102 protein-coding genes, 2 tRNA genes and 5 pseudogenes (2 of these 109 running past the window's edge) are annotated in these 112,943 nt (G+C 71.0%); 54 read left to right on the top strand and 55 right to left on the bottom strand.

Translation table 11 applies throughout. The features are described from left to right. Window positions 1-146 carry the 3' portion of a hypothetical protein gene (locus ACWC5O_RS16555; protein WP_450580606.1) on the top strand. Its footprint begins 121 nt before the window's first position, so the window shows 146 of its 267 coding nt (coding positions 122-267); its start codon lies beyond the left edge, outside the window; it ends in the stop codon at window positions 144-146. A 1-nt stretch (window position 147) separates the two neighbouring features. On the opposite strand, the gene ACWC5O_RS16560 is transcribed toward ACWC5O_RS16555, so the two are convergent. The 3 genes from ACWC5O_RS16560 to ACWC5O_RS16570 are packed head-to-tail and all read right to left on the bottom strand — an operon-like array spanning window position 148 to window position 3,936. Next, window positions 148-1,458, bottom strand: coding sequence for a hypothetical protein (locus ACWC5O_RS16560; RefSeq protein ID WP_450580607.1), 1,311 nt, complete (start codon window positions 1,456-1,458; stop codon window positions 148-150). Window positions 1,459-1,516: 58 nt separating this feature from the next. Further along, window positions 1,517-2,548, bottom strand: coding sequence for a glutamate ABC transporter substrate-binding protein (locus ACWC5O_RS16565; RefSeq protein WP_450580608.1), 1,032 nt, complete (start codon window positions 2,546-2,548; stop codon window positions 1,517-1,519). Window positions 2,549-2,562: 14 nt separating this feature from the next. Continuing rightward, window positions 2,563-3,936, bottom strand: coding sequence for a hypothetical protein (locus ACWC5O_RS16570; protein WP_450580750.1), 1,374 nt, complete (start codon window positions 3,934-3,936; stop codon window positions 2,563-2,565). Window positions 3,937-4,200: 264 nt separating this feature from the next. Between ACWC5O_RS16570 and ACWC5O_RS16575 the strand changes: the two genes are divergently transcribed. Together ACWC5O_RS16575 and ACWC5O_RS16580 are read left to right on the top strand one after the other, a co-directional pair. Next, the gene (locus ACWC5O_RS16575; RefSeq protein ID WP_450580609.1) at window positions 4,201-4,620 is read left to right on the top strand and encodes a VOC family protein; all 420 of its coding nucleotides are present in this window, start codon (window positions 4,201-4,203) and stop codon (window positions 4,618-4,620) included. A gap of 55 nt (window positions 4,621-4,675) precedes the next feature. Further along, on the top strand, window positions 4,676-5,203 hold the full coding sequence (locus ACWC5O_RS16580; protein ID WP_450580610.1) for a GNAT family N-acetyltransferase: 528 nt from the start codon (window positions 4,676-4,678) through the stop codon (window positions 5,201-5,203). Between the two features lie 61 nt (window positions 5,204-5,264). Here the strand turns inward: ACWC5O_RS16580 and ACWC5O_RS16585 are convergent, their stop codons facing one another. The 8 genes from ACWC5O_RS16585 to ACWC5O_RS16620 form a co-directional block, all read right to left on the bottom strand. After that, on the bottom strand, window positions 5,265-6,254 hold the full coding sequence (locus ACWC5O_RS16585) for an N-acetylglucosamine kinase (protein ID WP_450580611.1): 990 nt from the start codon (window positions 6,252-6,254) through the stop codon (window positions 5,265-5,267). Next, window positions 6,245-7,510, bottom strand: a complete 1,266-nt coding sequence (locus tag ACWC5O_RS16590; protein WP_450580612.1) for a 6-phospho-beta-glucosidase — start codon at window positions 7,508-7,510, stop codon at window positions 6,245-6,247. Before ACWC5O_RS16590 ends, ACWC5O_RS16585 begins: the two co-directional genes overlap by 10 nt. A 6-nt stretch (window positions 7,511-7,516) precedes the next feature. Next, window positions 7,517-8,410 (bottom strand): carbohydrate ABC transporter permease, encoded by an 894-nt coding sequence (locus tag ACWC5O_RS16595; RefSeq protein ID WP_450580613.1) that lies wholly within the window; start codon window positions 8,408-8,410, stop codon window positions 7,517-7,519. Window positions 8,411-8,412: 2 nt separating this feature from the next. Continuing rightward, a complete protein-coding gene (locus tag ACWC5O_RS16600; protein ID WP_450580614.1) occupies window positions 8,413-9,381 on the bottom strand; it encodes a carbohydrate ABC transporter permease in 969 nt (322 codons plus the stop codon). Window positions 9,382-9,383: 2 nt separating this feature from the next. Next, a complete protein-coding gene (locus tag ACWC5O_RS16605; RefSeq protein WP_450580615.1) occupies window positions 9,384-10,736 on the bottom strand; it encodes an ABC transporter substrate-binding protein in 1,353 nt (450 codons plus the stop codon). A 56-nt stretch (window positions 10,737-10,792) separates the two neighbouring features. Then, window positions 10,793-12,004 (bottom strand): ROK family transcriptional regulator, encoded by a 1,212-nt coding sequence (locus ACWC5O_RS16610; protein WP_450580616.1) that lies wholly within the window; start codon window positions 12,002-12,004, stop codon window positions 10,793-10,795. A gap of 335 nt (window positions 12,005-12,339) precedes the next feature. Beyond that, a complete protein-coding gene (locus ACWC5O_RS16615) occupies window positions 12,340-12,516 on the bottom strand; it encodes a hypothetical protein (RefSeq protein WP_450580617.1) in 177 nt (58 codons plus the stop codon). Between the two features lie 145 nt (window positions 12,517-12,661). Then, on the bottom strand, window positions 12,662-13,762 hold the full coding sequence (locus ACWC5O_RS16620; protein ID WP_450580618.1) for a mechanosensitive ion channel family protein: 1,101 nt from the start codon (window positions 13,760-13,762) through the stop codon (window positions 12,662-12,664). A gap of 316 nt (window positions 13,763-14,078) precedes the next feature. Here ACWC5O_RS16620 and ACWC5O_RS16625 point away from each other — a divergent pair, with 316 nt between their 5' ends. After that, window positions 14,079-14,615, top strand: a complete 537-nt coding sequence (locus tag ACWC5O_RS16625) for an HNH endonuclease (protein WP_070027169.1) — start codon at window positions 14,079-14,081, stop codon at window positions 14,613-14,615. 41 nt (window positions 14,616-14,656) lie between these two features. Here ACWC5O_RS16625 and ACWC5O_RS16630 read toward each other — a convergent pair whose 3' ends face one another. The 5 genes from ACWC5O_RS16630 to ACWC5O_RS16650 all read right to left on the bottom strand — a co-directional run bounded on the left by ACWC5O_RS16630 (window position 14,657) and on the right by ACWC5O_RS16650 (window position 19,067). Continuing rightward, window positions 14,657-15,259, bottom strand: a complete 603-nt coding sequence (locus ACWC5O_RS16630) for a hypothetical protein (RefSeq protein ID WP_450580619.1) — start codon at window positions 15,257-15,259, stop codon at window positions 14,657-14,659. Next, window positions 15,256-16,590: a hypothetical protein gene (locus ACWC5O_RS16635; RefSeq protein ID WP_450580620.1), complete on the bottom strand. Its 1,335-nt coding sequence runs from the start codon at window positions 16,588-16,590 to the stop codon at window positions 15,256-15,258. Before ACWC5O_RS16635 ends, ACWC5O_RS16630 begins: the two co-directional genes overlap by 4 nt. Then, window positions 16,587-17,366 carry an ABC transporter ATP-binding protein gene (locus ACWC5O_RS16640; RefSeq protein WP_450580621.1) on the bottom strand — a complete coding sequence of 260 codons (780 nt, stop codon included), beginning with the start codon at window positions 17,364-17,366 and terminating at the stop codon, window positions 16,587-16,589. The genes ACWC5O_RS16635 and ACWC5O_RS16640 overlap by 4 nt, the downstream gene beginning before the upstream one ends. Window positions 17,367-17,556: 190 nt before the next feature. Further along, window positions 17,557-18,474 (bottom strand): zf-HC2 domain-containing protein, encoded by a 918-nt coding sequence (locus ACWC5O_RS16645; protein WP_450580622.1) that lies wholly within the window; start codon window positions 18,472-18,474, stop codon window positions 17,557-17,559. Further along, window positions 18,471-19,067 (bottom strand): RNA polymerase sigma factor, encoded by a 597-nt coding sequence (locus ACWC5O_RS16650; protein WP_450580623.1) that lies wholly within the window; start codon window positions 19,065-19,067, stop codon window positions 18,471-18,473. The genes ACWC5O_RS16645 and ACWC5O_RS16650 overlap by 4 nt, the downstream gene beginning before the upstream one ends. 169 nt (window positions 19,068-19,236) lie before the next feature. Here ACWC5O_RS16650 and ACWC5O_RS16655 point away from each other — a divergent pair, with 169 nt between their 5' ends. The 3 genes from ACWC5O_RS16655 to ACWC5O_RS16665 are packed head-to-tail and all read left to right on the top strand — an operon-like array spanning window position 19,237 to window position 21,874. After that, window positions 19,237-19,491 carry a hypothetical protein gene (locus tag ACWC5O_RS16655; protein WP_450580624.1) on the top strand — a complete coding sequence of 85 codons (255 nt, stop codon included), beginning with the start codon at window positions 19,237-19,239 and terminating at the stop codon, window positions 19,489-19,491. Further along, a complete protein-coding gene (gene malQ, locus ACWC5O_RS16660) occupies window positions 19,492-21,573 on the top strand; it encodes a 4-alpha-glucanotransferase (protein ID WP_450580625.1) in 2,082 nt (693 codons plus the stop codon). It abuts the gene before it with no gap. A gap of 46 nt (window positions 21,574-21,619) precedes the next feature. Next, the gene (locus ACWC5O_RS16665) at window positions 21,620-21,874 is read left to right on the top strand and encodes a hypothetical protein (protein ID WP_450580626.1); all 255 of its coding nucleotides are present in this window, start codon (window positions 21,620-21,622) and stop codon (window positions 21,872-21,874) included. 129 nt (window positions 21,875-22,003) lie between these two features. Here the strand turns inward: ACWC5O_RS16665 and ACWC5O_RS16670 are convergent, their stop codons facing one another. The 3 genes from ACWC5O_RS16670 to ACWC5O_RS16680 form a co-directional block, all read right to left on the bottom strand. Then, the gene (locus tag ACWC5O_RS16670) at window positions 22,004-22,507 is read right to left on the bottom strand and encodes a hypothetical protein (protein ID WP_450580627.1); all 504 of its coding nucleotides are present in this window, start codon (window positions 22,505-22,507) and stop codon (window positions 22,004-22,006) included. 35 nt (window positions 22,508-22,542) lie between these two features. Next, window positions 22,543-23,586: a zinc-binding dehydrogenase gene (locus ACWC5O_RS16675; protein WP_450580628.1), complete on the bottom strand. Its 1,044-nt coding sequence runs from the start codon at window positions 23,584-23,586 to the stop codon at window positions 22,543-22,545. Window positions 23,587-23,727: 141 nt separating this feature from the next. Next, complete coding sequence (locus ACWC5O_RS16680; RefSeq protein ID WP_450580629.1) at window positions 23,728-24,324, bottom strand: TetR/AcrR family transcriptional regulator; 597 nt, start codon at window positions 24,322-24,324, stop codon at window positions 23,728-23,730. A 114-nt stretch (window positions 24,325-24,438) separates the two neighbouring features. On the opposite strand from ACWC5O_RS16680, the gene ACWC5O_RS16685 reads away from it, so the two are divergent. Further along, the gene (locus ACWC5O_RS16685; protein WP_450580630.1) at window positions 24,439-25,980 is read left to right on the top strand and encodes an FAD-dependent monooxygenase; all 1,542 of its coding nucleotides are present in this window, start codon (window positions 24,439-24,441) and stop codon (window positions 25,978-25,980) included. A 30-nt stretch (window positions 25,981-26,010) separates the two neighbouring features. Here ACWC5O_RS16685 and ACWC5O_RS16690 read toward each other — a convergent pair whose 3' ends face one another. Next, window positions 26,011-26,529 (bottom strand): MarR family winged helix-turn-helix transcriptional regulator, encoded by a 519-nt coding sequence (locus ACWC5O_RS16690; protein ID WP_450580631.1) that lies wholly within the window; start codon window positions 26,527-26,529, stop codon window positions 26,011-26,013. 107 nt (window positions 26,530-26,636) lie between these two features. Between ACWC5O_RS16690 and ACWC5O_RS16695 the strand changes: the two genes are divergently transcribed. The 3 genes and pseudogenes from ACWC5O_RS16695 to ACWC5O_RS16705 form a co-directional block, all read left to right on the top strand. Further along, the gene (locus tag ACWC5O_RS16695; protein ID WP_450580632.1) at window positions 26,637-27,941 is read left to right on the top strand and encodes an MFS transporter; all 1,305 of its coding nucleotides are present in this window, start codon (window positions 26,637-26,639) and stop codon (window positions 27,939-27,941) included. A gap of 34 nt (window positions 27,942-27,975) precedes the next feature. Further along, window positions 27,976-28,905, top strand: a complete 930-nt coding sequence (locus tag ACWC5O_RS16700; protein ID WP_450580633.1) for an EamA family transporter — start codon at window positions 27,976-27,978, stop codon at window positions 28,903-28,905. Window positions 28,906-28,975: 70 nt separating this feature from the next. Then, window positions 28,976-29,669, top strand: a pseudogene (locus tag ACWC5O_RS16705) (LysR substrate-binding domain-containing protein); the annotation flags it as partial. Here the strand turns inward: ACWC5O_RS16705 and ACWC5O_RS16710 are convergent. The 3 genes and pseudogenes from ACWC5O_RS16710 to ACWC5O_RS16720 form a co-directional block, all read right to left on the bottom strand. Then, window positions 29,662-29,787: pseudogene (locus ACWC5O_RS16710) on the bottom strand (GntR family transcriptional regulator); the annotation flags it as partial. The pseudogenes ACWC5O_RS16705 and ACWC5O_RS16710 sit on opposite strands and share 8 nt — an antisense overlap. Window positions 29,788-29,807: 20 nt before the next feature. Continuing rightward, on the bottom strand, window positions 29,808-30,281 hold the full coding sequence (locus tag ACWC5O_RS16715; RefSeq protein ID WP_450580634.1) for a hypothetical protein: 474 nt from the start codon (window positions 30,279-30,281) through the stop codon (window positions 29,808-29,810). A 14-nt stretch (window positions 30,282-30,295) separates the two neighbouring features. Next, window positions 30,296-31,459, bottom strand: coding sequence for a helix-turn-helix domain-containing protein (locus ACWC5O_RS16720; protein WP_450580635.1), 1,164 nt, complete (start codon window positions 31,457-31,459; stop codon window positions 30,296-30,298). A gap of 356 nt (window positions 31,460-31,815) precedes the next feature. Between ACWC5O_RS16720 and ACWC5O_RS16725 the strand changes: the two genes are divergently transcribed. Continuing rightward, on the top strand, window positions 31,816-32,265 hold the full coding sequence (locus tag ACWC5O_RS16725; RefSeq protein WP_450580636.1) for an ATP-binding protein: 450 nt from the start codon (window positions 31,816-31,818) through the stop codon (window positions 32,263-32,265). 128 nt (window positions 32,266-32,393) lie between these two features. Beyond that, window positions 32,394-33,484, top strand: a pseudogene (locus ACWC5O_RS16730) (IS630 family transposase). Between the two features lie 69 nt (window positions 33,485-33,553). On the opposite strand, the gene ACWC5O_RS16735 reads toward ACWC5O_RS16730, so the two are convergent. The 4 genes from ACWC5O_RS16735 to ACWC5O_RS16750 form a co-directional block, all read right to left on the bottom strand. Then, window positions 33,554-34,306: an ASCH domain-containing protein gene (locus ACWC5O_RS16735; RefSeq protein WP_327180600.1), complete on the bottom strand. Its 753-nt coding sequence runs from the start codon at window positions 34,304-34,306 to the stop codon at window positions 33,554-33,556. Between the two features lie 347 nt (window positions 34,307-34,653). Continuing rightward, entirely contained in the window at window positions 34,654-35,418 is a 765-nt protein-coding gene (locus ACWC5O_RS16740; protein ID WP_450580637.1) for a hypothetical protein, read from the bottom strand. 74 nt (window positions 35,419-35,492) lie between these two features. After that, window positions 35,493-35,972 carry a DUF1203 domain-containing protein gene (locus tag ACWC5O_RS16745; protein WP_450580638.1) on the bottom strand — a complete coding sequence of 160 codons (480 nt, stop codon included), beginning with the start codon at window positions 35,970-35,972 and terminating at the stop codon, window positions 35,493-35,495. A 177-nt stretch (window positions 35,973-36,149) separates the two neighbouring features. Beyond that, entirely contained in the window at window positions 36,150-36,368 is a 219-nt protein-coding gene (locus ACWC5O_RS16750; protein ID WP_450580755.1) for a hypothetical protein, read from the bottom strand. Between ACWC5O_RS16750 and ACWC5O_RS16755 the strand changes: the two are divergent. From ACWC5O_RS16755 to ACWC5O_RS16765, 3 genes and pseudogenes are all read left to right on the top strand, one after another. Beyond that, window positions 36,289-36,761, top strand: a pseudogene (locus ACWC5O_RS16755) (sigma-70 family RNA polymerase sigma factor); the annotation flags it as partial. The gene ACWC5O_RS16750 and the pseudogene ACWC5O_RS16755 sit on opposite strands and share 80 nt — an antisense overlap. A 1-nt stretch (window position 36,762) precedes the next feature. Further along, complete coding sequence (locus ACWC5O_RS16760; protein WP_450580756.1) at window positions 36,763-36,891, top strand: hypothetical protein; 129 nt, start codon at window positions 36,763-36,765, stop codon at window positions 36,889-36,891. Window positions 36,892-36,978: 87 nt separating this feature from the next. Continuing rightward, the gene (locus tag ACWC5O_RS16765) at window positions 36,979-38,214 is read left to right on the top strand and encodes a M14 family zinc carboxypeptidase (protein WP_450580639.1); all 1,236 of its coding nucleotides are present in this window, start codon (window positions 36,979-36,981) and stop codon (window positions 38,212-38,214) included. Window positions 38,215-38,295: 81 nt separating this feature from the next. Here ACWC5O_RS16765 and pepN (ACWC5O_RS16770) read toward each other — a convergent pair whose 3' ends face one another. Together pepN (ACWC5O_RS16770) and ACWC5O_RS16775 are read right to left on the bottom strand one after the other, a co-directional pair. Then, complete coding sequence (pepN, locus tag ACWC5O_RS16770) at window positions 38,296-40,869, bottom strand: aminopeptidase N (RefSeq protein ID WP_450580640.1); 2,574 nt, start codon at window positions 40,867-40,869, stop codon at window positions 38,296-38,298. Window positions 40,870-41,076: 207 nt separating this feature from the next. Continuing rightward, window positions 41,077-42,093: an aspartate-semialdehyde dehydrogenase gene (locus ACWC5O_RS16775; protein ID WP_450580641.1), complete on the bottom strand. Its 1,017-nt coding sequence runs from the start codon at window positions 42,091-42,093 to the stop codon at window positions 41,077-41,079. 333 nt (window positions 42,094-42,426) lie between these two features. Between ACWC5O_RS16775 and ACWC5O_RS16780 the strand changes: the two genes are divergently transcribed. Further along, window positions 42,427-42,981: a sigma-70 family RNA polymerase sigma factor gene (locus ACWC5O_RS16780; protein WP_450580642.1), complete on the top strand. Its 555-nt coding sequence runs from the start codon at window positions 42,427-42,429 to the stop codon at window positions 42,979-42,981. Between the two features lies 1 nt (window position 42,982). Next, complete coding sequence (locus ACWC5O_RS16785; RefSeq protein WP_450580643.1) at window positions 42,983-43,861, top strand: hypothetical protein; 879 nt, start codon at window positions 42,983-42,985, stop codon at window positions 43,859-43,861. Between the two features lie 53 nt (window positions 43,862-43,914). Here the strand turns inward: ACWC5O_RS16785 and ACWC5O_RS16790 are convergent, their stop codons facing one another. Beyond that, window positions 43,915-47,232, bottom strand: coding sequence for a S8 family serine peptidase (locus ACWC5O_RS16790; protein ID WP_450580644.1), 3,318 nt, complete (start codon window positions 47,230-47,232; stop codon window positions 43,915-43,917). Between the two features lie 157 nt (window positions 47,233-47,389). Further along, entirely contained in the window at window positions 47,390-47,932 is a 543-nt protein-coding gene (locus ACWC5O_RS16795; protein WP_450580645.1) for a CGNR zinc finger domain-containing protein, read from the bottom strand. A 106-nt stretch (window positions 47,933-48,038) separates the two neighbouring features. On the opposite strand from ACWC5O_RS16795, the gene ACWC5O_RS16800 reads away from it, so the two are divergent. The 6 genes from ACWC5O_RS16800 (at window position 48,039) to ACWC5O_RS16825 (ending at window position 54,549) form a co-directional block, all read left to right on the top strand. After that, complete coding sequence (locus ACWC5O_RS16800) at window positions 48,039-48,485, top strand: VOC family protein (RefSeq protein ID WP_450580646.1); 447 nt, start codon at window positions 48,039-48,041, stop codon at window positions 48,483-48,485. A 2-nt stretch (window positions 48,486-48,487) separates the two neighbouring features. Beyond that, complete coding sequence (locus ACWC5O_RS16805; protein ID WP_450580647.1) at window positions 48,488-49,375, top strand: pyridoxamine 5'-phosphate oxidase family protein; 888 nt, start codon at window positions 48,488-48,490, stop codon at window positions 49,373-49,375. Between the two features lie 9 nt (window positions 49,376-49,384). After that, window positions 49,385-49,831: an NUDIX hydrolase gene (locus ACWC5O_RS16810; protein ID WP_450580648.1), complete on the top strand. Its 447-nt coding sequence runs from the start codon at window positions 49,385-49,387 to the stop codon at window positions 49,829-49,831. A 231-nt stretch (window positions 49,832-50,062) separates the two neighbouring features. Next, entirely contained in the window at window positions 50,063-51,817 is a 1,755-nt protein-coding gene (locus ACWC5O_RS16815) for a TIGR03767 family metallophosphoesterase (RefSeq protein ID WP_450580649.1), read from the top strand. Window positions 51,818-51,911: 94 nt separating this feature from the next. Next, window positions 51,912-53,030, top strand: coding sequence for a serine hydrolase domain-containing protein (locus ACWC5O_RS16820; RefSeq protein WP_450580650.1), 1,119 nt, complete (start codon window positions 51,912-51,914; stop codon window positions 53,028-53,030). A 151-nt stretch (window positions 53,031-53,181) separates the two neighbouring features. After that, window positions 53,182-54,549, top strand: a complete 1,368-nt coding sequence (locus ACWC5O_RS16825) for a glycosyltransferase (protein WP_450580751.1) — start codon at window positions 53,182-53,184, stop codon at window positions 54,547-54,549. Here ACWC5O_RS16825 and ACWC5O_RS16830 read toward each other — a convergent pair. The 3 genes and pseudogenes from ACWC5O_RS16830 to pepN (ACWC5O_RS16840) form a co-directional block, all read right to left on the bottom strand. Beyond that, a pseudogene (locus ACWC5O_RS16830) lies at window positions 54,499-54,909 on the bottom strand (GNAT family N-acetyltransferase); the annotation flags it as partial. The gene ACWC5O_RS16825 and the pseudogene ACWC5O_RS16830 sit on opposite strands and share 51 nt — an antisense overlap. A gap of 68 nt (window positions 54,910-54,977) precedes the next feature. Next, a complete protein-coding gene (locus ACWC5O_RS16835; RefSeq protein WP_450580651.1) occupies window positions 54,978-56,027 on the bottom strand; it encodes a hypothetical protein in 1,050 nt (349 codons plus the stop codon). Window positions 56,028-56,234: 207 nt separating this feature from the next. After that, a complete protein-coding gene (gene pepN, locus ACWC5O_RS16840) occupies window positions 56,235-58,814 on the bottom strand; it encodes an aminopeptidase N (RefSeq protein WP_450580652.1) in 2,580 nt (859 codons plus the stop codon). 154 nt (window positions 58,815-58,968) lie between these two features. On the opposite strand from pepN (ACWC5O_RS16840), the gene ACWC5O_RS16845 reads away from it, so the two are divergent. Beyond that, window positions 58,969-59,631, top strand: coding sequence for a mycothiol-dependent nitroreductase Rv2466c family protein (locus ACWC5O_RS16845; protein ID WP_450580653.1), 663 nt, complete (start codon window positions 58,969-58,971; stop codon window positions 59,629-59,631). A 64-nt stretch (window positions 59,632-59,695) separates the two neighbouring features. Here the strand turns inward: ACWC5O_RS16845 and ACWC5O_RS16850 are convergent, their stop codons facing one another. The 8 genes from ACWC5O_RS16850 to ACWC5O_RS16885 are packed head-to-tail and all read right to left on the bottom strand — an operon-like array spanning window position 59,696 to window position 68,269. Further along, window positions 59,696-61,123 carry an FGGY family carbohydrate kinase gene (locus ACWC5O_RS16850; RefSeq protein ID WP_450580654.1) on the bottom strand — a complete coding sequence of 476 codons (1,428 nt, stop codon included), beginning with the start codon at window positions 61,121-61,123 and terminating at the stop codon, window positions 59,696-59,698. Window positions 61,124-61,136: 13 nt separating this feature from the next. Then, on the bottom strand, window positions 61,137-62,159 hold the full coding sequence (locus ACWC5O_RS16855) for a 2-hydroxyacid dehydrogenase (protein ID WP_450580655.1): 1,023 nt from the start codon (window positions 62,157-62,159) through the stop codon (window positions 61,137-61,139). Next, window positions 62,156-63,229 carry an ABC transporter ATP-binding protein gene (locus ACWC5O_RS16860; RefSeq protein ID WP_450580656.1) on the bottom strand — a complete coding sequence of 358 codons (1,074 nt, stop codon included), beginning with the start codon at window positions 63,227-63,229 and terminating at the stop codon, window positions 62,156-62,158. The genes ACWC5O_RS16855 and ACWC5O_RS16860 overlap by 4 nt, the downstream gene beginning before the upstream one ends. Next, window positions 63,207-64,031: a DeoR/GlpR family DNA-binding transcription regulator gene (locus tag ACWC5O_RS16865; RefSeq protein WP_450580657.1), complete on the bottom strand. Its 825-nt coding sequence runs from the start codon at window positions 64,029-64,031 to the stop codon at window positions 63,207-63,209. Before ACWC5O_RS16865 ends, ACWC5O_RS16860 begins: the two co-directional genes overlap by 23 nt. Continuing rightward, entirely contained in the window at window positions 64,031-65,122 is a 1,092-nt protein-coding gene (locus tag ACWC5O_RS16870; protein WP_450580658.1) for an ABC transporter ATP-binding protein, read from the bottom strand. Before ACWC5O_RS16870 ends, ACWC5O_RS16865 begins: the two co-directional genes overlap by 1 nt. Further along, window positions 65,119-65,949, bottom strand: coding sequence for a carbohydrate ABC transporter permease (locus ACWC5O_RS16875; RefSeq protein ID WP_403948240.1), 831 nt, complete (start codon window positions 65,947-65,949; stop codon window positions 65,119-65,121). The genes ACWC5O_RS16870 and ACWC5O_RS16875 overlap by 4 nt, the downstream gene beginning before the upstream one ends. Further along, on the bottom strand, window positions 65,946-66,827 hold the full coding sequence (locus tag ACWC5O_RS16880) for a carbohydrate ABC transporter permease (protein WP_450580752.1): 882 nt from the start codon (window positions 66,825-66,827) through the stop codon (window positions 65,946-65,948). Before ACWC5O_RS16880 ends, ACWC5O_RS16875 begins: the two co-directional genes overlap by 4 nt. Before the next feature lie 5 nt (window positions 66,828-66,832). After that, on the bottom strand, window positions 66,833-68,269 hold the full coding sequence (locus ACWC5O_RS16885; protein WP_450580659.1) for an extracellular solute-binding protein: 1,437 nt from the start codon (window positions 68,267-68,269) through the stop codon (window positions 66,833-66,835). 181 nt (window positions 68,270-68,450) lie between these two features. Between ACWC5O_RS16885 and ACWC5O_RS16890 the strand changes: the two genes are divergently transcribed. After that, window positions 68,451-69,893, top strand: a complete 1,443-nt coding sequence (locus ACWC5O_RS16890; RefSeq protein WP_450580660.1) for an FGGY-family carbohydrate kinase — start codon at window positions 68,451-68,453, stop codon at window positions 69,891-69,893. Further along, complete coding sequence (locus ACWC5O_RS16895) at window positions 69,890-70,498, top strand: histidine phosphatase family protein (protein WP_450580661.1); 609 nt, start codon at window positions 69,890-69,892, stop codon at window positions 70,496-70,498. The genes ACWC5O_RS16890 and ACWC5O_RS16895 overlap by 4 nt, the downstream gene beginning before the upstream one ends. 4 nt (window positions 70,499-70,502) lie before the next feature. Here ACWC5O_RS16895 and ACWC5O_RS16900 read toward each other — a convergent pair whose 3' ends face one another. After that, window positions 70,503-70,655, bottom strand: a complete 153-nt coding sequence (locus tag ACWC5O_RS16900) for a hypothetical protein (protein ID WP_450580662.1) — start codon at window positions 70,653-70,655, stop codon at window positions 70,503-70,505. Window positions 70,656-70,770: 115 nt separating this feature from the next. After that, window positions 70,771-71,604, bottom strand: coding sequence for an alpha/beta fold hydrolase (locus tag ACWC5O_RS16905; RefSeq protein WP_450580663.1), 834 nt, complete (start codon window positions 71,602-71,604; stop codon window positions 70,771-70,773). A gap of 111 nt (window positions 71,605-71,715) precedes the next feature. On the opposite strand from ACWC5O_RS16905, the gene ACWC5O_RS16910 reads away from it, so the two are divergent. Then, the gene (locus ACWC5O_RS16910) at window positions 71,716-72,168 is read left to right on the top strand and encodes a MarR family winged helix-turn-helix transcriptional regulator (RefSeq protein WP_450580664.1); all 453 of its coding nucleotides are present in this window, start codon (window positions 71,716-71,718) and stop codon (window positions 72,166-72,168) included. A gap of 168 nt (window positions 72,169-72,336) precedes the next feature. Here the strand turns inward: ACWC5O_RS16910 and ACWC5O_RS16915 are convergent, their stop codons facing one another. Together ACWC5O_RS16915 and ACWC5O_RS16920 are read right to left on the bottom strand one after the other, a co-directional pair. Then, on the bottom strand, window positions 72,337-72,978 hold the full coding sequence (locus ACWC5O_RS16915) for a superoxide dismutase (RefSeq protein ID WP_450580665.1): 642 nt from the start codon (window positions 72,976-72,978) through the stop codon (window positions 72,337-72,339). Window positions 72,979-73,097: 119 nt separating this feature from the next. Beyond that, window positions 73,098-74,489 carry an amino acid permease gene (locus tag ACWC5O_RS16920; protein ID WP_450580666.1) on the bottom strand — a complete coding sequence of 464 codons (1,392 nt, stop codon included), beginning with the start codon at window positions 74,487-74,489 and terminating at the stop codon, window positions 73,098-73,100. 373 nt (window positions 74,490-74,862) lie between these two features. Here ACWC5O_RS16920 and ACWC5O_RS16925 point away from each other — a divergent pair, with 373 nt between their 5' ends. After that, the gene (locus ACWC5O_RS16925) at window positions 74,863-75,444 is read left to right on the top strand and encodes a biotin transporter BioY (protein ID WP_450580667.1); all 582 of its coding nucleotides are present in this window, start codon (window positions 74,863-74,865) and stop codon (window positions 75,442-75,444) included. 301 nt (window positions 75,445-75,745) lie between these two features. Here ACWC5O_RS16925 and ACWC5O_RS16930 read toward each other — a convergent pair whose 3' ends face one another. Continuing rightward, entirely contained in the window at window positions 75,746-76,462 is a 717-nt protein-coding gene (locus ACWC5O_RS16930) for an LPXTG cell wall anchor domain-containing protein (protein WP_450580668.1), read from the bottom strand. 252 nt (window positions 76,463-76,714) lie between these two features. Here ACWC5O_RS16930 and ACWC5O_RS16935 point away from each other — a divergent pair, with 252 nt between their 5' ends. Continuing rightward, entirely contained in the window at window positions 76,715-78,790 is a 2,076-nt protein-coding gene (locus ACWC5O_RS16935) for a protein kinase domain-containing protein (RefSeq protein ID WP_450580753.1), read from the top strand. A 27-nt stretch (window positions 78,791-78,817) separates the two neighbouring features. Here ACWC5O_RS16935 and ACWC5O_RS16940 read toward each other — a convergent pair whose 3' ends face one another. Then, window positions 78,818-80,245 (bottom strand): amino acid permease, encoded by a 1,428-nt coding sequence (locus ACWC5O_RS16940; RefSeq protein WP_450580669.1) that lies wholly within the window; start codon window positions 80,243-80,245, stop codon window positions 78,818-78,820. 203 nt (window positions 80,246-80,448) lie between these two features. Between ACWC5O_RS16940 and ACWC5O_RS16945 the strand changes: the two genes are divergently transcribed. Beyond that, window positions 80,449-80,934, top strand: coding sequence for a ribose-5-phosphate isomerase (locus ACWC5O_RS16945; protein ID WP_450580670.1), 486 nt, complete (start codon window positions 80,449-80,451; stop codon window positions 80,932-80,934). 201 nt (window positions 80,935-81,135) lie between these two features. Further along, window positions 81,136-81,945: an Fpg/Nei family DNA glycosylase gene (locus ACWC5O_RS16950; RefSeq protein WP_450580671.1), complete on the top strand. Its 810-nt coding sequence runs from the start codon at window positions 81,136-81,138 to the stop codon at window positions 81,943-81,945. Window positions 81,946-81,955: 10 nt separating this feature from the next. On the opposite strand, the gene ACWC5O_RS16955 is transcribed toward ACWC5O_RS16950, so the two are convergent. Then, on the bottom strand, window positions 81,956-83,197 hold the full coding sequence (locus ACWC5O_RS16955) for a GNAT family N-acetyltransferase (RefSeq protein WP_450580672.1): 1,242 nt from the start codon (window positions 83,195-83,197) through the stop codon (window positions 81,956-81,958). Window positions 83,198-83,372: 175 nt separating this feature from the next. On the opposite strand from ACWC5O_RS16955, the gene ACWC5O_RS16960 reads away from it, so the two are divergent. The 3 genes from ACWC5O_RS16960 (at window position 83,373) to ACWC5O_RS16970 (ending at window position 86,085) form a co-directional block, all read left to right on the top strand. Beyond that, entirely contained in the window at window positions 83,373-84,548 is a 1,176-nt protein-coding gene (locus ACWC5O_RS16960; protein WP_450580673.1) for a PP2C family protein-serine/threonine phosphatase, read from the top strand. 134 nt (window positions 84,549-84,682) lie between these two features. Further along, the gene (locus ACWC5O_RS16965; RefSeq protein ID WP_450580674.1) at window positions 84,683-85,441 is read left to right on the top strand and encodes an ABC transporter ATP-binding protein; all 759 of its coding nucleotides are present in this window, start codon (window positions 84,683-84,685) and stop codon (window positions 85,439-85,441) included. Window positions 85,442-85,626: 185 nt separating this feature from the next. Beyond that, on the top strand, window positions 85,627-86,085 hold the full coding sequence (locus tag ACWC5O_RS16970) for an HD domain-containing protein (protein ID WP_450580675.1): 459 nt from the start codon (window positions 85,627-85,629) through the stop codon (window positions 86,083-86,085). A 37-nt stretch (window positions 86,086-86,122) separates the two neighbouring features. Here ACWC5O_RS16970 and ACWC5O_RS16975 read toward each other — a convergent pair whose 3' ends face one another. Next, on the bottom strand, window positions 86,123-87,217 hold the full coding sequence (locus ACWC5O_RS16975) for an acyltransferase family protein (protein WP_450580676.1): 1,095 nt from the start codon (window positions 87,215-87,217) through the stop codon (window positions 86,123-86,125). A gap of 532 nt (window positions 87,218-87,749) precedes the next feature. Between ACWC5O_RS16975 and ACWC5O_RS16980 the strand changes: the two genes are divergently transcribed. Then, entirely contained in the window at window positions 87,750-87,944 is a 195-nt protein-coding gene (locus ACWC5O_RS16980; protein WP_403948288.1) for a hypothetical protein, read from the top strand. Window positions 87,945-87,999: 55 nt separating this feature from the next. Further along, window positions 88,000-90,132, top strand: a complete 2,133-nt coding sequence (locus ACWC5O_RS16985; RefSeq protein WP_450580677.1) for a protein kinase domain-containing protein — start codon at window positions 88,000-88,002, stop codon at window positions 90,130-90,132. Window positions 90,133-90,465: 333 nt separating this feature from the next. Here ACWC5O_RS16985 and ACWC5O_RS16990 read toward each other — a convergent pair whose 3' ends face one another. Beyond that, entirely contained in the window at window positions 90,466-90,753 is a 288-nt protein-coding gene (locus ACWC5O_RS16990) for a hypothetical protein (protein ID WP_450580678.1), read from the bottom strand. Between the two features lie 119 nt (window positions 90,754-90,872). Next, window positions 90,873-91,082 carry a hypothetical protein gene (locus ACWC5O_RS16995; RefSeq protein ID WP_450580679.1) on the bottom strand — a complete coding sequence of 70 codons (210 nt, stop codon included), beginning with the start codon at window positions 91,080-91,082 and terminating at the stop codon, window positions 90,873-90,875. 645 nt (window positions 91,083-91,727) lie between these two features. Between ACWC5O_RS16995 and ACWC5O_RS17000 the strand changes: the two genes are divergently transcribed. Then, complete coding sequence (locus tag ACWC5O_RS17000; protein WP_450580680.1) at window positions 91,728-92,129, top strand: tyrosine-type recombinase/integrase; 402 nt, start codon at window positions 91,728-91,730, stop codon at window positions 92,127-92,129. A gap of 69 nt (window positions 92,130-92,198) precedes the next feature. Here the strand turns inward: ACWC5O_RS17000 and ACWC5O_RS17005 are convergent. Further along, window positions 92,199-92,269 (bottom strand) — tRNA-Gly (locus ACWC5O_RS17005). 163 nt (window positions 92,270-92,432) lie between these two features. On the opposite strand from ACWC5O_RS17005, the gene ACWC5O_RS17010 reads away from it, so the two are divergent. From ACWC5O_RS17010 to clpX, 5 genes are all read left to right on the top strand, one after another. Then, window positions 92,433-92,509, top strand: a tRNA-Pro gene (locus tag ACWC5O_RS17010). 178 nt (window positions 92,510-92,687) lie between these two features. Beyond that, window positions 92,688-94,079 carry a trigger factor gene (gene tig, locus ACWC5O_RS17015; RefSeq protein WP_450580681.1) on the top strand — a complete coding sequence of 464 codons (1,392 nt, stop codon included), beginning with the start codon at window positions 92,688-92,690 and terminating at the stop codon, window positions 94,077-94,079. A gap of 401 nt (window positions 94,080-94,480) precedes the next feature. Further along, entirely contained in the window at window positions 94,481-95,086 is a 606-nt protein-coding gene (locus ACWC5O_RS17020; RefSeq protein WP_450580754.1) for an ATP-dependent Clp protease proteolytic subunit, read from the top strand. A gap of 67 nt (window positions 95,087-95,153) precedes the next feature. Beyond that, complete coding sequence (locus ACWC5O_RS17025; RefSeq protein ID WP_450580682.1) at window positions 95,154-95,819, top strand: ATP-dependent Clp protease proteolytic subunit; 666 nt, start codon at window positions 95,154-95,156, stop codon at window positions 95,817-95,819. Between the two features lie 183 nt (window positions 95,820-96,002). Further along, complete coding sequence (gene clpX / locus ACWC5O_RS17030; protein WP_067003552.1) at window positions 96,003-97,289, top strand: ATP-dependent Clp protease ATP-binding subunit ClpX; 1,287 nt, start codon at window positions 96,003-96,005, stop codon at window positions 97,287-97,289. A 107-nt stretch (window positions 97,290-97,396) separates the two neighbouring features. On the opposite strand, the gene ACWC5O_RS17035 is transcribed toward clpX, so the two are convergent. Together ACWC5O_RS17035 and ACWC5O_RS17040 are read right to left on the bottom strand one after the other, a co-directional pair. Next, complete coding sequence (locus ACWC5O_RS17035) at window positions 97,397-97,705, bottom strand: hypothetical protein (protein WP_450580683.1); 309 nt, start codon at window positions 97,703-97,705, stop codon at window positions 97,397-97,399. 380 nt (window positions 97,706-98,085) lie between these two features. Further along, entirely contained in the window at window positions 98,086-99,048 is a 963-nt protein-coding gene (locus tag ACWC5O_RS17040; protein WP_450580684.1) for a hypothetical protein, read from the bottom strand. A gap of 137 nt (window positions 99,049-99,185) precedes the next feature. Here ACWC5O_RS17040 and ACWC5O_RS17045 point away from each other — a divergent pair, with 137 nt between their 5' ends. The 11 genes from ACWC5O_RS17045 to ACWC5O_RS17095 form a co-directional block, all read left to right on the top strand. Next, complete coding sequence (locus tag ACWC5O_RS17045; RefSeq protein ID WP_450580685.1) at window positions 99,186-101,810, top strand: valine--tRNA ligase; 2,625 nt, start codon at window positions 99,186-99,188, stop codon at window positions 101,808-101,810. Window positions 101,811-102,219: 409 nt separating this feature from the next. Then, on the top strand, window positions 102,220-103,734 hold the full coding sequence (gene folC / locus ACWC5O_RS17050) for a bifunctional tetrahydrofolate synthase/dihydrofolate synthase (protein WP_450580686.1): 1,515 nt from the start codon (window positions 102,220-102,222) through the stop codon (window positions 103,732-103,734). A gap of 9 nt (window positions 103,735-103,743) precedes the next feature. After that, the gene (locus tag ACWC5O_RS17055) at window positions 103,744-104,100 is read left to right on the top strand and encodes a DUF4233 domain-containing protein (protein WP_450580687.1); all 357 of its coding nucleotides are present in this window, start codon (window positions 103,744-103,746) and stop codon (window positions 104,098-104,100) included. A gap of 62 nt (window positions 104,101-104,162) precedes the next feature. Next, window positions 104,163-104,576 carry a nucleoside-diphosphate kinase gene (gene ndk, locus ACWC5O_RS17060; protein ID WP_450580688.1) on the top strand — a complete coding sequence of 138 codons (414 nt, stop codon included), beginning with the start codon at window positions 104,163-104,165 and terminating at the stop codon, window positions 104,574-104,576. Window positions 104,577-104,906: 330 nt separating this feature from the next. Then, the gene (locus ACWC5O_RS17065; protein ID WP_031158632.1) at window positions 104,907-105,926 is read left to right on the top strand and encodes a rod shape-determining protein; all 1,020 of its coding nucleotides are present in this window, start codon (window positions 104,907-104,909) and stop codon (window positions 105,924-105,926) included. Between the two features lie 162 nt (window positions 105,927-106,088). Beyond that, window positions 106,089-107,030, top strand: coding sequence for a rod shape-determining protein MreC (gene mreC, locus ACWC5O_RS17070; protein ID WP_450580689.1), 942 nt, complete (start codon window positions 106,089-106,091; stop codon window positions 107,028-107,030). 13 nt (window positions 107,031-107,043) lie between these two features. Further along, window positions 107,044-107,721: a rod shape-determining protein MreD gene (mreD, locus tag ACWC5O_RS17075; protein WP_450580690.1), complete on the top strand. Its 678-nt coding sequence runs from the start codon at window positions 107,044-107,046 to the stop codon at window positions 107,719-107,721. Between the two features lie 80 nt (window positions 107,722-107,801). Then, a complete protein-coding gene (gene mrdA, locus ACWC5O_RS17080; RefSeq protein WP_450580691.1) occupies window positions 107,802-110,051 on the top strand; it encodes a penicillin-binding protein 2 in 2,250 nt (749 codons plus the stop codon). Next, window positions 110,048-111,244 carry a rod shape-determining protein RodA gene (gene rodA / locus ACWC5O_RS17085; RefSeq protein WP_450580692.1) on the top strand — a complete coding sequence of 399 codons (1,197 nt, stop codon included), beginning with the start codon at window positions 110,048-110,050 and terminating at the stop codon, window positions 111,242-111,244. Before mrdA ends, rodA begins: the two co-directional genes overlap by 4 nt. A gap of 112 nt (window positions 111,245-111,356) precedes the next feature. Further along, on the top strand, window positions 111,357-112,859 hold the full coding sequence (locus ACWC5O_RS17090; protein WP_450580693.1) for a CYTH and CHAD domain-containing protein: 1,503 nt from the start codon (window positions 111,357-111,359) through the stop codon (window positions 112,857-112,859). Window positions 112,860-112,932: 73 nt separating this feature from the next. Then, window positions 112,933-112,943: the start of a TIGR03960 family B12-binding radical SAM protein gene (locus ACWC5O_RS17095; RefSeq protein WP_450580694.1), read on the top strand. Its footprint extends 1,918 nt past the window's final position; the window shows 11 of its 1,929 coding nt (coding positions 1-11); its start codon is at window positions 112,933-112,935; its stop codon lies beyond the right edge, outside the window.

Raw genomic sequence — 112,943 nt, forward strand, 5'->3', positions numbered from 1 at the left:
TGGTGATCCCGGTGGGCGGCGACCCGACCAGGCCGGTCGCCGAGACGACGGGGGCGAGGCCGCAGGTGTCGCAGTACAGTTCACCGCCGCCGACGTCCTCGTACGACCCCTCGCAGCCCGGCCGCTGGCACGCCCGCTGTGCCTGACTCATGACGACTCACTCCTACGGTCCTGAGGTTCGCCCTGCTGGGGAATCCTCGATGCGCCGAGCTGTTCGGCCGCCGTCTGCTGGTAGCGCAGCACGGCCTGTTCGGCCACCCGCAGGTCGCACGGCGCGCTCCACAGCATGCGCCGGGCGGCGTCGTACCGCTCCATCAGCAGCGGATCCTCGGCCAGCCCGTGCCGGGCGACCTTCGCCTTGTACGCGTCCAGGCGGCCGCGCAGCTCGGCGCGGACCGCGAGCGGCGCGGTGACCGCCGTCAACGACTCGCGGGCACGCAGCAGTTCGTCCTCGGCCTTCTGCTCCAGGGACTCCAGGAGCGGGGAGAGCCGGTGCCACTGCGCCTGCCGCCGGTACTCGGCCGCGGTCGCCAGCTGTTCCTGCAGCGCGGTCGGCGGCCCGCTGACGACGGGCACCTCGGTCGCGGCGATCTTGGCGAGCACCTCACCGCGCGCGGTGCGCGCCTCGGCGAGGGTGCGGTCCGCGCGGGAGAGCACGTCCCGCAGCCGGATCAGCCGGGCCTCCGCGTCCTGACGGACGGTCAGCACGGCGTCGATCTCCCGGCGTACGTCCTCCAGGGCGCGCGCCTCACGGTCGTACACCGTGGTGTCCGGGCGGCCGCCGCCCGGCGCCGAACTGCCCTCCGCAGGCACCCAGAAGGCGAGCGGGTCCGAGACCACGTCCTCGCGCAGCCGGGTCAGCGTGCGGGTGATGCGCTCCAGGTCGTCACCGGCCGGGTGCTCACCGGGGCGTACGCCGACGGAGTGCGCGAGCTTGCGGGTGCGCTGGAGTTCCGCGGCGAGTAAATCGATCCGGGCGGGCAGCGCCGACCAGACGGCGTCTGCGGTGACGACCAGGTCCAGCGAGGACGCGTACAGCTCGTTCATCCGGTCGACCAGGGTGCCGAGCGAGAAACTCTCGCTGAGCTTGCCGGCGGTCACGAGCGTGGCGGCACCGCCGGGCACGGTGACGGAGTCGCCGCGCAGCAGTTCGGTCAGCTCCACCAGGTCCTCACGGCTGGACCAGCGGCGCCGGGCGCGGATCTCCCGGGCGGAGCGCAGCGCGGCCGTGTAGGCGTCGAAGTACGCCCACAGCAGGGTGATCGACGCCTCCGTGGCCGCCCAGCGGTCCCTGGTGACGCCGGTCAGTTCGGCGCCTTCCAGGAGTCTGCGGCCCGCGTGGTCCTGGAGGGCGAGCAGCGAGGTCTCGATCGCCTCGTGCTCGGCGCCGAGCCGCGCCAGCGCACGGTCCACCTCGTCCCGGTCCATCACCGGCCCGGCGGGGTCCGTGACGCCCATCGATCACCTCTCGCTGCTGTGTGGTTGGCCTTGGACGGGTTCTGGTCGGGGGCGGGGGTCAGCTCCTGCGCAGGTACTCCGGGGTCGGCGGCTTGGACGCTCCCGAGTCCTCGCCCAGTGTGGCCGACAGCCATCTGTCGTACGACGCCTGCCAGCCGCTCCCGCGGTAGCCCACCAGGATGCGATTGACCCGGCGTACCAGATCGTCGGCGTCCTTCTTCATCGCCACGCCGTAGTACTCGGTGGTGAACGCCGCGCCCTTCAGCTCGACCGTCGGGTCCTGGGCGGCCTGGCTCGCGGCGAGCGCGCCGTCGGTGACGACCGCGTCGACCTCACCGAGCTGCAGCCGGACCAGGCAGTCGAGCTGGTTGGGGACGGTGGTGGAGATGTCGGTGGAGGCGGGCAGGGTGCCCTTGTCCCGGTCGGCCTTCAGCTTCAGGTAGGCGGTGGAACCGGACGCCGTGCAGATCCTCTTGTGCGCGAGCGTGTCGTCGTACCCCGTGATCGACGAGGACTTGGGCGCCAGCACCTGCTGTCCGGTCTTGAAGTACGGGGCGGAGAAGGCGACTTCGCCGAGCCGCTGGCAGGTGATGGTCATCGTGCGCACGACCATGTCGACCCGGCCGTCCTGGATGGCAAAGATGCGCTGGCTGGTCGGTATCGCCTTGAACTGCACCGCGTCCGGGTCACCGAGGATGTCCGCGGCGATCCGGTGCACCAGGTCGATGTCGAAGCCCTCCAGCTCCGCCCCCCTGGTGTTCGGGTTGCGGTAGCCCCAGTGGTAGCTGTTCTGGTCGACGCCGACGACCAGCTTGCGCTTGGCGCCCGTACGGGACTTGATGGCGTCGATGGTCGGCCCGTCGGCGCCGGACGGGGACAGCGTCTGCTTCTGCGCGTCCGAGTCCTTGCAGTCCGAGGCCCGCGCCTGGCCGGCCTCGGCCACTCCCGGGCCGGCCGTGCGCCCGCCCTGCTGAGGCTCCTGGGTCCGCGGCAGCAGCAGGACGAACGCCAGCGCCAGGGCGCACAGCACCGCCATCGCGCCGACTCCGCCCCAGCCCCGCAGGGAGGCCCGTGCACGTGCTGCGTACATCGTCCTGCCCCCGATCACCGGTACTCCGAAAGCCTGCGTCCGATGCCGGCGACCGCGCCCGCGGCGCCGAGGACCGCCAGGACGGCGGCGCCGACGGGCAGCCCGGTCATCGCGTCCCGTCCGTCCCCGGCGGCCTGCTTGAACTCGGCCTGCTCGTGGTCGATGGCCAGGGCGAGATTGCGGTCGACGCTGTCGAAGCACTCACCGGTCGCGCCCTTGTCGCCGATCACCATGTCCAGCGCCTGCTGGTAGTTGCCGTTCTCGTCCTCGGTGCGGGCGGAGGTGTGACGCTTCTTCCACACCGCCATGTTGCCCTCGGCGGCCTTGACCGGCTTGGTGCCCGTCTGGTCGTCGGCGAGCCGGCCGGCCTCGGTGAGGCCCTTGCCGAGCACGGTCATGTCCTTGTCGAAGTCGTAGTAGTACGCGTCGTACGACTGTCCGCCGACCGTGACCGTCTCGGCGCCGCGCGCCACCAGGCTCAGGTTCTCGTTGCCGCGCGCCTTGAGGGAGGCGATCCGCGCGTCGTGCAGGACCTTCAGCGAGCGGATGCCGTGGTCGTACGAGCCGCCCAGGCCCGAGCGCGCGACGGCGTGCCCGACGACCAGCCACAGCAGCACCACGCCGGTGGCGGCGGTGGCGGCGACCAGGCCGTGGTTGAGGACGCGGTTGGTGCGCCGGTACGTACGGTGCTGGGCCCAGCCGAGCGCGGCCAGCGCGAGCACGCCGAGCGCGATCGCCGCCCACGGGTACGGCGTCGCGTCCGCATAGTCGGCATCGAGCCGCTGGTTCTCCTTCGTGTAGAGATCCTCCGCGGCCGGGAGCATCTCCTTCTGCATCTTCTCGTTGGCGTACCGCAGATAGGCGCCGCCGACCGGATACCCCTGGCGGTTGTAGGTCCGGGCCCGCTCGATGAGCCCCTTGTACTCGGGCAGCAGCCGGTTCAGTTTGGCGATGGTCGCTTCGGAGGGGGAGCCGGGCTCCGCGTTGGCGGCGGCCTTGACGAGTCCCGCGGCGGCCGTACGGATGTCCTTCTCGTACCGGTCGCGCGAGTCCGCGGTCTCCTGCCCGCCGGCCAGGAACCCGCTGGAGGCGGCCGTGTTGGCGTCGGCCAGCGAGCGGTAGATGCCGGCCGCGCCGGAACTGAGCGGCTGGCTGCGGTGCAGCACGTCGTCGGCGGCGGCCGCCCGCTCGGAGGTCTGCCAGGCGGTGACCGCGCCGAACGCGACGACGAGCAGCGCGAGGACGGCCCCGATGATCCGCAGCCGCCCCGGCTCGGTGGTCGCGGCGGCCCGCACCTGCTCGACACCTTCGGCGAAGGCGGTACGACGAGGGGCCGGGGGCGGGCCCACCCGTGCGGGTGAGCCGGGCTGGGAGGGGATGGCGGGCATGGCGGGACCCACCGGTGGCGGCGCCGCGCTGCTCTTCGGCGGGTGTGTCACTTGACCTCCCCCATGGTCATCCGTTCGCCGCCAAGTATCACCGCCCGGACCGTCATCCGCACCAGCCTTCACTCGATCTTGATCGGATCGCAGCGCAACCCACGGCGTGACGGCGCGGGGCGCTGGCCGCACCACCCCCCGCTGATGAACACGCCGGGTGCGGCGGATCGGTTCCCCCGGTAACCCTCGACACCGCTTGTACCCTTCGCCGACATGCACGGACGACCGAGCCACGACCCCGGCTCCCCCCGCATGTCACGCCACGACTGGTGGGGCGTGGTCCTCGAAGCACCCGCCCCGCACGCCCTCGCCCGCTTCTACTCCGAACTCCTCGGCTGGGAGATCGCCGAACAGGACCCCGACGGAGCGGCCATCACCCCACCAGAAGGCGTGGCCCACCTCGCCTTCCAGCGCGCGGACGACTACGTCCCCCCGGTCTGGCCCGCCCGCGAGGACGCCCAACGCATCACCATGCACCTCGACTTCGAGGTGACGAACCTGCCGTCCGCGGTGGCCCACGCCCTGGATCTCGGCGCCCGAGAGGCCGGCCACCAGCCGCAGGACAACGTCAGGGTCCTGCTCGAGCCGGCCGGGCATCCCTTCTGTCTCTACCTGGACGGCAGCGACGGCTAGCACCGTCGGACGAGCCTGAAACCCAGGGCCGTTCCATCCCTGCGAAGATCGTGACGTGAAGGACATACGCTTCCGTCTCGCCGACGATGCCGACCTCGCCTCCGTCGTTCGCCTGCGCGACGATGCCGCGCGCTGGATGCTGGCTCAGGGCATCACCGGCCAGTGGCGACCGGGCGAGCTGGACGAGGGCCACTTCCGTCGGATCATGGAGTGCGGAGAGGTCTGGCTCGCGGAAGCCGACGGCCGTCTGGCCGGGGCCTGGGAGCTGTGGTGGGAGGACGAGGACGCCTGGGGAGCGCAGCCGCCGGTAGCCGGTTACGTCCACCGCCTGATGGTGAACCGCAGCAGCGCCCCACCCGGGACCGGGCGACTGCTGCTGCGCGCCGCGGAGCGCCGCGTGGCCGAGGCGGGGCGGGCGTGGGTGCGCCTGGACTGCCTGGCCGGCAACGCGCCCCTGAACAAGTACTACCTGAACGCCGGCTACCGGATCGTCGGCCGCAAGGCGGGCAAACCACAGCCGGGCGGCGCACCCAAGTCGTTCACACTCCTCGAAAAGGCCGTACGCGTCGACGGTGAGCAGTGACTGTGGCCGCGGGCCGCGGGCGACGTGCTGGGTGTCGAACGCGACCCGGCGGGCATCTCTCTCAGTCCCCCCTCTCCCAGTAGGCCCGAGCCCGCTCCCGCGCCCCCGCCCCCGCCCCCAGCCGGTCCAGCCCCAGGAGTGCCGCGCCCAGTACCGGGCCGGCCGTCACCACCCGGATGTCGGCCTTGGGGGCGCGGGCGGACAGCAGGTCCTGGATGCCGTCGTCCAGTTGGGCGTGGCCGGCGGTCAGGACGCTGCCGCCCAGGAGGACGGGGGTCTCCTCGGTGAGGAGGTCGAGGCGGGTGAGGGCGACCGTGGCCATCGTCGCGACCTCCTCCGCGAGGCGGTGCACGATGGAGCGGGCGACCGGGTCGCCCTGTGCGGCCGTCTCGAAGAGGACGGGGGTCAGTTCGTGGCGGCGGCCGTGTTCGACGTGCTCCAGGTGCAGCGCCTCGATCAGGGCGTACATGGAGGAGAGGCCGAAGTGGGCGGGGAGGGTGCGGGACAGCGCCGTCGGCTCGCCTCGGCCGTCCTCGGCCCGGGCCGCGTACCAGAGGGCCTCCTCGGCCAGGCCCCAACCGCCGCCCCAGTCGCCGGAGATGCGGCCGATCGCCGGGAAGCGGGCGGTACGGCCGTCGGGGCGCATGCCGACGCAGTTGATGCCCGCGCCGCACACCACGGCCACACCCCGGGGCTCGGCCACGCCCGCCCGCAGGATCGCGAAGGTGTCGTTGCGGACCTCCACCGAGATGCCCCACGCGCGCGCGTGCAGCGCGGTCGCCAACCGCTCCTCCTCGACCGGCAGATCGGCGTTGGCCAGGCAGGCGGAGACGTGCGCGGCGGCGGGCAGGCCCGCGGCCGAGAGGGCCCGCGTGACCGGGTCGGCGAGGGCGTCCATCGCTGCCTCGACGCCCACCGCCGGAGGGCGGAAGCCGCCGCCGCGGGCCGTGGCCAGGACCTCGCCGCCGGCGGTGACCACGGCCACGTCGGTCTTGCTGTTGCCCGCGTCGATGGCGAGAACACTCCCGGATTCAGGTGCGGTCAGGCCCACGCCAGGTGCTCCCGGTTGTGCGCGATCAGTCGGTCGGTGAGGGTGTCGGCGTACTCGTACTGGCCGATCAGGGGGTGGGCCAGCAGCGCTCTGAAGACGCGGTCCCGGCCGCCGCGCAGCGCCGCCTCCAGGGCCAGGTCCTCGTACGTCGTCACGTTCGCCACCAGGCCCGCGTACAGCGGGTCCAGGTCCGGGACCGGCAACGGCACCGGGCCCGTCGGACCGACCGCCGCCTGGACCTCGATCACCGCGTCGTCCGGCAGGAACGGCAGCGTGCCCTTGTTGAGCGTGTTCACCACCTGGTACGGGCTTCCCGCACTGCCCAGCAGGGCTGCCGCCAGGTCCACCGCGGCCTCCGAGTAGAAGGCGCCGCCGCGCCTGGCCAGCAGCGCCGGCTTCTCGGCCAGGGCCGGGTCGCCGTACATCGTCAGCAACTCGTGTTCCATCGCGGCGACTTCCGCCGCCCGGGAGGGCTTCGTGCGCAGTTCTCGTACCACCGCGTCGTGCGCGTAGTAGTAGCGCAGGTAGTACGAGGGGACCACGCCCAGGCGGTCCACGAGGGGGCGGGGCAGGCGCAGGTCGTCGGCGATGGCGTCGCCGTTCTCGGCCAGGAGCTTGGGCAGGACGTTCGCGCCCTCGGGGCCGCCCAGGCGCACCCCCGTCTCCCAGGTGAGGTGGTTCAGGCCCACGTGGTCCAGGTGGACGTCCTTCGGGTCGGTGCCCAGCATCGCCGCGAACTTGCGCTGGAAGCCGATCGCCACGTTGCACAGGCCCACCGCGCGGTGGCCCGCCTGGAGCAGGGCACGGGTGACGATACCGACCGGGTTGGTGAAGTCGATGATCCAGGCACGGGGGTTGGTGCGGCGGACGCGTTCGGCGATGTCGAGAACGACCGGGACCGTGCGCAGTGCCTTGGCGAGGCCGCCCGCGCCGGTCGTCTCCTGTCCGATGCAGCCGCACTCCAGGGGCCAGGTCTCGTCCTGCTGACGGGCCGCCTGGCCGCCGACGCGGAGCTGGAGCAGCACGGCGTCGGCGCCCTCGACGCCCGCGTCCAGGTCGGAGGTGGTGACGATCCGGCCCGGGTGGCCCAGCCTTGCGAAGATCCGGCGGGCCAGGCCGCCCACCAGCTCCAGGCGTTCGGCCGCCGGGTCCACGAGCACCAGTTCCTCGACGGGCAGGGTGTCCCTGAGGCGCGCGAAGCCGTCGATGAGTTCGGGGGTGTAGGTCGAGCCTCCGCCGACCACGGTGAGTTTCATACGTGGTTAACCCTTCACTCCGGTGAGCGTGACGCCCTCCACGAACGCCTTCTGGGCGAAGAAGAACACGAGGATCACGGGGGCCATGACCAGCACGGTCGCGGCCATGGTGAGGTTCCAGTCGGTGTGGTGCGCACCCTTGAAGGACTCCAGGCCGTAGGAGAGGGTCCAGGCGCCGGGGTTCTCCGAGGCGTAGATCTGGGGGCCGAAGTAGTCGTTCCAGGCGTAGAAGAACTGGAAGAGGGCGACGGCGGCGATGCCCGGCTTCGCCATCGGCAGAACGATCCGCAGCAGGGTCCGCAGGTCACCGCAGCCGTCCACCTTCGCCGCGTCGACGTACTCGTTCGGGATCGTCATCAGGAACTGGCGCAGCAGGAAGATGGAGAACGCGTCCCCGAACGCCATCGGGATGATCAGCGGCCACAGCGTGCCCGACAGGTCCAGCTGCTTCGCCCAGAACAGGTACATCGGGATGATGATCACCTGCGGTGGCAGCATCATCATCGAGATCACCAGCATGAGTGACAGGTTGCGGCCCCGGAAGCGGAACTTCGCGAGCGCGTACGCCACCGGGATGGAGGACACCACGGTCAGCACGGTGCCGAGACCGGCGTAGATCAGGGTGTTCTTCCACCAGGTCAGGAAGCCGGGCGTGTCGAAGACCTTCTTGTAGTTGCCCCACGCCCAGGTGTGCGGGATCAGGTCCCGGCTGAGCGCCTGGGTGTCGCTCATCAGGGAGGTCAGGAACACGAACACGAAGGGGAGCGTGAAGAACAGCGCGGCGGCGATCCCCAGGCAGTGGACGGCGATCCATTCGAGCAGCGCCCGGCGGCGGGCGGTCCGCTCCGCCCCGGACACCTGCGGCGCCGGCTTCACCGGCTGGTCCAGTACGTGGGTCATGGTCAGTCACCTGCCTGGATGAGACCGCCCCGGCGCCGCATCAGGAACGCGGTGAACACCATCGACAGGGCGAACAGCACCAGAGCCACCACACAGGCCGAGCCGTAGTCGAAGCGCTGGAAGCCGAGGTTGTAGACGAGCTGGGGGAGGGTGAGCGTGGACTTGTCGGGGTAGCCGGGCTCGAACTGGGTGCCCGCGCCCTGGATCACACCGGAGGCGACCTTCCCCGCGATCAGCGGCTGCGTGTAGTACTGCATCGTCTGGATCACGCCGGTGACCACGGCGAACATCACGATCGGGGAGATGTTCGGCAGGGTGACGTAGCGGAACCGCTGCCACGCCGACGCGCCGTCCAGCTCGGCCGCCTCGTACTGCTCCGTCGGCACGTCGAGCAGCGCGGCCATGAAGATGACCATGAGGTCGCCGATGCCCCACAGCGCCAGCAGGGTCAGGGCCGGCTTGGACCAGGCGGGGTCGTTGAACCAGCCCGGCGCCGGGACGCCCGCCTTCTCCAGGATCGAGTTGACCGGTCCCGTACCGGGGTTGAGCAGGAAGGCGAAGGCCATCGTCGCCGCCACCGGCGGGGCGAGGTAGGGCAGGTAGAAGAGGGTGCGGAAGACACCCGCGCCCGTCTTGATCTTCGTGATGAGCAGACCCGCACCGAGTCCGAAGACGACCCGGAGCGTCACCATGATCAGGACCAGCCACAGGGTGTTGCGCAGGGCGGGCCAGAAGAGCGGGTAGTGCTCGAAGACGTACGTCCAGTTCTTCGTTCCGCTCCACGTCGGCGGCTTGAAGCCGTCGTAGTGCATGAACGAGAAGTAGACGGTCGAGATCAGCGGGTACGCGAAGAAGACCGCGAAGCCGATCAGCCAGGGCGACATGAAGGCGGCCGTTCGCAGTGCCTGTTTCCGCTGCTTCGCAGCGAGGCCGGCCCTGCGGCGCTTCGAGGCGAGCGTGATCGTGTTCATGGCTATTTCGCCTGCGCGATGTCCGTGTCGATCTGCGTGGCCGTCTTCTTCAGACCGGCCTTCAGATCGGTGACCTTGCCGCTCTCGTAGTCGTAGCCGAACTGCTGGATCGTCACCAGGTACACACCGCCGTTGATCGAGGCGGGACTCGTGGTCGAGTTCGGGTTCGCGGCGATGTCCAGGAAGGTCTTGAACCGCGGGTCGTACTTCAGCTTCGGGGACTTCAGCGCGGTCAGCGTGGAGGGCACGTTGTGGATGTCGTTGGCGAAGCCGACCACCGCGTCGGTGTTCGTGGTCATGTACTTCACCAGTTCCCAGGCCGCGTTCTGCTTGTGGCTGGTGGCCGCGATGCCCGCGATGGTGCCGGTGATGTAGCCCTTGCCGTACTGGTCGGCCTGGTCGTCCGGTACGGGCAGCGGGGCGACGCCGATGTCGAACTTCGGTTTGGCGTCGAGCGCCATCCCGAGCCGCCACTCGCCGTCCATCTGCATGGCCACCTGGCCGGTGTGGAAGGGGTGCTTGGGACCCCACTCGTCGCCGAGGGTGGCCCGGAACTTCTCCAGCTTCTGGAAGCCGCCGAGTTCGTCGACGAGCTTCTTCTGCAGGGTGAAGCCCTTCTCGAACGCCGGGTCCTCTGCCACCTCGGACTTGCCGTCCTTGTCGAAGTACGTCGGCGAGAACTGCCCGAAGTAGTGCTCGGTCGTGGACTCCCAGCCGTGGTAGTCCGGCATGAAGCCCAGCTGCTTGTAGCTGTCGCCCTGCGGGATCGTCAGCTTCCTGGCGTCGGCCTCGAACTCCGACCAGGTCTTCGGCGGGGCGGTGATGCCCGCCTTCTCGAACGCCGTCTTGTTGTAGTAGAGGCCGTACGCGTCGCCCAGCAGCGGCACCGAGCAGCGGTTGCCGTCGAACTGGGTGTACTCGTTCATCGCCTTCGGGAAGGTCGTCTCCGGATCGATGCCCGACTTCTTGAAGAAGGGGTTGAGGTCCACCAGCGCGCCCGAGGAGCAGAACTTGCCCACGTTGTTGGTGGTGAAGGAGGAGATCACGTCCGGGGCCTTGTCGCCGCCGGAGCGCAGCGCCTGGTTGATCTTGTCGTCGGTCATGTTGCCGACGACGTTCACGTGGATGTTGGGGTGGGCCTTCTCGAAGCCGGCGACCAGGGACTTGACCGCCTTCACCTCGTTCGGCGCGCTCCACGCGTGCCAGAAGTTGATCGTCGTGTCCTTGGAGGCGTCGTCGGTGGCGCCAGAGGCCGAGTTGCCGGCTTGGCCGGTACAGGCGGTGGTGAGCAGCGCGAGCGACGCGGTTACGGCAAAAGCCGCCTTTCGGACAGCGGAGGGTATGACTTCGGGCATGGCGAGGTCTCCCGGGGCAGGGGTGGGTGAGGAGAGGGGGACTGCGGGGGCGGGGCTCAGTGCGAGGTGTCGAAGACCTCGTCGCGGGTGGCCGCGAGCGCGGACTCCAACGCGCCGCGCAGCACGGGGTGTTCACGGACGTCGCCGACGACGAGCCGGGGGCGGGCCGCGGCCAGCTCCTCCAGCTCGGCCTGGACGAGGGTGCGCAGCACCTCGCCGCCGGCCGTCAGGGCGGAGCCGCTGAGGACGACGAGTTCGGGATCGAGGACGGAGACGAGCGAGGCGAGACCGGTGGCCAGCCGGGTCGCATAGGTGGCGAGCAGCTCCCGGTGGGGTCCGCTCACGTGGTCGGCGGCGCGGGCCAGGAGTTCCGTGGCGGCCTCGGTGTACGGCCCCGACGGCAGGTCCTCGATGCCGAGTTCGCGGGCCAGTTTCGGTACGGCCTGGGAGCCGGCCAGCTCCTGGTAGCCGCCGCTGTTGGCCTTGGTCACCTGGCGCACCAGGGGGGTGCCGGGCACGGGGAGGAAGCCGACCTCGCCGGCGCCGCCGGTCCAGCCGCGGTGCAGCCGGCCGCCGAGGACCAGGGCGGCGCCGAGGCCCTCCTCGTTCCACAGCAGCACGAAGTCGCTGTGGCCGCGGGCCGCGCCGAGCCGCTGTTCGGCGAGGGCGACGAGGTTGACGTCGTTCTCGTACTCGACCGGCATCGGGAGCGCCGCCGCGAGGTCGTCGAGCAGCGCGGGGGAGTGCCAGCCGGGCAGGTGGGAGGCGTAGCGCAGCCGGCCGGTGTTGGGGTCGAAGGCGCCGGGGGTGCCGATGACCAGCCGGTGGACGTCGTCCCGGGCCAGCCCGGCGGCCTTCACGGCGCCGTCGAGGGCGTCGGTGACCTGCTGGACGACCGGGTGGGCGGGGCGGCGGCCGGGGGTGGGCAGTTCGTACTCGCCGACCGTGCGGCCGGTGATGTCGGCGACGGCGGCGCGGATGCGGTTCGGGGTGACGTCGAGCCCGGCGGCGTACGCGGCCGTGGGGTTGACCGCGTACAGCTGGGCGTTGGGGCCCGGCCGGCCCTCGCTGGTACCGGTGACCCGGACCAGGCCGGCGTGTTCCAGGCGGGCCAGCAGCTGGGAGGCGGTCGGCTTGGACAGGCCGGTGAGCTTGCCGATCCGGGTGCGGGACAGCGGCCCGTGCTCCAGCAGGAGGTCCAGGGCGGCGCGGTCGTTCATGGCGCGCAGCACGCGAGGGGTGCCCGGCGTACCGGCGGTTCCTGCCATGGGGGTCGACACCTGCCTTTCGAACTGCCCAGTTTCCCAGTGGCCTGGTCATGACGTCCAGTCTTGATCACCTGGCCGCCCGAAGATCACTGTTAGGAAACTTTCCTATTCGGGTGGGAGGAACGTAAGCCCAGGACGAAGAGGGCGTCAATAGACAACGCCCCCGAGGCAACAGAGTCGTTACCTCGGGGGCGCGCCGTAAGGCTCCAGGTGGTGGTGTCCGCCGCCGCGTACGGCGAGTCCGCCGGGTCCACGACGACCATCGCGGTGCAGCTCTCGGTGGCCGTCGTGTCCGTCGTGGTGAGGATCTGAATCCCGGGCGCGTCAGGAGTCCGTCACGGTCGCGCTGTGTCAGATCGCGCGGCTCGTCGGTTGAGGGCCTGGGTCCGGCCGTCCTTGTGCGCGGCGCGGAAGCCCATGCCGAAACCCGCCAGCGGGAACCCCGCGCTGTTGAACTGGAGAAACGGCTGCGCGATGACGTCGCTGTGGTCTTCGTCCGCTTCGGCACCCATCGCTTCTCCTCGGCGCGCTGATGCCGGGCCAAGCCTGCGCTGGGTGCCCCGGCAGAACGATGGGGCACCCGCGGCGCTTCGGGCGCTGGAATGCCCCACCTGTTCACTCGAACGAGTGTGCTGAACCGATCCGCCCCCGTACGCCCTACTTAGGGGCCGGCCGCTGCTGCGGAGTGATCGGCGAAGCCGTCGTCGCCTGGGGCGAGTCCGCGTTGGAGTACACCGAAGGAGCCGCGACCAAGGCCGTCGGGTCCGGGACGTCCTCGACGTCCTCCACGGCCGTCGCCCCGCCCACGATGCGGATGCTGGCCGCGTCGAACGCCCGCTTGATGCGCCAGCGCAGCTCGCGCTCCACCGTCACCGACTTGCCGGGCATGGTCCTGGCCGAGACCCGGACCACCATGGAGTCGATCAGCACGCTGTCCAGGCCGAGCACCTCGACCGGCCCCCACAGCAGCTCGTTCCAGGGCTCTTCCTTGCTCATCTGCTCGGCGACCTCGTCCAGCGTGGCCTTCACCCGGTCCAGGTCCTCGCCCGCCCGCACGGTCACGTCGACCCCGGCGGTCGCCCAGCCCTGGGAGAGGTTGCCGATCCGCTTGACCTCGCCGTTGCGGACGTACCAGATCTCGCCGTTGTCACCGCGCAGCTTGGTCACCCGCAGCCCGACCTCGATCACCTCGCCGGAGGCCACGCCCGCGTCGATCGAGTCGCCGACGCCGTACTGGTCCTCCAGGATCATGAAGACGCCGGAGAGAAAGTCCGTGACCAGGTTGCGGGCGCCGAAACCGATCGCCACACCGGCCACACCGGCCGAGGCCAGCAGCGGCGCCAGGTTGATCTTGAACGTGGACAGCACCATCAGCGCGGCCGTGCCGAGGATCAGGAAGCTCGCCACCGAGCGCAGCACCGAGCCGATCGCCTGCGAGCGCTGCCGGCGCCGCTCGGCGTTGACCAGCAGCCCGCCCAGCGCGGTGCCGTCCACCGACTCCACGGTGCGGTTCATCCGGTCGATCAGCTTGGTGATCGCCCGCCGCACCGCCGCTCTGAGCACGAACGCCACGACCAGGATCAGCAGGATCTGCAGGCCCATCGCGAGCCAGGTCGACCAGTTCTGCTCCACCCAGCTCGCCGCGCTCGTCGCGCTGTCCTGGGCGTCCTGAAGCGTCGGCACGGCCGGGGCCGTCGACCCCGAGGGAGACGGGGTCGGCGTCGCACCGGCGGCCACTAGGGCGACGGGCAAGGACACGGCAGGTACCTCCAACGTGCTGCGCGGTCCGCTCCGGTGGGCGGTCAAGGTCACGAAAAGGTCACCGGACGGACAGGACCACCACACTAACGGGGCATTGTGTGTGCACCACGCCGTTCCGCACAGGAGGGCCACAGGAGAGACGGGTCTCACCCGGGCTTGAACAGGCCACGGTCCGGGGGATGAATCAGGTGTGGTCGAAAACACTCCCAGCCCGTTACCGGGACATGGTGGCGCTTCCACCAGGCATGAGGGGAGACTGACTGCAGATCGTCCCGGCGCGAGCCACGCGCCGCCGACGCCCAAGGAGGCACCCGTGCCGCATGTCCTGGTCCTCAACGCGTCGTACGAGCCGCTCGGCGTCGTACCGCTCCGTCGCGCGCTCGTCCTCGTCCTGGAGAACAAGGCGGTCTCCCTCGAGGAATCCGGCGCCTATATGCACAGCGCAACCGTCACAGTCCCCGCACCCAGCGTGGTCCGGCTCAAGCGATTCGTCCGGGTTCCCTATCGGGGGCCCGTTCCTCTTACCCGCAGGGCGCTGTTCGCCCGCGACGGGGGCCGGTGCATGTACTGCGGTGGCGTCGCAACCAGCGTCGACCACGTCATCCCGCGCAGCCGCGGAGGCAAGCACGTCTGGGACAACGTGGTGGCCTCCTGCCGCCGCTGCAACCACGTCAAGGCCGACCGCCACCTCGTCGAGCTGGGCTGGCGGCTGCGTCACAAACCGGCCCCGCCCACCGGTCTGGCCTGGCGCATCATCGGGACCGGCCATAGGGACCCGCGCTGGCTGCCCTACTTGCAGCCGTACGGCGCGGACGACGCCATGGCCCGGATCGACGGCATCTCCGCCTGACGATCCGGGCCTTTGCACACCCCGTGGCTCAGCGGCACCGTTCAGCCACGGGGCCCTTCGGGGCGTGCCCCGCGTACCGCGTACACGGCGGCGCCCGCCACGAACACGGTCAGGGCCGCCGCCCAGGCGCCCGGTTGGGCGCCGGGCTGCATCGGCCACGCCCACACCGTGGCCGCGCGCCCATGGGCACCCCCGGAACCCAGATACACGCCGGTGACGTACCCGAAGACGGGCAGCCAGCTCAGCCGCGCACCGAGCAGCACCGCGGCCGCCGCGGTGAGCCCCGTACAGCCGAGTACGTTGCGTATCACCGCCGGAGGACCGAAGACCTCCGGATGCCCGAGCACGGCCAGCGGCAGCAGCGCCGCCGCCAGCGCGCTCAGCGCCGCCAGCTGCAGCAGCCGGCGCGGCCACCAGGGGCGTACGGCGGTCCGGTCGAGTTCGTCCGACGCCGAGTACAGACTCGTACCGATCGCGGCGGCCGCCAGCAGGGGGGCCAGGGCGACGATGGGCACCCGGCGGTCGGGGTCCACATAACTGTCCAGCTGGCCTGCGGCCCAGACCGCGAAGGAGGCGGTGCCGGCGAGGGCGGCCAGGGTGGCCGGAAGGGTGCGGGAGCGGGCGTACAGGAGGAGGCCGGTCACAGGGACGGCACCCCCTTCGGGTCGCAGCCGCCACGGGCGGCGAAGTACGCGGACAGCCACGCGCGGCGCTCGTCCCCGGTCATCGCCGCGAAGCCGGCCTCGGCGGCGTGCCGCTTGCGCAGCTCCGTGCGGCGGGACGCGTCCCCGTGGGCGTCCAGCCGGTCGAAGTACTTCCGCTGGGGGCTCGGCGCGAGGTAGTTCGCCACGACGTCGTCCGCTCGCAGCACCCGGGCGTTCGACTTCTTCTCGGGGCAGTCACCGCGCCCCTGCAGCGTCCCCACGGCCTCCCACGCGAACTGCGTCGGCGAGGTCAGCCGCCCCCGTACGACCGTCCAGCCGATCGGGGTCAGACTCGGCAGCTCGGCCTCGTCGGCATGAGGGCCGCTGTCCCGGTCCTCCCACCGCACCGGCAGGTTCCGTACGCCCTTCAGCTTGTCCGTGACCCCCGACAGGGCGTCACGGACCTGCGGGAGCATGCCCGCGTACCGGGCGTTGACGCAGACGGCCGGGGTGGTGGAGGTGTCGCAGACCTGACGGCCGACGAGCGGGTCCGGGTGCCACAGGCCGTTCCCGGTCTGTGCGAGCAGCGCCCCCGCGATCGCCGCGGCGGCCAGCGGCACCAGGGCCGTCACCCGTCGTCGGGCGGCATACGCCAGCGCCGCCGCGACGGCCAGCCCGCCCGTCCAGACCGCCATCGCCACCGGCTGCCACCACACCGGAAGCGAGGGGACCTGGACGGGAAAGGCGGGATTGAGGTGGATGCCCGAGCCCGACCGGGCGGTCGACGCCATGCCGAGCCCCACGTACCCGGCGATCGCCAGCAGCGGAGCCGCCAGCCGGGTGCGGACGACGCGGCCGGCCACGTGCCCGGCCAGCGCGGCGGCCGCCGTGGCCACCGCGTCCCCCGGCAGCAGGGCCGGATGCGGCCGGTCGCCCTGGGCCAAGGGCCAGGTGGCGAGCATCGCGAGGACCGCCGCGGCCAGGTAGCCGGCGACCACCCAGGCGGCCACCGGCAGGGCGGACGCCAGCAACCGCACGAGCGGCGCGCGTACGACCGTCTCCCACAGTTCCTCGGTACGCCGCCGCCGCTCCCGGCCGCCCTGCCAGCAGCCCGCGGCGGCGGCGAACGGAACGGTGATCAGTACCGCGGTGTGCAGTTCTGCGGCGGTCTCCGCCCAGCCGCCCTGCCAACGGGCCGAGGCCCCGGCCAGCATCGTGCCGAGCGTCAGCAGGAGCGCCGCCCCGGCGAAGGGAGCGAAGCCGCGGACCGACTCGGCGCGCAGCGGATGGGGCGCGCGCACGGGCGCCCCCGGTTCGGCCACGAGGGTCATCGGACCTCCTCCCGAGCGCCCGTGCCCGGCGCCCGGTGCGCCCGCAGCGCGGCCGTGTACCCGCGCTCGATCGGGTGGTCGCCCGGGCCGTCCGAGGCCGTGCCGAGCGCGGTGAGCGTCTCGGGGGTGCCCCGGTAGGCGATCCGGCCCCGGTCCAGGAGTGCGACCTCCGTGCAGGCGGCGGCCACGTCCTCCACCAGGTGGGTGGAGACCACCACCGTGGCCGACACCCCGAGCTCCCGCAGCAGCTCACGGAACTCCACGCGCTGCTCGGGGTCGAGACCGGCGGTCGGCTCGTCCAGCAGGAGCACGCCCGGGTCGTTGACGATGGCCTGGGCGATGCCGACGCGGCGGACCATGCCCCCGGACAGCGTCTTGATCTTCGCGTCGATGCGGTCGGCGAGCCCGACCCGGGTCACGGCCCGCTCCACGGCGGCCGGGACGCGGGCGGCAGGCACCTCCTTCAGCCAGGCCACGTACGCCACGAACTCCCGCACCGTGAAGCCCGGGTAATAGCCGAACTCCTGCGGAAGGTAGCCGAGCCGGCGCCGGATCCCGGCCCGCCCGCGGTGGTCGGCGCTGTCCTGCCCGAGGATCTCCACCTTCCCGCCCGACGGCTGCGCCACCGTGGCCAGGACCCGGATCAGGGAGGTCTTCCCGGCACCGTTCGGTCCGAGCAGCCCGTGCACACCTGTGCCGAGGGCCAGATCGACCGAGTCGAGCGCAAGGGTCTTGCGGTGCCGGACCCGCAGGCCGGTCACGCGTATGAAACTCACGATGTCTCCAGGGATGGGGCCGGCACGGACCGCAGAGCGGTCGCGCGGCTGCCGTTTCGGTGGTTCGGGCGCGGCGAGGCCGCCGTGGGCGGGCCGCCGGACGGTCGCGCAAGGGGGTGAAGCAGGTGAAGCAGGTGAAGCGGGCGCCGGTGGTGCGGTCGAGGACCGGGCCGTACCGCGCCCTTCGTGGTCAGTGGCGGATCAGGCGGTCGTAGGCCGGGTGGCGGGCGGCCAGCAGTGCGCCGCTCAGGACGGTCGCCGCGGCCCACGCACCCTGCGCCCCGGTGCCGTCGAGGCAGCGGGAGAGCTGCTCGGCCAGCCGCGCGGTGGCCTCGCCGACCGGCGCCGCGGACACCGGCGCGAGCACGGCGCACAGCCAGCCCCCCGCCGTGACACCGGCCGCCGTCCGGCAACCGACGAAGGAGGCCAGGGCCAGCGAGCCCAGCGTCAGCGCCAGTCCCGGCAGCAGCCATGCCGCGGCCGCCGGGGCACCAGAGGCGGGCAGCAGCAGGCCGGCGAGGGTCAGCAGCGGCAGGCTCACGCCGAGGACGGCGGCCGTCCGGGTCAGCGCGAGCCGCAGCCCGCCGGCCGGGGTGGCCGCGACGACCTCGTACAACGGGTCGCCGTGCGGCCCGTAGGACAGGGCGACCCCGACGACGGGCACGACGGGCGCGATCGCCAGCAGCAGCGCCCGCGCACCGGGGAACCCGCCCCCGTACCCCAGGGCCATCGCCCCCACGGCCACGACCAGCACGGCGGGCAGCCACGCCCCGCGCACGGCGGGCCCGGCGGCCCACAGGAGCCGGGAGAGACGGGGCGGCGCGGGGGCGTGTGGTACCTCCGGAACGGCCACCCGCACCGGTGCCGGTCCCGGCGCCGCCGCCAGCACCGACTCCCATACCTCCGCCAGCACCGACTCCCGTACGTCCGCCAGCACCTTCCCCGCCGCCGTGTCGCGCACCGCACGCGACACCCGCGCCGCGCACCCCGCGCAGCCCTCCACATGCTTCTCCAGAGACCACGCGTCCGGCTCCGGAAGGGAGCCGTCGGCGTAGCGCGCGACGAGGTCGTCGCAGGCGTGCCAGACGCGCGTGTTGCCGTGGGTCATGCCGTGCCTCCCAGCGGGGACGGGTTCAACTGTGCGAGAGCGGATCGCAGTTCGGCGCGGGCGCGCCGGGCACGGGACTTGACCGTGCCCTCCGGTATGCCGAGCAGCCGGGCCGCCTCACGGGTACTCAGCCCGTCGACGACGGTCGCGCGCAGCACCTCGCGCAGTTCGGGGGAGATCCGGTCGAGGGCGGTGCCGACATCGCCGTACTCCAGGCCGGCCAGCACACGGTCCTCCGCGGAGACGGCGGGCTCGTACCGCCCATGGGGCTCGGGCTCCAGCGGCGGTCCCGCGACCCGCGCGGCCCGCTCCTGCGCCCGTCGGGCGTCGACCAGCCGCCGCGCCGCGATGGTCCACAGCCAGCCGCCGGCCTCCTGCCCGCGGTGCCCGTCCGCCGATCGCCAGACCGTGACGAAGGTGTCCTGCAGCACCTCCCGTACGACCTCCGGATCCGCGCAGCGCCGCGTCAGCCGCGCGTGCAGCCACCCCGCGTGCCGGTCGTACAGGTCGGCCATCGCCGCCGGATCCCCCGCCGCGACGGCCCGCAGCAGTGCCGCGTCCCCCGCGCCGTCCTTCTCCCGCTGGCCCCCCATGGGGCGGAACAGTCTCACACCCTCTCTATCGATCAGCCGGACGGCGCCGGTTCACGACGGGCGCGCACCCGTGCTCCGCCGGTCCTGGAGAGTGCCTTCGCCGTCACGGGGTAGGCCTGCCCTGACCACCGCAAGCCGCGGTGTCCGACCCAGCGACAAGGAGGCCCCCGTGGCCGCACCGGCTCATCTTCCGATCCCGGCCCAGTGGAAACCCGTGGCGGAGCCGTCCGCCGAGACCCACGAGGCGTCCGTCAGCGCCTTCAGCGTATTCAGCGCGGAGAGCGCGAGCGCCGAGGCGCCGCTGACCAGCGAGCCGCCGTTGCCCGACGCCGAGCCCCTCACCAGCGAGCCGCCGCTCGCCGACGCCGCCCCGCTGACCAGCGAGTCCGACCCGGTCCCGGCCTCCTTCGGCCCGGGGTTGTAGATGGCCGCGGCGCGCGAGGACGAGGAGCTGTCCCGGCTCGCCGGGCTGCACGGGGTCGCCACCTCCTACAGCCCCGCCCCGGACCGTACGGTCGCGGTCTCCGCCTCCGCCGTGGTCGCCGCCCTGGCCGCCCTCGGCATCGACGCGAGCACCCCGGACGCCGTCCGCACCGCACTCGCCGAACGGGAGCGCGAGCTGCGCGCGCGGCTGCTGCCGCCGACGGTGGTCCAGTGGGCCGGCGCCGACGGGCCGCCCGCCGCCTTCGCGGCGCTGCCGCCCGGCACCCGGCTGCGCGTCGAGACCGAGCAGGGGGAGGAGCGGGACGGGATCGAGGGGCTGCCCACAGGTGTGCACCGGGTGAGCGCCACCGCACCCGACGGGCGCACCGGGCACGCCCACCTCATCGTCGCCCCCGACCGGCTGCCCGCCCCCGCCACCCGCTGCTACGGCCTCCTCGTGCAGTTGTACTCGCTGCTCTCCCGGCGCTCCTGGGGCATGGGCGACCTCGGTGACCTCGCCGAGCTGGCCGACTGGGCCGGGCGCACTGCCGGAGCCGGGTTCGTGCAGGTCAACCCGCTGCACGCGGCCGTGCCCGGGACCCCGACCGACCCGTCCCCGTACCGGCCCTCCTCGCGCCGCTTCCCCGACCCCGTGCACCTGCGGATCGAGGAGATCCCCGAGTTCGCGTACGTCGAGGACCAGGGCCGGATCCGCGCGCTGCTGGAGCGCGCCGAGCGGCTGCGCGCCGACGTCCTCGACAAGGGCGCCCTCATCGACCGGGACGCGGTCTGGGAGCTGAAGCGGCAGGCCCTGGAGCTGGTCGTCCGGGTCCCGCTCGGACCGGGACGGCAGGCCGCGTACGACGCCTTCCGCGCCGAGGAGGGGCAGGCGCTGGAGGACCACGCCACCTGGTGCGCGCTCGCCGAGACCCACGGCCCCGACTGGCACGGCTGGCCGGAGGGGCTGCGCGACCCGCGCTCGGCCGAGACCGCCCGCGCCCGCGCCGCACTGGCCGGCCGGGTCGACTTCCACGCCCGGCTCGCCTGGCTCACCGACGGCCGGCTCCGCGCCGCCCAGCGCGTCGCCCGGGAGGCCGGCATGCCCGTCGGGATCGTCCACGACCTCGCCGTGGGCGTGCACCCCGGCGGCGCGGACGCCTGGGCCCAGCAGGACCACTTCGCCGCCGGCATGTCCGTCGGCGCCCCGCCCGACGCCTTCAACGCCCGCGGCCAGGACTGGGGTCTGCCGCCGTGGCGCCCCGACCGCCTCGCCGCCTCCGGCCACGCCCCCTACCGCCACCTCCTGCGCGCCCTCTTCCGCTATGCCGGTGCCCTGCGCATCGACCATGTGATGGGCCTGTTCCGGCTGTGGTGGGTGCCCCGGGGCTGCCCGCCCACCGAGGGCACCTACGTCCACTACGACGCCGACGCCATGCTCGCCCTGCTCCTCCTGGAGGCCTCCCGCGCCGGATCGCTGGTGATCGGCGAGGACCTGGGCACCGTCGAGCCGGGGGTGCGCGAGACGCTGCAGCGGCGCGGGGTGCTCGGCACCTCCGTGCTGTGGTTCGAGCGGGACTGGGAGGGCGACGGCCGCCCGCTGCCGCCCGAGCGCTGGCGCGCCGCCTGCCTGGCCACCGTCACCACCCACGACCTGCCGCCCACCGCCGCCCGGCTCACCGGCGACCACGTCGGCCTGCGCGACCGCCTCGGCCTGCTGATCCGCTCGGCTGCCGAGGAGCGCGCGGAGGCGACCGCGGACACCGCGGAGTGGCTCGCCCTGCTGGGCAGCCTGGGCCTGCTCGACAGCCCGGCCGCCGGGCCCCCGGGATCCGACGAGGAGGCGGAGATCCAGGGCGTGTACCGCTTCCTGCTGCGTACCCCGGCCCGCCTGATCGGCGTCTGGCTCCCGGACGGCGTCGGCGACCGCCGCCCGCAGAACCTGCCGGGCACGTGGGACCAGTACCCGAACTGGCGCCTGCCGATCGCCGACGCGGAGGGCAGGCCGGTACCCCTGGAGGACCTGACGGCCTCGCCACGACTGAGGGCGCTGCTGGAGACTTTGCGGGAGGGCGGGCCCGCATAGGGACCCCGGACGCGCGGCCTTCCTGGGCGTTCGCTAACTTGAGAGCGTGGACAAGAAGAACGCCCTGCGCGCCGGCGCCCTGGCCGCCGGTACGACGCTGATGATGCTGCTCATGTCGTCCCCCGCGCTCGCGCTGACCCGCGACGACGGTGACGACCCCGGCACGGGCCTGAGCGTCGGCGCGACGCTGGGCCTGTACGTGCTGCTTCCGGTGGCACTGTTCGTGGTCATCGCCGGGCTGGTGATGGTCCTGGACAAGTCCAGGACGCGCGTGACCAAGCCCAGCAAGGCGAAGGCCTGAGCGCGAACCTGATCTCTGCCGAGGGCGCCGCCCTGCCGCATGTGTGCGGTGGGGGCGGCGCCCTCGACGTTTTCCGGGCCAGGGACCGGACCGCGCACTGCACCGGGGGCCTCCAGCCGGTGTGAGAACTCAGCCGCCTGCGCCCTCTGCACTCGCCCGACGCTCCGCCAGTTGCCGAAGGATCACCCAGCGTGTCATGGCGTACCCGAGCAGGCCGGTGTAGACGGCCATGAACGCCACGAATCCCGCCGGGGCAAGACCGGACAGCCCCAGGGCACCGAGCAGCCGCAACACGAGGGTGGCGACGACGGCCACCCCCACCCCGAGCAGCAGGCCAAGAGCCCACCATCGTGCGGGCAGCCGCGACAGCACGCGTCCGGCTCCGGGGGCTTCGTCCATCGCCCTGACGCGTCCGGCATCGAGGTCGTGCCGCACTGCTGTGGAGACGAACAACGAGACCAGCAGCGACAGCAGTATCGAGGTCACGAAGACGTCGACGACGATGCCCCTGTTCCCGGTGAGCGGGACGAAGCCCGTCCGGCGATGGCCGAGCCAGGTGATCAGCGAGTTGATCACCACGTTGATGATCGCGCAGATCGTCCCTTGCCTGCGCATGTACGAGGTCACCGACATACGAGCTCTCCGTGCACGCCGGGGCGCGGTCCCGGCTACGGTTTGACCACGATCCGGACCGGGTTGCCTTCCTTCGTCCGCAGCCGCTCGACACCCCGGGTGACCTCTTCCAGGGGCAGTACGTCGGAGACCGAGCGGGACAGGTCGAGGCGGCCGGAGGCCAGCAGGCGCATGAGCTGGGTGAGGTGGCGGCGGGTGTAGCCGTCGTGGCCGAGGACGGAGTGGTTGTAGTAGCCGAAGAGGATCGTGTTCTCGGTGAGACGGACCGGCTCCGGCGACATTCCGATCATGACAGCCCGCCCGTACCGGCCGAGACAGGAGACCGCCTGGTCGAGCGCGCTGTTGACGCCGGAGAATTCGGCCGTCAGGTCCAGCCCCTCGCCGTCGGTGAGCCGCCACACCTCCTCGCGGACGTCAGCCGTCGCCGGGTCGAAGGTGTGGTCGGCTCCGGCCTCCAGGGCCCGCCGACGGGCGGCGTCGAGGGTGTCGACGGCCACGATCAGGCTCGCCCCGGCCAGACGGGCGATCTGAACGGCGTGCACGCCGAGGCCACCGACCCCCCACACGCCGACGGTCTCGCCGGGGCGCAGCCCACCGCGCTCGACGAGCCCTGAGAACGGTGTGGCCACCGCGTCGGCGCAGATCGCCGCCTGCTCGATGGGCACTCCGTCGGGTACCGCCACCAACGTCTGGAAGGGGGTCACGACGTACTCCGCCCAGGCGCCGTCCCAGTTCTGCCCCATCGTCTGAGGGGCGAGGCAGGCCAGGACATCCCCGCAGTGGCGGCAGGAGCCGCAAGCTCTCCCTGGTGCCATGACCACCCGCCGGCCCGGCTGCCAGTACGGCACGTCGGCGCCCACCCGGGCGATGGTGCCCGCCGGCTCGTGGCCTGGGGTGACCTCCTCCAGGGGGCAGTCGACGGTGCCGTCGATCATGTGTACGTCCGACAGGCAGATCCCGCAGGCTTCGACACGGACCAGCACTTCCGTCGGCCCTGGCTGCGGCACCGGCACCTCCTCCACCCGCAATCGGCGGCCGGCACGGGAGAAGCGCGCCGCACGCATGGTCGCCGTCGTCATCGTTCACCTCGGTCACCTGTCGGACTAAATGTCCGATCCTTACCCGTTTGGGAGGGCTGGAACGGCGGCTGTGCGTGATGTTCAGGCTGTCGTGCCGACGGAGAGCGGGCCCGTTTCCGGTCGGCCCGACCCGCGGCAGGTTCAGGGGCTGGGCGCCGTCAGGTAGCGCTGCACCGTGGGTGCGAGCCACGCCACGATCTCCTCGGGGCGGAGTGCCACGGTGGGCGGCAGGCGCAGTACGTAGCGGGTGAGGGCCAGTCCGAGCAGCTGCGAGGCGCAGAGCGCGGCCCGCGTGGGCACCTGCTCGGGGTCGGGGCACACCTGCCGGGCCACCGGCAGCAACTGGTCCCGGAAGATGCCCTGCATGCGCTCGGCCCCGGCCTGGTTGGTGGCGCCGACCCGGAGTACGGCCGTCAGCTCCTCGTTCTCCTCCCACAGGTCGAGGAAGTGGGTCACCAGCGCCCGGCCGGCCTCGTCGCGCGGTACCCGCGTCAGGTCCGGCAGCCGCAGGTCGAGCGCGACGGCCGCGGCGAACAGGCCGTCCTTGCTGCCGAAGTACCGCATCACCATGGACGGGTCGATGTGCGCGTCCTTGGCGATGGCGCGGATGGTGGCCCGCTCGTAGCCGTCGGCGGCGAAGCGCTCGCGGGCGGCGGTGAGGATCGCGGTGCGGGTGGCGTCGGAGCGGCGGCGGGTGCCGGAACCGGAATCTGTGCTGCTGCTGTCACTGCCTTTCATGTCAACGAGCGTAGGCCAACATTCGTAGGCCAACAAGCGTTGACGCCCCTGGAGGGGTGTCGCTACGCTCGTCAACGAGCGTTGGCAAACAAGCGTTGGCATCAGGAGGCCATCATGAGCGGCACCAACACCAACCGCCCCGGCAGCACCAACAGCACCCCGAGCCCCGTGATCATCGTCGGCTCCGGCCCCACCGGCCTCCTCCTCGCCGGCGACCTCGCCACCGCCGGCGTCCCGGTCACCGTCCTCGAAAAGCGCCCGCACAAGATCAGCAACCTGTCCCGCGCCTTCGTCCTGCACGCCCGCACCCTCGAACAGCTCGACGCCCGCCCGTCTCCCACCACCACCCTCAACGGACGCGCTTCGCGCGCACCTCTTTCGCGGAGCCTCGCCGACGACCTGGAGGCTGTCGGTCAGCCCCTGGACCGGCTGCGTCTCTTCGGCCGGCTCACCATCGACCTCGGCACCCTCCCCTCCCGCTTCAACCACCTCCTCGTCCTCCCGCAGTACGAGGTGGAGAAGGTGCTGGAGCGGCGCGCGGTCGAGGCGGGCGTCGATTTCCGGTACGAGACCGAGCTGACCGGCCTCGCCCAGGACGCGGACGGCGTGACTGTGGAGGTACGCGGACCCGAGGGTCGGACGGAGCGCCTGCGGGCCGCGTACGCCGTCGGCGCCGACGGGATGCGCAGCGCCGTCCGGGACGCGATCGGCCTGCCCTTCCCCGGCAAGTCGGTGATCCGCTCCGTCGTCCTCGCCGACGTGCGGCTCGCCGAGAAGCCCCCGACCCTGCTCACCGTCAACGCCGTCGGCGACGCCTTCGCCTTCCTCGCGCCCTTCGGTGACGGCTACTACCGGGTGATCGGCTGGCACCGCGGCCGCAACGTCCCCGACCGGGAGCCGCTGGACCTGGCCGAGGTCAAGGAGATCACCCGTCTCGCGCTCGGCCGGGACTTCGGGATGCACGACGCCCGCTGGATGTCCCGCTTCCACAGCGACGAGCGCCAGGCGCCCGCCTACCGGGTCGGCCGGGTCTTCCTCGCCGGGGACGCCGCGCACGTGCACACTCCGGCCGGCGGCCAGGGCATGAACACCGGGCTGCAGGACGCGGCCAACCTGAGCTGGAAGCTCGCCGCGGTCGTCACCGGCCACGCGGACCCGGAGCTGCTCGACAGCTACCAGGCCGAGCGTCACCCGGTCGGCAAGGCGGTGCTGCGCAGCAGTGGCGGCATCGTGCGCCTCGCCATGGCCAAGCGCCCCTGGACGCTGGCGGCGCGCGCCGCGCTCACCACCTTCCTCGACGTCGTGACCCCGGCCCGTCGCAAGGTCGCCGGCCAGGTCACCGGCGTCGGTTACCGCTACCCCGCGCCCCGTGGCGCCCACCGCCTCACCGGAACCCGTGTCCCGGACGTCACGCTGGCCGACGGTGGCCGCCTCTACGAGGCCCTGCGCGGCGGCCGGTTCGTCCTGATCACCCCGGAGCCGTACGAGGGCGGGCGCGAGGAGCGGCTCGTCGTGGAGCGGTGGGCGAGCGAGCGTCGTACGGCGGTGCTGGTGCGGCCCGACGGATACGTGGCCTGGGCGGCCGACTCGGCCGACTCGGCGCAGATCGGGGCGGCGCTGACCGAATACCGCTTGGCAGAAGCGGCGGCGATGTGAAGTCCGGCGAGGCAGATGGCCGCTGTCTGCCTAGTGCTCCGCCCCCTGTGTCCCCGCGAGCAACTCCCTCAGCAACCCGGACAGTTGGCCGGCCTGTTCGGCGTCGAGGGAGGACAGGGCCGCCGTCTGGACGGCGAGGCCCGCGCCGACCGCCTGGTCGATGACGTCCAGCCCCTTCTCGGTCAGCGTCACCTGGAGGCCGCGACGGTCGTGGGGGTCGGGGGAGCGGCGCAACAGGCCGGCTCGCTCCAGCTTGTCGAGGCGGCCGGTCATGCCGCCGGTGGTCAGCATCAGTGTCGCCGAGAGCTGGCGCGGGGAGAGGGTGTACGGCTCGCCGGAGCGGCGCAGGGTCGCGAGGACGTCGAACTCGCCGCGCGAGATGCCGTAGGGGGCGTAGGCCTTCTCCATGCGGTCGCCCATGGCGCGGGAGAGGCGGTAGATCCGCCCGAAGACCTCCATCGCCTTCGTGTCCAGGTCGGGCCGCACCGCCGCCCACTGCTCGATGATCGCGTCGACGGGGTCCCTGTGCTGCTGCCGGCCTGCACTCATGTGCCGAGTATCGCCGCCCGGACGGTCGCCCGCAAGAAAGTAGCTTGATAGAAAGTTGCTTAGAGGTAAGCTACTTTCCGTCAAGTCATTTCGAAGGGGGAGCCATCGTGAAGCGGAAGAGCGGGGAGAGCGAACGCATACCGGGGGAGTGGGCCCTGCCCGTCGCCGCCGCGGTCAACGGCGTCGGCACCGGCATGTACGTCCCGTTCACGCTGGTGTTCTTCCACTGCGTCACCGGGCTGTCCTTCACGGTCGTCGGCGCCGTGCTCACGGTCACCGGTCTCGTGGGCATCGGCGCCCTTCCCCTCGCGGGAACGGCCGTGGACCGGTACGGCGCGAAGCGCGTGCAGTACCTGCTCTACGGCGTCCGGGTCGTCGGCTTCGCCCTCTTCCCCTTCGCCCACTCCCTCGCCGCCTTCGCGGCCGTGGCCCTGCTGACCGCGGCCGCCGACCGCGCCTTCCCCGCCGCACAGCAGTCCCTGATCGGCGAGGTGGCGCGCGGGGCCGGACGGGACCGGCTGCAGGCGTCGACGCGCGCGCTGCAGAACGCCGGCAACGGAGCGGGCTCGCTGCTGGCCACGCTGGTCATCGCCTTCGCGGGCAGCACCGGTTACACGTACGCGGCCTGGGGCAACGCCCTCTCCTTCGCGCTGGCGGCGCTGCTGCTGCGCCCGCTGAGGCCGGTGCGCGCGGCCGACGAGGCGCCGGCCCCGGCCGCCCTCCCGCGCCGGGCCGGCGCCGGATACCGGCTCGTCCTCGCCGACCGGCCCTTCCTGGTCGTCACCGGCGCCAACTTCCTGAACGCGCTGAGCTATTCGGCCCTCTCCGTCCTCTTCCCGCTGTTCGTCGTGGAGTGGCTGCACGGGCCCGCGGTCTTCACCGGTGCCGCGTTCACCATCAACACCGTGCTGTGCGCGGTGGCCGGCGTCTTCGTCGGCGCGCGGGTCCGGCGGGCCGGTGCCCGGCGCACCCGGGCCGCGGCGCTGGGCGGGGCCCTGTTCGCCGCCGCTTTCGCCGCGCAGATCGTGCTCGGCACACTGCGCCCGAGCTCGGGCACGGTCCTGGGTGTCGCCCTGGTCGCCGTGGTCGTCGTCTACACCCTCGGCGAGCTGATCCACAGCCCCGCCGCCCAGGTGCTCGCCGTGGCCGCGGCGCCCGAGGCGGTGCGCGGCCGGTACATGGCGGCCTATCAGATGTCCTGGTCGCTGGCGAAGGCGGTGGCGCCGTCCCTGTTCACGTCCCTGCTCGCGCTGGACGGCCGGGCGCCGTGGGCCGTCCTCGTCCTCACCTCGGCGGTGGCCGCCGCCCTGCTGATCCGGGTGGAGCGCCGGCTGCCGGCGGAGGCGGTACGCCCCCAGTCGGTGACCGTGACCCACGGCGGCGCCACGACTCCCTCGCCCGTCACGGCGTGACGCCCACTCTCCCCAAAACCGAAGGGACCTGGCCATGAAACGCCCCGTGACCATCCTGCTCACCGCCCTCGCCCCCGTCTCCTGGGGCACCACCTACGCCGTCACCACCGAGTTCCTGCCTCCGGACCGCCCCCTGTTCACAGGCCTGATGCGGGCCCTGCCGGCCGGCCTGCTGCTGCTCGCCCTCACCCGAGTGCTGCCGCGCGGCGTCTGGTGGGCGAAGGCGGCCGTGCTGGGCGCGCTGAACATCGGCGCCTTCTTCCCGCTGCTGTTCGTGTCGGCGTACCGGCTGCCCGGCGGGATGGCCGCGGTCGTCGGCTCGGTCGGGCCGCTGTTCGTCGTGGGCCTCTCGGCCCTGCTCCTCAAGCAACGGCCTGCCGCGCGCACGCTGGTCGCCGGGGTGGTCGCAGCGTTCGGCGTGAGTCTCGTCGTACTGAAGGGAGCCGGCGCCCTGGACGTGATCGGGGTGCTCGCGGCCGTCGCCTCCACCGCCTCGATGGCCGCCGGGACCGTGCTGACCAAGCGGTGGGGCCGCCCGGACGGGGTCGGCCCGCTGGCGCTCACCGGCTGGCAGCTCACCGCGGGCGGCCTGCTCGTCGCGCCGGTCGCCTTCCTGGCCGAGGGTGCCCCGCCCACGCTCGACGGCCGTGCGGCCGGCGGCTACCTCTACCTGGCGCTGGCGAACACGGCGCTCGCGTACTGGCTCTGGTTCCGCGGTATCGGCCGGCTCAGCGCCACCCAGGTCGGCTTCCTCGGCCCGCTCTCCCCGCTGACCGCCGCCGTGGTCGGCTGGGTGGCCCTCGGGCAGGCGCTCACGCCCCTCCAAGTGGCCGGCCTGGTACTGGCGTTCGGGGCGACGCTGGCCGGGCAGCTGGGCGCGGGACGCCGACCATCGTTCAGCTCTACTGAAACAACTGCTCGAAAAGATTCGATGGACCTGACAGGTCAGGCGCTGCGACGGTAGGTGCACACCCACCACCGAAAGGACCTTTGCGGCCACGGCCTCGCACCAGACCGCCACCGCCCCTGTCGACTTCGAGCAACTGGAGCGTGCCGACGCGGCGTTGGCGGCCTATGCGCAGGGTGAGGCGGGGGGAGGTGCGGGTCGGCGCCTTCTCCACGACGGTGCCCGCCCTCGTCGTACCGGCCGTACGTTCCCTGCGGGCGACCCACCCGGGAGTGACCGTACGTGTCCGGGAGGCAGAGGCCGCCGAGGCCTACGACCTCCTGTCCGCCGGCGAGGCCGAGCTGGCCCTCTCCCTCGCCGCCGAGGCCCCGAGCGCGGCCGACCCCCGCTTCACCCGTCTGCCCCTGCTGACCGACCCCCTGGACATCGCCCTCCCCCCGGACCACCCCCTGGCCACCGCCCCGGGATTGACCCTCACCGACCTCGCGGCCGAACCGTGGATCTTCGGCGGCAGCGGTCCCTGGTCCGACATCACCCGCCGCGCCTGCGAGTCCGCCGGCTTCAGCCCCCACCAGGGCCACTCGGCCTCCGGCTGGACCGCGATCCTGGCCATGGTCGAGGCGGGCATGGGCGTCGCCCTGGTCCCCCGGATGGCCGCGGCCCGCCGCGAGGGCGTGGCGATGCGCGAACTGGGCGTGGACCGGCCGGTACGGCATGTGGTGGCGGCGGTGCGGAAGGGGGCGGAGGCGGGGGCGGCGGTGGGCAGGGTGCTGGAGGCTCTTCAGGCTGCGGCCGGTCCGTCGACGGTCGCTCGGGCGTGAACTCGTATTGCAGTTCGTAGAGGTGGCCTGCCTTGACCATGACGGTGGCTTCGATGGGGCGGTCGTCATCGCTGTACACGACGCGCAACGTGCGGAGCACGGGAAGATCGCCGGGCAGGTCAGCCCCTGCCGCATCGGTCAGCGGCTGGCGCCCTCCGGCCACAGAATGCGCACCGGGACGCCGGTCCGCTGCGCATACGCCACGACGTCCGCCGTCCCGCCGAACCCCCACGCCGGTTTCCCGTCCCACACGGCAATCAGCTCACCCACCAGGCCGACGAGGATTTCAGACCCTGCCTGGTGGGCCTCGGAGGTCGACTCGGTCATGCCGGTTTCGTGGACCTCGGCCGCGCGGGACATCAGGGCGTCGTACGTCGGGTGATGCCAGTCCGGCAGCTTCTCGCGGTACTCCTCGGCAGGAACGACCACTTCAAGGCTCCCACCGTGCTTCAACACGGCTTCGGCGAACCAGGAGTCGGGGCCGTCCGCGATGCATGACACTGCGACCAGGTCGGCCGGGTCGTACTCCTTCACCGCCTCGGCCAGCATGCCTCGTACGCGCTCCTCAACGTCCGCGCTGAGCCCGCGGTGACCGGTGATACCAACCCTCATGCCGTGGTCCCTCCCTATAGGTAGATGCCGTGTAGGCGCTCGTCGAACTCCCGCACCACCTTGGGCGGCGTGGTGGTGGTGAGGGTACGGCGCACCGTGCGGGCACGTTCGACGATTCGGCCCGACCGGTACTTGAGGCCGGCGTCCAGCGCCTTCCCGGCGAGCGTGAACGCGGCCTCTACCCGACCGTCAGCGAGGTGCCCGGCGGCGAGGTCCAGCACGATCAGCGCGCGTTGTTTCGCGTGGCCTGTCGTCAGGGCCCTCACGTTCTCAGCGAACACCCATTCCGGCAGTCCCAGGCGGGCACCGCAGGTGACCCGGCAGGCCGCGACCTTTTCCGCGGTGAAGGAGAACACCCACGGCCACGGCGGCGGCTCCGCGGAGGGCGTCAGCGCCTCCGCGCCGGTACGGGATGTGGTCAGGGCCCGGTCTGCTCCGCGCTGGTCCCCGGCTGCCGCGTACCCGAGGGCTTCGACGCTGGACAGCCAGGCTTCGGCGACGGCCGGTCGCTGGTCGCCGAGCACCCGGCGGGCGCGCCGGGCGAGGTTCAGGGCCTCGACGCCGTTCCCGGCGTGTGCCTCGAACTGGGCCAGGGTGCCCGTCTGGTAGGCCGTCAGCAGCGGGTCACCGGCCGTACGGGCGGCTTTGATCGCCCCGCCGTACCACGAGCGGGCCGACCCGTTGTCCCCCTTGTCCCACGCGAGCCAGCCGGCGAACGACGCGGCCTCACTGCCCACCGCCGCCAGTCGCGCCCGGTCCGCATCCCCGCTCGCGGTGCGGGTGATGGTCTGGATCAGCCGAATGTGGCCGTCGACCGCGTCAGCGAGATCACGTGAGGTCGTGGTGCCGTCGAGCCGCCGGTACGCGCTCGTGGTCAGGCGGAGGGCGGCGGCCTGGCCGCCGGTCGCATCGCGCGTGTCTGGCACGGTGGCCAGGATGGGGGCTGCCATCGCGGCGACCGCGCCGCCGAGGACGGTTCGTCGGTACATATCGTCGTCTCTCGCCTGGACCTGCGGCGTGCGCCCATCTGCGAGACCCACCAGCGTCGGCGGGATCTGAAGATGTGCAGCCGCCGCGGTCAGGACGTCTGTGCTGTAGGTGCTGGAGCCGCGTTTCTCCAGACGGGAGACGGCGGACTGAGACAGCCCGATCGCCTCGCCCAGCTGGGTCTGGGTCATGCGCTGACCGTCGCGGACAAACGCGATGACCCGCCCGTAGTCGCCTGCCCGGGACGCATCCCGGATCGGTCCCGACCACCAGTCCACGGCTACCCCCACGCTACGAGTCCACGCGGCATTCGGCGCCTCCCCGTACCCGCTGGGCGCATATCCGTATGCGCATGCCGCATGCGTGATGGTCCCACAGCGCACGGTGATCGTTGACTGGTCGTCATCAGCAACACCGGAGCCATCAGCCGGAGTTGCCGCACTGGGGCTGCCCGCCACCCGCGGGGCGGCCGTTGACGGCTCGCCGACCTCCTCCCCCGTAGGGGACCGGCGAGCGCCGAGATGAGGACGAGGCGACGATGACCACTATGGCTTCCCCCGCACCGCCTGCACTGCGCCCCCTGATGGGCTCGGTCCCGGGGTACGTGCAGACCCTGCCGCTCTACCCGTCGTCGGTATCGGTGGCGCGGCTGAGCGTCCGCACAACGCTGGCTTGTTGGGGTCTGGAGGACATGACCGATGACGTCACACTGATCGTCTCGGAGCTGGTGACGAACGCGTTGCAGCATGCGCGCCCGGCGTGTGCGCAACCGGATGACCCGGGCCGGTGGCGCCTGGTGCTGGAGCGTCCCGAGCCATGCACGGTGTGGGTGTCGATCGCGGACACGTCGTGCCGACGGGTCATGTGCCGGGAGCCGACCGACGACGCCGAGTCCGGGCGCGGGCTGGCGGTGGTGGATGCCCTGGCGGCCCGCTGGCTGGTGCAGCCGTCGCGCACCGGTAAGACCGTATGGGCCGAGCTGAAGGCGGATGCGTGAGTGGGACGCACGCGCGCCGCCGGGTGGGCGTGGCCGAGCCGCGGCCAGTGCTGTGACCGGGAAGGTTTGCCGGGTTGCTCGTTGTGCTGGTCGCATGTGACGACTTCGACTGGCATGGGGAGGCGGGCATGGCGTTACCGGTCAGGGTTCGAAGGCTGACCGAGCAGGAGGGGCAGAAGCTGCAGCAGATCGTGAGGCGGGGCAGCACCAGCTCGGTGCGGTTCCGGCGGGCGATGATGCTGCTGGCCTCGGCGGGCGGCAGCACCGTCCCGGTGATCGCGCGTCTCGTCCAGGCGGACGAGGACACCGTCCGCAACGTGATCCACCGCTTCAACGAGATCGGGCTCGCATGCCTCAACCCTCAGTGGGCTGGAGGCCGTCCCCGCCTACTCAACCGTGACGATGAACACCTCGTCGTCCAGACGGCCACCACCCGCCCGACCCAGTTGGGCAAGCCGTTCACCCGCTGGTCGCTCCGCAAGCTCGCCGATCACCTGCAGCGGAACGTCTCGCGGCCGATCCGGATCGGCCGCGAGGCCCTGCGGTGCTTACTGGCCCGCCGCGGAATCTCCTTCCAGCGCACCAAGACCTGGAAGGAGTCCCCGGATGCGGACTTCGACGCCAAGCTGGAGCGGATCGAGTACGCGATCAACGAACGGCCCGACCGCACATTCGCCTTCGACGAGTTCGGCCCGCTCGGCATCCGCCCGACGGCAGGCTCCTGCTGGGCCGAACGCGGCCGTCCCGACCGGCTGCCGACGACGTTCCGCCGCACCCACGGCATTACCTACTTCCACGGCTGCTACTCCGTCGGCGACGACCAGATGTGGGGCGTCAACCGGCGCCGCAAGGGCATCGACCACACCTGGGCGGCCATGCGGGCGATCCGGGCCGCTCGTCCGGACGGCGCTCCGATCTACGTGATCCTCGACAACTGCTCCGCCCATACGAACTGGCGGATGAAGCGGTGGGCGGCCAAGAACAAGGTCGAGCTCTGCTTCACCCCGACCAACGCGTCCTGGGCCAACCCCATTGAGGCTCACTTCGGGCCGCTGCGGCAGTTCACTTTGGCCAACTCCCACCACCCCAACCACGCCGTTCAGACGAGGGCTCTGCACCCTACCTGCGCTGGCGCAACAAGAACGCCCGCCACCCCGACATCCTCGCCGCCCAAAGACGCGAACGTGCCCGCATCCGCAGCGAGAAAGCCATCCACTGAGGCGGCAGACCCCTGCAAGGAGCGGCATGAGCAAGGCCGATCGCCTCGCTCGCTCGATGGCGGATGCAGTCAACGCGTCAGACGGAAGTGAACGATGGTGGCGTCATCGGTTGACTTGATGTCGGGGTAGTGGAACCGCAGCCTGTCTTGCAGCTCGGCGAGATCACGAAACCCGTCGGCGATAGCGTCCGCCTCGGTCAACTCGGCAACGCTCTTGGAAGTGATCTGAGTGACCACGCCGGACAGCACTACCTCGTCATCCAACTCGAACACCATGTTCACCGGGCCCGTCTCCACTGGGTCGCGGAACCGCACCGTGGTCGTCTTCCGCCCAGTGCGTACAGCCTCGAGATAGGTGCGATGGAAATGCAGGGCCTGCATCGCGGCCGAGCACAGCGCTCCGTCGGACGCTGCGGACTGCTCCCCCCAGACATAAGCATGAGGCAGGAGATCGGTGATCGCGACACTGCGAATGCCACCAGCTGCCGGCACGAGGACGCGGATACCTGGGTGGTAGTCCAGCAGCACCTGCCGGTCCCGGCCACACGGCGCGAGCACGCCGCGCCCCGTGTCACCGACGGCAACAATCGCCGTTAGGTCACGTGCTCCCGCAGCACGCGCATGCCCGAGCGCCACTAACTCCGCGCAAGGTCCGCCAGTGAAGTGATAGAGGTTGATACCACCGAACATCCGGCCCTGTGCGTCTCGCACGGCTGCCCCGACGGTGTGCACCTCACCGTCACCGTTGGTCTCAACAACGCGCTGGGCGAACTCGACCAGCTCCAGATCTTCTTCCGTCGGCAGATTCATCGTGCTGTCCATCCAACAGACACTACTCATACACGTCCCCAAGCCATGTAACCCGGTGAACGTTCGCGGTCAGAGCACTAGTCGACCCGAGGCACGCTCGACCGGCCCCTCTGCCGTGGCGGGACCGGCTGACGCCCGGTCTGGGGCTGCCGGCTGCCGGGTCGCTGGGTGCGAGGACGGCGACGCAGGCCCGTGCGGAGTCTGCCGCCGTCCGCCCCGCCCGTCCGCTGGCGGAGCCGCCCGCGCTCGACCGGCCCGCGCCGAACGTGGACAGGTCCTGCGTCTGGCCGTCGGTCCCCGCTCTGCTGTGGCGCCTCCACGCCCCGCCACAGCACCGGGCTGCGTACGACTCCCGCCCCCTAAGACGCGTCCGACGGCAGGCTGCTCAGATCCAGGACGTCGGCCGCCGCCGGGGGATGAATGTCGAAGCGGTTGTTGAAACCGCTGAACTCCCTGATGGTGCGGTGGTGAGGTTCTCGGTAGTCGATCCTCAGCAGGTACGGCTTGCCCTCGGCGGCTATGTAGAACGTGTAGAGGCCACCCTCGATCATGTCGTCGGTTACTCGGACGGGAACAACCGGCTTGCCGTCGAGTTCGGTCAAGTCGCCCTTCGTGGCCTTGCCCTCAACCAAGGACGAGTATCGCCAGGCGCAGTCGATGAGGTTGTCTGCTCCCTTTGCCGCGCTCGCGGGGCTCTTCAGCCAGGGCTTGTGCCGCATCGCGGGGACGGTCGGCCGCCCCCACAACTCAAGGTACGCGTCGTTGGGGTGGATGTAGTCCGTCTCACCGATCCGGATCTGCTCCATCTTGGCGCCCTGGGACCAGGTCGCCCTCAACGTGCACCTGTTCTCGAGATCGGTCGTCACACGGCTTGAATACCGTAGGCCACCGTCGGTGGACGAGACGTCGGTGACGATGGTCACCGACGTGAGTGCCTTCATGGTGCGGTCGGCCTCGTTGAGCAGTTGGCCGGCGGAGCGTGTCTCAGCGGGGCGTATGTCAGCGGTGTCGCCGGCGTCCGTACAGCCGACTGCGACAGCACCTACGAACAGGCACAGCGCAGCAGTGCTCGCTTTCGTTCGCACAATCCCCCCTCGGGTGTCGAGCGGCACACGGTACTGCAACCGCGATCTCTCCCCACGTCCAGGCGCAGCCGGCCCACAGCGCAATCAGGTGACACCGCCGGGAGGAACGGTGTCTACGTACGGCGCCGCACCTCATACAGAAAGCATCCGAACTCCACCGCCCGCACCTGCACGAGAGCCACCTCGGGATCGGCGAACGCCTCCGCGAACGCCGGCTCGAAGGCGGTCGGGTCCTCGACCAGGCGGCCGCCCAGGATGCGGCCGTCGACGGAGTAACGGCGCACCGTACGGTGGGTGTTGGTGAAGGGCAGGGCGGTGTCGGCCGGGCCGGGGCAGTCGTCGGCGTGGATGAAGACGGGGCCCTGCTCGTCGTAGGCGCCCGGCTCGGCCCCCGTCTCGGCCGCCCAGCGGCGCAGGGGAGCGTACGAGACCAGGGCGATGCGCTCGCCGGGTGTGCTGCGGCGCAGGCAGCAGCGCAGGGGCGCGTCGCCCTCGTCGTCCGTGAAGGGGCGCAGGGGGCGGCCCGCGTCGTCGCTGGTGCGTAGTTCCTTGAGGACGGGAGGTGTCAGTGGTCGTGCGAGGTAGGTGGTCATGGATTCAGCGTGGCGCGTGGCCAGTCCCAGGTCCGGCGGGATTCGGACAGGGCACCCGCCCCCGTAGGATCGCCGCCGTCCGGAGACCGTGACGGGAGGCGCCGTGACCGTGGACAGGTGTGCGAGCTGTGGTGGGCCCCTTTCCGCGCGGGCCGGTCGCCGGGGCCGTAGCTCCGTCTACTGCTCCGCCGCCTGCCGGCAGAAGGCGTACCGGGAGCGGCAGGGTGGCGGCAGCGGGCTGGAGGAGTTGATCGACGCAGTCGGACGGCAGGCGCGGGAGCTGGTGCCGCGGCCCGCCGACGCGCTGTACGCCGGCGTGAGCGAGCTGTCCTCCTCCGTCGCCCGGCTGCGGCGCATCGCCCGGGTCGCCCAGGAGGCCGCCGAACAATCCGTCACGCCGACCGGTGTCACGGAAAGCCCGGCCGAAGGTGCTTTGGTGAAAGCACCTTCACCGAAAGCAACTTCACTGAGACCGACTTCGCCACCCTCACCGAGTCCCACCGCCGTGAGATCCGCGCCCACTGCTACCGGATGACCGGCTCGTACGACGACGCCGAGGATCTGGTGCAGGAGACCTTTCTGCGGGCCTGGCGGGCGAGGGACGGGTATCAGGGGCGGGCCAGTGCCCGGACCTGGCTGTATCGCATCGCCACCAACGCCTGCCTCGACTTCCAGCGCCGTACCGCCCGTCGCCCCCGGCGGTATGAGCCTCTGCCAGGTATGCGGCACGGCAGCGGCGAGCCGCCCGCCCGGGTCACCTGGCTGCAGCCTTATCCGGACGACGAACTGCATGCGCATGACCCGTCGCAACCCCGCCCTCGCCGAGATCGCCGCCACCGCCGTCTTCCTCGCCTCCGGCCACGCGGCCGGCATCACCGGCACCTTCGTCAACGTCACCGGCGGCATGTTCCCGGGGTGACCTGACATCGCGGGTCGCTCTTGACGGGTCCTTCTCCCGACGCTCCCATGGAACCGCTCAACATCGAGCGGCGGAAGTGGAGTTGACATGGGCTATCCGGGCGTCGACGAACTGGAGCGGCGGGCCCGTGCGCTGGTCGCCGCGGCTCCGGGGCTGCTGCGGCTGCGCGCCGTCGGCGAGAGCCGGGGCGGCCGGCCGCTGTGGCTGCTGTCCGCCGGGCACGGGGAGCGGCAGATCCTCACCGTCGCCGGTGCGCACGCCAACGAGCCGGTGGGCGGGGCCTCCGTACTCCGGCTCGCCAGACTTCTCTCCCACCGGCCGGAGTATCTGGAAGCACTTGGCTGCACCTGGCACTTCCTGCTGTGTCTCGACCCGGACGGGGCCCGTCTCGCGCACGGCTGGCAGCCGGAGGAGCCGGTCCCCTCGCTGAAGGAGTGTCACCGGCACTTCTACCGTCCCGAGTTCGCCTGCCAGCCCGAGTCGCTGCCCGTCCCCGGCTCGGGCCGAGTGCCGCTGCCCGAGTCGGCGGCCCTCGTGCGGCTGCTCGACGAACTGCGGCCGGCGGTCCAGTTCACCCTGCACGGCATCGAGGTCGGCGGTGCCTTCACCCTGCAGACCAGGAAGGTGCCCGGTGCCGCGCGCGCCTTCCGTGAGACGGCCGCACTCCTGCGTATCCCGCTCGACCACCGTCCGTACGACGCTCCCGACTGGGAGCCGGACCCGCCCGGCGTCCTGCGGCTCCCGGCCGGGAACACCGGGAACGAACGCGACCCGAGCGGCTACGTCGCCGAGAGCACCTGGCTGTACCCCTGGCGCTACGGCACCCTCACCGTCGTCATCGAGGCGCCGGCCTGGTCCGCCCCCGCGGTCAGCGACCCGCGGCCCGCCCCCGACGCGCGGGAGGAGGTCACCCGGTCGGCCGAGCTGATGCTGGGCCGTACCGCGGAGATCACGGCACTGGCCGGTGACACCCTGGCCCACGACGTGCCCGGGGACCTGCTGCCACTGCGCACCGCCGCCCGGGAACTGCTGCACGTGGTGCCTTCGATCGCCGCCACCTGGGACGGGGAACGCGACGGCTCCCGGGGCCACTTCGCGACCCTCGGCGTCGCCGCCCGCCGTATCCCGCTGCGCGTGGCGGCCATGCTGAGCCGGGCCCTGGCCGGCACCGCCCCCGGGACCGCCTGCGCCCTCACGGAGCTGGTGCACGAGTGGTGCCGGGAACTGGAGAAGACGTACGAGCTGCGGTGGATACCGGTGTCCGCGCAGACCGGACTGCACGTGCGGACCATGCTGGACGTCGCCCGCAGGGTGCGCGCCTGAGCCAAGGGAAAGGGCGCCCGGTGCATGCGCACACCGGGCGCCCTCAGTGCCGTACGACGGCTACGACGGCTGAGCCGGCCGCTACTCGGCCGCCGCGTCCGCCGCCTGGGCCTTCAGCGCCCGCTCGACGCCCGAGCGGGACTCCGAGACCAGCCGGCGCAGGGCCGCGTTGGGCTCGGCCGTGGCCAGCCAGGTGTCCGTCTTGGCCAGGGTCTCCTCGGAGACCTGGACCGACGGGTACAGGCCGATCGCGATCTGCTGGGCGATCTCGTGCGAACGGGAGTCCCAGGCGCCCTTGACGACCTCGAAGTACCTGTCCGTGTACGACGCGAGCAGCTCGCGCTGGTCGGTCTGGACGAAGCCGCTGATCACGGCCTCCTGCACGGCGTTCGGCAGCTTGTCGGAGTCGATGACCGACGCCCACGCCTCCGCCTTGGCCTCCGGGGTCGGACGGGCCGCGCGGGCGGTGGCCGCGTGGCGCTCACCGGCCGCGGTCTTGTCCCGCTCGTACTCCGCCGCGATCTCCGCCTCGTCGAAGCGGCCGACCGCAGCGAGTCGCTCCACGAACGCCCAGCGCAGCTCCGTGTCGACGGCCAGGCCCTCGATCGTGTGGGTGCCGTCGAGCAGGCCCTCCAGGAGGTCCAGCTGCTCCGGCGTACGGGCGGTCGCCGCGAAGGCGCGCGCCCAGGCCAGCTGGTGGTCGCCGGCCGGCTCGGCGGCCCGCAGGTGGGCCAGCGTGGCGTCCGTCCAGCGGGCCAGCAGGGCCTCGCGGGTGGACGGGTCGGCGTACAGGTCGATCGCCAGCTTCACCTGGCGGTGCAGCGACTGCACCACGCCGATGTCGGACTCCTTGGCGATGCCGGACAGGACGAGGGACAGGTAGGCGCGGGCGGGCAGCTCCGCGTCGCGGGTCATGTCCCAGGCCGACGCCCAGCACAGGGCACGCGGCAGGGACGCCTCGAAGTCGCCGAGGTGCTCGGTGACGACCTTCAGCGACTCCTCGTCCAGGCGGACCTTGGCGTACGACAGGTCGTCGTCGTTGAGGAGGATGACGGCGGGGCGGCGCCTGCCGTCCAGCTGCGGTACGGCGGTCAGCTCGCCGTCCACGTCCAGCTCGATGCGGTCGGTGCGCACCAGCTTGCCGCTCGCCTCGTCGAGGTCGTACAGGCCGATCGCGATGCGGTGCGGGCGCAGCACCGGCTCGCCCTTGGCGCCGACGGGCAGGGCCGGGGCCTCCTGGCGGACGGCGAAGGAGGTGATGACCCCGTCGGCGTCCGTGGCGATCTCGGGGCGGAGGATGTTGATGCCGGCCGTCTCCAGCCACTTCTTCGACCAGGTCTTCAGGTCGCGGCCGGAGGTCTCCTCCAGGGCGCCCAGCAGGTCGGACAGGCGCGTGTTGCCGAACGCGTGCCGCTTGAAGTAGGCCTGCACGCCCTTGAAGAACTCGTCCTCGCCGACGTACGCGACGAGCTGCTTCAGCACGCTCGCGCCCTTGGCGTACGTGATGCCGTCGAAGTTGACGAGCACGTCGTCCAGGTCGCGGATGTCCGCCATGATCGGGTGCGTGGACGGCAGCTGGTCCTGCCGGTACGCCCAGGTCTTCATCGAGTTGGCGAACGTGGTCCACGAGTGCGGCCACTTCGAGCCGGGCGCGGAGGCCTGGCAGGCGATGGAGGTGTAGGTGGCGAACGACTCGTTCAGCCACAGGTCGTTCCACCACTCCATGGTGACCAGGTCGCCGAACCACATGTGGGCCAGCTCGTGCAGGATCGTCTCCGCGCGCACCTCGTACGCCGCGTCGGTCACCTTGGAGCGGAAGACGTACTGGTCGCGGATGGTCACCGCGCCCGCGTTCTCCATCGCGCCCGCGTTGAACTCGGGCACGAACAGCTGGTCGTACTTCTTGAACGGGTATTCGTAGTCGAACTTCTCCTGGAACCAGTCGAAGCCCTGCCGGGTCACCTCGAAGATGGCGTCCGAGTCCAGGAACTCGGCGAGCGAGGGACGGCAGTAGATGCCGAGCGGCACGCTCTGCCCGTCCTTCTCGTACACGCTGTGCACGGAGTGGTACGGGCCGACGATCAGCGCCGTGATGTACGACGAGATGCGCGGCGTCGGCTCGAAGGCCCAGACGTCGTCCTTGGGCTCGGGCGTGGGCGAGTTGGAAATGACCGTCCAGCCAGTCGGTGCCTTCACCGTGAACTGGAAGGTGGCCTTCAGGTCCGGCTGCTCGAACGAGGCGAAGACCCGGCGGGCGTCCGGCACCTCGAACTGGGTGTAGAGGTAGGCCTGCTCGTCGACCGGGTCGACGAAGCGGTGCAGGCCCTCTCCGGTGTTGGTGTAGGCGCAGTCGGCGACGACCCGGAGGACGTTGCGGCCCTCCAGCAGGCCGGGCAGCGCGATCCGCGAGTCCGCGAAGACCTCGGCGGGGTCGAGCGCGTCGCCGTTCAGGGTCACCTCGTGGACCGCCGGGGCGACCAGGTCGATGAAGGACGTGACACCGCTTTCGGCGACGTCGAAGCGCACCGTGGTCACGGACCGGTAGGTACCGCCCTCCTGCGCGCCGGAGAGGTCGAGATCGATCTCGTACGAGTCAACGGTGAGCAGCGTCGCCCGCTGCTGCGCCTCTTCGCGAGTCAGGTTTGTGCCAGGCACGCGGTCATCTCCTCGTTATGTGTGCGTTCGGTCATCCTTCCACGGGACCTGCACGGGAAACGACGTCCAGAGGCCCCGCGGCACGGTCGTAGGGAAAGCCCTCTACCTGAACCGCGGGCCGGCCGCCCACCGCGCCGCGGGGCGGGCCGCACACAGCAGGGCGGGCACCCGCACGGGTGCCCGCCCTGACATGCCCTGCCCGAGCCGTCAGCCCTTGAGCTCCGCCGCCACCAGCTCCGCGATCTGCACCGCGTTCAGCGCGGCGCCCTTGCGCAGGTTGTCGTTGGAGATGAACAGGGCCAGGCCGTTCTCCACCGTCTCGTCGCGGCGGATGCGGCCGACGTACGACGGGTCCTGGCCGGCCGCCTGCAGCGGGGTCGGGATGTCCGACAGGACGACGCCCGGGGCTCCCGCGAGCAGCTCGGTGGCGCGCTCCGGGGAGATCGGGCGGGCGAAACGGGCGTTGACCTGGAGGGAGTGGCCGGAGAAGACCGGGACGCGCACACAGGTGCCGGAGACCTTCAGATCCGGGATCTCCAGGATCTTGCGGGACTCGTTGCGCAGCTTCTGCTCCTCGTCGGTCTCGTTCAGACCGTCGTCGACGATCGAGCCGGCCAGCGGGAGCACGTTGAAGGCGATCGGGCGCTTGTAGACCTGCGGCTCGGGGAAGTCGACCGCCTCGCCGTCGTGGGTCAGCTTGTCGGCGTCGGCGACCACCTTCTGGGCCTGCCCGTGCAGCTCGGCCACGCCCGCGAGACCGGAGCCGGACACCGCCTGGTAGGTCGCGACGACCAGCGCCTCGAGCCCGGCCTCCGTGTGCAGCGGCCGCAGGACCGGCATCGCGGCCATCGTGGTGCAGTTCGGGTTGGCGATGATGCCCTTGGGGCGGTCGGCGATCGCGTGCGGGTTCACCTCGGAGACCACCAGCGGGACCTCGGGGTCCTTGCGCCAGGCCGAGGAGTTGTCGATCACCACGGCACCCTGGGACGCGACCTTCTCCGCCAGCGCCTTGGAGGTCGCGCCGCCCGCCGAGAAGAGCACGATGTCGAGGCCGGTGTAGTCGGCGGTCGCCGCGTCCTCCACCGTCACGCCGTCCAGCACGGTGCCGGCCGAGCGGGCCGAGGCGAACAGGCGCAGCTCGGTGACCGGGAAGTTCCGCTCCACGAGGATCTTGCGCATGACCGTGCCGACCTGACCGGTGGCTCCGACGATTCCGACCCTCACGGCGACTCCCTCTACGTGACTCTTGCTGTGTGCCTCTGCATGACCGGGGCTTTTCCATCATGCGGCCGACCCCGGTCCACCTGTCCAATTCTTTGCGATGTGTGCCCGAGGAGTGGGACACGATCACCCGGCGGACGGTTCCCGACGTCCGCCGCACCCCCCGCTGAGCTGGAGATGTTCCCTTGCGGAGGGCCGCGCACCGCAAGCTGTGCTGTCCGGCCCCTGCCCGCCCGGACCCCGGCCACGCGCGGTGTGACGTACGCCTCTGCGGAAGCGATCGAACGTTTCCGCCCCCTGCGGCGTCGTAGGGGCAAACGCAGGAGGGGGTGGCTTGTGCTGCGCGGAGGGGCGCGCCGCGAGCAGGGGGCGTACGCCGGTGCCGACCGGACCGGCCGTACCGATGACGATCCCCTGGACGCGGCTCAGGAACGCCGGGTGCGGGCGGTGCTCGCGCTCGGTGGTGTGCCGCAGGCGGACCTGCCGGACGGGGTGCAGCAGGTCCGGCTGCGGCTGCTGGAGCGGGCCGCGAGCGGGCGCGAGGCGCCGCGGGACGTGTCGGCGTGGGCGGCGGTGGTCGCCTCCAACCTCGCCATGGACTGGCACCGGGCCAAGCGGCGCCAGGAGCGGCTGGGGGAGCGGCTGGCGTCGCTGCGCGAGCCCGTGCACCCCTCCGGCGAGGAGACCAGCCTGCTCTCCCTCGCCGTCGCCCGGGGCCTGGACGAACTGCCTGACACCCAGCGGCAGGTGGTGATCCTGCGCTTCTTCGCCGACCTGCCGGTGCGCGGGATCGCCGAGGAGCTGGGCGTTCCCGAGGGCACGGTCAAGAGCAGGCTGCACACGGCGGTCCGCGCGCTGCGCGAGAGGCTGCACGAGGACGAGGTGGTGTGACGTGACCGCCGAACACGAGGGCGCGGGGGAGTACGCCGGCATGGACGCGCTCATGGCCGCGATCACGGGCGAACCCCTGCCGGAGGAGGCCCGCGAGGACGCCGCCCGCCTGAGCGAGCACAGCTCGGCCGAGGCCGACGTGGCGCTGTTGAAGGAGCAGCTGACCTGGCTCGCGGAGGCGCTGACCGGGGAGGAACAGGGGGAGGAGCAGGCGGCCGTACCGGCAGTCGAGGAGGCCGGGTCCACGGCGGGCTCCGCGCGGAGCGCTTCCGCGAAACGCCCGCGGAGCACCACGCGTCCCGTCGGTCCCGTCCGCCCTGCCCGCCCGGGGCGCCCGTCCGGCCCGCGCCTGGCCCTGCGCCTCGCGCTCGGCACGCTCGTCGGTGCGGCGGCGCTCGGCACGGTCTTCGGGCTCGGATGGCTCATGACGCACGCGGGAGCGGACGACTCGATGAACGGGGGCAGCAGCGCGGATGCGAAGCGCGAGGACCAGGCCCCGGCGTACTCCGGCGACGGCGGGCGGCCCTCCGCCCCGGCGACGACCCTCGCCTGCTACCGGCTGGTCGCCGAGGGCACGGTGGCCGCGGTGGATCCGCAGCCGCAGACCCCCTGGACCCGGATCGTGCTGACCGTGACCCGCTCCTACAAACCCGCCCACGGCCCGGCCGAGGTCGGCGTCCTCCTCGACGACGGCGCGAAGCCGGCGCCGCGCAAGGGGCAGCACGTGCTCATCGGCGTCGACCAGGGCCGCAAGGCCGCGAGCCTGTGGGCCGTCGGCGACACCCGCGTGGCCGCCGACCGTGCCTGGATCACCGAGGCGCTGCCGGGGTCCCGGCACATCACGTGCCCGTCCGAGGAAGCGCCGACCGGCAAACCGTGAGGGGCGGGTGTCCTCCCGGACACCCGCCCCTCACCTCACCTCAGGGCGCCGCGTTACGGCGTGACCTTCTCGATCTTCACGCTGCCGACGCCCGCGACCGTGCCGCGCGCGTTCACCAGCTGCAGCCGGCCGAAGAACTCGCGGCCCGCGGGGGCCTCTGCGGCGGCCGTGACCTGGCCGGTCACCGTGGCCGAGTCGCCCGTGCCGAGCTTGACCGGGGTCGAGTCGTCGACCGTGACGGTGCCGAGCGTGGGAGAGAAGAACACGTCCCGGTAGTCGTAGTCGGTCGCACCGGACGGGACCGAGTAGCCCACGACCTTGATGGTGTACGTGCCGGCCGCCGGGGACGGGACGGAGACCGCCTCCTCCGAGTCGCCGTCCGCGGACTGCGCGACCTGCTTGCCGCTCGCGTCGTACACGGTCAGGTCAAGATCGGCGGCCGCATCAGAGACGTTGCCGATGGCCACGTCCAGGGACTTGGCGCCGGCCGGGACGTCCACCGTGGTGGTCTGGGTCTCGCCCTCCTTGATCGACGGGCGGGCCGTCTTGGCGGAGCCGAGCGGGCCGCCGACCAGCTTGCCGTCGAGGGCCGCGTACTTGTTGGTCACCTTCCAGGAGGCGGTGGCCGGGGTGCCGACCTTGGCCTCGGGCACGGTCACGGTCTCCGGGTCGAAGGCCGCGCCGAGGACGGAGACGTCCAGCGTGTACGGGTTGTCGAGCAGCGGCGAGGTACGGCGCGACTCGACCTCGATCTCCCAGACACCGGCCTGCGGGTCGGTGTAGGAGCGGACGTCCGGCTTGCAGCCGTTGCCGTCGAGGTAGTTGTTGTAGCAGTACGGGGTGCCGGTGTTGTCGACCGGAGTGCCGTACGGGTGGATCGCGATGAACCGGGTCTGGCTCTTGTCCTTCAGCCCGCTCATCGCGACCTCGAGGGACTTGGCGCCCGCGGGCACGTTCAGGAAGTACGACTGCGTGCTGTTGCGCTGCACCGAACCCGACGCGGAGTAGGTGTAGTTCACCGGGGCGGAGACCACGACGGTGGTGAGGATCTGCTTGTCGATCCCCTCGGTCCGCGGGTCGTCGACCTCCAGGATCGCGCTCTTGATGCCCGCCGACCGCGGCGCCGCCTGGACCTTGACGGTCACCGGCTGGTTCAGCGGCAGCCGCACGACGTCGTCGCCGAGGATCCGGAAGGTGTCACCGGCGTTGTTCTCGAAGTGCAGCTCGTGCCACACGGCCTTGTCCGGGCCGGAGGTACGGGTGATGGTGACGTCGTACGTCTTCTTCTGACCGGCCTTCAGGCCGCCCTCGCGGTCGTACAGACCGGTGCCGTAGCCCGGCGTCTTGAGCGCCTGGTCGAGCGCGGTGTCGACCGGAGCCTTCACCACGTAGTTATCAGGCGCAGTGTCGTGCGAGGTCGCGTCGTCGCGGATCGCGTCCCACGCGTCCACGATGTTGATGCGGCCCGCGCCCTCCTCGTACGCCTGCACACCCTTGATGTGGTCGGCGGTCGAGGTCAGCGCCGTGCGCAGCGTGGCGGGCGTCAGGTCGATGCCCTTCTGCTTGGCGGCCGACAGCAGCAGCGCGGAGGCGCCGGTGGCCTGCGGGGAGGCCATCGAGGTGCCCTGGAGCATCGAGTAGCCGGCCGGCAGGGAGTACCCCGACTCGGCGACCGGGGAGCCCGGCAGCCAGGTCTGGGTGGTGTTGATCGCGGCGCCGGGCGCGACCAGGGTCGGCGTGAAGCCGCCGTCCTCACGCGGGCCGCGCGAGGAGAACGGCATCATCGCGTACCGCTTCTCCACCTGCGAGCCGTAGTTGGCGGCCCAGGTCTGCCTGGAGATGGCCGCGCCGACCGAGATCACCTTGTCCGCGAGGCCCGGGTCGCCGATGGTGTTGGCGCCGGGACCGGAGTTGCCCGCGGAGATGACGAGCTGGACGCCGTAGGTGTCGATGAGCCGGGTGTAGAGCTCGGCCCGCGCGTTGTTGCCGTCGTTCAGCGCCGGGAGGCCGCCGATCGACATGTTGACGATGTCGACGCCCCGGTTGGCGACCAGGTCGATCATGCCCTCGGTGAGGGCGACGTTGGTGCAGCCGCCGGTCCAGGTGCAGGCACGGGACGAGACGATCTTCGCGCCGGGGGCCGCGCCGTTCATCTCGCCGCCGAACAGGCCGTTGGCGGCGGTGATGCCGGCCACGTGGGTGCCGTGCTCGGACTCGATGACACCGATGTTGACGAAGTCGGCCTTCTTGCCGACCCAGGACCCGCCGTAGGGGTCCATCGGGACGTCCTTGCGGATCTGCACGACGAACGGCACACGCTCGACGACGTCGGTCTTCGGGTCGTCGGCGCCGAAGTAGCCGACCTGGTAGCCGTCCTTGTACGGCTTCATCGGCGTGTCGTCGGTGAAGTCGTGGTTGTTGTTCAGGTCGACCGTGACCGTGCCGGCCGCCGCGTCGTACAGGACGCCCCAGCTGTCGGTGGTGTCGCCGTCCCGGTTGAGGTCGCCCTTCTCGTCGCCGCCGGTGGTCGCGGACTCCTTGAAGGTGCTGATCCCGTACGAGCCCGCCGGCGCCGTCCAGGTCTGGCCGCCGTAGCTGAAGCTCGGGCCGGAGACCGAGGTGACCATGGGCCGCCAGGTGGCGTCGCTGTCCAGGATCGGGTCGGTCGCGGTCACCCAGTCGACGATCTTGCGCTCGCCGGTGGTGGTCTTCTGCAGCGCCGGGTGGCCGAGGTCGACGCCGGAGTCGAGGATGCCGATGGTGACGCCCCGGCCGTCCGCCTTCGGGTGCTCGTCGACGAAGTCGACGGCGCCGGTCTCGAAGGAGGGGTTGTACGGGTTCTCGGCGGGGGTGTCCTTGCCGGGACCCGGGTAAGTCGTGGTGGTCTTCGCGGACTTGGCGGTGTCCGCGTTCGGCGTCGGGTCGTCGAGCGCGATCTCCTGGCGCAGGTCGATGGCGTGCACCGAGGACAGCTTCGCGGCGGCCGCGATCGCCGACTGCGCCTTCGCGGTCGGGACGGTGGCGCGGACGTAGCCGAGCTTGTCGTAGACACGGCCCACCGAGCCGCCCTTGACCGCGTCCAGCTCCCCGGTGACCTGCTCGGTCTTCCCGGGCGCGGTCGCGATCATCATCGTGACGTTCTTGTCGCCGTCCGCCCTGGCCTCGGCGAGCAGATCGGCGTCGTCCGAACCGAGCTTGTCGTGGGCGGACTTGACGCCCGGGTCGGTGGCCGTGGCGGGCGGTGCGTCCGCGGCGAGGGCCAGGGGTATCGGCCCGGTCGCACAGAGAGCGGCCACCACGCCCACGGCCAGGCCTATGCGGGTCAGGCGTCTGTGGCCGGGTATCGGATCGCGCTCGGGGGTGTGGGTCATCGGCATCCCTTGTAGGTAAAGAATCCAGTGCCGGACGAGGGCACAGCTTTACCCAAAGGGCTGAAATTTGGGGACCGTTGACCGAATCGATATGGATGTATGGGGAAAACCCGCGATGGGGTTTGAGCGGATTGGACCCGTCTGGTTCGGGATTCGCTCAGCTCTCCTTCGAGCGGGCGTAATGACGGGAGGCCTTCGCCCGGTTGCCGCACGCGGCCATCGAACACCAGCGGCGGGTGCCGTTCCTGGACGTGTCGAAGAAGTGCAGGATGCACGTCTCATGGGCGCAGGTGCGGATCCGGTCCGGGGCCTGCGCCAGCAGCTCCAGGTAGTTCCGGGCGGCCAGCCAGGCCGGACCCCAGGCCGGGTCGGTGAACTCGGGCTCCTCGGCCGCCCCCCGCTCGGTCAGCCGGGCCCGGATGCGCCCGTGCGCGAGGACGGCGTCGACGAGCGGCGCCCCCTCGGCCAGTGACCCGTCCACCGCGGCCTTCAGTGCCTCCCGTGCCTGGCGCACATGCGCCAGTACGTCCGCGGCGGCCGCGTGGGCGCCGTCGAGCCCGTTGCTCGCGAGCCACACCGCGAGCCCCTCGGTGTCGGCGAGCAGGTCCTGGGTGACGCCCTCCCGGTTCCACCGGGTGTTGATCAGGTCGAGGGCGAGGGGCTCACCGGTGAGCGGGCGGGGATCGCGGGCGGCGGACATCGGGCACTCCTTCTCGGCTAACCGCTCAAGAGTACGTGACCGGTTGCATCTCTGCTTCTAACCTTCTAACCTGATGTCAGAGGTTACAAAACCTGAAAGGGGAGTCATGACTCTGCGCACCGGCCACACCGGCCTGAACGTCACCGACCTCGACCGCTCGCTCGCCTTCTACCGGGACGTCCTGGGCTTCACCCTGCTCGCCGAGGGCAAGGAGGACGACCGGCGCTACGCGTTCCTGGGCGAGGCCGGCGAGGGCCCCGTCCTCACCCTCTGGCAGCAGGCGCGGGGGGCGTACGACGGCGGCCGGGCCGGACTGCACCACCTGGCGTTCACAGCCGACTCGATGGACCGGGTCCGGGAGTACGAGACGGCGCTGCGCGACGCCGGGGTGGAGTTCGCCCACGAGGGCGTGGTGGCCCACCGGGAGGGGGCGGCCTCGGGCGGGATCTTCTTCCACGACCCCGACGGCACCCGCCTGGAGATCGCCGCACCCCTGGGCGCCGAGACCGCCCCAGCCCCGCACGCCTCCGCTCCGACCTGCGGTTTCTTCTAGCCATGAGCGTCTATCACGCCGGTTCGCGCGCCCTGCAGGACCTGGTCGGCGTCCGGGACCGCGCCGACCACGTCGGCCGCTCCCTCGGCCAGGACATCAAGCCGGTCGCCGCGGCCTTCCTGGGCATCCAGCCCCTGCTGGTCGTCGGCGCGGCGGACCCCGGTACCGGCCGGGTATGGGCCTCGCCGATCACCGGCACCCCCGGTTTCGTCCGGGCCACCGGGGTCCGGCAGATGTCCGTCGCGGGCGGGCCACCCCCGACCGACCCGCTCGCGACGGCCGTGACCGCACCGGGCACCCCCGTCGGCACCATCGCCCTCGACCCGCGCACCCGCCGCCGGATGCGCCTCAACGGCCGGCTGCGGCCCACGGCCCGGGGCTTCGCGGTCGAGGCCGACCAGGTGTTCTCCAACTGCCCGAAGTACATCCAGCGCCGGGAGTCGTACGAGCGGGTGCCGGGCCGCGAACCGGGCACACCGCGGACGGAGACCCGACTGACCTCCGCACAGGCCGGGTTCGTCGCGGCGGCCGACACCTTCTTCCTGGCCACCGTGCACGCCGACGGCGCCGACGTCAGCCACCGCGGCGGCAACCCCGGCTTCGTCCAGGTCCGTTCACCGCACGAACTGAGCTGGCCCGACTACTCCGGCAACGCCATGTTCCTCACCCTCGGCAACCTGCGCACCGACCCGCGTGCCGGGCTGCTCTTCCTGGACTGGACGACCGGCACGGTGCTGCAGCTCACCGGCGAGGCGCACACCGAGTTCACGGCCGACGGCGAGCGAACGGTCCGCTTCGGCATCGCCGAGATCATCGAGACCCCCGCCGCCCTGCCGCTGCGCTGGTCCGCGCCCGAATATTCACCCGCCAACCCGGAGCCCACCCGCTAACGTCCGTCCATGCGACGGAAGCTGAGGGTGGCGGCCTACGCCGTGTGCGTCCGCGACGGACAGATCCTGCTCGCCCGCTCGCCCGGCCGCGACGGCACCCCCGAGTGGGTGCTGCCGGGCGGTGGTATGGAGCACGGCGAGGACCCGTACGACACCGTCCGCCGCGAGGTGGCCGAGGAGACCGGCTACCGCATCGAGGTGACCGGCCTCCTCGGCGTGGACTCCCTCAGGCTCACCGGCTCCCGCCGGTTCGGCCGCCGTACGGACCACCACGGCGTGCGGATCGTCTACGCGGGCGAGGTGAGGGACGGTGAACTCCGGCACGAGGTCGGTGGCTCCACCGACTTCGCCGCCTGGCAGGACCTGGCCGCCGTACCCGGTCTGAACCGGGTGCCGCTCATCGACACGGCGCTGCGGCTGTGGCGCGAGCGGCCGGCCGCGGGGCGGGTGGAATAGCTGCACTACCCCGGAAGATGAACACGGAGTGACCGCTGCCCGGCCGCCCGAGGAGCGGTCGTGGGCGCGAAAGGTGGCCAGAGATCCACGTACGGTGATCGGCGCTGCGCGTTGCTGTCGTGTTCACGCACAGGTCATCCCCGATGCCAAGCATCCAGAGCGAGCGGGATGTTCGCGAGAGCGATCGCCCGCGACCACTGCCGACGCGTTCGCACTCGGGGAGATCGCGCCATGTCGCGCACACGCTCTGTCGCCACCTCCGCACCGGGGGTCCACCGCCGTACCGTCCTCGCCGCCGCCGGAGCGGTCTCGCTCTCCGCGGGGGTCGGCTACGCCCTCCGCCCCACCGACAGCCAGGCCGCCGCCGCAACCGCCGGGGCGCCCGTCGCCCACTCCCGGCAGGCCGCCGCGGGGACCGCACTCGCGCCCTACACCAAGGGCACCACCCTCTCCTCCGTCGCCGCCCCCCGCACCGGCTCCGGCTACCGGCGCCTCGGCGACGGCGCGGGCTGGAAGCGGGTCGTGCGCAGCGAGCTTGCGGCCCCCAAGTCCGGCCGCGCGTCCCGCCGTACGCCCCTCGCCGCCTTCGTGCAGTTCACCGACCTGCACCTGCAGGACGTCCAGCACCCGCTGCGTCTCGAGTACCTGCGCTCCACCGACCCGCACGCCTGGCGCCCGCAGGAGGCGCTGACCGTGCAGGGCGCCATCTCACTCGTCGAGCGGGTCAACGCGCTGCGCGGCGCCCCCGTCACCGGCTCGCCGCTCCACTTCGTGATGACCACCGGCGACAACACCGACAACAACGCCCACTCCGAACTGGAGTGGTTCATGAAGGTGATGAGCGGTGGCCGCATCACCCCCAACTCCGGTGACCCACGGCACTTCGAGGGCGTGCAGAACAGCGGCCTCAAGCTGTACTGGCAGCCCGACTCCACCACCCGCGACGGCGACAAGGCGCTCGGCTTCCCTTACCTGAAGGGCTTCCTGGCCGCCGCGATCCGCGAGGTGCGCAGCCCCGGCCTCAACCTGCCCTGGTACTCCACCGTCGGCAACCACGACGCCCTCCCGCTCGGCTGCTACGGCTCCCACGGCGACCCCTACCTCGCCGAGGCGGCCATCGGCGGCAAGAAGCTGATGAACGTCACCGCCGCCGAGGCCAGGAAGATCCAGGACGCCATCAAGAACGCCACCGACCCCAAGGGCGTCGGCTACCGCGACTTCCTCAAGGCCCATGCCCGCTCGATGCGTTCGGTCACCCCGGACGAGAAGCGGGCGCCGTACACCTCCGCGGACTATCTGAAGGCCCACCTGGACCCCGCTCACCAGGGCCTCGGCCCGGTCGGCCACGGCTACTCCTCGGCGAACCTGGACGCGGGCACCCAGTACTACGCCTTCCGCGTCTCCGAGGACGTCATCGGCATCAGCCTGGACACCACCGACGCCGGCGGCCACTACGAGGGCTCCGTCGGCACCGCCCAGCTGAAGTGGCTGGAGAGGACGCTCAAGGACAACAAGGACTCCTACGCCGTCGTCTTCAGCCACCACACCAGCAAGACGATGACCAACACCCGCCCCGACCCGGCCCGCCCGGGGGAGCGCCGCCATGGCGGCGCCGAGGTGGTCTCGGTCCTGTCCGCCCACGCCAACGTGCTGGCCTGGGTGAACGGCCACATCCACAAGAACGTCATCACCCCGCACCAGGCGTCCGGCGGCCGCTCCTTCTGGGAGATCTCCACCGCCTCGCACGTCGACTACCCGCACCTCGCCCGGATCATCGAGCTGGTGGACAACAAGGACGGCACGATCTCCCTGTTCACCACCCTGATCGAGTCCGCGGCCCCGCACCGCACCGACTTCGCCGACCTCTCCCAGACCGGCCTCGCCGCCCTCTACCGCGAGCTGGCCTACAACGCCCCCGGCGCCAGGACGACCCTCGCGGGCGCCGCGGCCGACCGGAACACCGAGCTGGTGCTCAAGAAGGGCTGATATTCACTCAACCGGCCCACAGGCAGGCAACCTTCGCACACCACCACAGGTCCCTCCCCCCGACCGAACCGAACGGCACAGTTTGGGGGAAGACATGCGCGCACGTACGACCCTGGTGGGCGCCACCGCACTGCTCCTGTCGGCGGCCCTGGCGGGCCCGGCCTTCGCGGCCGGCCCCGCCACGGGCGGGCACTTTGCCACACGCAAGGCGATCGAGGCGGCCGTCCAGGCCGGTGTGCCCGGCGTGACCGCCACCGCGAAGGACACCCACGGCACCTGGTCCACGACGGCCGGTGTGGGCGACACCCGCACGGGCGAGCCGCGCTCGACGGCCGACCGCTACCGCGTCGGCAGCATCACCAAGACCTTCGTCTCCACCGTCCTGCTCCAGCTGGAGGCGGAGGGCCGGCTGTCGCTCGACGACGCGGTGGAGAAGTGGCTGCCCGGGGTGGTGCACGGCCACGGCCACGACGGGAGCCGTATCACCGTCCGCCGGCTCCTCAACCACACCAGCGGCATCTACAACTACACCTCCGACGAGGACTTCGGCCGCACCTACTTCACGAAGGACGGCTTCTTCGCGCACCGCTACGACACGCTCACTCCGCGCGACCTGGTCGCGATCGCGATGAAGCACGAACCGGACTTCGCGCCGGGCACGTCCTGGCGGTACTCCAACACGAACTACGTCGTGGCCGGCATGGTGATCGAGAAGGTGACGGGTCACTCGTACGCCGACGAGATCACCCGCCGCGTCATCCGCCCCCTGCACCTGACGGCGACCTCCCTCCCCGGCACGCGGGTCACCGTCCCGCGGCCCAGCAGCCGCGCCTACTCGAAGTTCACCGAGACGGCGCCGGGCCCGTCGTACGACGTCACGAAGCTCAACCCCTCCTTGGCCTCCTCGGCCGGCGAGATGATCTCGAACTCCGCCGACCTGGACCGCTTCTACAGCGCCCTCCTGCGCGGCAGGCTGCTCCCGCCCCGGCAGCTGAAGGAGATGAAGACCACGGTGAAGGGTGCCGGGTACGGCCTCGGCCTCGCGGACTACGAGCTGAGCTGCGGTGTCCACGTCTGGGGCCACGACGGCGGCATCCACGGCTCCGCCTCCGCGGCGGTGACGACGGCCGACGGCCGCCACTCCCTGGCGGTCAACTTCAACGGGGACTGGGCCGGGGACATGATCGCCGTGGTGGAAGGGGAGTTCTGTTAGCCAACGTTTCATTCGCGTAGTTCTGTGTTAACGCGTACGTAATGTCCATACCGCCTCATATCGGCTAACCCGCTGTGGACGGGGTTGGCTCGATCTTCTCGATCATTTATGCAAGGCGGGTGGTCGTGTGCGTACGAGGCACGGACTGCGTGTGCTGTCGGTCTACGAGGGCTTCTTCTCCGGAGGAGCCAGGATCGTGCACAGTGACGTCGTACTGGGACTGGCCGAGGGCGGCCAGTCCCACCAGATACTCAGCATCCATGGTGAGGTCCACCGCGAGGCCACCCGGCAGCGCATGGAGGACGACCACTGCTACCGCGCGCTGACGGCCGGCGAGGTCGGCGTCACCTCGCTGGGCCGCACCGCCGGCCTGGTGGACGGCGCGGTCGCGGCGTCCGTTTTCAGCGGACCGGAGCTGGCCGAAACCGCCAGGGCCATGGCCGGGGCGGATGTGATCCTCTCCCTCAAGGAGCAGCCGCTCGCCCTGCTGAACCAGGCCGGGCTGCCCCGCCGCCCGGTCGTGGTCTGCCTGCACCGCTCCGACCCCGAGAACCAGGGCCCCGCCCTGGACGAGCTGAAGGCCGCGATCGCCGACGGCACGGTGGCGGCGTGCGTGTGCTGCGCCGAGTCGACGCGTGCCGCCTACGAGGCCGCCGGCATCCCGGCCGACCGGCTGCACGTGATCCCCAACGGCGTCGACCTGCTCCGCTTCCGCCCGGACCCGGCGGCCCGGCAGGCCCTCCGTGCGTCCCTGGGCGTTCCGGCCGCCGCCCCGGTGGTGGTCTTCGCGGCCCGGTACGCGCAGATGAAGAACGTGCCCCTCTTCCTCCGGGCGGCCCGCGCGTGGCTGGCGCGCGAGCCCGAGGGGCACGTCCTGATGTGCGGCGCGGGCATGACCGACGGGAACCCGGCCCTGTGGGCCGACATCGAGACCGCGCTCGGGGAGGACCGGCGACTCGCGGAAAGGATTCGGCTGCTCGGCGTACGGCACGACATGGAGGCCGTCTACGCGGGCTCCGACGTCGTCGCCCTGACCTCCGTCTCCGGGGAGGCGGCGCCGCTGTGCCTGATCGAGGGCATGATGTGCGGCGCCGTCCCGGTGACGACGGACGTCGGCGACAGCGCGGCGATCGTCACCGGCCACGGCTTCGTCACCCCGCCCGACCCGGGCGCGATCGCCCTCGCCTGGTCGGCGGCGATCGCGGGCCGCGCCCAGCTGGCTCCCGCCCTGGAACGCAGCCGTGAGCGCTTCAGCCGTACCCGCATGGTCGCCGCGTACGCCGCGCTGCTCGACGACGTGTACGCCTCACACGTGGGCGGGCAGCCGGTCGCCGCGCAGCACGCTGTAGGCGACGCCGTCGCGCCACTTGCCGTCCCGGAAGACGATGCCGCGCAGTACGCCCTCGCGCGTGAAGCCGGCCTTCTCCAGGGCCCGCTGCTCGGCGATGTTCTCGGCCTCGGTGTCCGCCTCGATCCGCATCACGGGGGTGTGGGCGAAGAGGTGGCGGACGAGCTGTAGCTGGGCCCGGGTGCCGATCCCGCGCCCGCAGGCCTCGGGCAGCAGCTGGGCGCCGATGTTCCAGCAGTGGGTGGAGGGCGAGACGACGCGCTTGCGCCAGGCGACGAACCCGAGCGGGTCGGCGGCGGCCTCCACCATCAACAGGCCGCCGTCCTCGCCCAGCAGCCCGTTCTCGGCGAAGCGGCGCCGGAACCGCCCGGGGTCCGACCAGCCGTACCACTGGAACGGTCCGGCGGTCTCCGGCTCCAGCAGGAACCGTTCCAGCACGGTCAGGTCGTCCTCGCGGGCGGGACGCAGTACGACGGCTTCATCGCTCATCCCGTCACAGTAACGCGCATGCATGCGACGGGAGTTGGGCATGAAGAGGGGCCACCGGCGTCGCCCCGGTGGCCCCTCCTCTCCCCTCCTGGTGCGTGCCCGGTCCGTCACTACCGGGGCAGCGCCACGACATAGGCGGCCGGGTCGCGGTCGCCGGATGCCATCAGGGCCGTGCGGACCACCGTCGCCTGTTGCTCCAGGGACTCCCGGAGCTTCTTGGGGGTGATGTAGACGACCGTGATGCCCAGGCGTTCCAAGTGCTCGCGCTTGCGCGCGTATTCCGACCAGAGGGCGTCGTCGTCCTGCCGATGGCCTTGGCGGGGTGCCCGGGTGTCCAGTTCGACCGCGACCGCCTGCTCGGGCCAGTACGCGTCCAGGCCGCCGAGGTGGGGGCCGCCGGGCAGGCGCAGGTCCACGTTCCAGACCGGGTCGGGCAGGCCGTACTCGGCGACCATCCGGTAGAGGCGGTCCTCCGCGATCGCCCGGCCCTCGGCCAGCAGCGAGTTCACCGCGTTCACCACGTGCGGACGGTTCACCAGCTTGGCCTGGGTCAACTCCCGTACCACGGCCGCCGGTTCGCAGTGTGCGGCGCGTACCGCCTCGGTCAGCAGCCGGCGTACCGCGCCCGCGTCCGTCAGCTCCGCCACCGCGTCCGCCAGCGCGCGCGGCACCGGCGCCACCGGCAGGCCCGTCACCGCGCAGGCGGTGGGCAGGGAGGGGGTGCGCAGGACGCGGACGTAACCGCTGGAGCGCAGCCGGCGCGGGCGGGGGATCAGCACGTCGACGCGGTCCAGGGAGAGGAGCGGCGGGGTGGAGGAGAACCCGTGCAGGGTGAGGGCCGCCAGGCCCGTGATGACGGCGTCCTCGTACACCGGGCGGTGCGGCTCGCCGGCCGTGGGCTGGGCCGGGACGCCCGGGGCCGACTCCCGCGCCGCGTACAGCAGGGCCCCGTGGAGTCGCTCCTCGCTCGTCGCCGGGCCGGGGCGGAGCAGGACCACGCCGGGCAGCAGCTGCTGCCAGGGGCCGCCGGGACGGCACTGTTCGTTCAGCTCGGCCGTGGAGACACCGTGGGAGCGGAGCTGGCCCGCCGTCAGAACACGGCGGTGGACCTCGGAGAGGTGACGGAGGGGGCGGGGGGAGAGCGGGGTGTTGTGCGTCATGGCGTCGGGATTCCCGCGCCCTGTCCCCTCTTTAACCGCTGTTACACGGCCGTCGATAAATGCAGACAAGGCGGTACTAAAGGACGCGTGTTCGGGTGCCGAGTAGGGACGGAAAACCCCTGGTCCAATCGGGTGCGGACCAGGGGTTACGGCTGCTATTGCCTGAATTCCGTAACGGTCACCGACCGGGAAAGCTCAGGCCAAGGATCAGGCTCCGGCGGCCTGAGTGTCGCACGCCTGTGCGCGCAGTGACCGCGCCAGGTCGTCCCGCGCCTCCAGCACCAGCCGGCGCAGCGCGGGCGCCGCGTCCGCGTGGGCCGTAAGCCACGCGTCCGTCGCGTCCAGCGTCTCCTGCCGGTCCTGGAACCCGGGGAACAGGCCCCGTACGACGTCCATGCCGATCTGGATCGACCGCTCCTGCCACACCCGCTCGATCGCCGCGAAGTACTTCTCGGCGTACGGTGCCGTCAGCTCCCGCTGCGAGGGCTGGTCGAAGCCCGCGATCGTCGCCTCCACCAGTGCGTTCGACAGGGCGTCGGACTCCACGACCTGCGCCCAGGCCTGCGCCTTGACCGCGGCCGACGGGCGCGCGGCCAGGCAGCGGACCTGGTGGCGCTTGCCGGACGCCGTGTCGTCGCGGGCCAGTTCGGCCGCGAGGACGGACTCGTCGGCCACCCCGTGGGCCGCCAGCGGCTCCAGGAACGCCCAGCGCAGCTCCTGGTCCACGTCCAGGCCCTCGACCGTCTCCGTGCCGTCCAGCAGGCCCTTCAGCAGCGCGAGGTCCGTCTCGCCGGAGGCGACCGCCGCGAAGAAGCGCGCCCAGGCCAGCTGGTGCTCGCTGCCGGGCTCGGCCGCCTGCAGCTCCCGCAGCGCGCTCTCGGCGAGCAGCTCCTCGCCGGTGGCCCGCCACTCGGGCGCCGCGTAGTGCACCAGCGCCGAGTTCGCCCACGCATGCAGCATCTGCAGCACGCCGATGTCGGACTCCCGGCCCGCGAACCGCAGCACCAGGTCCACGAAGTCCCGTGCCGGCAGCAGGGCGTCGCGGGTCAGGTTCCACAGCGCCGACCAGCACAGGGCGCGCGCCAGCGGGTCGGTGAGCGCGCCGAGGTGCTCGCGCAGGGTGGCCAGCGAGGTCTCGTCGAAGCGGATCTTGCAGTAGGTCAGGTCGTCGTCGTTGACCAGCGCCAGCTCCGGGGCCTCGGCGCCGGCCAGCTCCGCCACGACCGTGCGCGGACCCTCGACGTCCGTCTCCACGCGCGCGTACCGCTCCAGGGCGCCCTCGGGCGTACGGCGGTAGAGGCCCACGGCGACCCGGTGCGGGCGCTCCTCGGGGTGCGACTCCGGCGCCTCCTGCACCACCGCCAGCTCGGCCACCCGGCCCTCGGCGTCCAGCAGCACCTGCGGGGTCAGCGAGTTCACCCCGGCCGTCTGCAGCCAGGAGCGGGCCCACGCGGACATGTCCCGGCCGCTGGTCTCCGCCAGCACCGACAGCAGGTCGCCCAGGCGCGTGTTGCCGTACGCGTTCCGCTTGAAGTAGCGGCGGGCGCCCTCCAGGAACGCGTCCTGGCCGACGTACGCCACCAGCTGCTTGAGCACGGAGGCGCCCTTGGCGTACGTGATGCCGTCGAAGTTGAGCTTGGCGTCCTGCAGGTCGCGGATGTCCGCGGTGATCGGGTGCGTGGAGGGCAGCTGGTCGGCGCGGTAGGCCCAGGCCTTGCGGCGGTTGGCGAAGGTGATCCAGGCATCGGTGAAGCGGGTCGCGCCGACGTTCGCGAACGTGCCCATGAAGTCCGCGAAGGACTCCTTCAGCCACAGGTCGTCCCACCACACCATGGTGACCAGGTCGCCGAACCACATGTGCGCCATCTCGTGCAGGATGACGTTGGCCCGCGCCTCGTAGGAGGCCTGCGTCACCTTCCCGCGGAAGATGTACTCCTCGCGGAAGGTCACCATCCCCGGGTTCTCCATCGCGCCCAGGTTGTACTCGGGCACGAACGCCTGGTCGTACTTCCCGAACGGGTACGGGTAGTCGAAGTGCTCGTGGAAGAAGTCCAGGCCCTGCTTGGTGACCAGGAAGACGTCGTCGGCGTCGAAGTAGGGCGCGAGTCCCTTGCGGCACAGGGCGCCGAGCGGGATCTCCAGCTTCGTCCCGTCCTCGAGGGTGCGCTCGTAGGAGTCCGTCACATAGTGGTACGGCCCCGCCACCACGCACGTGATGTACGTCGAGATCGGCTTGGTCTCCGCGAACCGCCAGGCGCCGTCGGTCTGTTCGCCGGCGCCGTTGCTCCACACCGTCCAGCCCTCGGGCGCCTGCACCTCGAAGCGGTACGGCGCCTTCAGGTCCGGCTGCTCGAAGTTCGTGAAGACACGGCGGGCGTCGGCCGGCTCGTACTGGGTGTAGAGGTAGACCTCGCCGTCCTCGGGGTCCACGAAGCGGTGCATGCCCTCGCCGGTGCGGGAGTAGGCGCACTGCGCGTCGACCGTCAGCTCGTTCTCGGCGGCCAGGTCCTCCAGGGCGATCCGGGTGCCGTCGAAGACCTCGCCCGGGTCCAGGTCCTTCCCGTTGAGCGTGACCGACGTCACGCTCGGCGCGACCAGGTCGGCGAACGTGGACGCGCCCGGCTCGTTGCAGCGGAACCTGATCGTGGTCACCGAGCGGAAGGTGCGCGGCTCGCCGTCCCCGTCGCCCACGGCGGAACGCAGGTCCAGCGCCACCTCGTACCCGTCGACGGACAGCAGGGCGGCCCGCTCCCGGGCCTCGTCGCGGGTCAGATTCTCACCGGGCACGGGCGGCACTCCCTTGTGATCGCTTGGATGGGGTGGATTTGGATGGGGTGGATCAGGACCGATCCTGCCACGCACTCCTGACACGGGGTACCAGGGAATGGCGGTGGCGAAGGGAATGTTGACCTTTCAAAAGCCCGTTTCGCTGAGGAGAAGCATGTCCGAGACCGTGACCACGAGCGGCAAGACCCCCGTGGACTTCTGGTTCGACCCGCTGTGCCCTTGGTCCTGGATGACCTCCCGCTGGGTGCTGGAGGTGGAGAAGGTCCGCGAGATCGAGGTCCGCTGGCACATCATGAGCCTCGCCGTCCTCAACGAGAACAAGCTGGACGAACTGCCCGAGGGGTACCGGGAGATGCTCGCCGTCAAGGCGTGGCAGCCGGTGCGCGTGGTCACCGCGGCGTGGCAGAAGCACGGCGCGGACGTCCTCGGCCCCCTCTACACCGCGCTCGGCACCCGCTTCCACAACAACGGCGAGGGCGCGACGCCGGAGGCCATCGCCGGTGCGCTCGCGGACGTCGGCCTGCCCGCCGAGCTGATCGAGTACGCCGAGCAGAAGGACTTCGAGTTCGACGCCGAGCTGCGCGCCTCCCACAAGGAGGGCATCGAGAAGGTCGGCCAGGACGTCGGCACCCCGGTCATCGCGGTCCCGGGCCCCGACGGCGAGCAGATCGCCTTCTTCGGCCCGGTCGTCACCCCCGCCCCCAAGGGCGAGGAGGCGGCCCGCTTGTGGGACGGCACCCTCGCCGTGGCCTCCGTCCCCGGCTTCTACGAGATCAAGCGGACCCGCACCAAGGGCCCGGACTTCAGCAACCTGTAGGTCCTGCACCTGTAGGTCCTGACCTGTAGGTCCTGAACCTGTGAGTCCTGCCGAACGGGCCCGGTCAGCGCCGGGCCCGTTGCCGTGCCTCCGCCAGTCGCCCGAGGTGCTCCTCGTACCCCTTCGCGTAGTACGCGGCCCGGTCCGCGTCCGGCTCGACGACACGGGTCGGCTCGGTCCAGGCCGCCGCGTCCAGGGCCGTGCCGAACCGCTCGGCCGCCGCCAGCACCGCGCCCCGCGCGCCCACCTCGCCCTCCACCACCCGCAGCGGGCGGCCCAGCACGTCCGCCAGGAGCCGCATCCAGGCGGGGCTGCGGGTGCCGCCGCCGCACACCGCCAGCGTTCCGGTCAGGCCCGCCGCCGCCAGGCAGTGCCGGGCCGCGTAGCCGATCCCCTCGCAGGTGGCGCGGATCAGGTCGGCGGGCGTCGACTCCAGCGAGACACCGGTGAGTTCGGCCCGCAGCCGGGGCTCCACGAAGGGGGCGCGCTCGCCGGAGGGCGCGAAGTACGGCAGCACGCGCACCCCGTGGGCGCCCGGCGGGGTGGCGGCCAGCAGGGCGTCGACCTCCTCGTGCCGCACGCCCGTCGTGTTCAGCACCCAGTCCAGGGCCGCCGTGCCGACCATCGCCGGCAGCGCGCGCAGCCAGTGACCTGGCCGGTCGGTGGAGATGTACAGGCCGGCCGGTTCGCCGCCGAGGTCCAGGTCGGTGGTGGCGACCAGCGCGGCCAGGCAGGTGCCGACGATCAGCAGACCGTCACCGGGCGCGGTGACGCCCGCGCCGAGCGCACAGGCCGGCAGGTCGTACGGTCCGTTCGCCAGCCGGGTGCCGGGCGGCAGCCCCACGCCGCGCGCCGCGCCCGTCGCCACCGGATCGCTGACCGGCGCGAGCAGGCCCCGGCGGTGGGTGAGGCCGAGCAGCTCCACGACCCGGTTGTCGTAGGACCGGGTGCGCGGGTCCAGGAACGGCATCGACGCGTCCGACACGTCCGTCACCGCCCGCGCCGCGCCGGTCAGCCGCTGGAAGACCATGTCCTTGCAGTAGACGGCCGCCGCGGCCGCCTCCAGGGCCTTCGGCTCGTACCGGTCCAGCCACGCCAGCAGCGGGCCCGGACAGCCCGGGAACATCGCGCCGCCGGTGCGCCGGAAGACGGTCTCGAAGGTGCCGTCCGCCAGCCACTGGTCGACCAGTTCATGGGCCCGGCCGTCCATCCAGGAGGCCGCCGGCCGCACCGGCCGGCCCGCCGCGTCCACCAGCCACACCCCGTCGCCCTGCCCGGTCAGCCCGGCCAGCTCCACCGGCTCCGGCACCCGCGCGGTCAGCGCCCCCAGTACGGCGACGACCGCCCCGTACACCTCCTCCATGTCCTGCTCCACGGCCCCGCCGCGCAGGTCGAGCCCCACCGGCCGTGCCTCGACGGCCAGTTCGCGCCCACCGCCGTCGAAGGCGGCGGCCTTCACCATGGACGTGCCCACATCGATCCCGATGTACATGAACGGCTCCCCTTCACGTCAGACAGTGCGCGAGCGGCTCCCCGCGCACCCAGCGGCCCACCTCGGCGGCGGCGATCCGGGCCGCCTTCTCCGCGACCGCCCGGCTGGCCCCGCCCAGGTGCGGGGTGAGCACGACGCGGTCGGCGAGGCCCGGCAGCCGGGAGTCCGGCGGGAGCGGTTCGCGGGCGTAGGTGTCCAGGGCCGCCGCCGCGAGCCGCCCGCCCTCCAGTGCGTCGCACAGCGCGTCCTCGTCCAGCAGCGGCCCCCGGGCCGCGTTGACCACCACCGCTCCGGGCGGCAGCAGAGCCAGTTCGCGGGCGCCGATCAGACCGCGGGTCTCGTCGGTGAGCCGGGCGTGCAGGGTGATGACGGCGGAGCGGCGCAGGAGGTCGTCCAGCGAGGACACGCGCAGCCCGTGCACCTCCCCGCGCACGTAGGGGTCGTACACCATCACCCGCGCCCCGAAGGCGCACAGCACCCGGGCCACCCGGCTGCCCACCGCGCCGTAGCCGACGAGTCCGACCGGCAGGTCCTCCAGCTCCAGGCCGCTGTGCTCGTAGGTGTAGTACGCCGACCCGGCCCAACTCCCCTCGCGGGCGAGGAGTTCATGGGCCTGGGGGATGCGGCGCAGGGCGGCGAGGAGCAGGCCGACGGTGAACTCGGCGGTGGCGGCGGCGTTGCGGCCGGGCGCGAAGCACACCCGGACGTCGTGCCGCCCGGCCGCGTCCAGGTTGACGTTGACCGGACCGCCCCGGCAGACCACGACCAGCCGCAGCTCCGGGCAGGCGCCGAGGACGCGTTCGGTGACCGGGCCCATCTGCGTGACCAGGACCTGCGCACCGGCGAGGGCGCCGATCAGCTCGTCCTCGGCGTCACTGGCCTCGCTCACCTCGGCGACCGGCCCGAAGGGTTGCAGAGGCCAGCCGAGGGTCAACTCCCGTACGTCACAGGCGGCTTCCTTCCCGAGGGCGGCCGTGATGAGGGACGGCAGGACGAAGTGGTCGCCGGCGGCCACCACACGCACACTGGAGGTCATCGCAGGGTGTCTCCCGTCTCGGCGTCGAAGACATGGGTGAGTCCGGCCGCCACCCGGACCCGTTCGTCGTGCGCGAGGCGGACCTCGGGCCCGGTGAGCACCACCAGGTGCCGCTCCACCCCGTCGAGGGCGAGCGTGGCGATGCCCGACTCCAGCAGGGGTTCGTGGGCCACGACCCGGGCGGGGATGCCGTCGGCGCCGGTGAGGCTCAGGTCCTCGGGGCGGATGCCGACCACCACGGCCCGGCCCTCGGCCGCCGGCACCGGTAGCGCGATCCGCACCCCGGCGGACAGGCGCGCGTGGCCGCCGGCGGTGGCGGTGCCGGGCAGCAGGTTGATCGCGGGCTCGCCGACGAAGTCCGCCACGAAGGCGGAGGCGGGGCTGTCGTAGATCTCGTAGGGCGTGCCGAGCTGCTGGATCGCACCGTCCCGCATGACGGCGATCCGGTCGGCGAGGGACAGGGCCTCCTCCTGATCGTGCGTGACCAGGATCGTGGTGTGGCCCAGGTCGCGCTGGATGCGCTTGAGCTCCCGGCGGGTGGTGTCGCGCTGGGCCGCGTCCAGATGGGACAGCGGCTCGTCCAGGAGCAGGACGTCCGGTTCCCGGATCAGCGCGCGGGCCAGGGAGACGCGCTGCTTCTGCCCGCTGGACAGTCCGGCCGGGCGGGCGTCGAGGACGTCGGTGAGGCCGACCCGCTCGGCGATCTCGGCGACCTTGCGCCGCACGTCCCCCCGAAGGCTTCTCCGCCGGGCCTTGAGCCCGAACGCCAGGTTCTCCGCGACCGTCAGCGGCGGATACAGCGCGTAGTTCTCGAAGGCGACACCGATGTTCCGCTCCTGTGCCGGACGGCCGACCACGGAGGCGCCCCCTACCAGGATGTCCCCGCCGGTCACCGCCTCAAGACCCGCGATCATCCGCAGCGTGGTGGACTTGCCGCAGCCCGACGGGCCCAGCAGTCCGAGGAGTTCACCGGACGTCAGACCCAGGTCCAGGCCCCGGACCGCCTCCACCGCCGGGCGGCCCCGCGCTCGGTACGTCTTGCGCAGCTCACGTAACTCCAGCGCGGTCATCGCCCTCCCTCGGATCCGTGGCGCACACCTCGTAGCGCACCTTGTGCTCGTCCAGGTCGCGCAGCGCCCGCGGTGACGCCCCGTCGTCCACCAGCAGCAGGTCGAAGCGGGAGAGCGGGGCGACCCGGTGCAGGGCGACCCGGCCCAGCTTGGTGTGGTCGACCAGCAGCACGTTGCGCGCGGCCGCGTCGAGCATCGCCCGCTTCACGGAGACGATGTGCTGCTCCTGGTGGTAGGCGTAGCCGCCGTGCACGCCCGACGTCGACACGAAGCCCACGTCCACCCGCAGCTGCTCGACCGCCTCCACGCAGGACACCCCGAGGAAGGAGGAGTGCAGCTGGTCGTAGTCGCCGCCGAGGGCCATCAGATGGATGCCCCGCCGGCCGGCGAGGAGGTTGATCGCCTCCAGGAAGTTGGTGACGACCGTGAGCGGGGTGATCTCGCCGAGCCGCAGCCGGCGGGCTATCTCCAGGGTGGAGGTGGAGTCGTCGAGGAGGATCGCCATGCCGGGCTCTATGGACTTCAGCGCCCGCTCGGCGAGCGCGGCCTTCTGCGGGCGCATGGTCTTCAGCCGGTACTGCACGTTCGACTCGAACACCCCGGACGGCTGCGCGGTCACCCCGCCCCGGAACTTCCTTACGATGCCCTGCCGTTCGAGTTCGTCCAGGTCCCGGTGGATGGTCATCAGGCTCACCCCGAAACGCTCGGCCAGCTCGGCCGCGGAGGCCGAGCCCTCGGCCAGCACGAGTTCGGCCATGGCGGCCTGCCGGGCCGCGGGTCCCTGCTGTGCACCTGTGCTCATCACGTGCTCTTCCCGATCCGTCGTCCTGGACGCCCTGGCCGGTCGGCCTCGAACACCAGCAGGTTCTCAGGCCGGACGGCCGGGCGGACCGGTTCGTCGGGACGCAGCCCGGCCGCCTCGCTGCGGGGCGCGACGAGCGACAGGTGCTGCGCGCCGATCCGCACGGTGACCTCGACGGACCGGCCGAGCACCTCGGTGACGTAGACGGACCCGGAGAGCCGGTGGCCGTCCCCGGCCAGGGAGACGTCCCGGGGCCGTACCCCGACCAGCACCTCGCTGCCGGCGGGCGCCCGCACGGGGAGCGGCAGTTCGACCGCGCCGTCCGCCGACCGGAAGGCGCCGGTCTCCGTCGCCGTCCCCGGCAGCAGATTGATCCGCGGCCGCCCGAAGGCCCGCGCGACCTCGGTGTCGCAGGGGCGGTACCAGATGTCCTCCCGGGTGCCGGTCTGCACGACCCGCCCGTCCCGGACGACCCCGATCCGGTCCCCGAGCGCCAGCGCCTCGACGGAGTCATGGGTGACGTAGAGCGTGGTGGTGCGCCGGACGGCCCCGATCGCCTTCAGCTCGGCCCGCATCTGCTGGCGCAGCTTGGCGTCCAGGTGGGAGAGGGGCTCGTCGAGGAGGAAGGCGCGGGCCGGACGGACCAGCGCCCGGCCGAGGGCGACCCGCTGCCGCTGCCCGTTGGACAACTGCCCCACAGACCGGTCCAACAGCCCGCTGATACCGAGCAGTTCAGCGATCGCTCCGACCTGCTCCCGGGCCTCGGCGGCGGGCAGCCGGTGCCGCGGGGAGCGCAGCGGCGAGACGAGGTTGTCGTACACCGAGCGGTGCGGATAGAGCGCGTAGCTCTCGAAGCACATGGCCACACCCCGGTCGCAGGGCTCCACGTCCCGCACGTCCCGCCCGTCGATCTCGACGGTCCCGGAGTCGGGCCGCTCCAGACCGGCGACGGTCTTCAGCGTGGTGGTCTTGCCGGCCCCGGACGGCCCGAGCAGACAGAAGAACTCGCCCTCCTCCACTCGCAGTTCGATCCCGTCGAGGGCGGTCGTCCGGCCGTAGGACTTGTGGACGTCCCGCAGCGCGACGCTCACGACTTCACCGCCCCGAACGACAGCCCGCGCACCAGATACCGCTGGATGGTCAGCGCCAGCAGCAGCGGCGGTACGACGGAGACCAGCGCGGCCGCGGCCGTCAGGTTGTACTTGGGCCGGTCGCCGCCCAGGAAGGACAGCGCGCCCACGGTCACGGTCTGCGCCGAGCTGGAGGTGAGGATCAGCGGGAAGACGAAGTTGTTCCAGGCGAAGATGAACGCCAGCAGCGACACGGCCGCGATGCCCGGCTTCACCAGGGGCAGGGCCACCTTGAAGAAGGCCTGCTTGCGGGAGTAGCCGTCGAGCAGCGCGGCCTGCTCCAGCTCCGGGGTGAGATCCGCGAAGTACGACCGCATGATCCACACCACCAGCGGCAGCGTGACCAGTTGCAGCACCCACACCATGCCGACGTACGTGTCGAACAGCCCCAGCTTCTGGTAGAGCACGAACAGCGGGATGATCACGGTGAGTTCGGGCGCGAACCGGAAGGACAGCAGCGTGAACATCAGGTTCTCCGAGCCCCTGAACCGCCAGCGCGCCGAGGCGTACGCCGCCGGCAGCCCGACCACCAGCGAGAGCGCGACCGCGCCCACCGACACCACCAGGCTGTTGACGAAGAACCGCACGAAGGGGATGCCCTCGCTGTCGCCCAGCACGGTCCGGTAGGAGTCCAGCGTCGGGGTGAACGAGAAGTAGGTGCTGAAGAGCTGGTCGGCCGGCTTCAGGGACAGGATCACCATCCAGGCGACCGGGAAGAGCGCGAAGAGGAAGTAGAGGACCAGGGCGGCATCGGCCAGCCACCCCGACAGGCGCTTCTTGTACGTCACTTGACCTCGGCCGCCTTCCGCTGGATGCGCCCCAGATGCCGGACGAGGACCATCGCGGCCAGGTACACCACGGCCCACAGCACGATCGTGTAGCTGATCCCGAAGGAGTACCGCTGGAAGCGGATCGCCTCCAGATACGCCCGGATCTGCAGGACGACCGTGGAGTCGCCCGGACCGCCCTCCGTCAGGGCGTAGATGATGTCGAAGACCTTCAGCGAGTCCATGAACCGGAAGATCACCGCGACCAGTACGTACGGCCACAGCATCGGCAGGGTGAGCCGGCGGAAGGTGTACCACCAGCCGGCGCCGTCCACGGCCGCCGCCTCGAAGGGGGAGGCGGGCAGCGACCGCAGACCGGTCAGCGCCAGAATCGCCACGAACGGGGTGTAGACCCAGACGTCCACCGCGATCGACGACAGCAGGGCGCCCGTGGGCGTGTCCGTCCACTGCACTCCGCCGAGCCCGAACGGCCTCAGCAGGTGGTTGACCACGCCGACCGACGGCTGGAGCATCAGCTTCCAGATGATCGCGGCGATCACCGGGGCGATCATCAGGGGCAGAATCAGGATCTTCTCCAGGATCCGGCCGACCAGGGACGAGCGGTGCAGGAGCAGGGCGACGGCGACCCCGAGCACGGTCTCCACGGCAGCCGCGCCGACCGCGTACAGGACGGTCACCCAGGCCGAGTTCCAGAAGGCGTCCTGCGTGAAGACCGTCTCGTAGTTGTGCAGCCGGACCATGTCGGGCTGCGGCTTGCTCGCCGAGAAATCGAACAGCGTGTAGTACAGGCCGAGCGCGAACGGGTACAGAATCCCGCAGGTCAGCAGCAGCGCCGGGACGACGAGGACGTACGGCCGCAGGGCGGCCCGCCAGCCCATCGCGCTCACCCCACCTTGGACTTGAGGTCGCCCGCCAGCCCGTTCAGCACGGACCCGGCGTCCTTCCCGCCGTAGATCTCCTGGAGCGCGGCGGCCCAGCTGGTGGTGGCGTCGAAGAACTGGGCCTGCGGGGTGAACTGGATCTTCGTCTGGTCGACGACCGTCTCGAAGGTCTCGATGAAACCGGGCAGGTGCCGCATCTTGTCCTTGTAGGCGCCGTCCTGGCTGACCGACTTGCGCACGGGGTCGATGTGGTTGTTCGTGAGGGCGGCCCGGCGCAGGTGCTCCTTCCCGGTCGCCCACTGCAGGAAGAGCCAGCCGGCGCTCTTCCGGCTGCTCCTGGCGTTCATGCCGAGCGACCAGATCCACATGTTGGTGGCGAGCGACCCGTCCGGTCCCTTGGGCCCGGGGTGGAAGGCGATCTTCCCGGAGGCGGGCGAGGCTCCCTTCACGGCCTGGAAGTAGGCGGCCGTGTCCGCGTCGAACAGCATCGCGGCCTTCTTCGCGCCGAGGTCGCTGGAGCACTGGTACCAGGTGTACGACGTCCAGGACGGCGGCCCGCCCTGCTTCACCATGCCGGCCCAGTCCTCGGTGAAGGCGACGGCCTTCGGGGTGTTCATGGCGGGGGTGAGCTTCCCGCCCTCGACGGTGAAGTCGTGCAGCCCGTTGCGGGCGTACATGGTCATGAACCCGGGGTGGATGGTGGCCCAGCTCCTGGACCCCCGTACGGCGATCCCGTACATGCCGTCGAACCCTGCCCCGGGAGCCTTCTTCCTGATCACCCCGGCCAGCTCGCGCAGCTCGTCGAAGCTCTCGGCCGGCTTCAGCCCCAGCCTGCCGAACACCTCGGTGTTGTAGGCGACCACGTTGGTCTCCCAGCCCCACGGCAGCGCGTACTGCCCGCCCCGGCCGAGCGGGGCGCCCGCCTTCAGCGACCACTGGTCGGCCTGGAGGAGGTTCGGGAAGAAGTCGGCCTGGTCCCATTCGGCGCCGGTGGCCGAGGAGTTGCGCATCCACGGCCCGAGGTCCTCCAGCCACCCCGGTGGCCCGTACTGCCACACCATGTAGGCGCCGAGCATGAAGACGTCGTAGGAGGCGCGCCCGCTGGACAGGTCGACGGTGAGCTTGTCGAAGTAGTTGTCCTCGGGGAAGACGTCGTACTGGACCTTGATGCCGGTCTTCTCGGTGAAGGACTTCAGGTCGGCGATCAGGGCGTCGGTGTACGGGTGCTTGTTGAGCAGCGCCTTGACGGTCGTGCCCTTCTCCCGCTTCCAGTCGAAGGAGCCGGTGACGTCGTCCGCGGCCGAACCACCGCCCTTGTGGCTGTCGTCGCCGCCGAAGCCGGTACCGCAGGCGGACAGCAGTGGGGCCGCGGCGGTGGCGGCGGTGAGGGCTCCGGTGAGCGCGAGAAAGCGCCGGCGGTCGTGCACGTGCCTGTTCATCCGTGACCTCCGTCGGTGGGGCGGTGGGGTCGGGCCGGGTTAACAGTGCGAGTCGACTCGATAACAGAGGGTGTAACGGCGACGGAAGGCCGTCAATCCCTTGCGCACGGGGAAAACAGGGGGAAATCTCGGAGGTAGGTGGGAAGTTCTCAGAGCCGTTCGCTATCTGCGGGAGGTCCGGATGGGGTTGGCGTGGCTCGGGATCGACCTCGGGACGCAGGGGGTGCGTGCCCTGCTCGTGACCGCCGACGGCGGCGTTCTCGGCAGCGGCGCGGCGCCCCTGCGGCGCGGGCGGCGGGAGGGGGCGCGGCACGAGCAGGACCCGGAGGAGTGGTGGGAGGCGGTGTGCGCGGCCTGCGGGCGTGCGCTCGACGGGGTGCGGGTGACCCTGGGCGGGGTCGCGGTGTGCGGGACCTCCGGGACCGTCCTGCTCACGGACGACACCGGCCGCCCGGTGAGTCCGGCGCTGATGTACGACGACGGGCGGGCGGCGGCCGAGGCGGGCCGGCTGCGGTCGGCGGGGCTCGCGGTGCAGGACACCTGGGCGCTGCCGAAGGCGCGCTGGCTGGTCGACCGGTACGGCCCCGGCCGGGTGGCGCACCAGCCCGACCTGGTCACCGCGCGGCTCGTGGGCAGGCCCGTCCCCGCCGACTCCAGCCACGCGCTGAAGACGGCTTACGACGTGGAGCGCGACCGCTGGCCGGACCTCACCGGCCTCCCCGCTGGCGCCCTCCCGGACGTCGTACGCCCCGGCACCCGGCTCGGCGAGGTCTGCCCGGCCGCCGCCGAGGCCACCGGCATCCCGGCCGGCACCCCGGTCATCGCGGGCATGACGGACGGCTGCGCGGCGCAGATCGCCTCGGGCGCGCTGCGGGAGGGCGCGTGGAACTCGGTGCTGGGGACGACCCTGGTCCTCAAGGGAGCCGCCACGGATCCGATCCGCGACCCGACCGGCGTGGTCTACAACCACCGTGCGCCCGACGGCACTTGGCTGCCGGGTGGCGCCTCCAGCGTGGGCGCCGGTGTCCTCGCGGCCCGCTTCCCGGGCGCCGACCCGGCCGCGCTGGACGCCGCGGCCGCCGCCTTCGAGCCCTCGAACGCGGTCGCCTACCCCCTCGTCTCCCCGGGCGAACGCTTCCCCTTCCACGCCCCGCACGCCACCGCCCTCCTCCTCGGCGTCCCGGAGTCGGACGCCGACCTGTGGGCCGCCCTCCTCCAGGGCATCGCCTTCACGGAACGCCTCTGCCTGGACTACCTCCACCACCTCGGCGCCCCCCTGCACGGCCCTCTCACCTTCACCGGCGGCGCGGCTCGCAGCCCCTACTGGTCCCAACTCCGCGCCGACGTCCTGGGCCGCCCGGTCAGGGTCCCCGAACAGCCGGAACCCGCCCTCGGCATGGCCGCACTGGCCGCCTACGGCACCGGCACCACACCCACGCTCGCCGACGCGGCCGAGCGCATGGCCCGCCCCGGCGCGACCGTCGCCCCACGCCCGGACCGCTCGGCCCGCTTCACGGAGCCGTACGCCCGGTTGGTGGGCGAGCTGGAGTCCCGGGGGTGGCTGCCGAAGGAGGTCGCCGCACATGCGCGGGCGCGGCTGGCCCGGGATACTCCAGGCTCATGAGTACGACCCTCCTCCTCGCCCGCCACGGCCAGACCGTCTGGCATGCCGAGAACCGGTACGCCGGGGTGAGCGACGTGGCCCTGACCGACACGGGACACGCCCAGGCCGAGGCGCTGGGCCGCTGGGCCGCCGCCCACCCCGTGGACGCGATCTGGACCTCGCCCCTCTCCCGGGCGATCGCCACCGCCGAGCCGGCCTGCCGTGCCCTCGGCCTCACCCCGCACCGCGAAGTCGGCCTGCGGGAATGCGACTTCGGGGTGGTGGAGGGCCGTACGCTCGCCGAGTTCGCGGCGGATAACCCGCAGGCGGCGCAGGCCTTCCGCGCCGACCCGGTGGCGCACCCCTTCCCCGGCGCCGAGGATCCGCGCGCCGCCGCCGCCCGGGGCGCGGCCGCCCTGTGCCGGATCGCCGCCGCGCACCCCGGCGAGCGGGTCCTCGTCGTCGCCCACAACACCCTGCTCCGGCTGGTGCTGTGCTCGCTCCTGCACATCCCGGTGGCGGAGTACCGCCGCGTCTTCCCGAGGTTGCGCAACGCGGCGGTGAGCGAGATCCGGATCTGCGGAGTGGACACCGCGTTGCTGTCACTCAACGTCCCCTGCGTGTAGCCGCTCACGGCCGTCGCAGCCGGTGCGTCCTGACGGTGGACCAGGAGATGACGAGGCGGCGGTCGGTCCCGGCGTCGGCGAGGCCGTCGGCCGCGGCGTTCAGGACGCCGGTTCCGCGGTCCGGTCCGCTGTGCCACCCGGAGCCGGGCGCGGACACGACGTTGACGGGCCCGCACGGAGGTTTGGGCCGCAAGCTCCCCGCCCGAGGCGGTGACTGAGACTCGTGTCACGGGCTGGTCGGCCGACGGATGGGTGCGGTACACGGCGCTGCGTCAAAGCGCATCGCTCAAGACCTGCCGGAGGCGAGCTGCGTAGGCTCGTGGGTGGCTGGTGTTTCCGTTGTGGCCGCCGGGGAACTCCGTCAGTTCGTGTCCGAGCAAGTCGGCCAGGGCCCTCGCGCACCGGTAGTCGAAAACGGTTCGGGGAGTGGTGCGTCCGGCGGCGGGGGCGATGCGGGTGCCGGCGTTCTTCAGCGCGGCGACGTCGAGTGTGTCGTGGATCGCCGCAGTGAAGTCGTGCCGGATGAAGTAGTCGAAGTTGGCGGTGCGCAAGGCGTTCATCGGCTGCGGTGTCAGATCGGGTTCAGCGTCCGCGTTGGTGGTGTCGATGCCCAGGGTGCGGGCGATCTCAGGAAGGGCGGCGCCGAGGCCCTCCCGGACGTAGAGGTCCTGAAGGGCGGCCAGTTCGCGCTCGTGGCGGACGCGCTCGTCGTCGGGCAGCAGGCGAGGGGCGACGGGCTCGTGGGCGACCAGGGTGCGGATCTGTCCCGGGTGCCGCACAGCGACGTGCATCCCGATGACGGCTCCGAGGCTGCAGCCGAGCATGAGGGCAGGGGCGTCGGTGAGGCTGGTCAGGAGGCGATGGACGTCGTCGGCATGGTCGGCCAGTGTGCCGCCCTGCCCCGGGGTGGCCGGCCGGCTGCGCGAGAGCCCGCGACGGTCGTAGGTGACCACGGTGTAGTCGTCGGCGAGCTGGGCCACGAGGTCGGTGCTGCGGTCGGCATCGCCCTCCCCACTCTGTGAGATCAGCAGCGGTGGGCCGGTGCCCCGGACCTGGTAGTGCAGTACCGCTCCGGGAACGTCCAGCGTGCCGTCGGTGCCGGGCATGGTCCTCCCCCTTCTGGTGCGACGGTTGTCCGCCGCGTCCTGCACTCAGCGTATTGCATCGAAATGGATGTATCAAGTTCGATGAATCTGATCCGATGTACGTTGGTCGGCGTGAACGGAGTCGAACTGTTCTTGCTGGGGCGCGTCCTCATGAAGATCGGCGAAGAGGCGTTGCCGGAGCCCCCCGGTGGCGCCGGCAGGTATGAGGGCAGTGCCCGCCTGGTGCTGGTCGTGGCCAGCGATATCTCCGGCCATCCGGACAGTGCCGTTGGTGAGATCGCTGCCCGCACCGGTCTGCCGCAGAGTCAGGTGTCCGCGGCCGTTGCCCGGCTGAAGGAGGCCGGATCGGTGCAGACCATGCCGGACCCCAGCGACCGGCGTCGCGTGCTCGTGCGTCCGGCCGCTGAGGTGTCCGAGCGAGTGGCGCATGTCCGCGCCACCGGCATCGAGAGCGCTCTTGCCGCGGCGCTGGGGTCCGGAGACCCGCAGCGACTGAGCGAAGTCACGGGAGCGTTGGAAGTGCTCGCCCGCAACCTCATGCCGACGACGGCCGGCCGGCTCTGAACACGGGACTGGTGGGCGCGACCGTGCCGTCTCGCCTGTGTTGCATGGTGACGTGTGCCCCATGAAGAGGGCCCTCGCGAGTCACGTCCTCGCGAGGGCCCTCCTCTTTATCCGCCTGCCGCGTGAAGGGTGAGAAGACGATCACGAGCAGGACCCCTCATGGCCGGCTCATGGCGCCGGCAGCAGCACGTCTGCGCGGGACTTGGCGGCCTTGTGGCGGCGGGCCACGTCCTGCCAGTTCACGACCTGCCACATGGCCTCGATGAAGTCGACCTTCTGGTTCCTGTACTGGAGGTAGAAAGCGTGCTCCCAGGCGTCGAAGACGAGGAGCGGCACGGAGCCCTGCCCGACGTTGCCCTGGTGGTCGTAAACCTGTTCAACCATGAGTCGGCCGCTCAGCGGCTCGTACGCGAGGACGCCCCACCCGGAGCCCTGGGTGGTCGCGGACGCCTTGGTCAGCTGGGCCTTGAACCCGGCGAAGGAGCCGAACGACTCGGTGATGGCATCCGCGAGTTCGCCCACTCCGTCCACGGCGAGAGGTTCGCCGCCACCGTCGCCGCTCATGTTCGTCCAGTAGACCGAGTGCAGTACATGCCCGGAGAGGTGGAAGGCCAGGTTCTTCTCCAGGCCGTTGATCGAGCCCCACGACTCCTTGTCCCGCGCCTCGGCGAGCTGCTCCAGCGTGTCGTTGGCGCCCTTCACATAGGCCGCGTGGTGCTTGTCGTGGTGCAGCTCGATGATCTCGGGGCTGATCACGGGGGCGAGCGCGGAGTAGTCGTAGGGCAGGTCGGGCAGCGTGTAGACGGGCATGGGTGGTCCCCTCCGAACCTCTTATTGCAAAGAGCTTGCAACTGCACGCTAGCAACAAAAAGACCCCCGCGGGTGCACCGCGGGGGTCCTTCGGAGGAGCTCGAACAGGAAGGGCGAGGTCAGGGCCTGGCCCGCATCCGCTGCCACAGGTACCCCACGACCGCCAGGAACAACGTCATCCCACCGGTCGAGTACAGCTGGACCCGAGTCCCCTCCTCCCGGGCCATCAGCACGAAGATCGCCGCCATCCCCGCCAGCGCGACCCACGTCAGGAACGGGAACGCCCACATCCGGACGACCAGCTTCTCCGGCGCCTCCCGCTCCACGCGCCGCCGCAACAGCAGCTGGGAGACCGCGATGAAGATCCAGACGACCAGGATCACCGCGCCGATCATGTTCAGCAGCCAGGGGAAGACGTCGTCCGGCCGCCAGTAGCTGAGCAGCACGCACACGAAGCCGAAGACGCTGGAGGTGAGGACGGCGATGCGCGGGACGCCGCCGGAGGCCTTCGCCAGGGCCCTGGGACCCTGACCGCGCTGCACCAGCGAGTAGGCGATGCGCGAGGAGCCGTAGATGTTGGCGTTCATCGCGGAGAGCAGGGCGACCAGCACGACGACCTGCATCACCTGGCCGGCGCCGGGAATGCCGAGATGGTCGAGGGCGGCGACGTACGGGCCCTTGTCCGGGTTCGCGATGTCCTTCGAGTCCCATGGGACCAGCGTGACCACGACCGCCATCGACCCGACGTAGAACAGCGCGATGCGCCACATCGCCGTACGGACCGCGCCCGCCACGCCCTTGACCGGGTTCTCGGACTCGGCGGCCGCGATCGTGACCGTCTCCAGGCCGCCGTAGGCGAAGACGGAGGCGAGCAGACCGATGACCAGACCCTCGCCGCCGTGCGGGAACAAGTCGGTGAGGTTCGAGGCGCCCGGGGCGTCCGTGCCGGGGAGCACGCCGGCGATGGCCAGCCCGCCCAGGACCAGGAAGAGGCTGATCGCGCCGACCTTCAGCGCCGCGAACCAGAACTCGAACTCGCCGAAGTTCTTCACCGCGGCCAGGTTCGCCCCGCAGAACACCAGCATGAACAGGGCGACCCAGGCCCACTGCGGGGTGCCTGGCAGCCAGCCGGTGACGATCTTCGCGGCGGCGATGCCCTCCAGGCCGACGGCCGTGCACAGCAGCACCCAGAAGGACCAGCCCGCCGCGAAGCCCGCCCAGGGGCCCATCGCCCGCTCGGCGTGCGCGGAGAAGGAACCCGAGGACGGGTAGGCGGCCGACATCTCGCCGAGCATCCGCATCACCAGCATCACCAGGAGGCCGGAGAGAGCGAAGGCGATCACGATGGACGGTCCGGCCGCGGCGATACCCGCGCCGGAGCCGACGAACAGGCCCGCGCCGATCACACCGCCGAGGGCGATCATCGACAGGTGGCGCTGCTTGAGGCCGTGGGAGAGGGCGACACCGTCCTGCTGCTGCGGAGGCGTCTCGGTGGTGGTGGTGCTGGGCATGGGCGCGGCTCGTCCAGTCCAAGAGAGCGGGCAAAAACGCCCACAGTCTGGGCGGCCTGTCCGCTCAGACGAGCGAGCAGCCCAGTATGCGGACAGCTGATGTACGCAGAGTGAGACCCTGGTTACGTGACCCCGATCAATCATCGCCGGGCTTTTGGTGGAACCCTACAGACGAGGCGTCAGGTCCCCCGTACCGTGCACCACTTCACCTCAGTGACCGGTATCACGCCGTACCCGGTGTAACCTGCATCCTTTGTCCGGAGCCCACCAAGGGCCGGTTCCCGCCTTTGTCGAGCACTGACGGTGATCGGCGTGCGGCGGCCGGTATAGCGTCACGGTGTTCCCACGTGCCCACACCATTCGCGGAGTCCCCATGAGCACCGCCACCGTCGCCGCCCGCCCCGGCGCCGTCCTCGCCGACCTCCTCCCCGCGTCCCGCGTGCGCGACGCCGCCCTCGTGCTCGGCGGCGCCGCGCTCACCGGTCTCGCGGCCCAGCTGTCGGTTCCGGTGCCCGGCTCCCCGGTCCCGGTGACCGGCCAGACCTTCGCCGCGCTGCTCGTCGGCACCGCGCTCGGCGCCCGCCGCGGCTTCCTCTCCCTCGCCCTGTACGCCGTGGCGGGTGTCGTCGGCGTGCCGTGGTTCGCGGGCGGCACCTCCGGCTCGGGCGCCGTCTCCTTCGGCTACATCCTCGGCATGCTGCTCGCCTCCGCGATGGTGGGCGCGCTGGCCGCCCGCGGCGCCGACCGTTCCCCGCTGCGCATGGCAGGCACGATGATCCTCGGCGAGGCCGTCATCTACGCGGTCGGCGTCCCCTACCTGGCCGTGGCGGCCGGCCTGTCCGCCTCCCAGGCGATCTCCCTCGGCCTCACCCCGTTCCTCATCGGCGACGCCCTGAAGGCCGCCCTGGCGATGGGCCTGCTGCCCGCCGCCTGGAAGTTCGTCGGCAAGCGCTGACGCCGTGGCTCCCGCGGAAGAGGTTCGCCGGTACCGCTCCTTGAGCCCGGCGAGCCTCTTTCGCGTCTCCGGGTCGTACAGACCCGCACTCCGGTCCCCGGCCTCGAAGGCGAGGTTCAGCGCGCGGCCGAGGATGTCGTCGGCCGGCAGCGCGAACGCCGGGTCGAGCACGGCCCGCGCCTGCTCCCGCCTGCTCCCGCTCTCCGACCGTCAACAGCCGCACCAGGAACCTCCCTTCGCGGTACGGCACCGCGCTGACAGCTTCCGTCAGGTCATGCGGCCGGCCGTGCGCCCTTGTGGCTCAGGCCTCCTGCCGCCGGCGCTGCGACCACCACACACCGGCTACGCCGGCCGCGATCAGTGCGGCGCCCAAGGCGCCCAGGGGCAGCACGTCACGCCCCACACCGGTCTTCGGCAGCTCGTCGCCGCCCGGTGCGACCGGCTTGTTGTCGGTGCCGAGGAGCAGCGGGGTGGCCGGGGCGTTCGGCGACGGGTTGGTCGTGCCGAAGGGCACCGGGCCCTGCTGCCAGAAGGTCTTCTTCCCGTCCGTGGTCTGCACGGGCAGACAGATCTTGCCGGCCTTGCTCAGGTCGTAGGTGGCCTGGACCGCGTACGACTTGGACTTCCCGGCCGCGAGCGTCCCGACCGGGCAGCTGAAACCGCTGTTCGAACCTTCCGGCAGGTCCTTTTCCGCGATGGCCGAGCAGCCCCGAACACCCGTGATCTTGAGTGCGTCGAATCCGACGACCAAAAGCCGGATGCCGCCGCTGTCCTTGCTGCCGTCGTTCTTCACGGTGGCGGTAATCGCCGTCTTTTTCGAACTGTTGTCGACCGAGATCTTCTCCGGCAGCAGCGTGCGCAGCTTCACGCCCGCAGGTGCCTCGTCGACCGCCTTTCCTCCCTTGTCGCTGCCCGTTCCCTGGTCATCGGCGGCAGCCGCGCAGCTGAGGATCAGCACGGCTGAAAAAGATGCCGTGACCAGCGATCCCGCGACGCCCACCCTGCGACGAGAACTCATGTTCGCCCCCCTTGCAACCCCCTGGACTGCGCCTGAATTCGCAGTACTTGAAGAGGTACCACAAGATTTCCCCGCACTATGCTGGTACGGCTCGAAGTGTGACCGTTGTGTTTCAGTAGAGACGGTCGTTGAGGGGGGTGTGACGCATTGCCGGGAAATATGGGGGAAGTGGGAGAACCGGGGGCCGGCGGGATTCCGGGGCTGCTGGTGAACGCGCGCTATCGGCTGGTCGAAAGCATCGGGCAGGGGGGAATGGGGCGGGTGTGGCGGGCCGTCGACGAAATGCTCGACCGGCTGGTCGCGGTGAAGGAGATACGCGTCGACGGGCAGGCCGCGGAGGACAGCCGCACCCACCGTGAACGCACCCTGCGCGAGGCCCGGGCGACGGCCCGGATCGACCATCCCAACGTCGTGCGCGTGTACGACGTGGTGGACCAGGGCCAACGCCTCTGGATCGTCATGGAGTTGGTCACCGGCCGCTCACTGGAACGGATCATGACGGAGGAGGGCCCGCTGAGCCCGCGCGAGACCGCGCGCATCGGACTGGGCCTGGTGGCGGCGCTCCGCCAAGTACACGCCGGGGGCGTCCTGCACCGGGACATCAAACCGGGCAACGTCCTCGTGGAAACGGGAGCGGGCCGCGTCGTCCTCACCGACTTCGGCATCGCCGCGATCCAGGACGCCAAAGCCCTCACCATGGTCGGCATGCTCGTCGGCTCCCCCGACTACATGGCCCCCGAACGCATCTCCGGCCGCCGCCAGGGGCCCCCGTCCGACCTGTGGTCCCTGGGCGCGACCCTCTCCGCGGCCCTGGCGGGCAACTCCCCGTTCACCCGCGACACCACCCTCGCCACCCTGCACGCAGTCCTCTACGAGGAACCCCGGCTCCCCCCGTCGGCAGGTCCCCTGCACCCCCTACTCACCGCCCTCCTGACCAAGGACCCGTCGAACCGTCCCGGCCTGAGCGAGGTGGAGCGGGCCCTGAGGGCGGTGGCGTATCCGTCGCCGACACCGACGGTTCCCATGGGAGAGGTGCCGGTGGTGGGGGAGGGGCCGGCGGGGCCGGCGTCGACGAAGCCTGGGTCGGCTGGGCCTGGGGTGGCGGCTTTTGGGGTTGTGGGGCCGGAGTCCGCTGGGGCTGGCGCGGCCGGTGTTGCGCTCGTGGGTCCCGGATCGACGGGCGCGGGAGAGCCAGGATCTGGGCCGGTGGGTGCTGGACCAGCAGCCGGAGTTGAGCCATTGGGACCTGGACCGGCGGAGATCGGGCCGTGTGGAGCCGGGGCGGTGGGGCTCGACCTGGGATGTTCCGACCCGGGGGATCCCGCGCTGCGGGGAGCCCGGTCGGCGGGAGACGGGCCGACCGGAGCCGGGCCGGTGGGAGCCGAGCCGATGGGCCGGGGCTGGGGCGAGGCTCAGGCCGGGCAGGGACTTACCCCCCCTGTCAGTGGCGGTCATGCTCCCTCCGGCCATGGCCCCGCCCCCGTCGGCAGCGGCTCAGGCCCTGCCGGTGACCGTGCCGGACTCCTCGCGGCCCCGGATGAAGCTGTGGCCGGGGTGCCCGGAGGTGGTCCAGGACGGACGTCTGCCGGGGCTCTCGTGCGTGCCGGTGCGGTGACCCGGCGTCGGGCGGGCGCGCCGTCCGAGTCGGCCGGGACGACCGAAGTGCACGGCGGCCCGCACTCCCGTCGTACCGCCCTCCTGGCCGTTCTCGGGGTCGTCGCCGTCGGTGTCGTGATCGCCGTGTTGGTCGCCACCTCCGGCGGGGGCGGGCGGCGGGACGGGGCACAGGGACAGGGCGGGACCGCTACGGCTTCTTCGCCCACGGCCTCGGACTCCGAGGCCGTCTCCCCGGCCAACTCCCCGACCAACTCCCCGACCGTCGACGGGACCTCGCGGCCGCACAGCGCGCCGCCCGGCTCCAGGACGGAGGCGGGCGGGTTCGCGTGGATTCCGCCCAAGGGGTGGCGGCGGGACGTGAAGACGGGGGCCGAGGTGCACTACACCTCGCCCGACGGGCGGCAGGAACTCGTCGGCAAGTCGTCGCTGGCCCGGGGTGACCTCCTGGACACCTGGACACGCTCCGAGAAGGACGCCCGGCAGGGACGCGACTACGTCAAGATCCGGCTGGCGGAGACCAGATTCCGGGGGTACCCGGCGGTCGTCTGGGAGTACACCTTCACCCTGAGGGGCACCCCCTGGCACGCCCGCCTCCTCGGCTTCGACGCGGACGGGAAGTCGTACCAGATCAACACCTGGTACCAGCCGGGCATCGAAGCACAGGCCCTGAAGACGTACAGCACGGTGAAGGAGACCTTCACCGTGCTGTGAGCCGGAAGCAGTCGGATCAGTCGGACGTCAGCCCGTGGTGACCTTGTCGGCCGCCTCGGCCTCGGCCGCGGGCACCTCGGTGCCGCGGCCCGCCGTCACCTTCTCCTTGATGAACGCGACCGCCAGCACGAGCGCCGCGACCAGCAGCGACAGCAGCACCGTCTCCTGCCCGTCGTGCTTCGTGTCGAACAGCATGTACACCAGGACGCCCACGATCAGACCGGCCGTCGCCCAGGTCAGGTACGGGTACAGCCACATCCTGACGAGGAGCTTCTCCGGCGCCTCCCGCTGGATGATCTTGCGCATCCGCAGCTGCGAGAAGCAGATGACCAGCCACACGAACAGCGCGACCGCACCGGACGAGTTGACCAGGAAGAGGAAGATCGTGTCGGGGAACTTGTAGTTGAAGAAGACCGCGACGAAGCCGAAGAGGACGGAGGCGATGATCGCCGCCATCGGCACGCCCCGGGACGTCGTACGGGCGAACGCCTTCGGCGCGTCGCCGCGCTGACCGAGCGAGAACGCCATCCGGGAGGCCGTGTACAGGCCCGAGTTGAGGCAGGACAGCACCGAGGTGAGCACGATGAAGTTCATGATCTCACCGGCGTGCGCGATGCCGAGGGAGTTCAGGGCGGCGACGTACGAGCCGTCCTTCGCGATCGAGGGGTCGTTCCACGGCAGCAGCGAGACGACGACCAGGATCGAGCCCAGGTAGAAGACGCCGATACGCCAGATGATGCTGTTGGTGGACTTGGTGACCGCCCGCTGCGGGTCCTCCGACTCGCCGGCCGCCAGCGTCGCGATCTCGCTGCCCATGAAGGAGAAGACGACCAGCAGCACACCCGTGAGGATGGCGCCGGGTCCGTGCGGCAGGAAGCCGCCGTGCGAGGTCAGATTGCCGAAGCTCGCCTTGTCGGCGTGCACGCCCGGCAGGACACCGAAGATGGCCAGCAGGCCCACGACGATGAACGCGCCGATCGCCACGACCTTGATACCGGCGAACCAGAACTCGAACTCGCCGTAGGAGCTGACCGAGACCAGGTTGGTCGCGGTCAGGACGATCATCACGATGAGCGCCCAGCCCCACTGCGGTACGGCCGGGATCCAGCCCTCGAGGATCTTCGCGCCGGCGGTGGCCTCGACGGCCAGCACGACGACCCAGAAGAACCAGTAGAGCCAGCCGATGGAGAAGCCGGCCCAGCGTCCGAGCGCGCGGTCGGCGTGCGCGGAGAAGGAACCGGAGGTCGGGTTGGCGGCGGACATCTCGCCGAGCATGCGCATCACCAGCACCACGAGCGTGCCGACGAGCGCGTACGACAGGAGGATGCCGGGTCCCGCGGTAGCGATACCGGAACTGGAACCGACGAAGAGGCCGGCTCCGATGACGCCACCGATCGCGATCATCGACAGATGGCGGTTCTTGAGTCCTGCTTGGAGGCCCGAACCAGGGGTCATGGACGGATTTCCTTTACGCCAGGGGGAGCAGCCCGCACGAGCGGTGTACGAGCCGGTCCAGTGAAACCGAGGCGAACGAATCCGGGAACCTCTGAATCCAGATCGTTACTTGAGGTTTCCTTGAGGTTCTATGGTTTCAGTCACGTTTTTCGGGCTCGACACCCGAGGCTGCTGACCCGAAACAGGCGTGTCACACTCGTCCCATGCGCGTGTATCTCGGCTCCGACCATGCGGGCTACGAACTCAAGAACCACCTCGTCGAATGGCTCAGGGCGGCGGGGCACGAGCCCGTCGACTGCGGGCCCCTCATCTACGACGCCCAGGACGACTACCCGCCCTTCTGCCTGCGTGCCGCGGAGAAGGCGGCCGCGGACCCCGAGGCTCTCGGCATCGTGATCGGCGGCTCCGGCAACGGGGAGCAGATCGCCGCGAACAAGGTGAAGGGTGTGCGGGCGGCTCTCGCGTGGAGCGAGGAGACGGCGGCGCTGGGGCGGCAGCACAACAACGCGAACGTCGTGGCCGTGGGTGCGCGGATGCACAGCACGGAGGAGGCGACCAAGTTCGTCGAGGTCTTCCTCAACACGCCGTTCTCCGGTGACGAGCGTCACGTCCGCCGCATCGACATGCTGTCGGCGTACGAGACGACGGGCGACCTGCCCCCGATCCCGGCCCACCACCCGCAGCAGTAACCCTGGGGGGCTCCCCCCGGACCCCCCCTTGCCCGCCCTTTTCACCCGCCCGGCTCGGCCGGCTGAAAAGGATGGGCAAGGGGGGATTCGCTGCTCCCGCCCGTCACCCACCCCTCTGCCGGCCGAGACGCGTCTCACCCCTCTGCCGACGGAGACGGGTCGGCGGGTGGGAGACTCACGGCAGGAAAGGACACCTCAGCCGTGCCAGAAGGGCACACCATCCACCGGCTGGCCCAGGACTACGCCGAGCGCTTCCAGGGCACCGCACCACGGGTGACCAGCCCCCAGGGCAAGTTCTCGGACGCGGCCGACCTGCTGAACGGCGCCCTCCTCACCGGCACCGAGGCCCACGGCAAGCACCTCTTCCTCCGGTTCCGCGACACCGACTGGGTCCACATCCACCTCGGCCTCTTCGGCAAGGTCGACTTCGGTCCCGCTCCCGCACCCCCGCCCACCGACACCGTCCGCCTCCGCCTCGCGAACACCACCGCGTACGTCGACCTGCGCGGCCCGACGACCTGCGCCCTCATCACGGACGACGAGAAGCGGGCGATACACGACCGCCTCGGCCCCGACCCGCTGCGCGCGGACGCCGACCCGGGCACGGCGCTCCGGAGGATCTCCCGCAGCCGTACGACGATCGCCGCGCTGTTGATGGACCAGAAGATCATCGCCGGCGTGGGCAACGTCTACCGCGCCGAGGTCCTCTTCCGGCACCGGATCGACCCGTACCGCGCGGGCCGGGACATCACTCCGGCCGAGTGGGACGCCATCTGGGCCGACCTCGTCGCGCTCATGCGCGAGGGCGTGCGCAACAACCGCATCGACACGGTCCGCCCCGAGCACACCCCGGAGGCGATGGGCCGCCCGCCCCGCGTGGACGACCACGGCGGCGAGGTGTACGTCTACCGCCGGGCCACCCTGCCCTGCCACATCTGCGGCACCGGGATCCGCACCGCAGACCTCGCCGCCCGCAACCTCTTCTGGTGCCCGACCTGTCAGAAGCCCTGAACAGGAGCCGTCAGAAGCCGTGCGGCAGCCACGGGACCACCGATGAGGCGAACGCCACCGACGCCTCCGTCAGCGCCCCCTGCCGCAGCTCCCGTACCCGGCCGGCCGCCGCCAGCGACAGCAGGTTCACGCCGCCGAGGTAGGCCGCGCCCAACTCCCTCACGGACAGGGCGAGATCGGCCGCGTCGGTCGTGCGCTCGCAGGACGCACCCTTGGTGTCGCCGGTCAGCCGCCAACGCCCCGCGTTCCAGGGGCAGAAGTCGTCCGCCACCTCGAACACGACGTCCACCGGTGCCTGATAGGTGCGTGCCGCCAGCGCCGTACCGACGTCGACGAGACGGACGTAGCACGAGTCCCGCAGTCGCGGCACGCAGCGCCGGATGTCGGAGACCAGGTACTGCCACGGGTCGTCGACCGGCCGCCCCCGCACGGTCAGGTTCGTCATCAGGTCGATGTCGAACAGGAAACGCCACAGCGCCGCACCGGTCGCCGGGTCCAGCGCGGCGAGGTCCTCCAGTTTCACCGTGCCGTTGTGCCCGGTCGGCCCCCAGCCGAGCTTGGTGCGGAAGCGGGCGTACCCGGTGACCTCGCCGTCCCGCTCGGCGACCACGCACTGCAGCGCGGACGCGCCCTCCCGCTGGCTCTCCGGGTCGAGCAGCCCCGCCCGCTCCCAGCCGGGCCGGCGGGCCAGCATCCCGGGCCGGCGCGGCACCAGCGCCGCGTACACCGCCTCGCACTCGGCGAGGACGTCGGCGGGCGGCGCGTACCGCAGTCGTACGTCTTCGGTACCGGCGGGCAGCGCCAGCCTCACCCGGCTCGTGTCGATCTCGGCGTGCAGCTGGAAGGTGGCGGCTCCGTACCCGAAGCGGCCGTAGATGGCGGGCTCGGAGGCCTGCAGCACCGCGAGCGGCTCGCCCAGGGCGCGCACGTCGTCCAGCTGACGCCGCATCATCGAGGTCAGCACGCCGCGCCGCCGGTGCGTGGCGGCCACGCTCACCATGGTGACGCCCGCGGCGGGCACCAGGGATCCGCCCGGCACGGTCATCCGGAAGCTGAACGCCCCCGCCGTGCCCACCAGCACGTCCCCGTCCCACGCGGCCAGGGAACGGTCGAACTCGGTGAGCGATCTGTCCAGTTCGCGCTCCTCGGGCGACGCCGGACCCGCGCCGAAGGCGCGGAGCAGGTTGTCCCACCACCCGTCCCACTCCTCGGAGCGCAGCACCTTCAACTCGGTCGTACGGTCAGTCGCCATGAGCCATGCCTATCAGGGCATTGCGGGACGAGCCAGCGAATTTCTCCCGGTCGGCGGCGCGATGGCCCTCCGTGCCGTTCACTGTGAAGTTGAACCGCGAAGTTGAGCCTCTCACGGGGGACAAGTGGGACCTCCCGTGCCAACAGGCTTGTCTGATCGATAGGGTCCCGAACTAATGGCAGCAGGACGAGAGCGGCGCGCGAAGGCCGAGACGTTCACGGCCCGGTGGAAGATGCAGTGGCACCGGGTCCGCGTCGGCCTGCGCAGAAGCGCCGTGGACTACTTCCGCGGCGACGGCTCGGACTGGATCGCGCTCGTCGGTCTGCTGCTCACCATCCCCGTCCTCGCGGCCATGACCCTCGCCAACTCGGTGTGGTGCTCCCCGGCCACCCTCGTGCTGCCGATCGTCGCGGGCGGCCTGCTGCTGCGCCCGGCGAGCCTGCTCGGCCTGTACGCGGCCGCGGCCACCGCGCTGATCGTGGAGTCGGTGCGGCTCGGCCCGTACACCGAGGGGCCCTCACGGGTCACCCCCGGTGTGGTCCTGGTGGTCGCCGCGTGCGGCTTCTTCGGGCTGCTGACCGCGCAGTTCCGCAGCCGGGTCGGCGTGCCCTGGCGGCGCGGCGGCACCATGCTCTTCGACCTGCGCGAGCGGATCCGGGTACAGAGCAAGCTGCCGAAGCTGCCGCAGGGCTGGCACCACGAGATGGCGCTGCGCCCGGCGGGCGGCCAGTCCTTCTCGGGCGACTTCGTGGTTGCGGCCCATACGAACAACGGCCGCACCCTGGAGGTCGTGCTCACGGACGTGTCCGGCAAGGGCATGGACGCGGGATCGCGTGCGCTGCTGCTGTCGGGCGCGTTCGGCGGACTGCTGGGCTCCCTCGCCCCGCACGCCTTCCTCCCGGCCGCCAACGGCTACCTGCTCCGCCAGGACTGGGACGAGGGCTTCGCCACCTCCATCCACCTGGTGCTGGACCTGGACTCCGGGGACTACGAGCTGTACTCGGCGGGCCATCCGCCGGGCCTGCAGCTGAGCGCGGGCAGCGGCCGCTGGGAGGAGAAGGCGGCCGAGGGCCCGCTGCTGGGTGTGTACGACGGCGCCCAGTTCGACCCCGTGAAGGGCTCGCTGCGCCCCGGGGACGTGTTGATGCTGTTCACGGACGGACTGGTGGAAACCTCCGACCGCGACATCGTGGAGGGCATCGACCGCCTCACCGGAGAGGCCGACCGCTATGTCGCCGGCGGCTTCCACGGCGCCGCCTGGCACCTCATCGAGGCGGTCGCGAAGGACGTCAACGACGACCGGGCCCTGCTCCTGATCTGCCGCCAGGCAGCGCCGGCGACGGCCCGCTGAGCCAAGCCGAAGGAATGCCGGGGGTGGGGTTTTCCCCCGCCCGGATCCGCCAGCCGTCCACATGGTCCGGCCACCCTCCGTATCCGTACGGTCGAGACACGTCACCGAACGCCCACGACCGGAGGGACCCCCCCATGCCAAGCGACCGGGCCGTAGAACTGCACGGAGTCACGCGCCGCTACGGCCGCGGCGGTTCCGCCGTGCACGCCCTGCGCGGCATCGACCTCGCCCTGCCCTCCGGCACCTTCACCGCGGTGATGGGGCCCTCCGGCTCCGGCAAGTCGACGTTCCTGCAGTGCGCGGCGGGCCTGGACCGCCCCACCACGGGCCGGGTCCTGCTCGGCGGCACGGACATCACGGGCCTGAGCGAGAACAAGCTGACCGCCCTGCGTCGCACCCGCCTCGGCTTCGTCTTCCAGGCCTTCAACCTCCTGCCCTCCCTCACCGTCGAACAGAACATAGTCCTGCCCGTGCGGCTGGCCGGCCACCGTCCCGACCACCGCCGCTCGGCCGAGGTGCTCGCCCAGGTCGGCCTCGCCGACATGGCCCGCCGTCGCCCGAGCGAGCTGTCCGGCGGCCAGCAGCAGCGCGTGGCCGTCGCCCGGGCCCTGGTCGCCCGCCCCGACGTCGTCTTCGCGGACGAGCCCACCGGAGCCCTGGACACCACCACCGCCGCCGAGATCCTCGCCCTGCTCCGCGACGCCGTGGACACCCAGCGCGCCACGATCGTCATGGTCACCCACGACCCGTCGGCCGCGGCCTGGGCCGACCGGGTCCTGTTCCTGGCCGACGGCCAGATTGTCGACCACCTGGACCGAGCCCCCGCAGCCCACATCGCGTCCCGCATGACGACCCTCACCACCCACGCGGCCCACACCCGCCCTGCGGCCTGACGCCCCCGCCCCCTCGCACCGCCACACGCCCCACGAGCCACCGACGGTGAGCCCCTCCACCCCCTCGGCACGGTGCTGGACCGGGCCGGCTGTCCACGGCGCCCTCGCCGGCGGCATCCTGCTGCTCGGGCTGACCGCGGCCACCTCCCGGCCCGGGCGGCGCTGCGCCGGGAGACACTGGTCGAGTGACCGAGACACCACTCACCCTGGCCGAGGTCGAGAGCCTCGCCCGCACCGCGCACGCGGGGCAGACCGACAAGGCGGGACGGCCGTACGCGGAGCACCTCGCGGCCGTCGCCGACGGGGTGCGCGCCAGTGGCGGGGACGCCGAGCAGATCGCGGCGGCCTGGCTGCACGACTCCGTCGAGGACGACGCGCTGAGCGAGGAGTGGCTGACGGCGGCCGCCCTGCCCCCGCGCACCAAGGCCATCGTGCGCGCCGTCACCAAGCGGACGGGGGAGGAGCCGGAGGCGTACGCGCGCCGGATCCTCGCCACGCCGGGCGCGCTGCTGGTGAAGCAGGCCGACCTGGCGCACAACGCCGACCCGGAGCGGCTCGCTGCCCTGGACGAGCCGACGCGGAAACGACTGACCGAGAAGTACGCACGGATGCGCGCACTTCTCGGTCTGGAGCAGCGAGGCTAGACGCTCGAGCAGCGGGGCCAGACGCTCAAGCAGTGGGCTAGACGCCGACCTTCTGGCGCTCGCGCTCCTGCTGCTGGCGCTCGCGAGCCAGTTCGGCCGCGTCCTGCTTGAACGCCCACTCCATCTTCGGCTCCATCGCGAACCGGAACACCCGCTGCGCCGGCCGGGTGCACAGCAGCGTGACGACGGCGGCCGCGACGGCGGTCACCGCGATCTCGCCGAGCGGGCGGTGCAGCCAGGCGTGGTCGAACCAGCCCCGGTAGTCGGCGAGCTTCACCAGGAAGCCGTGCAGCAGATAGCCGTACAGGGTGCCCGCGCCCAGCGCCGTGAACCACATCTGCCGGCGCGGCACCCAGGCGAAGAAGCAGGCCGTCAGCAGCAGCGAGCAGCCGAGCATCGCGAGCACCATCACCGGGCCGCACCACCACGGCGCGCCCAGCTCCTGCGCGGAGTCGCGGTGGTAGAACCACGCGGTGTTCATGCGCGGCACCGCCCACCAGCCGACCGCCAGCGCGACGGCGAAGACGGGTACCGAGGCGATCCGCACCGAGCGGCGGCGCACCAGTTGGAAGTGCTCGGGCTTCATGCACAGGCCGAGTACGAAGTACGGCAGGAACTGCAGGACGCGCTGGAGGTCGAGGTCGTCACCGATGCTCGGCGTGATGCTGGCCAGCATGGCGAGGCCGACGGCCAGCGGCAGCGGCCAGCGCACCAGTTTCCAGATCGGTGTCGTCAGCCGCCAGACGAACAGCGCGACCAGGAACCAGGTCAGGTACCAGGGGTCGAGGAGGCTGATCGGCTCGTGGGAGTCGTCGACGGCGTTCTTGAAGAGCGGGTACGCGGTCTCGAAGAGGACGTACGGCACGGCGACACCGGTGATCAGTCGCTTCAGCCGGTCCGGGCGCATGTCGAAACTGCGCGAGAAGAAGCCGGAGATGATGATGAACGCCGGCATGTGGAAGGTGTACACGACGGTGTACACGGCCTCCAGGATCCGGCTGTCGCCCTTCAGCGGTTCCCAGGCGTGCCCGATCGCGACGAGCACGATCGCCAGGTACTTGGCGTTGTCGAAGAACGCGTCGCGCTGTTTGCCCGGTCTGTCCGCGGGCGGCTGACGCTTCTGCGTACTCATCGGGGTACGCGGACTGGGCACTCCGTCCGCCGGCGACTGTGCCGGGGGGAGCGGCCTGCGGCTGTGGCCGGGGGACGAGGCGGCGTCGAACATCTCAGGCACCCTAGCGTCGACTGTGGGATTTCGTAAAACCCCCGTGGTCATTCCTGGTTATCACCTTCGGGTACCCGCTGATTTACATGACTTGTCTCCCCTGTCCACGTGATGATGGGCACAACCAAGCCCTCTGTTCAGCCTCAATGTACCGATTCATCCCGACTAATTGGGGCATAGTGCGCCCCTGTGTCATCAATTCGAATTCCCTGCGCACATGATGTGTGGGCACCGAAACGAAGCTTCGCAATTCCCTGTGGAGTCCGGCGCGGGCGTCCCGTCGAATTACTGTGCGGGGCGTCGCCCGCCGCGGGTGCTTGTCGAACGTTGCGTCACGAACCGCATACGGCGGCCGGGTTGGTGGCACGATGGTTCTGGCGGGGGTGCGGGGCCGTACCCCCGGGCCGGGAGAGCGGACCGACCGAGGGTGTGATCAGTTGTGGCCATTTCACTGTCTGTGGTGCTGCTGTTGGCGATCATCCTGGTGGTGCTGATCCGAGGCGGGAGCATCAAACCGGGTCCGGCCATCGTCGCCGTCCTCTTCGGTTTCTTCCTCGCCTCCACGGGCATGGCGCCCTCCATCAACCGGTTTCTGAACTCGATAGCGGAGACCATCAACCAGATCAGGTTCTGACCCCGGCGGGGGCCGGCGGAACTGGACAACTGAAACAACGGGGGGATGTGCGGGGATGGCGCTGCGCGACTCGGATCCGCGGGAAGTGGGCGGCTACCGGATCGAGGACCGCCTCGGCAGCGGCGGCATGGGAGTGGTCTACCTGGCCCGCTCCGCCTCCGGCCGCCGGCTCGCCGTGAAGGTCGTCCACGGCCAGTACGCCGACGACGACGAGTTCCGTATCCGCTTCCGCCGCGAGGTGGCCGCCGCCCGTCAGGTCAGCGGCGCCTTCACGGCACCCGTGGTGGACGCGGACGCCGACGCGCCGCGCCCCTGGATGGCCACGCTCTACATCCCCGGCGAGGATCTCGGCACCCACGTCCGCCGCCACGGACCCCTGCCGCCCCACCGCCTGCGCGCGCTCGCCGCCGGCCTCGCCGAGGCCCTGCGCGACATCCACCGCGCCGGCGTGGTCCACCGCGACCTGAAACCGGCCAACGTGATGCTCGCCGACGACGGCCCCCGGGTCATCGACTTCGGCGTCTCCCGCGCGGCCGAGTCGGCCGCCGCCGACGCCCTCACCCAGACCGGGCGAGTGATGGGCACCCCGCCCTTCATGTCCCCCGAGCAGTTCTCCTCCCCGCACGAGGTCGGCCCGGCCGCCGACATCTTCTCCCTCGGCGCGGTCCTGGTGTACGCCGCCACCCGGCACGGCCCCTTCGACAGCGCGAGCCCCTGGGAGACGGCCACGAAGGTCGTCGAGAGCGAGCCCGAACTCGACGGCCTCACCCACGATCTGCTCCCCTTCATCCGGCTCTGCCTGGAAAAGCACCCCAAGTCCCGGCCGACCCCCGACGAGCTCCTGACCCTCCTGCGTGAGGGCCGCCTGCCGGACCCGCGCCCGGAGCCCGAGCCGCAGGAGAGCGCGCCCACCCGCCCGCGCACCCCGCGCCGCAGACTCTGGCCGGCCGTGACCGCGGGCACCCTGGTGCTCGCGGCGGCGGCGTCCGCGGCCGCACTGCGAGTGACCGGGGACGAACACGGCTCGCGCGGCGACCTGCCCCCGGGGTGGCACGCCTGGCAGGCCCGGGAGACCGACAAGGCGACCACTCCCGGCGGGGCGTTCACCTCCTGCGCCGCGCTCGACGGCGGGCTGGTCTGCGCCGGCGACGGTCTCAAGGCCGTCCGTTTCTCGCTGGCCACCGGCAAGGTCGCCTGGAGTCTCCCCGAGGAGGATCACCCCGACCCGAGCACCAGCGGCAGCGGCTACCCCGACAGCGGAGTGATCGGCACGCACGGACACGACGTCTACACGGTCGCCGACCGCAAGGCCCGCTCGGCCGACAACAGCCGCTACGTCTTCCAGGCCGTCGACGCCCGCACCGGAAAGGTCCGCTGGAACAAGCCCCTCGGCGAGGCGAAGCCCACCGCGGTGGAGGGCACGGTGACGGTCACCGACGACGGACCCGTCGTCACCTACGGCAAGGACGGCAGGACGTACTCCCTGCTGGACACCGCCCGCGGCACGCCCCGCTGGAAGCGCACCATGCCCGCGAACGACACCTGCGGGCTGCGCAGCGCGAACGGGAACGGCTACCTCGTGTGCGTCGACGGCAACAGCACGCACACCACGATCACCCGGATCGACCCCACCCACGGCACGGCCCGCTGGACCGCCAAGGTGGCCGGCCCCCTCACCCTGGCCGGCCAGACCGGCGGCCGCCTGGTCCTCATCACCTCCCCGGACTCCCCCGTGGGCCCGGAGGAGTCCGCGATTCCCCCCTACCGCCGCATCACCCTCCTGAACCTCGCCGACCGCTCACCACACGTCGTCCCACTGGACCGATCCGTGCCCTGGGCCGCCACACCCACCATGGCCGACGGCACCCTCTACTTCGTTCTCGAAAGCGGCGAGGTCCGCGCCGTCGCCCCGACCACCGGCCGCACCCTCTGGAAAACCCCCTCTTCCGTCGAACGCCCCGGCGCCCCCGTCGTCTCCGACACCTACGTCCTCCTCGCCTCCCCGGGCGGCCGCCTCGCCGCCCTGGACCGCCGCACCGGCAAGGAGACCCACAGCGTCCCCGGCCGCGGCACCGGCCTGGAACCCTTCACCGGCTACGCCGGCGCACCCCCGGTCCTCCAGGGAGACGCCGTCTACGTCGCCTACGGCACCCGTTCGGTGTACAGCGTGAACATCAGGGCCCTGTGACAGGTGGTGGTCGTGGACGCTGTGCAGCGGCGCCGCCGGCCGAAGGGGCACGCGGCGGACACGCAGGGTTGAGAGGCCCCGGGGACGACTGAAGGCCCCGGCAGAGGAAAACCACCTCTCACCTGGGCCTTCGGCCTTCGGAGCGGGCGACGGGAATCGAACCCGCGCACGCCCCTACGGACCCGCGCCCGCCAACGGCGCCTGCTCCATCCCGGTGCCGGCCGATCCCCCGCCGGAGGCATCGCTCCGACCGGGGCCACTCTCTGCGGTGATCGACTCGGCCACCGGCCCTATCCACATGTCTTGTCTCGGTTGATGCTTGACGTTGTGGCTTCACCTGATGCTTGACACCGCTTGCCTCGGCTGGTCGGGATAGCCGTGATCAGTCCGGTGTCTCCAGAGGCTGTCGTATGCGTCGCCCAGGTCCGGCAGGTGGTCCATCGGGTTGCCTCCGCCGAGGCGCAGCAACCACCGCAGGAGCGCAGCCATCGACAGAGCGACGATGGGCATCTCGCCCACCAGGCCGAAGCTGTCCCATGCCGTGAGATAGCAGCGCCCTACGCGTTGCGGGTGCAGATCGATATCCACCAGCTGGCCGCTTGTGGCATCCGGCGACTCCATCAACTGAGACTCGGCAGACCTTAGGGTGCCCGACGGATCGGCGCAGTCCCTGCGACTCTCCTGACTACGCTCGCATGGGAGCGCCCCGCGGCGCGTGGCTGCGGGGCGCCTTGTGGGGTTTAGTCGATCTTCTCCCCGTCGTACATACCGCCCTTGCAGGTGTTGTCCGTCAGATCGGCCGTTCCGCCGCCCTGCTTGCACTGAGAAGGGGTGACGTAGGATGGGGCACCCTGTGCGGTGGCGGCGGTGGCGGTGGCGGCGCCTGTGAGGCCGAGTCCAGCGAGGGCTGCCGTGGCGATGACGGCGGCGAGGATTCGTCGAATGTGCATTCGATTTCCCTTTCACGGATTGCCTCGGTTGGGGCACTAGTCAGCTTGATCTTCACCCATGTGGGTGGCACGTCATGTTGCGCCATTCGGGTGACAGCGCTGCCGGGGGCGGGGTGGGTCCGAACGAAGCGCGAGGCGGATGACTGGCTCGCCGACATGCAGACAGAGCTGCGGCAGGGCGACTGGCGGGACCCGGACGCGGCCAACGTGCCGTTCGGGAAGTACGCGGTGGGCCTGGGTGAATGAGCGTCCGCTGGCAGTCAGCACGGCCGAGCTGTACGCGATCCTCGTGCGGGTGCACCTGGCGCCCGCCTTCGGGCGTCTGGCCATCGCCGGCATCACCCCGGCCGCGGTCCGTACCTGGCGCCGTGCACGCCTGGACGCGGGCACCGGACCGACCACGGTCGCCAAGGCCTACTCCCTGCTCCGCACGATCATGGGCACGGCCGTAGAGGACGGCCTGATCCGCCGCAACCCGTGCCAGATCAAGAACGGCGGCACGGTGAACATCCCGGAGCGGCCCACGGCCACGGTCTCGGACGTCTTCGCCATCGCGGATGCCTCGCAGCCTCGCTACCGTGCCCTGGTCCTGACAGCGGGAAGCACATCTACAAGGCGCCGAAGAGTGAGGCGGGCAAGCGGTCCGTGGCCATCCCGCGTTCGATCCTGCCGGTCGTTGTCACCCATGTGGAGCAGTTCGTCGAGCCTGGCGCGGACGGCCGGGTCTTCGTCGGCGCGAAAGGCGCCACGCCTCGCCGGAACCACTTCAACGGGTTGTGGCACAGGGTGTGCAAGGAGGCGGGGATCGAGGGGCTCCGATTCCATGACCTCCGGCACACGGGCAACACCCTGGCGTCCCAGACCAACGCCGGCACGCGCGAGCTGATGACCCGGCTCGGTCATAGCTCGACCCGGGCGGCGCCGATCTATCAGCACACCTCGGAGAGCCGTGATCGGGAGATCGCCGACGGCGTGGACGCCGTGATCGTGGACGCTGTGCAGTGGCGCCGCCGGCCGAAGGGGCACGCGGCGGACACGCAGGGTTGAGAGGCCCCGGGGACGACTGAAGGCCCCGGCAGAGGAAAACCACCTCTCACCTGGGCCTTCAGCCTTCGGAGCGGGCGACGGGAATCGAACCCGCGTAGCTAGTTTGGAAGACTAGGGCTCTACCATTGAGCTACGCCCGCAACAGCGCGCCGCAGGTCGGCGACCGCGGCACTGCTGAGCATCGTAGCGGGTCGCCCGCCACGGAGGCCAACGTGTTTGGACTGCGGCGATGCCACGCGAGCCGTAGCCGGCAAAGGGGCCGACGGATCCGGCCCGGGCATGTACCCTACGTGTCGCACCAGACGGGGTGTGGCGCAGCTTGGTAGCGCGTCCGCTTTGGGAGCGGAAGGCCGTGGGTTCAAATCCCGCCACCCCGACCACCGGCTCACGTCACCGTGTGATCGCCTTTTGGGGCGCTGAGCGGCTGCGGTTACTATGCAAGCTGCGCGCCCGTGTGTCCCGGCCCACTCGGCCTACGAACTCCTCCGGGCGGCGAAATCCGCCGGACCAGTCTGGCTCCGGCAGAAACCAAGAAGTCAGCCACAAGGAGACCGAACCGTGAAGAGCGCCGTGGAGACCCTGAACCCGACCCGGGTTCGGCTCACTGTCGAGGTGCCCTTCGAGGAGCTCAAGGACAGCCTCGACGCGGCGTACAAGAAGATCAACCAGCAGGTCACGGTGAAGGGCTTCCGCAAGGGCAAGATCCCGGCCCGCGTCATCGACCAGCGGTTCGGCCGCGGTGCGGTGCTGGAGGAGGCCGTCAACGACGCGCTCCCGAAGTTCTACACCGAGGCGGTCAACGAGGCCGAACTGAGCCCGCTGGGCCAGCCCGAGGTCGACATCACCGAGCTGAAGGACGGCGAGACGCTGAACTTCACCGCCGAGGTCGACGTCCGCCCGGCCCTCGAGATCCCGGACTACTCCGGCATCGAGGTCGAGGTCGACGCCGTCGAGGTCACCGACGAGGACATCGAGAAGTCGGTCGAGCAGCTCCGCGAGCGCTTCGCCTCCACCTCCCCGGTCGAGCGCGCCGCCGAGGACGGCGACGTCGTCACCATCGACCTGGAGGCCAAGGTCGACGGCGAGGTCCTCGAGGACGGCATCGCCAACGGTGTCTCCTACACCATCGGCTCCGGCGAGCTGCTGGACGGCATCGACGACGCCGTGAAGGGCCTGGAGGCCGGTGGCGAGTCCACCTTCACCTCCGAGCTCAAGGGCGGCTCCGCCGCGGGCAAGGAGGCCGAGGTCACCGTCAAGGTCACCCAGGTCGCCGCCCGCGAACTGCCCGAGCTGGACGACGAGTTCGCGCAGCTCGCCTCCGAGTTCGACACCCTGGACGAGCTGAAGGCCGACAGCCGCAAGCGCCTGGCCAACATGAAGCAGTTCGACCAGGCCACCCAGGCCCAGGAGCGCGTCCTGGAGAAGCTCCTCGAGCTGGTCGAGGTCCCGGTCCCCGAGAAGCTGCTCGAGGACGAGATCAACACCCGCAAGCACAACCTGGAGCACCACCAGCTCGGCCAGATGGGCCTCACCCTCGAGAAGTACCTGGAGATCCAGGGCAAGACCGTCGAGGAGTTCGAGACCGAGACCCGCGAGGCCGCGGTCAAGGGCATCAAGACCCAGTTCGTCCTCGACGAGCTGGTCAAGAAGGAGAACCTCAACGTCAACCAGGAGGAGCTCACCGAGCACCTCATGCGGCGTGCGGCCTCCTCCGGCATGTCCCCCGACCAGTTCGCCCAGGCCGTCGTCGAGGGTGGCCAGGTGCCGCTCCTGGTCGGCGAGGTCGCCCGCGGCAAGGCTCTGGCCGTCGTGGTCGAGGCCGCCACGGTGAAGGACACCAACGGCGAGGTCGTCGACCTGGACGACGAGGACGAGACCGAGTCCGCCATCGAGACGGTCGAGGCCGCCGAGGGCACCGAGGACGCCGCCGAGGAGAAGACCGAGGGCTGAGCCCCACGGCGTCTCTGACAGGCGTACGACGGGCCCCTGGGGGAGTTTCTCCCGGGGGCCCGTCTGTCGTACCTGGCGGCTGCCGCCCCAAAGGGGCGCGGGGCTGTACCGAGGCGCGGGGCTGTATCGACATGCGGCTCCGCCGGGGGCGCGACCAGCCCCTACGCACCCGCGGCCCGACGATCTCCCCACCACCCCCCGCAAACCGCACCGGCCAAACCGGCGGAGCCCTCCGCTACGCCCCCGGCGAACACCCGCTTCTCCGGGATTCACCGAAGCGGCCTGAGCGTTAGGGTCCATGAATACGAGGGCAAGCTGGAGTTCCCGCTAAGCCCCGGCAGGACTACGTGAGACGGCCCGGCGCCGTCGCAAGACGAGCAGGTGGATACGTGACGAATCTGATGCCCTCCGCCGCCGGCGAGCCTTCCATCGGTGGTGGCCTCGGCGACCAGGTCTACAACCGGCTGCTCGGCGAGCGGATCATCTTCCTCGGCCAGCAGGTTGACGACGACATCGCCAACAAGATCACCGCTCAGCTGCTGCTCCTTGCGGCCGACCCCGACAAGGACATCTACCTCTACATCAACAGCCCCGGCGGTTCGGTGACGGCCGGCATGGCGATCTACGACACCATGCAGTACATCCCGAACGACGTGGTCACGATCGGCATGGGCATGGCGGCCTCGATGGGCCAGTTCCTGCTCACCGGCGGCACCGCCGGCAAGCGCTTCGCCCTGCCGCACACGGACATCATGATGCACCAGGGCTCCGCGGGCCTGGGCGGTACGGTCTCGGACATCAAGATCCAGGCCCAGTACCTGCTGCGCACCAAGAAGACCATGTCCGAGCTGACCGCGCTGCACTCCGGCCAGACCGTCGAGACGATCATCCGCGACGGCGACCGCGACCGCTGGTTCACCCCGGAAGAGGCCAAGGAGTACGGTCTCATTGACGAGATCATCACGCACGCCTCGGGTGTTCCGGGAGGCGGCGGCACCGGTGCCTGACCGGCCTGGCCACGCCACGCACCGCCGAGACCCCAGCCCCCCGAACGCCACCAGGACGGTGAACCCCATGAGCAACTTCCCCGGCGCCGCCAGCGGCATGTACGAAGGGCCCCGGCCCGACAGCCGCTACGTCATCCCGCGTTTCGTCGAGCGCACATCCCAGGGCATCCGCGAGTACGACCCGTACGCGAAGCTCTTCGAGGAGCGCGTGATCTTCCTGGGCGTCCAGATCGACGACGCCTCCGCCAACGACGTCATGGCGCAGCTGCTGTGCCTGGAGTCGATGGACCCGGACCGGGACATCTCGATCTACATCAACAGCCCCGGCGGCGACATGACCGCCCTCACGGCGATCTACGACACGATGCAGTTCGTGAAGCCCGACATCCAGACGGTGTGCATGGGCCAGGCGGCCTCCGCCGCGGCCATCCTGCTCGCCGCCGGTACGCCGGGCAAGCGCATGGCGCTGCCGAACTCGCGCGTGCTGATCCACCAGCCGGCAGGCTCCACCGGCCGCGGTCAGCTCTCCGACCTGGAGATCATCGCCAACGAGTTCACCCGGATGCGTGAGCAGCTGGAGAACATGCTGGCCAAGCACTCCAACCAGCCGATCGAGAAGATCCGCGAGGACATCGAGCGCGACAAGATCCTCACGGCCGAGGAGGCGCTCGAGTACGGCATCATCGACCAGATCATCTCCACCCGGAAGATGAACAACGCCTCGGTCCGCTGACGCGGGTCGGCGTCTTCGTCGACGTATTCTCTGCCCCTCTTGGCACGGTGCACGTCAAAGTGAACCCTGCCAAGGGGGGCCCGAACACAGGGCCCGGCAAGGTACCGTCGGACATAAGGCAGCACCAGGAGCCGCTGGATTCGAAAGCGTCCAGGCGTCTCCCAGGCGAAGGGGAAGCACACCGTGGCACGCATCGGTGACGGCGGCGATCTGCTCAAGTGCTCGTTCTGCGGCAAGAGCCAGAAGCAGGTCAAGAAGCTCATCGCAGGGCCCGGTGTGTACATCTGCGACGAGTGCATCGATCTCTGCAACGAGATCATCGAGGAGGAGCTCGCCGAGACGAGCGAGGTGCGCTGGGAGGAACTCCCGAAGCCCCGCGAGATCTACGAGTTCCTGGAAGGCTACGTAGTCGGCCAGGAAGCGGCGAAGAAGGCCCTCTCCGTCGCGGTGTACAACCACTACAAGCGGGTCCAGGCAGGCGAGAACGGCGGCGCCCAAGGCCGCGACGACGCCATCGAGTTGGCGAAGTCCAACATCCTTCTGCTCGGCCCCACGGGCTCCGGCAAGACCCTCCTCGCGCAGACCCTGGCCCGCATGCTGAACGTCCCGTTCGCCATCGCCGACGCGACGGCGCTGACGGAGGCGGGCTATGTGGGCGAGGACGTCGAGAACATCCTGTTGAAGCTGATCCAGGCGGCGGACTACGACGTCAAGAAGGCCGAGACGGGGATCATCTACATCGACGAGATCGACAAGGTCGCGAGGAAGAGCGAAAACCCTTCCATCACCCGCGACGTCTCGGGCGAGGGTGTCCAGCAGGCCCTGCTCAAGATCCTCGAGGGCACCACGGCCTCCGTCCCGCCCCAGGGCGGCCGTAAGCACCCCCACCAGGAGTTCATCCAGATCGACACGACGAACGTCCTGTTCATCGTGGGCGGTGCCTTCGCGGGCCTGGAGAAGATCATCGAGTCCCGGGCCGGCGCTAAGGGCATCGGCTTCGGCGCGACGATCCGCTCCAAGCGCGAGCTGGAGGCCAAGGACCAGTTCGAGGACGTCATGCCCGAGGACCTGGTCAAGTTCGGCATGATCCCGGAGTTCATCGGCCGCCTGCCCGTCATCACGAGCGTCCACAACCTGGACCGCGAGGCCCTGCTCCAGATCCTGGTCGAGCCCCGCAACGCGCTCGTCAAGCAGTACCAGCGCCTCTTCGAACTCGACGGCGTGGAGCTGGACTTCGAGCGCGAGGCCCTGGAGGCCATCGCCGACCAGGCCATCCTCCGCCAGACCGGCGCCCGCGGCCTGCGCGCCATCATGGAGGAGGTCCTCATGTCGGTGATGTACGAGGTCCCGTCCCGCAAGGACGTGGCGCGGGTCGTCATCACGGCGGATGTCGTCCACTCGAACGTGAACCCGACCCTGATCCCGCGGGACGCCCGCGGGCGGGGCTCGGGGGAGCAGAAGACGGCGTGAGAACCTGGGGCATTGCCCCCTGATACGGAAAGACCGCCACCTCTTGCGAAGTGGCGGTCTTTCCGTGTCGCTCCCGGTCCGCGCAGGTCCGTTCGGCGGCAGGTAGCTCAGTGGGCGCGGATGCAGGCCACCTGAGCGATTCCGTTCTCGACCCCGATCTCGACGAGCCCCTTCCAGCAAAAGGGGTTCGGGGACCAGCCCACCAGATGAAGCGCCTTGTTCGAACAGGCGGCCTTCACCTTGGGGCCCACGACGTAGCCGTGCGCCGCTACATAATTGGTGCAGCCAGAGTAGTAACTGGCCGCTGCCGTCGGCGTGGCCGCTGCCGCCGGCGTGGCCGTTGCGACCGGTACGAGGACGGCGGCCGCAGTGATGCCCGCTGCTGCCAGCGCTTGGCCAACCCGCAGTGATCTCATCGCAAATCCCTATTCCGTAGAGTCCCTCCTGACGCGGACAAGACAAACATGAATCGGTCGCGTGTGCGGATGGGATTGTGCGGCTCTTGGCTGAAATGTTCTGTTGTGCGGGGCGTGTTCATCGGCGGAGACAGAGGGGTTGAGGGACAGCGATCCGGCACCTGCTGCCCAGGGTGCTGTGGTGGGCCGTCCGGCGGAGCGTAGGGCGAGCGCTTGCTGCGGATGTGCCGATATGGCTGGTTTTCCTTGCCGGTGCGAGGCCTTCGTGCGATGTGTACGCCCTCGTGCTGCTTCCTGGTGGCGCCTACGGCTGCCTGCCCGTGGCGCGCGAAGGGCCCCGGTCGCTCGACCGGGGCCCGTTCCTGGAACGACTGACGGTGTCAGGCCTTGACGCGCACGTCGTCGCGCAGCTTGGCAGCGACCTGCGCCGTGTCGTCGATCGAGCCGCCTTCGCCCGAGGCGAGGGAGGCGACGCTGTACGCCGAGACAATGGCGACGGTGCTGTGGTCGCCCCAGATGCACACCGGCATCTTCATCGTCTTCGGCACCCCGGCCTCCGAGGACGAGCTGCCGCTGTCGAGCTGAGCCACCTGGCACTTCATGATGCCGTTGGAGAAGCCTGCCGGGTGGACGGTTTCGGGGCTGCCGATCAGCTTGCCCTTGACGTCGGAGTCGCTCTGGTCCTTCTCGGACTCCGACTTGACCTTGGCGAACATGGCGTCGATGACCGCGCCAGGGTCGTCGACGGTCCCGTACACACCGCTGAAGGTGAGACCCTTCATGGTCAGGCCCTTGCCGTTCTCGTACTTGGCGCTCACCTGCTTGGGGTTCTTCACCCCCCACTTCTCGAAGTCGGACGCGTCCGAGTCGCTCATGTCGTTCGAGGACCCCGAGTCGGCGGACTTCGAGTAGGTCTGGCTGATCACCCTGTCCGGCGTGATCAGCTTGTGCGGGCCGTCGTCCGCGACGTCGCTGCTGCCGCTCTTGTTGAGCAGGAAGGCCGCGCCCACCGCGACCGCCGCGACGACCGCCACCGCCCCGATGATCAGGCCCGTCTTCTTCTTGCCGCCGCCCGGAGCCGGCGGCTGCGGGACGCCGTAGGGCTGCTGGCCGTAGGGGCCGGGCTGCTGGCCGTACGGGTTCGGCTGCTGCGGCACGCCCTGCTGCGGGTAGCCGTAGCCGGGCTGCGGCGGGGCCGGAGGAGCCTGCTGGGGGTAGCCGTAGCCGGGCTGGGGTGCCTGCGGCTGCTGGCCGTAGGGACCCGGCTGGCCGTAGGGACCAGGCTGCCCCGGCTGACCGTAGGGCGGCTGCTGGCCGTACGGGCCCGGCTGGTTGTTGCTCATTTCTGGGTTCCCCTCCAGATGCTTATGTGTTCCTGACATCCTGGACCAGGCACAGGAAGCACACGGCACCGGGGGCCGCACCGTTACAGAACAAACGCGTTTCGGGACCACCCCGTGACACCTCTAAACTGACCCCCGTGACCGAGAACGCTCAGCAGCAGCCACCCGCGCCCGACACCGAACTGCCGACCCAGTACGCGCCGGCCGATGTAGAGGGGCCGCTGTACGAGCGCTGGGTAGAGCGGGGTTACTTCGAGGCGGACGCGAAGAGCGACAAGCCGCCGTACACGATCGTCATCCCGCCGCCGAACGTCACCGGCAGCCTCCACCTGGGCCACGCCTTCGAGCACACCCTCATCGACGCCCTGACCCGCCGTAAGCGCATGCAGGGCTACGAGACGCTGTGGCAGCCCGGCATGGACCACGCCGGCATCGCCACCCAGAACGTCGTCGAGCGCGAGCTCGGCAAGGAGGGCAAGTCCCGGCACGACCTCGGCCGCGAGGCCTTCGTCGAGCGCGTCTGGCAGTGGAAGGGCGAGTCCGGCGGGCAGATCTCCGGGCAGATGCGTCGCCTCGGTGACGGTGTCGCCTGGTCGCGCGAGCGCTTCACGATGGACGAGGGCCTCTCCCAGGCCGTCCAGACCATCTTCAAGCGGCTCTACGACGACGAGCTGATCTACCGCGCCGAGCGCATCATCAACTGGTGCCCCCGCTGTCTGACGGCGATCTCCGACATCGAGGTCGAGTACCAGGACGACGACGGCGAGCTGGTCTCCATGAAGTACGGCGAGGGGGACGACGCCATCGTCGTCGCCACGACCCGTGCCGAGACCATGCTCGGTGACACCGCCGTCGCCGTTCACCCCGACGACGAGCGGTACAAGCACCTGGTCGGCAAGCAGATCCGGCTGCCGCTCACCGACCGCTTCATCCCGGTCGTCGCCGACACGCACGTCGACCCCGAGTTCGGCACGGGCGCCGTCAAGGTCACCCCGGCCCACGACCCGAACGACTTCGAGATCGGCCAGCGGCACGACCTGCCGTCCATCACGATCATGGACGAGCACGCCGTCATCACCGCCCACGGTCCCTTCCAAGGCCTGGACCGCCTCGAGGCCCGCTCCGCCATCGTCGCCGCGCTGCGCGCCGAGGGCCGGATCGTCGCCGAGAAGCGGCCGTACGTCCACAGCGTCGGCCACTGCTCGCGCTGCAAGACCACCATCGAGCCCCGCCTGTCCATGCAGTGGTGGGTCAAGGTCGGCCCGCTGGCGAAGGCCGCCGGTGACGCCGTCCGCGAGGGCAAGGTCAAGATCCATCCGCAGGAGATGGAGAAGCGGTACTTCGACTGGGTCGACAACCTCCACGACTGGTGCATCTCGCGGCAGTTGTGGTGGGGCCACCGCATCCCCGTCTGGTACGGCCCGAACGGCGAGGTCGTCTGCGTCGGTCCCGACGACGAGGCCCCGACCGGCGAGGGCTGGCACCAGGACACCGACGTCCTCGACACCTGGTTCTCCTCCGGCCTGTGGCCCTTCTCCACGCTGGGCTGGCCCGAGCAGACCGAGTCGCTCGCGAAGTTCTACCCGAACTCCGTCCTGGTCACCGGTTACGACATCCTCTTCTTCTGGGTCGCCCGGATGATGATGTTCGGCCTGTACGCGATGGACGGCACCCCGCCGTTCCACACCATCGCCCTGCACGGCATGGTCCGCGACCAGTTCGGCAAGAAGATGTCGAAGTCCTTCGGCAACGCGGTCAACCCGCTGGACTGGATGGACAAGTACGGTTCCGACGCACTCCGTTTCACCCTCGCGCGCGGCGCCAACCCCGGCGTCGACGTCCCGATCGGCGAGGACTGGGTCCAGGGCTCCCGCAACTTCGCCAACAAGATCTGGAACGCGACGCGCTTCGCGCTGATGAACGGCGCGACGGTGGACGGGCCGCTGCCGGACGCCTCCGCCATGTCGGCGACGGACCGCTGGATCCTCTCCCGCCTCAACTCCGTCATCGCCGAAGTCGACGCGTTCTACGACGACTTCCAGTTCGCCAAGCTGTCCGACGCCCTCTTCCACTTCGCGTGGGACGAGGTCTTCGACTGGTACGTCGAGCTGTCCAAGACGACGTTCCAGGCGGGCGGTGAGGCGGCCGAGGTCTCCAAGCGGGTCCTCGGCGAGGTCCTCGACGTCACCCTCAAGCTGCTGCACCCGATCGTCCCGTTCGTGACGGAGACCCTCTGGACCACCCTCACCGGTGGCGAGTCGGTCGTCATCGCGGACTGGCCGACGGACAGCGGCTTCCGTGACGCGGCCGCCGAGCGCGAGATCGAGTCGCTCCAGTCGGTCATCACCGAGGTCCGCCGCTTCCGCGCCGACCAGGGTCTGCAGCCGGGCCAGCGGGTTCCGGCCCGCCTGACGCTGGACGGCACGGCGCTGGCGCCCCACGAGGCCGCCATCCGCCAGCTCCTGCGCCTCCAGCCGGAGGGCGAGTCCTTCACGGCCACGGCCACCCTGCCGGTCGCGGGTGCCGAGGTCGCGCTCGACCTTTCCGGCACGATCGACGTGGCCGCCGAGCGCAAGCGGCTCGCGAAGGACCTGGCCGCCGCGGAGAAGGAGAAGGCCCAGGCCAACGCCAAGCTCGGCAACGAGGCGTTCCTGGCGAAGGCCCCGGACCACGTGGTCGACAAGATCCGCGGGCGCCTGGCCAAGGCCGAGGAGGACATCACCCGCATCCAGTCCCAGCTGGAGAAGCTGCCGCAGGCGTAGCTGCTCGTACGGTGGCGAAGGCCCCGGAACTGCGAGGTTCCGGGGCCTTCGCGTACCCGGGGGTGGGGACCCTTGCCCGCGCTGGCAGGGTGCCGCTGCGCCCACCCTCCCCCAAGCTCTCGGCTTCGCTCGAGCAGGGGGACCCCCATCGCCCCAGCGGCACGAATGCCCGCAGCTACGTGAGGGCGACGGACGGGCCCGCGGCCGGCTGCGGCTGCGTGGCTACGGCGCCCATGCAGCGGACGGCGCCGCAAATCCCCACGGGCGCGGGGTTGTATCGATTTGCGGCTCCGCCGCGTGGGCGCGACAAGCCACGACGCACCCGCACCCGAACGGCAAGCCGAGCCACCCCGAACCGGCCAAAAGAGCCACCGCATCCTTTGTCGGCGCGGCTCCGTAGACTGGCCCTGTGAGCGACCTCCCACACGAAAACGACCAGCCCGACCCCCTCGACGCCTTCGAAGAACTCGTCGCCGAAGAGACCGACCGCGACCCGGACCTCGCGGTGATCGAGGCCGGCAGCCGCACCCTGCGCACCCAGGGCGGCCCGCCGCAGGCCGACGTACCCGCGCGGCCGGAGGACCCGGAGGTCGACAGGGCCCTGCGCGAGGTCGAGGCGGAGCTGGCAGGCCGCTGGGGCGAGACCAAGCTGGAGCCCTCCGTCAGCCGCATCGCCGCGCTGATGGACGTGCTGGGCGAGCCGCAGCGGTCGTACCCCTCGATCCACATCACGGGCACGAACGGCAAGACCTCCACCGCCCGCATGATCGAGGCCCTGCTCGGCGCCTTCGAGCTGCGCACCGGCCGGTACACCAGCCCGCACGTGCAGTCGGTCACCGAGCGGATCAGCCTGGACGGCGCCCCGATCTCCGCCGAGCGGTTCATCGAGACGTACCAGGACATCAAGCCCTATGTCGAGATGGTCGACGGCCAACAGGAGTACCGGCTCTCGTTCTTCGAGGTCCTCACCGGCATGGCGTACGCCGCCTTCGCGGACGCGCCCGTCGACGTCGCCGTCGTCGAGGTCGGCATGGGCGGCAGCTGGGACGCGACGAACGTGATCGACGGCGACGTCGCGGTGATCACCCCCATCGCCCTCGATCACACCGACCGGCTCGGCGCGACGCCGGGCGAGATCGCCGGTGAGAAGGGCGGCATCATCAAGCAGGACGCGACCGTGATCCTGGCGCAGCAGCCGGTGGACGCGGCGCAGGTGCTGCTGAAGAAGGCCGTCGAGGTGGACGCGACCGTGGCCCGGGAGGGGCTGGAGTTCGGCGTCGTGGCCCGGCAGGTCGCGGTCGGCGGCCAGCTGGTCACCCTGCGCGGTCTGGGCGGCGAGTACCCCGAGGTGTACCTGCCCCTGCACGGCGCCCACCAGGCGCACAACGCGGCCGTGGCGCTCGCCGCCGTGGAGGCGTTCTTCGGGGTCGGCGCGCTGCGCGCGGAGCAGCTGGACATCGACACCGTGCGCAAGGCCTTCGCGGCCGTGTCCTCGCCGGGCCGGCTGGAGGTCGTACGGCGCTCTCCCACGATCGTGCTGGACGCGGCGCACAACCCGGCGGGCGCCGAGGTCACCGCCGAGGCCGTACGGGAGGCGTTCGACTTCAGCCGGCTGATCGGTGTGGTCGGGGCGAGCGCCGACAAGAACGTACGGGGGCTGCTGGAGGCTTTCGAGCCGATCTTCGCCGAGGTCGTCGTCACGCAGAACTCCACGCACCGCGCCATGGACGCGGACGAGCTGGCCGCGATCGCCGTCGAGGTGTTCGGCGAGGACCGGGTCCAGGTCGAGCCGCGGTTGCCCGAGGCTCTGGAGGCCGCGATCACGCTTGCCGAGGAGGAGGGCGAGTTCGCGGGCGGCGGGGTGCTGGTCACCGGTTCGGTCATCACGGTGGGCGAGGCCCGCCTGCTCCTGGGCAAGGGCTGAGGTTCCGTCGTGCGTACGCTCTGTTCATCGACGCTGATCGGCGAGTTCTTCATCATCGGGTTCGCCGGGCTGGTGGCCATGAAGGACCCGGACCTGTCCACGTCGACGGTGTGGCTGGTCAGCGGTGTCGCCATGGTCCTGTGCGTGCTGCTGTGCGGCATGGTGACCCGGCCGGGCGGCGTGGCCCTCGGCTGGGCCCTGCAGCTCGCCCTGATCGCCTCCGGTGTCTTCGTCCCGACGATGTACTTCATGGGCGCGGTCTTCGCGGCGCTGTGGTGGGCGTCGGTGCACTACGGCAGAAAGGTCGACGAGGCCAAGGCCCGTTTCGCGGCGCAGGCCGAGTCCTCTACACCTGACGCTGCGTGACAGCGACACGGACACGCCCTGTAACCTCGTCCCACCGCACACGTCAGTCGTAAGGAGCCCCCGTGAGCCAGCGCACCCTCGTCCTGCTCAAGCCCGACGCCGTCCGTCGCGGCCTGACCGGCGAGATCATCAGCCGTATCGAGCGCAAGGCCGGCTGGCAGATCACCGCGCTGGAGCTGCGCACCCTGGACCAGGACACGCTGGAGCAGCACTACGGCGAGCACAAGGGCAAGCCCTTCTACGAGCCGCTGGTGGAGTTCATGTCCTCCGGTCCGGTCGTCGCGCTGATCGTCGAGGGCGAGCGGGTCATCGAGGGTCTGCGCGCGCTCGCCGGCCCGACCGACCCGATCGCCGCCGCGCCCGGCTCCATCCGGGGTGACTACGGTGTGATCGTCCGCGAGAACCTGATTCACGCCTCCGACTCGGAGGAGTCGGCCGAGCGCGAGGTGAAGATCTTCTTCCCGGGCCGCGCCTGAGTCCCGAGGCGCGCCTGAGCGCCATCCGGCGGATTTTCCGCGAATTTTTCTGAGGGGACGTCAACTCCGCTCGGAGTCCTGACCAGGGGCGGCCGTACGTTTTCGGCCGTCCTTTGGCATATGCGTTGCCGATCGGGGGAACGTGTGCCCCCGATGGGCCGTCTCCACAAGCGAGGCGGCGCGCCATCTGCTGACAATGGCGAAGACCCTCGCGCAGTGTTCGTGCAGGCGCGTTTACGATGGAAGCCTTCACGTCACAGCACCCGCCTCGCCGACCTGATATGCCCTCAAAAGCTTCGGAAGGCCAGATGAATCCGGATGGGGAACTCAATGTCGTTCATCGGCCGTGACATGGCTGTCGACCTCGGGACCGCCAACACGCTGGTGTACGTCAGGGGTCGCGGAATCGTGCTCAACGAGCCGTCCGTCGTCGCGATCAACACCAACACCGGTGGCATTCTCGCGGTCGGTGCCGAGGCGAAGAAGATGATCGGCCGCACGCCGGGCAACATCGTCGCCGTGCGTCCGCTCAAGGACGGTGTCATCGCCGACTTCGAGATCACCGAGCGGATGCTCCGCTACTTCATCCTGAAGATCCACAAGCGGCGGTATCTCGCCCGGCCGCGGGTCGTCGTCTGTGTGCCCTCGGGCATCACGGGCGTCGAGCGCCGCGCGGTCATCGAGGCGTCCTCCCAGGCCGGTGCCCGCCAGGTGCACATCATCGAGGAGCCCATGGCGGCCGCCATCGGCTCCGGCCTGCCGGTCCACGAGGCCACCGGCAACATGGTGGTGGACATCGGCGGCGGCACCACGGAGGTCGCGGTCATCTCGCTCGGCGGCATCGTCACCGCCCAGTCCATCCGCGTCGCGGGCGACGAACTGGACAACGCGATCATCCAGTACATCAAGAAGGAGTACAGCCTCCTGCTGGGTGAGCGGACGGCCGAGCAGATCAAGATCACGATCGGCTCGGCGTACGACCTCGACGCCGACGAGCACACCGAAGTCCGCGGCCGGGACCTGGTCTCCGGGCTGCCGAAGACCGTCGTCATCTCGGCCGCCGAGGTCCGCAAGGCGATCGAGGAGCCGGTCAACGCGATCGTCGACGCGGTCAAGACGACCCTCGACAAGTGCCCGCCGGAGCTGTCCGGCGACATCATGGACCGAGGAATCGTTCTGACCGGCGGCGGAGCGCTGCTGCGCGGCCTGGACGAGCGGCTGCGCCGGGAGACCGGCATGCCGATCCACATCGCCGAGGACCCGCTGGACAGCGTCGCGCTCGGCTCCGGCAAGTGCGTCGAGGAGTTCGAGGCGCTCCAGCAGGTCCTGGACGCCCAGCCGCGCAGATGACGCAACTCTTCGATTCCGCCGTACGAGCTGATCTCCTCTCGTACGGCGGATCGTTGGTATAGAGGCATAAGCTCCCACAAATGGACCCCTTGGGTTTGCGCTTCGCCAGTGGCGCCTTGAGGGGTTCCCGAATTCCTACTGAGGAAGGCACGGCCGCCGCACGTGAGGGACACGAAAGAGAGCCGGCTGCTCCTGGTCCTGCTGATCGCCATCGCGTTCGCGTTGATCACGGTGGACATCCGCGGAGGCCGGAACTCGCCGGTCGACGGTGCCCGGCAGGCCGCGGCAACGGTGTTCGGCCCGATCGAGAACGGGCTGTCCTCGGCGGTCGACCCCGTCGGCGACGCCGTCTCCGCCGTCCGTGACTCCGGCAGCCGCCACGACCGGCTCGCCGCGCTGGAGAAGGAGAACGCGGCCCTCAAGGCCAAGCTCGGCAGCGACGACCGCAACCGCAGCCGCCTGGGGCAGCTCGACAAGATGCTGAAGATCGCCGGCGAGGGCCAGTACGGCATCAAGGGCGCCCAGGTCATCGCCATAGGGTCCGCGCAGGGCTTCTCCTGGACCATCACCATCGACGTCGGCGCGAACGACGGCATCAAGCGGGACATGACCGTCCTCAACGGGGACGGCCTCGTCGGCCGGGTCACCACCGTCGGCCCCGACACCTCCACCGTGCTTCTCGCCAACGACCCCGACTTCACCGTCGGCACCCGCATGGAGGGTGGCGACGAACTCGGCTTCGCCTCCGGACAGGGCGACCGCCCGCTGCGCGTCGAACTCCTCAACGGCAAGGCCGAGGTGAAGAAGGGCGACCGGCTCGTCACCTTCGGCTCCCAGGCCGACAAACCCTTCGTGCCGGGCGTGCCGGTCGGCGTGGTCTCCCGCGTCGACCCCTCCGGCGGCGGCCTCACCCGCACGCTCTACGTCACGCCGTACGTCAGCTTCACGCAGCTCGACATCGTCGGCGTGGTCGTCGAGGTCCCGAAGAAGGACCCGCGCGACGAGGTCCTGCCGACCAAGCCCAAACCGATCCCGACACCGACGGTGACCGTCACGGTCACACCGTCCGCCGACGCGAACGCCACCGACGAGCAGCAGCAGTAGGAGCTGAATCCCCATGCGTGTCAACCGGATCCTGCTCTCCAGCGCACTGGTCGTCGTCGCCCTGGTGATCCAGGTGAGCGTTCTCGCCCGCCTGCACCTGCCCGGCGCCGTCCCGGACCTGCTGCTGCTCACCGTCCTCGGCCTGGCCATGGTGTACGGCCATGTGGGCGGCGCCCTCGTCGGCTTCGGCGCCGGCCTGCTCGCCGACCTCGCCCCACCCGCCGACCACGCGGCCGGCCGCTACGCCCTCGTGCTGTGCGTCATCGGCTACGGCGCCGGACTCATCAAGCCGGAGAACGGCCGCCTGAAGTCGGCGACCGGCCCGATGGCGGTCGTGGTCGCCGCCGCCGTCGGCTCAACCCTGCTGTACGCGGGCGTCGGCGCCCTGGTCGGCGACACCGCCGCCCGCCATGTCGGCCTGACCGGGCTGCTGTTCTCGGCCGCCCTGTACGACCTGCTGCTCGCGCCCTTCGTGGTCCCCGGGATCATGTGGCTGGCCCGCCGCTCCGACAACGACCCGCTCGCCGAGACCGGCTCCGCCGCCAAGGCCGGCGACATCTCCTCCGGCTGGCTCTCCTCCGGCACCGGCCTGCGCATCGGCAGCCAGCGCGGCGGCCTCGGCGCCCTCAAGGCCAAGGCCCGCACCCGCTCGACCCGGGTCGGCCGCATCAAGGGGGTCAAGCGGTTGTGAGCACACGGGAGTTGCTCAGAGGCACGCACAGCTTCGTCGTATATGACACGTACACGTACTGAGAGGGGGAGACAGCCGCAGTGACCAACATTCCCGAGACCGGACGGACCCCACGGGTCCAGACCCGGCTGGTCGTGATCCAGATCCTCGTCCTCTCCCTGCTCGGCACGCTCGGCGGCCGCCTGTGGTACCTGCAGATCCGGGAGGGCGCCGAGTACCAGAAGGAGGCCTCGGGGAACCACGTCCAGCAGGTCGTCGACCCCGCCGTGCGCGGCGACATCCTGGACGCCCGGGGCGTCCCGCTCGCCGACAACGAGACCCGACTGGTCGTCTCCGCCTCCCGCACCGACCTGCTCAAGCAGAAGGACGACGGCAGGGCCGTCCTCACCAAGCTGGCCGGCGTCCTCGGGATGAAGCCCGAGGAGGTCAGGCAGAAGGTCCGGCTGTGCGACGCCAAGACCCCGCAGCCCTGCTGGAACGGCTCGCCGTACCAGCCGATCCCGATCACCGACGAGGCAACACCCAAGCAGGCCCTGCAGATCCGTGAGCGCGCCGAGGACTTCCCCGGCATCACCGCCGAGCCGGAGGCCGTGCGCCGCTACGCCGCCCCGGGCAAGTCCAACACCGCCCAGGTCCTCGGCTACCTCTCACCGGTCACCGACGACGAGATCCAGAAGGCCAAGGACACCGACTCGCCCTACCTGCGCTCCGACATGGTCGGCCGCTCCGGCCTCGAGCGCGAGTACGACAAGGTGCTGCGCGGCAAGGCCGGCGTCACCCGCTACGAGGTGGACAACCTCGGCCGGGTCATCGGCAAGGCCAAGTCGGACGCCGCCGAGTCCGGTTCCAACCTGGTCACCAGCATCGACTCCCGGGTGCAGCGGGTCGCCGAGTACGAGCTGGACAAGGCCATGAAGAAGGCCCGTCAGCAGTTCGACAAGATCACCGGCGAGAACTACAAGGCCGACTCCGGTGCCGTCGTGGTGATGGAGGCCAAGACCGGCCGGATCGTCGCCATGGCCTCCGCCCCGACCTACGACCCGAACGTGTGGGTCGGCGGCATCTCCGCCAAGGACTACAAGGCCCTCACCGGTAAGGACAGCGACTACCCGCTGCTCAACCGGGCCATACAGGGTCAGGCGGCGCCCGGCTCGACCTTCAAGGTGGTCTCCACGGCCGCCGCGGTTCAGGCGGGCTACGAGTGGGACGGCGGTTACCCGTGCACCAGTTCCTACTCGGTGGGTGGCCAGGTCTTCAAGAACTTCGAGGGGGAGAGCTTCGGCCCCATCTCCCTCGGCCGCGCCCTGGAGGTCTCCTGCGACACGGTCTTCTACGGCCTCGCCGACCGGGAGTGGAAGAAGGACGGCGGCATCAACCCCAAGAAGGGCCAGCCCAAGGACTGGTTCTTCAAGACCGCCCACCAGTTCGGCCTCGGCAAGGAGACCGGCGTCGACCTGCCCAACGAGGTCACCGGCCGCGTCCCCGACCGCCAGTGGAAGCTCGACTACTGGAAGGCCAACAAGGACGCCTGGTGCAAGTCCGGCAAGAAGGACGGCTCCTACGTCGAGAAGATCGCGTACGAGAACTGTCTCGAAGGCAACAAGATGCGCGAGGGTGACGAGATCAACTACTCCATCGGCCAGGGCGACACCCTCGTCACGCCGATCCAGGAGGCCGTGATCTACGGCGCCGTCGCCAACGGCGGCACCATGTACCACCCGACCATCGGCAAGGCGGTCATCAGCGCGGACGGCAAGACCGTCACGCCGATCAAGCCGCGGAAGTCCGGGAAGCTGCCTGTCAGCCAGGCCACCCTCAAGGGCATGAACGACGCCTTCGCGGGCGTCATCACCCGCGGTACCGCCGCCTGGAAGTTCGGCGGCTGGCCGCAGGACAAGATCGCGCTGCACGCCAAGACCGGTACCGCGGAGGTCTACGGCAAGCAGACCACTGGCTGGCTGGCCACGTACACCAAGGACTACTCGGTGATCATGACGATCGCCCAGGCGGGTACGGGTTCCGGTTCCTCCGGTGAGGCCGTGCGCAACATCTACAGCGCGCTCTACGGCGTCCAGGGCGACGGCTCGATCGACAACAAGAAGGCCCTGCTGCCCGAGCCCCAGAAGGGCCTGCCGAAGGTCCGCACGGACGGCACCGTCGCTGCCCCCAAGGTCACCGGCGACCCGGCGAAGGACGTCGAGGCCTCCCAGCAGGACAACCCCACCAACGACGACACCCAGCAGCCCGCCACCAGCCCCTCGCCCAGCACGGGCAACCGCACCACCCGCAGGCGGCCGCGCCGGAGGGGGAGCCGGAGGACGCTCACATGACCGGCAACAGCTTCTCCGTCTCCGGGTACGGCCCCGAGCGGGCCGGCTGGACCAGGATCTTCGCCCGCGACTCGCTCGCACGCAGGCTGGACTGGCCGATGCTGCTGGCCGCCCTCATGCTGTCGCTGTTGGGCTCGTTGCTGGTGTACTCCGCGACCCGCAACCGTACCGAGATCAACCAGGGCGACCCGTACTACTTCCTGGTCCGCCATCTGATGAACCTCGGCATCGGATTCGCCCTGATGATCGGCACGGTCTGGCTCGGCCACCGTGCCCTGCGCAACGCCGTGCCGATCCTCTACGGCATGTCGCTGCTCGGGGTGCTGCTGGTGCTCACCCCGCTCGGTGCCACCATCAACGGCAGCCGCAACTGGATCGTGTTCGGCGGCGGCTTCTCGCTCCAGCCCGCCGAGTTCGTGAAGGTCTCGATCATCCTGGGCATGGCGATGATACTGGCGGCCCGGGTCGACGCCGGGGACAAGCCGTACCCCGACCACCGCACGGTCGTGCAGGCGCTGGGCCTGGCCGCCGTGCCGATCCTGATCGTGCTTCTCATGCCCGACCTCGGCACGGTCCTGGCCATGGTGGCCATCATCCTGGGCGTGCTGCTCGCCTCCGGCGCCTCCAACCGCTGGATCTTCGGCCTGCTCACCGCCGGTGTGCTCGGCTGTGTCGCCATCTGGCAACTGCACATCCTGGACGAGTACCAGATCAACCGCTTCGCGGCCTTCGCCAACCCGGACCTGGACCCGGCGGGTGTCGGCTACAACACCAACCAGGCCCGCATCGCCATCGGCTCCGGCGGTCTGACCGGCGCGGGCCTCTTCCACGGCTCGCAGACCACCGGCCAGTTCGTGCCCGAGCAGCAGACGGACTTCGTCTTCACGGTCGCGGGGGAGGAGCTGGGCTTCGTCGGCGCCGGTCTGATCATCCTCCTGCTGGGTGTGGTCCTGTGGCGCGCCTGCCGCATCGCGCGCGACTCGACCGAGCTGTACGGCACGATCGTCGCCGCCGGCATCGTCGCCTGGTTCGCCTTCCAGGCCTTCGAGAACATCGGCATGACCCTCGGCATCATGCCGGTCACCGGTCTGCCCCTGCCGTTCGTGTCGTACGGCGGATCGTCGATGTTCGCGGTGTGGGTGGCGGTGGGACTGCTGCAGTCGATCAAGGTGCAGCGGCCGATGTCCGCGTGACGGCGTTCGCCGGGCGGGCGAGGGCGTTCACCAGGTGAATGGCGGAAGTTTTCCCGCCATTCACCCTGGATGGCCCCTGCCCTCCCGGCCGTTCTGCCACTAGATTCAATTCATGGCGGATGCGAAACGCGAGATCGAGCGCAAGTACGAATCCGACGACAGTGGACTGCCCGACCTGACCGGCGTCGGCGCGGTGGCGGACGTCCTCGACAAGGGCCTCGTCGAACTGGACGCCACCTACTACGACACCGCGGACGAGCGGCTGGCCGCCGCAGCCCTCACCCTGCGCCGCCGCACCGGGGGCTCGGACGCGGGCTGGCACCTGAAGTTCCCGGTCGCGCCCGGCGTCCGCGACGAGATCAGGGCGCCGCTCTCCGACACCGTCCCCGACGAGATCGCCGCACTGGTCCGCTCCCGGGTCCGCCACACCGAGCTGGCCCCCCTCGTCCGGCTCCGCTCCGCCCGCGACGTACGCCACCTCGTGGACGCCGACGGCGCGCTGCTGGCCGAGGCGAGCGTGGACTCCGTGACCGCCGAGCGGCTCACCGGCAAGGGCGGGACCGCCCAGTGGACCGAGATCGAGGTGGAGCTGGCCGACGACGGCGATCCGGCCTTCCTCGACAAGGTGGAGAAGCGGCTGCGCAAGGCGGGCGTACGGCGCTCGGAGTCGCCGTCGAAGCTGGCCCGGGCGCTCGAGCAGACCGGCGGTGGCCGGCGGCCCGGCTCCGGGCGGCGCGCCAAGCCCGTGACCGCCGGCGACCACGTCCTCGCCTACGTGCGCGAACAGCGCGAGGCGATCCTCGGGTACGACCCGGGGGTCCGCCGGGAGGTACCGGACTCCGTCCACCAGATGCGGGTGGCCACCCGCCGGATGCGCAGCACCTTCCGCACCTTCGGCACCGTCCTCGACCACGCCGTCACCGACCCCATCGCCACCGAGCTGAAGTGGCTGGCGGGCGAGCTGGGCGTGGGCCGCGACCAGGAGGTGCTGGCGGAGCGCCTGATCACCGTCCTCGACGGCATCCCGCCCGCCCTGGTCGCCGGACCCGTGCACGAGCGGCTCACCACCTGGGCGACCGCCGAACACGACAGCGCCCGCAGCCACGTCGTCCGGATCCTGGACTCCAACCGGTATCTGGCCCTGCTCGACACCCTGGACGCCCTGCTCGCCGACCCGCCGCTCGGGAAGAAAGCGGCGGGCAAGCCGGAGAAGGTGATCGCCAAGGCCGTACGCAAGGACCTCGCGAAGGTCTCCCGCCTGGTCACCGAGGCCCTGGAACAGCCACCCGGCGAGCAACGCGACATCGCCATCCACGAGGCCCGTAAGAAGGCGAAGCGCACCCGGTACGCGGCGGAGGCGGGCATCCCGGCCCTGGGCGGCCCAGCCCGCTCCCTGGCCAAGTCCATGAAGTCCCTGACCAGCCTGCTCGGCGAACATCAGGACAGCGTCATGGCCCGCCACACCCTGCGCGAGCTGTCCGCGGTGGCGCACGCGGCGGGGGAGAGCGCGTTCACGTACGGGCTGCTGTACGGCAGGGAGGAGGCGGCCGCGGCGGCGGCCGAGGCGGAGCTGCCGGGCCTGTGGCGGGAGATCACAGCCGGGGCATCCGTCTGAGCGTACGGGGGAGGCCCGCGATCAGGTTAGGCTTGATGGTCACCCCTGCCAGCTCACGAAGGTAATCCCCGCGATGTCTGTCGA

The sequence above is a fragment of the Streptomyces sp. NPDC001450 genome (assembly GCF_053597295.1).

Bases quoted from the DNA above. Each gene is read 5' to 3' on its own strand.
- ACWC5O_RS16720 (WP_450580635.1), bottom strand. From the start codon at position 31,459: ATGACCCAGACCCAGCTGGGCGAGGCGATCGGGCTGTCTCAGTCCGCC.
- ACWC5O_RS16605 (WP_450580615.1), bottom strand. From the start codon at position 10,736: ATGCCCGAAGTCATACCCTCCGCTGTCCGAAAGGCGGCTTTTGCCGTA.
- ACWC5O_RS16790 (WP_450580644.1), bottom strand. From the start codon at position 47,232: ATGACCCACACCCCCGAGCGCGATCCGATACCCGGCCACAGACGCCTG.
- ACWC5O_RS16895 (WP_450580661.1), top strand. From the start codon at position 69,890: ATGAGTACGACCCTCCTCCTCGCCCGCCACGGCCAGACCGTCTGGCAT.
- ACWC5O_RS16930 (WP_450580668.1), bottom strand. From the start codon at position 76,462: ATGAGTTCTCGTCGCAGGGTGGGCGTCGCGGGATCGCTGGTCACGGCA.
- ACWC5O_RS16800 (WP_450580646.1), top strand. From the start codon at position 48,039: ATGACTCTGCGCACCGGCCACACCGGCCTGAACGTCACCGACCTCGAC.
- ACWC5O_RS16690 (WP_450580631.1), bottom strand. From the start codon at position 26,529: ATGAGTGCAGGCCGGCAGCAGCACAGGGACCCCGTCGACGCGATCATC.
- ACWC5O_RS16725 (WP_450580636.1), top strand. From the start codon at position 31,816: ATGGCTTCCCCCGCACCGCCTGCACTGCGCCCCCTGATGGGCTCGGTC.
- ACWC5O_RS16835 (WP_450580651.1), bottom strand. From the start codon at position 56,027: ATGACGCACAACACCCCGCTCTCCCCCCGCCCCCTCCGTCACCTCTCC.
- ACWC5O_RS16865 (WP_450580657.1), bottom strand. From the start codon at position 64,031: ATGAGCACAGGTGCACAGCAGGGACCCGCGGCCCGGCAGGCCGCCATG.
- ACWC5O_RS16920 (WP_450580666.1), bottom strand. From the start codon at position 74,489: ATGCCCAGCACCACCACCACCGAGACGCCTCCGCAGCAGCAGGACGGT.
- rodA (WP_450580692.1), top strand. From the start codon at position 110,048: ATGACCGGCAACAGCTTCTCCGTCTCCGGGTACGGCCCCGAGCGGGCC.
- ACWC5O_RS16635 (WP_450580620.1), bottom strand. From the start codon at position 16,590: ATGACCCTCGTGGCCGAACCGGGGGCGCCCGTGCGCGCGCCCCATCCG.
- ACWC5O_RS16850 (WP_450580654.1), bottom strand. From the start codon at position 61,123: ATGTACATCGGGATCGATGTGGGCACGTCCATGGTGAAGGCCGCCGCC.
- mreD (WP_450580690.1), top strand. From the start codon at position 107,044: ATGCGTGTCAACCGGATCCTGCTCTCCAGCGCACTGGTCGTCGTCGCC.
- ACWC5O_RS16985 (WP_450580677.1), top strand. From the start codon at position 88,000: ATGGCGCTGCGCGACTCGGATCCGCGGGAAGTGGGCGGCTACCGGATC.
- ACWC5O_RS16765 (WP_450580639.1), top strand. From the start codon at position 36,979: ATGGGCTATCCGGGCGTCGACGAACTGGAGCGGCGGGCCCGTGCGCTG.
- ACWC5O_RS16670 (WP_450580627.1), bottom strand. From the start codon at position 22,507: ATGTCGGTGACCTCGTACATGCGCAGGCAAGGGACGATCTGCGCGATC.
- ACWC5O_RS16615 (WP_450580617.1), bottom strand. From the start codon at position 12,516: ATGGGTGCCGAAGCGGACGAAGACCACAGCGACGTCATCGCGCAGCCG.
- ACWC5O_RS16685 (WP_450580630.1), top strand. From the start codon at position 24,439: ATGAGCGGCACCAACACCAACCGCCCCGGCAGCACCAACAGCACCCCG.
- ACWC5O_RS16855 (WP_450580655.1), bottom strand. From the start codon at position 62,159: ATGACCTCCAGTGTGCGTGTGGTGGCCGCCGGCGACCACTTCGTCCTG.
- ACWC5O_RS17035 (WP_450580683.1), bottom strand. From the start codon at position 97,705: ATGAGATCACTGCGGGTTGGCCAAGCGCTGGCAGCAGCGGGCATCACT.
- ACWC5O_RS16715 (WP_450580634.1), bottom strand. From the start codon at position 30,281: ATGAGGGTTGGTATCACCGGTCACCGCGGGCTCAGCGCGGACGTTGAG.
- ACWC5O_RS16565 (WP_450580608.1), bottom strand. From the start codon at position 2,548: ATGTACGCAGCACGTGCACGGGCCTCCCTGCGGGGCTGGGGCGGAGTC.
- ACWC5O_RS16560 (WP_450580607.1), bottom strand. From the start codon at position 1,458: ATGGGCGTCACGGACCCCGCCGGGCCGGTGATGGACCGGGACGAGGTG.
- ACWC5O_RS16960 (WP_450580673.1), top strand. From the start codon at position 83,373: ATGGCAGCAGGACGAGAGCGGCGCGCGAAGGCCGAGACGTTCACGGCC.
- ACWC5O_RS16610 (WP_450580616.1), bottom strand. From the start codon at position 12,004: ATGGCAGGAACCGCCGGTACGCCGGGCACCCCTCGCGTGCTGCGCGCC.
- ACWC5O_RS16760 (WP_450580756.1), top strand. From the start codon at position 36,763: ATGCGCATGACCCGTCGCAACCCCGCCCTCGCCGAGATCGCCGCCACC.
- ACWC5O_RS16590 (WP_450580612.1), bottom strand. From the start codon at position 7,510: ATGAAACTCACCGTGGTCGGCGGAGGCTCGACCTACACCCCCGAACTC.
- ACWC5O_RS16945 (WP_450580670.1), top strand. From the start codon at position 80,449: ATGCGCGTGTATCTCGGCTCCGACCATGCGGGCTACGAACTCAAGAAC.
- ACWC5O_RS16885 (WP_450580659.1), bottom strand. From the start codon at position 68,269: ATGAACAGGCACGTGCACGACCGCCGGCGCTTTCTCGCGCTCACCGGA.
- ACWC5O_RS16915 (WP_450580665.1), bottom strand. From the start codon at position 72,978: ATGCCCGTCTACACGCTGCCCGACCTGCCCTACGACTACTCCGCGCTC.
- ACWC5O_RS16595 (WP_450580613.1), bottom strand. From the start codon at position 8,410: ATGACCCACGTACTGGACCAGCCGGTGAAGCCGGCGCCGCAGGTGTCC.
- ACWC5O_RS16650 (WP_450580623.1), bottom strand. From the start codon at position 19,067: ATGGGGGGCCAGCGGGAGAAGGACGGCGCGGGGGACGCGGCACTGCTG.
- ACWC5O_RS17025 (WP_450580682.1), top strand. From the start codon at position 95,154: ATGAGCAACTTCCCCGGCGCCGCCAGCGGCATGTACGAAGGGCCCCGG.
- ACWC5O_RS16890 (WP_450580660.1), top strand. From the start codon at position 68,451: ATGGGGTTGGCGTGGCTCGGGATCGACCTCGGGACGCAGGGGGTGCGT.
- ACWC5O_RS16810 (WP_450580648.1), top strand. From the start codon at position 49,385: ATGCGACGGAAGCTGAGGGTGGCGGCCTACGCCGTGTGCGTCCGCGAC.
- ACWC5O_RS16955 (WP_450580672.1), bottom strand. From the start codon at position 83,197: ATGGCGACTGACCGTACGACCGAGTTGAAGGTGCTGCGCTCCGAGGAG.
- ACWC5O_RS16975 (WP_450580676.1), bottom strand. From the start codon at position 87,217: ATGAGTACGCAGAAGCGTCAGCCGCCCGCGGACAGACCGGGCAAACAG.
- ACWC5O_RS16700 (WP_450580633.1), top strand. From the start codon at position 27,976: ATGAAACGCCCCGTGACCATCCTGCTCACCGCCCTCGCCCCCGTCTCC.
- ACWC5O_RS16905 (WP_450580663.1), bottom strand. From the start codon at position 71,604: ATGCCCGGCACCGACGGCACGCTGGACGTTCCCGGAGCGGTACTGCAC.
- ACWC5O_RS17065 (WP_031158632.1), top strand. From the start codon at position 104,907: ATGTCGTTCATCGGCCGTGACATGGCTGTCGACCTCGGGACCGCCAAC.
- ACWC5O_RS16575 (WP_450580609.1), top strand. From the start codon at position 4,201: ATGCACGGACGACCGAGCCACGACCCCGGCTCCCCCCGCATGTCACGC.
- ACWC5O_RS16570 (WP_450580750.1), bottom strand. From the start codon at position 3,936: ATGCCCGCCATCCCCTCCCAGCCCGGCTCACCCGCACGGGTGGGCCCG.
- ACWC5O_RS16735 (WP_327180600.1), bottom strand. From the start codon at position 34,306: ATGGACAGCACGATGAATCTGCCGACGGAAGAAGATCTGGAGCTGGTC.
- ACWC5O_RS16680 (WP_450580629.1), bottom strand. From the start codon at position 24,324: ATGAAAGGCAGTGACAGCAGCAGCACAGATTCCGGTTCCGGCACCCGC.
- ACWC5O_RS17040 (WP_450580684.1), bottom strand. From the start codon at position 99,048: ATGAGCAACAACCAGCCGGGCCCGTACGGCCAGCAGCCGCCCTACGGT.
- ACWC5O_RS17090 (WP_450580693.1), top strand. From the start codon at position 111,357: ATGGCGGATGCGAAACGCGAGATCGAGCGCAAGTACGAATCCGACGAC.
- ACWC5O_RS16805 (WP_450580647.1), top strand. From the start codon at position 48,488: ATGAGCGTCTATCACGCCGGTTCGCGCGCCCTGCAGGACCTGGTCGGC.
- ACWC5O_RS16965 (WP_450580674.1), top strand. From the start codon at position 84,683: ATGCCAAGCGACCGGGCCGTAGAACTGCACGGAGTCACGCGCCGCTAC.
- ACWC5O_RS16990 (WP_450580678.1), bottom strand. From the start codon at position 90,753: ATGGAGTCGCCGGATGCCACAAGCGGCCAGCTGGTGGATATCGATCTG.
- ACWC5O_RS17020 (WP_450580754.1), top strand. From the start codon at position 94,481: ATGCCCTCCGCCGCCGGCGAGCCTTCCATCGGTGGTGGCCTCGGCGAC.
- ACWC5O_RS16645 (WP_450580622.1), bottom strand. From the start codon at position 18,474: ATGACCCACGGCAACACGCGCGTCTGGCACGCCTGCGACGACCTCGTC.
- ACWC5O_RS16940 (WP_450580669.1), bottom strand. From the start codon at position 80,245: ATGACCCCTGGTTCGGGCCTCCAAGCAGGACTCAAGAACCGCCATCTG.
- ACWC5O_RS16935 (WP_450580753.1), top strand. From the start codon at position 76,715: ATGGGGCGGGTGTGGCGGGCCGTCGACGAAATGCTCGACCGGCTGGTC.
- malQ (WP_450580625.1), top strand. From the start codon at position 19,492: ATGGCCGCGGCGCGCGAGGACGAGGAGCTGTCCCGGCTCGCCGGGCTG.
- ACWC5O_RS16745 (WP_450580638.1), bottom strand. From the start codon at position 35,972: ATGACCACCTACCTCGCACGACCACTGACACCTCCCGTCCTCAAGGAA.
- ACWC5O_RS16880 (WP_450580752.1), bottom strand. From the start codon at position 66,827: ATGGGCTGGCGGGCCGCCCTGCGGCCGTACGTCCTCGTCGTCCCGGCG.
- ACWC5O_RS16995 (WP_450580679.1), bottom strand. From the start codon at position 91,082: ATGCACATTCGACGAATCCTCGCCGCCGTCATCGCCACGGCAGCCCTC.
- ACWC5O_RS16845 (WP_450580653.1), top strand. From the start codon at position 58,969: ATGTCCGAGACCGTGACCACGAGCGGCAAGACCCCCGTGGACTTCTGG.
- ACWC5O_RS16675 (WP_450580628.1), bottom strand. From the start codon at position 23,586: ATGACGACGGCGACCATGCGTGCGGCGCGCTTCTCCCGTGCCGGCCGC.
- ACWC5O_RS16795 (WP_450580645.1), bottom strand. From the start codon at position 47,932: ATGTCCGCCGCCCGCGATCCCCGCCCGCTCACCGGTGAGCCCCTCGCC.
- ACWC5O_RS16600 (WP_450580614.1), bottom strand. From the start codon at position 9,381: ATGAACACGATCACGCTCGCCTCGAAGCGCCGCAGGGCCGGCCTCGCT.
- ACWC5O_RS16860 (WP_450580656.1), bottom strand. From the start codon at position 63,229: ATGACCGCGCTGGAGTTACGTGAGCTGCGCAAGACGTACCGAGCGCGG.
- ACWC5O_RS16815 (WP_450580649.1), top strand. From the start codon at position 50,063: ATGTCGCGCACACGCTCTGTCGCCACCTCCGCACCGGGGGTCCACCGC.
- ACWC5O_RS16925 (WP_450580667.1), top strand. From the start codon at position 74,863: ATGAGCACCGCCACCGTCGCCGCCCGCCCCGGCGCCGTCCTCGCCGAC.
- ACWC5O_RS16820 (WP_450580650.1), top strand. From the start codon at position 51,912: ATGCGCGCACGTACGACCCTGGTGGGCGCCACCGCACTGCTCCTGTCG.